The 115,343-nt window shown below is 40.3% G+C and carries 82 protein-coding genes and 1 tRNA gene (1 of these 83 running past the window's edge); 35 read left to right on the top strand and 48 right to left on the bottom strand.

The annotated features are described in order from the left end of the window. The 4 genes in view from trxA to SLH46_RS10510 are tightly spaced (at most 31 nt apart) and all read right to left on the bottom strand, a layout consistent with a single transcriptional unit that may run on beyond the window. On the bottom strand, positions 1–12 hold the 5' portion of the coding sequence (trxA, locus tag SLH46_RS10525) for a thioredoxin (RefSeq protein WP_320281145.1). 411 nt of this gene lie to the left of the window's left edge; only the first 12 of its 423 coding nucleotides appear in the window; it begins with the start codon at positions 10–12; its stop codon lies beyond the left edge, outside the window. 4 nt (positions 13–16) lie between these two features. Next, positions 17–436, bottom strand: coding sequence for an OsmC family protein (locus SLH46_RS10520; RefSeq protein ID WP_320281144.1), 420 nt, complete (start codon positions 434–436; stop codon positions 17–19). Between the two features lie 31 nt (positions 437–467). Continuing rightward, on the bottom strand, positions 468–818 hold the full coding sequence (locus tag SLH46_RS10515; RefSeq protein ID WP_320281143.1) for a thioredoxin family protein: 351 nt from the start codon (positions 816–818) through the stop codon (positions 468–470). Positions 819–830: 12 nt separating this feature from the next. After that, complete coding sequence (locus SLH46_RS10510; protein ID WP_320281142.1) at positions 831–1,175, bottom strand: hypothetical protein; 345 nt, start codon at positions 1,173–1,175, stop codon at positions 831–833. A gap of 275 nt (positions 1,176–1,450) precedes the next feature. On the opposite strand from SLH46_RS10510, the gene SLH46_RS10505 reads away from it, so the two are divergent. Together SLH46_RS10505 and arfB are read left to right on the top strand one after the other, a co-directional pair. After that, positions 1,451–2,092: a Crp/Fnr family transcriptional regulator gene (locus tag SLH46_RS10505; RefSeq protein WP_320281141.1), complete on the top strand. Its 642-nt coding sequence runs from the start codon at positions 1,451–1,453 to the stop codon at positions 2,090–2,092. Between the two features lie 2 nt (positions 2,093–2,094). Continuing rightward, positions 2,095–2,514, top strand: a complete 420-nt coding sequence (gene arfB, locus SLH46_RS10500) for an alternative ribosome rescue aminoacyl-tRNA hydrolase ArfB (RefSeq protein ID WP_320281140.1) — start codon at positions 2,095–2,097, stop codon at positions 2,512–2,514. 183 nt (positions 2,515–2,697) lie between these two features. Here the strand turns inward: arfB and SLH46_RS10495 are convergent, their stop codons facing one another. Beyond that, positions 2,698–3,954 carry a T9SS type A sorting domain-containing protein gene (locus tag SLH46_RS10495; RefSeq protein WP_320281139.1) on the bottom strand — a complete coding sequence of 419 codons (1,257 nt, stop codon included), beginning with the start codon at positions 3,952–3,954 and terminating at the stop codon, positions 2,698–2,700. 192 nt (positions 3,955–4,146) lie between these two features. Here SLH46_RS10495 and SLH46_RS10490 point away from each other — a divergent pair, with 192 nt between their 5' ends. The 4 genes from SLH46_RS10490 to SLH46_RS10475 all read left to right on the top strand — a co-directional run bounded on the left by SLH46_RS10490 (position 4,147) and on the right by SLH46_RS10475 (position 8,571). Then, positions 4,147–4,668, top strand: a complete 522-nt coding sequence (locus SLH46_RS10490) for a GtrA family protein (protein WP_320281138.1) — start codon at positions 4,147–4,149, stop codon at positions 4,666–4,668. 54 nt (positions 4,669–4,722) lie between these two features. Beyond that, positions 4,723–5,538, top strand: coding sequence for a CPBP family intramembrane glutamic endopeptidase (locus SLH46_RS10485; RefSeq protein WP_320281137.1), 816 nt, complete (start codon positions 4,723–4,725; stop codon positions 5,536–5,538). Between the two features lie 80 nt (positions 5,539–5,618). Next, on the top strand, positions 5,619–6,098 hold the full coding sequence (locus SLH46_RS10480) for a DUF456 domain-containing protein (RefSeq protein WP_320281136.1): 480 nt from the start codon (positions 5,619–5,621) through the stop codon (positions 6,096–6,098). Positions 6,099–6,237: 139 nt separating this feature from the next. Next, positions 6,238–8,571: a penicillin-binding protein 1A gene (locus SLH46_RS10475; protein ID WP_320281135.1), complete on the top strand. Its 2,334-nt coding sequence runs from the start codon at positions 6,238–6,240 to the stop codon at positions 8,569–8,571. 5 nt (positions 8,572–8,576) lie between these two features. Here SLH46_RS10475 and tsaA read toward each other — a convergent pair whose 3' ends face one another. Beyond that, positions 8,577–9,071 carry a tRNA (N6-threonylcarbamoyladenosine(37)-N6)-methyltransferase TrmO gene (gene tsaA / locus SLH46_RS10470; RefSeq protein WP_320281134.1) on the bottom strand — a complete coding sequence of 165 codons (495 nt, stop codon included), beginning with the start codon at positions 9,069–9,071 and terminating at the stop codon, positions 8,577–8,579. Positions 9,072–9,190: 119 nt separating this feature from the next. Between tsaA and SLH46_RS10465 the strand changes: the two genes are divergently transcribed. After that, positions 9,191–9,264: transfer RNA gene (locus tag SLH46_RS10465), tRNA-Pro, on the top strand. Between the two features lie 61 nt (positions 9,265–9,325). Here SLH46_RS10465 and uxuA read toward each other — a convergent pair. From uxuA to SLH46_RS10405, 12 genes are all read right to left on the bottom strand, one after another. Beyond that, on the bottom strand, positions 9,326–10,534 hold the full coding sequence (gene uxuA, locus SLH46_RS10460) for a mannonate dehydratase (protein WP_320281133.1): 1,209 nt from the start codon (positions 10,532–10,534) through the stop codon (positions 9,326–9,328). A 108-nt stretch (positions 10,535–10,642) separates the two neighbouring features. Next, positions 10,643–11,449, bottom strand: coding sequence for an SDR family oxidoreductase (locus SLH46_RS10455; protein ID WP_320281132.1), 807 nt, complete (start codon positions 11,447–11,449; stop codon positions 10,643–10,645). A gap of 17 nt (positions 11,450–11,466) precedes the next feature. Continuing rightward, positions 11,467–12,438, bottom strand: a complete 972-nt coding sequence (locus tag SLH46_RS10450; RefSeq protein WP_320281131.1) for a glycoside hydrolase family 43 protein — start codon at positions 12,436–12,438, stop codon at positions 11,467–11,469. An 88-nt stretch (positions 12,439–12,526) separates the two neighbouring features. After that, positions 12,527–13,678, bottom strand: coding sequence for an endo-1,4-beta-xylanase (locus SLH46_RS10445; protein ID WP_320281130.1), 1,152 nt, complete (start codon positions 13,676–13,678; stop codon positions 12,527–12,529). Positions 13,679–13,730: 52 nt separating this feature from the next. Further along, entirely contained in the window at positions 13,731–15,179 is a 1,449-nt protein-coding gene (locus tag SLH46_RS10440; RefSeq protein ID WP_320281129.1) for an MFS transporter, read from the bottom strand. 28 nt (positions 15,180–15,207) lie between these two features. Then, a complete protein-coding gene (locus SLH46_RS10435; protein ID WP_320281128.1) occupies positions 15,208–17,133 on the bottom strand; it encodes a sialate O-acetylesterase in 1,926 nt (641 codons plus the stop codon). Next, positions 17,130–19,682, bottom strand: a complete 2,553-nt coding sequence (locus SLH46_RS10430; protein WP_320281127.1) for a glycosyl hydrolase 115 family protein — start codon at positions 19,680–19,682, stop codon at positions 17,130–17,132. Before SLH46_RS10430 ends, SLH46_RS10435 begins: the two co-directional genes overlap by 4 nt. Before the next feature lie 9 nt (positions 19,683–19,691). Next, positions 19,692–20,822, bottom strand: a complete 1,131-nt coding sequence (locus SLH46_RS10425; protein ID WP_320281126.1) for an endo-1,4-beta-xylanase — start codon at positions 20,820–20,822, stop codon at positions 19,692–19,694. A 129-nt stretch (positions 20,823–20,951) separates the two neighbouring features. Beyond that, positions 20,952–22,904, bottom strand: a complete 1,953-nt coding sequence (locus SLH46_RS10420; protein WP_320281125.1) for a carbohydrate binding domain-containing protein — start codon at positions 22,902–22,904, stop codon at positions 20,952–20,954. 18 nt (positions 22,905–22,922) lie between these two features. Beyond that, positions 22,923–24,518 (bottom strand): RagB/SusD family nutrient uptake outer membrane protein, encoded by a 1,596-nt coding sequence (locus SLH46_RS10415; protein ID WP_320281124.1) that lies wholly within the window; start codon positions 24,516–24,518, stop codon positions 22,923–22,925. Between the two features lie 17 nt (positions 24,519–24,535). Next, positions 24,536–27,589, bottom strand: a complete 3,054-nt coding sequence (locus SLH46_RS10410) for a SusC/RagA family TonB-linked outer membrane protein (RefSeq protein WP_320281123.1) — start codon at positions 27,587–27,589, stop codon at positions 24,536–24,538. A gap of 290 nt (positions 27,590–27,879) precedes the next feature. Further along, positions 27,880–30,027: an alpha-glucuronidase family glycosyl hydrolase gene (locus tag SLH46_RS10405; protein WP_320281122.1), complete on the bottom strand. Its 2,148-nt coding sequence runs from the start codon at positions 30,025–30,027 to the stop codon at positions 27,880–27,882. 225 nt (positions 30,028–30,252) lie between these two features. Between SLH46_RS10405 and SLH46_RS10400 the strand changes: the two genes are divergently transcribed. Then, on the top strand, positions 30,253–34,341 hold the full coding sequence (locus tag SLH46_RS10400) for a hybrid sensor histidine kinase/response regulator transcription factor (RefSeq protein WP_320281121.1): 4,089 nt from the start codon (positions 30,253–30,255) through the stop codon (positions 34,339–34,341). Here SLH46_RS10400 and galB read toward each other — a convergent pair. Together galB and SLH46_RS10390 are read right to left on the bottom strand one after the other, a co-directional pair. Further along, positions 34,334–37,093, bottom strand: coding sequence for a beta-galactosidase GalB (galB, locus tag SLH46_RS10395; RefSeq protein WP_320281120.1), 2,760 nt, complete (start codon positions 37,091–37,093; stop codon positions 34,334–34,336). The two genes, SLH46_RS10400 and galB, sit on opposite strands and share 8 nt — an antisense overlap. A 9-nt stretch (positions 37,094–37,102) precedes the next feature. Next, a complete protein-coding gene (locus SLH46_RS10390) occupies positions 37,103–38,719 on the bottom strand; it encodes a glycoside hydrolase (protein WP_320281119.1) in 1,617 nt (538 codons plus the stop codon). Positions 38,720–38,974: 255 nt separating this feature from the next. Between SLH46_RS10390 and SLH46_RS10385 the strand changes: the two genes are divergently transcribed. The 11 genes from SLH46_RS10385 to SLH46_RS10335 all read left to right on the top strand — a co-directional run bounded on the left by SLH46_RS10385 (position 38,975) and on the right by SLH46_RS10335 (position 50,072). Beyond that, positions 38,975–39,724 carry a hypothetical protein gene (locus SLH46_RS10385; RefSeq protein WP_320281118.1) on the top strand — a complete coding sequence of 250 codons (750 nt, stop codon included), beginning with the start codon at positions 38,975–38,977 and terminating at the stop codon, positions 39,722–39,724. Between the two features lie 30 nt (positions 39,725–39,754). Continuing rightward, on the top strand, positions 39,755–40,624 hold the full coding sequence (locus tag SLH46_RS10380) for a universal stress protein (RefSeq protein ID WP_320281117.1): 870 nt from the start codon (positions 39,755–39,757) through the stop codon (positions 40,622–40,624). 303 nt (positions 40,625–40,927) lie between these two features. Continuing rightward, positions 40,928–42,700 (top strand): V-type ATP synthase subunit A, encoded by a 1,773-nt coding sequence (locus SLH46_RS10375; RefSeq protein ID WP_320281116.1) that lies wholly within the window; start codon positions 40,928–40,930, stop codon positions 42,698–42,700. After that, positions 42,697–44,001 carry a V-type ATP synthase subunit B gene (locus tag SLH46_RS10370; protein WP_320281115.1) on the top strand — a complete coding sequence of 435 codons (1,305 nt, stop codon included), beginning with the start codon at positions 42,697–42,699 and terminating at the stop codon, positions 43,999–44,001. Before SLH46_RS10375 ends, SLH46_RS10370 begins: the two co-directional genes overlap by 4 nt. An 18-nt stretch (positions 44,002–44,019) precedes the next feature. After that, positions 44,020–44,625: a hypothetical protein gene (locus SLH46_RS10365; protein ID WP_320281114.1), complete on the top strand. Its 606-nt coding sequence runs from the start codon at positions 44,020–44,022 to the stop codon at positions 44,623–44,625. An 11-nt stretch (positions 44,626–44,636) separates the two neighbouring features. Further along, positions 44,637–45,125, top strand: coding sequence for a DUF2764 family protein (locus tag SLH46_RS10360; RefSeq protein WP_320281113.1), 489 nt, complete (start codon positions 44,637–44,639; stop codon positions 45,123–45,125). After that, positions 45,125–45,733 (top strand): V-type ATP synthase subunit D, encoded by a 609-nt coding sequence (locus SLH46_RS10355; RefSeq protein WP_320281112.1) that lies wholly within the window; start codon positions 45,125–45,127, stop codon positions 45,731–45,733. Before SLH46_RS10360 ends, SLH46_RS10355 begins: the two co-directional genes overlap by 1 nt. Before the next feature lie 8 nt (positions 45,734–45,741). After that, complete coding sequence (locus SLH46_RS10350) at positions 45,742–47,565, top strand: V-type ATP synthase subunit I (protein ID WP_320281111.1); 1,824 nt, start codon at positions 45,742–45,744, stop codon at positions 47,563–47,565. A gap of 22 nt (positions 47,566–47,587) precedes the next feature. Then, positions 47,588–48,058: a hypothetical protein gene (locus SLH46_RS10345; protein ID WP_320281110.1), complete on the top strand. Its 471-nt coding sequence runs from the start codon at positions 47,588–47,590 to the stop codon at positions 48,056–48,058. 113 nt (positions 48,059–48,171) lie between these two features. Continuing rightward, entirely contained in the window at positions 48,172–49,410 is a 1,239-nt protein-coding gene (locus SLH46_RS10340) for a sensor histidine kinase (RefSeq protein WP_320281109.1), read from the top strand. Positions 49,411–49,415: 5 nt separating this feature from the next. Then, positions 49,416–50,072, top strand: coding sequence for a response regulator transcription factor (locus SLH46_RS10335; protein WP_320281108.1), 657 nt, complete (start codon positions 49,416–49,418; stop codon positions 50,070–50,072). A 19-nt stretch (positions 50,073–50,091) separates the two neighbouring features. Here SLH46_RS10335 and SLH46_RS10330 read toward each other — a convergent pair whose 3' ends face one another. Both SLH46_RS10330 and SLH46_RS10325 read right to left on the bottom strand, forming a co-directional pair. Then, positions 50,092–50,481, bottom strand: a complete 390-nt coding sequence (locus SLH46_RS10330) for a hypothetical protein (protein WP_320281107.1) — start codon at positions 50,479–50,481, stop codon at positions 50,092–50,094. 75 nt (positions 50,482–50,556) lie between these two features. Then, the gene (locus SLH46_RS10325; protein ID WP_320281106.1) at positions 50,557–51,198 is read right to left on the bottom strand and encodes a DUF2490 domain-containing protein; all 642 of its coding nucleotides are present in this window, start codon (positions 51,196–51,198) and stop codon (positions 50,557–50,559) included. A 185-nt stretch (positions 51,199–51,383) separates the two neighbouring features. On the opposite strand from SLH46_RS10325, the gene SLH46_RS10320 reads away from it, so the two are divergent. Then, complete coding sequence (locus tag SLH46_RS10320; protein ID WP_320281105.1) at positions 51,384–51,959, top strand: TetR/AcrR family transcriptional regulator; 576 nt, start codon at positions 51,384–51,386, stop codon at positions 51,957–51,959. 82 nt (positions 51,960–52,041) lie between these two features. After that, a complete protein-coding gene (locus SLH46_RS10315; RefSeq protein WP_320281104.1) occupies positions 52,042–52,680 on the top strand; it encodes a porin family protein in 639 nt (212 codons plus the stop codon). Between the two features lie 93 nt (positions 52,681–52,773). Here the strand turns inward: SLH46_RS10315 and yidC are convergent, their stop codons facing one another. From yidC to SLH46_RS10265, 10 genes are all read right to left on the bottom strand, one after another. After that, positions 52,774–54,723 carry a membrane protein insertase YidC gene (gene yidC, locus SLH46_RS10310; protein ID WP_320281103.1) on the bottom strand — a complete coding sequence of 650 codons (1,950 nt, stop codon included), beginning with the start codon at positions 54,721–54,723 and terminating at the stop codon, positions 52,774–52,776. 3 nt (positions 54,724–54,726) lie between these two features. After that, complete coding sequence (locus SLH46_RS10305) at positions 54,727–56,334, bottom strand: CTP synthase (RefSeq protein ID WP_320281102.1); 1,608 nt, start codon at positions 56,332–56,334, stop codon at positions 54,727–54,729. Between the two features lie 444 nt (positions 56,335–56,778). After that, on the bottom strand, positions 56,779–57,285 hold the full coding sequence (locus SLH46_RS10300; RefSeq protein ID WP_320281101.1) for a flavodoxin: 507 nt from the start codon (positions 57,283–57,285) through the stop codon (positions 56,779–56,781). Between the two features lie 11 nt (positions 57,286–57,296). Next, positions 57,297–59,348, bottom strand: coding sequence for an alpha-ketoacid dehydrogenase subunit alpha/beta (locus SLH46_RS10295; protein ID WP_320281100.1), 2,052 nt, complete (start codon positions 59,346–59,348; stop codon positions 57,297–57,299). Positions 59,349–59,354: 6 nt separating this feature from the next. Next, a complete protein-coding gene (locus SLH46_RS10290; RefSeq protein WP_320281099.1) occupies positions 59,355–60,668 on the bottom strand; it encodes a dihydrolipoamide acetyltransferase family protein in 1,314 nt (437 codons plus the stop codon). A gap of 216 nt (positions 60,669–60,884) precedes the next feature. After that, positions 60,885–61,796 carry a dihydroorotate dehydrogenase gene (locus SLH46_RS10285; RefSeq protein ID WP_320281098.1) on the bottom strand — a complete coding sequence of 304 codons (912 nt, stop codon included), beginning with the start codon at positions 61,794–61,796 and terminating at the stop codon, positions 60,885–60,887. Beyond that, positions 61,790–62,566, bottom strand: a complete 777-nt coding sequence (locus tag SLH46_RS10280) for a dihydroorotate dehydrogenase electron transfer subunit (protein WP_320281097.1) — start codon at positions 62,564–62,566, stop codon at positions 61,790–61,792. Before SLH46_RS10280 ends, SLH46_RS10285 begins: the two co-directional genes overlap by 7 nt. Before the next feature lie 747 nt (positions 62,567–63,313). Beyond that, positions 63,314–63,730: a helix-turn-helix domain-containing protein gene (locus SLH46_RS10275; protein ID WP_320281096.1), complete on the bottom strand. Its 417-nt coding sequence runs from the start codon at positions 63,728–63,730 to the stop codon at positions 63,314–63,316. A gap of 982 nt (positions 63,731–64,712) precedes the next feature. After that, positions 64,713–67,595, bottom strand: coding sequence for a hypothetical protein (locus SLH46_RS10270; RefSeq protein ID WP_320281095.1), 2,883 nt, complete (start codon positions 67,593–67,595; stop codon positions 64,713–64,715). A 101-nt stretch (positions 67,596–67,696) separates the two neighbouring features. Further along, positions 67,697–68,410 carry a hypothetical protein gene (locus SLH46_RS10265; protein WP_320281094.1) on the bottom strand — a complete coding sequence of 238 codons (714 nt, stop codon included), beginning with the start codon at positions 68,408–68,410 and terminating at the stop codon, positions 67,697–67,699. Positions 68,411–68,620: 210 nt separating this feature from the next. Here SLH46_RS10265 and SLH46_RS10260 point away from each other — a divergent pair, with 210 nt between their 5' ends. Further along, positions 68,621–69,568: a helix-turn-helix transcriptional regulator gene (locus SLH46_RS10260; protein WP_320281093.1), complete on the top strand. Its 948-nt coding sequence runs from the start codon at positions 68,621–68,623 to the stop codon at positions 69,566–69,568. 5 nt (positions 69,569–69,573) lie between these two features. Here the strand turns inward: SLH46_RS10260 and SLH46_RS10255 are convergent, their stop codons facing one another. The 9 genes from SLH46_RS10255 to dinB all read right to left on the bottom strand — a co-directional run bounded on the left by SLH46_RS10255 (position 69,574) and on the right by dinB (position 80,924). Beyond that, positions 69,574–70,824, bottom strand: coding sequence for a tetratricopeptide repeat protein (locus SLH46_RS10255; RefSeq protein WP_320281092.1), 1,251 nt, complete (start codon positions 70,822–70,824; stop codon positions 69,574–69,576). Positions 70,825–70,833: 9 nt separating this feature from the next. Further along, on the bottom strand, positions 70,834–72,252 hold the full coding sequence (locus tag SLH46_RS10250; protein WP_320281091.1) for a M56 family metallopeptidase: 1,419 nt from the start codon (positions 72,250–72,252) through the stop codon (positions 70,834–70,836). After that, a complete protein-coding gene (locus SLH46_RS10245; RefSeq protein WP_320281090.1) occupies positions 72,245–72,631 on the bottom strand; it encodes a BlaI/MecI/CopY family transcriptional regulator in 387 nt (128 codons plus the stop codon). Before SLH46_RS10245 ends, SLH46_RS10250 begins: the two co-directional genes overlap by 8 nt. 99 nt (positions 72,632–72,730) lie before the next feature. Further along, positions 72,731–73,480, bottom strand: coding sequence for an energy transducer TonB (locus SLH46_RS10240; protein WP_320281089.1), 750 nt, complete (start codon positions 73,478–73,480; stop codon positions 72,731–72,733). Positions 73,481–73,512: 32 nt separating this feature from the next. Beyond that, entirely contained in the window at positions 73,513–74,199 is a 687-nt protein-coding gene (locus SLH46_RS10235; RefSeq protein ID WP_320281088.1) for an energy transducer TonB, read from the bottom strand. A gap of 240 nt (positions 74,200–74,439) precedes the next feature. After that, the gene (locus SLH46_RS10230) at positions 74,440–75,207 is read right to left on the bottom strand and encodes an amidohydrolase (protein WP_320281087.1); all 768 of its coding nucleotides are present in this window, start codon (positions 75,205–75,207) and stop codon (positions 74,440–74,442) included. A gap of 34 nt (positions 75,208–75,241) precedes the next feature. Next, the gene (locus SLH46_RS10225; RefSeq protein WP_320281086.1) at positions 75,242–76,282 is read right to left on the bottom strand and encodes a zinc-dependent alcohol dehydrogenase family protein; all 1,041 of its coding nucleotides are present in this window, start codon (positions 76,280–76,282) and stop codon (positions 75,242–75,244) included. Positions 76,283–76,573: 291 nt separating this feature from the next. Then, entirely contained in the window at positions 76,574–79,606 is a 3,033-nt protein-coding gene (locus SLH46_RS10220; protein WP_320281085.1) for a DNA polymerase III subunit alpha, read from the bottom strand. Between the two features lie 103 nt (positions 79,607–79,709). Next, complete coding sequence (gene dinB, locus SLH46_RS10215; RefSeq protein WP_320281084.1) at positions 79,710–80,924, bottom strand: DNA polymerase IV; 1,215 nt, start codon at positions 80,922–80,924, stop codon at positions 79,710–79,712. A gap of 202 nt (positions 80,925–81,126) precedes the next feature. On the opposite strand from dinB, the gene SLH46_RS10210 reads away from it, so the two are divergent. Beyond that, positions 81,127–81,840: an XRE family transcriptional regulator gene (locus SLH46_RS10210; RefSeq protein ID WP_320281083.1), complete on the top strand. Its 714-nt coding sequence runs from the start codon at positions 81,127–81,129 to the stop codon at positions 81,838–81,840. 59 nt (positions 81,841–81,899) lie between these two features. Then, on the top strand, positions 81,900–83,183 hold the full coding sequence (locus SLH46_RS10205) for a PQQ-binding-like beta-propeller repeat protein (protein WP_320281082.1): 1,284 nt from the start codon (positions 81,900–81,902) through the stop codon (positions 83,181–83,183). Between the two features lie 76 nt (positions 83,184–83,259). On the opposite strand, the gene SLH46_RS10200 is transcribed toward SLH46_RS10205, so the two are convergent. After that, the gene (locus tag SLH46_RS10200; protein ID WP_320281081.1) at positions 83,260–85,200 is read right to left on the bottom strand and encodes a glycoside hydrolase family 97 protein; all 1,941 of its coding nucleotides are present in this window, start codon (positions 85,198–85,200) and stop codon (positions 83,260–83,262) included. 163 nt (positions 85,201–85,363) lie between these two features. Beyond that, a complete protein-coding gene (locus tag SLH46_RS10195) occupies positions 85,364–85,810 on the bottom strand; it encodes an Hsp20/alpha crystallin family protein (RefSeq protein WP_320281080.1) in 447 nt (148 codons plus the stop codon). Positions 85,811–86,063: 253 nt separating this feature from the next. Between SLH46_RS10195 and trmD the strand changes: the two genes are divergently transcribed. Beyond that, entirely contained in the window at positions 86,064–86,756 is a 693-nt protein-coding gene (gene trmD, locus SLH46_RS10190) for a tRNA (guanosine(37)-N1)-methyltransferase TrmD (RefSeq protein ID WP_320281079.1), read from the top strand. 3 nt (positions 86,757–86,759) lie between these two features. After that, positions 86,760–87,389, top strand: coding sequence for a DUF2817 domain-containing protein (locus SLH46_RS10185; RefSeq protein ID WP_320281078.1), 630 nt, complete (start codon positions 86,760–86,762; stop codon positions 87,387–87,389). A gap of 49 nt (positions 87,390–87,438) precedes the next feature. On the opposite strand, the gene SLH46_RS10180 is transcribed toward SLH46_RS10185, so the two are convergent. Then, positions 87,439–90,288, bottom strand: coding sequence for a PD-(D/E)XK nuclease family protein (locus tag SLH46_RS10180; RefSeq protein WP_320281077.1), 2,850 nt, complete (start codon positions 90,286–90,288; stop codon positions 87,439–87,441). Between the two features lie 130 nt (positions 90,289–90,418). On the opposite strand from SLH46_RS10180, the gene ggt reads away from it, so the two are divergent. From ggt to SLH46_RS10165, 3 genes are all read left to right on the top strand, one after another. Continuing rightward, positions 90,419–92,107, top strand: a complete 1,689-nt coding sequence (gene ggt, locus SLH46_RS10175; RefSeq protein ID WP_320281076.1) for a gamma-glutamyltransferase — start codon at positions 90,419–90,421, stop codon at positions 92,105–92,107. A 606-nt stretch (positions 92,108–92,713) separates the two neighbouring features. Further along, the gene (locus tag SLH46_RS10170; RefSeq protein ID WP_320281075.1) at positions 92,714–95,776 is read left to right on the top strand and encodes a SusC/RagA family TonB-linked outer membrane protein; all 3,063 of its coding nucleotides are present in this window, start codon (positions 92,714–92,716) and stop codon (positions 95,774–95,776) included. Positions 95,777–95,788: 12 nt separating this feature from the next. Further along, positions 95,789–97,369, top strand: coding sequence for a SusD/RagB family nutrient-binding outer membrane lipoprotein (locus SLH46_RS10165; RefSeq protein WP_320281074.1), 1,581 nt, complete (start codon positions 95,789–95,791; stop codon positions 97,367–97,369). Positions 97,370–97,478: 109 nt separating this feature from the next. Here the strand turns inward: SLH46_RS10165 and SLH46_RS10160 are convergent, their stop codons facing one another. Together SLH46_RS10160 and SLH46_RS10155 are read right to left on the bottom strand one after the other, a co-directional pair. Further along, the gene (locus tag SLH46_RS10160) at positions 97,479–98,096 is read right to left on the bottom strand and encodes a DUF4386 domain-containing protein (protein WP_320281073.1); all 618 of its coding nucleotides are present in this window, start codon (positions 98,094–98,096) and stop codon (positions 97,479–97,481) included. Between the two features lie 134 nt (positions 98,097–98,230). After that, positions 98,231–101,656, bottom strand: coding sequence for a hypothetical protein (locus tag SLH46_RS10155; RefSeq protein ID WP_320281072.1), 3,426 nt, complete (start codon positions 101,654–101,656; stop codon positions 98,231–98,233). 426 nt (positions 101,657–102,082) lie between these two features. Here SLH46_RS10155 and SLH46_RS10150 point away from each other — a divergent pair, with 426 nt between their 5' ends. The 3 genes from SLH46_RS10150 to hrpB all read left to right on the top strand — a co-directional run bounded on the left by SLH46_RS10150 (position 102,083) and on the right by hrpB (position 106,849). Continuing rightward, positions 102,083–103,348 (top strand): OmpP1/FadL family transporter, encoded by a 1,266-nt coding sequence (locus SLH46_RS10150; RefSeq protein ID WP_320281071.1) that lies wholly within the window; start codon positions 102,083–102,085, stop codon positions 103,346–103,348. Between the two features lie 143 nt (positions 103,349–103,491). Further along, entirely contained in the window at positions 103,492–104,259 is a 768-nt protein-coding gene (locus tag SLH46_RS10145) for an exodeoxyribonuclease III (RefSeq protein WP_320281070.1), read from the top strand. Positions 104,260–104,362: 103 nt separating this feature from the next. Beyond that, positions 104,363–106,849 carry an ATP-dependent helicase HrpB gene (gene hrpB, locus SLH46_RS10140; protein ID WP_320281069.1) on the top strand — a complete coding sequence of 829 codons (2,487 nt, stop codon included), beginning with the start codon at positions 104,363–104,365 and terminating at the stop codon, positions 106,847–106,849. 16 nt (positions 106,850–106,865) lie between these two features. Here the strand turns inward: hrpB and SLH46_RS10135 are convergent, their stop codons facing one another. Further along, entirely contained in the window at positions 106,866–107,405 is a 540-nt protein-coding gene (locus SLH46_RS10135; protein ID WP_320281068.1) for a dihydrofolate reductase family protein, read from the bottom strand. 308 nt (positions 107,406–107,713) lie between these two features. On the opposite strand from SLH46_RS10135, the gene SLH46_RS10130 reads away from it, so the two are divergent. From SLH46_RS10130 to SLH46_RS10120, 3 genes are all read left to right on the top strand, one after another. After that, a complete protein-coding gene (locus SLH46_RS10130; protein ID WP_320281067.1) occupies positions 107,714–110,128 on the top strand; it encodes a T9SS type A sorting domain-containing protein in 2,415 nt (804 codons plus the stop codon). Positions 110,129–110,185: 57 nt separating this feature from the next. Further along, complete coding sequence (locus tag SLH46_RS10125) at positions 110,186–111,958, top strand: PKD domain-containing protein (RefSeq protein WP_320281066.1); 1,773 nt, start codon at positions 110,186–110,188, stop codon at positions 111,956–111,958. A gap of 235 nt (positions 111,959–112,193) precedes the next feature. Continuing rightward, positions 112,194–113,705: a T9SS type A sorting domain-containing protein gene (locus SLH46_RS10120; RefSeq protein ID WP_320281065.1), complete on the top strand. Its 1,512-nt coding sequence runs from the start codon at positions 112,194–112,196 to the stop codon at positions 113,703–113,705. A gap of 483 nt (positions 113,706–114,188) precedes the next feature. Here the strand turns inward: SLH46_RS10120 and SLH46_RS10115 are convergent. Further along, the coding region (locus tag SLH46_RS10115; RefSeq protein WP_320281064.1) for a T9SS type A sorting domain-containing protein at positions 114,189–115,343 on the bottom strand (1,155 nt) is incomplete at its 5' end.

The following is a 115,343-nucleotide window of genomic DNA, read 5'->3' as shown; positions in this document are numbered from 1 at the left end:
TGTAGTAGACATAGTTTTAATCTAAGATTTTAATTTCAGAAGTAAGTTCAATGGCTTTTTTATACAATGCACTTACTCCACAATACCTTTCTTCCGACAAACTAACTGCTTTTTTTAGTTTCTCCAAAGGAAGATCTTTACCTTTGAACTCATAGATAACATTCATTTTATAATACTGCTTTGGGTGCTCGTCGGTTAAATCTCCTTCAACAACCACGTTAAAATCTTCCACTTCAACGCGCATTTTTTTCAGAATAGAAATTACATCCATTCCGGTGCATCCGGCCAGCGCAGTAAGCATGAGAGGTTTCGGACGTGGTCCCTGATCTTCACCGCCAACAGCTTCAGCCGCATCAAGCATAATTTTGTGCCCGTTTACTTCGGCTTCAAAAGCCATTTTTTCTTTCCAGCTAACTTTAACTTCTTGTTTTGCCATAACTACAATAAATCTGTCTGTTTATTATCTGTTAGTTTCCGAACTGCTCATCCAGAATATCAGTAACCTGTTCCATGGTTTGAACACTGGTTGTGGCTTTTGCCACTTTGCCGTTCTTGTAATACATGGTAAAAGGCAATCCCATAAATGAACGACACTCAGGTGCATTACGAATTGGAGCAGCTTCAGGGTTATCAAACGCCATAACCATAAATTTTACGTTACTGCGTTCTTTTTCCAGGCGTTCCATAACATTGTACACCGGAAAACACATTGGCCCCATTCGTCCACAACAAACCATTACGTTCTCGTTTTCTGCCAATACTTTTTCTAATTCTGCTGCCGATTCAATTTCGGGTAATCCTGTTCTTAAAAGTTTCATTGTATTAAAATTTTAATTTGTTATTTCTGTTATGATATTTTTATCCGATTCCAGTTTACCACATTGGTAAGCTTCAATAATTTGTTTGCCACTTGCCAGGGGCACACCAACAAAAAGGTTGATTTTCGATGAAGCTAACATGGCCAACAATTCCTTTTTTGCACGATGTAAAATTACATCCGAAATTTCATTCTTTTCGAGCCATAAACGAACATCTTCGGCGTTTTCAAATACAGGTGCGTTACTTTTTGTCGCCCTGATATCTTTGGCTTCCAAATCATACAATTCAAAATACGAACACTCATTCATGTATTCGCTAATTTTTTCGTTCGCTATCGGTATGGCTGCTTTTTTCATTTTTTTGTTTTGGAAAAACAGAGTAGCAGTTTATTCTCGTGCTACTCTGTTTTATCTTCCTTCTAAACCAATTAAATCAACTCAAATCATTATGAAAAATCTCTGATACAAATTTAACTCAATACCAAATGTCAGACGAAAAATGTGCGCTGAAGTGTAACAACTACAAAAATGAACTTTAACAGTTTTTTTTCTGTCGTATGACAGTTTGCCCCGATTGAAAATTGAATAATTCTTTTTCTTATGTAAATTTGAACAACTAATATTCGATTGATTTGGATTTAAAAGACAATATAGAACTCTTTAGCAGCCTGAATGCCTACAAAACCCGGGTGGAGTATTTAAAAGGCGAAACCATTTTTAAACAGGGAGCTTTTGCGCCTTACGTAATGTATGTTGTTGAGGGACTGGTAAAAGTTTACCTGCAAACCGGGGTGGATAAAAATATAAGTTTAAGCGTTGTTTCCGACGGCGATTTCCTTGCCTTTTCGTCGGTATTTGGCGAGCCGGTGCACACGTATTCGGCACAGGCCATTACTTCTACGCAAATATGTATGATCGAAAAAGAGAGCCTGAAAAAGATATTGTTGGACAACCCGGAGTTTGCCTTAAAAATTACATCGCAGAATTACCGGAACGAGCGTCATTTATTTGAATTGATAAAAAACCTGTCGTACAAACAAATGCGCGGAAAACTGGCTTCTGCCCTGCTTTATCTGAGCCAGGACGATTTTATCGGCAAAAACATATTCGAAAACTTATCGCGTCAGGACATTGCCGATTTTGCTTCCATTTCTGCCGAAAGTGCCATTAAGTTTTTAAAAGAATTTGAAAAGGAAGGGATTATAGAACTTGTTGGCAAAAACATTGAAATCACTAATCTTTCGATGCTGAAAGATCTGAGCAAGAACGGGTAATAATGAAGCTCTCAGACGAACGAAAAAAACAAATTGAAAGCGATTTTAAGTTTTCGGCCACAAGAAGCAGCGGTCCCGGTGGTCAGAATGTAAACAAGGTAAACACACAGGTTGAGCTTCGGTTTTCACTTGATGATTCCACACATTTTACTGAAAAGCAAAAAGAAGTTCTACTGCTCAAATTAAAAAACCGGATCAATTCGGAGAATGAACTTGTTGTTGTTTCGAGCAGCGAACGAACTCAGCTAAAGAATAAACAAAAGGTTGTTGAGCGGTTTTTTGATTTGGTTGAGAAAGCTTTAACTCCGCAGAAAAGGCGGATTAAAACCAAACCCACAGCGGCATCGCGGGTTAAAAGGCTTGAAGCCAAAAAGCAACAATCGGAGAAAAAGCAGCAGCGAAAAAAAGGCCCTGAATTTTAAAATTTTGTCATTTCATCCACGACAATCAAAAAAAGAAGCTATCCCAAAAGTTTCGGTCCGTCATCCTGAACTTGTTTCAGGATCTTTGAATGACATCCTTTCTGACTTTTGAGACAACCTCTTTTTACCCACTCATGAAACAACTAAAATTAAACAGCCCGCTGCTGTTTCCCCACTGAACTACTACTGTATAATAACCTTACTTGTGTTTCTGCTTACTCCATTATCCACGATAAAGAAATATGCTCCGGGTTTAAACTCATTTAGCTGAATTACTGTTCTGTTCGACTGAATTGAGTACTGTTTGAGTATTCTTCCGGTTATGTCAATTATTTGTAAGCGGCAATTTTCAAAAGCTCCCAACTCAAACGTTAATTGTTCCTGTGCCGGATTGGGATAAATGCGGAGGTCCTGGAACACCAGATTATCCTGAGCAGTAATTCCCATTACAGTATTGGCATAATAATAAAAGTCTTTGGAGTCGAGAATCCAGTCAGAAGCGGTACTTTTTAAACTTGAATGCTGATAACGGTGCAACTGTTTAATTTGGCCGTTTTCGTTGTAAAAATACTCATGTTTCCATTCGTAATCCCAATCATTGTTAACACTGTCGAATGTGCAATATTCGTGCTTATATAAATGCTCATTGTCGTACTCATAAAGATTGCAAACACACGAATCCCACTGGCATTTTACACTGTCGTAACAAAACTGGTACTGTTTTTCAAGTTGATTGCCGGTATTGTACCGATACTCATATTTGTATTGCCGCGCCCACTGATTGGCGACACTGTCCCATTGGTACTGGCAGCTTGAATCCTGGCAATTCAAATTGTTGTAGAAATACTCGTGCTTGTAATCGTATTCCCATTCGTTGGCTTCCTCATTCCAGCAATAAAGAACCTGCTGGGTTAAAGAGTCACTGTTGTTATACGAATATTCATACTTGTAAGCATTTTTCCATGAATGTGAAATAGAATCCCTTTTCTGCACCACATTGTTGTCCTTTTTCCCATTCTTAAAAGCATAAGCATTTTTAACGGTTTGCTGCCACTGATTGGTAACAGTGTCCATTTCGTATGCAGCACTTTTCATAAGTTCACCTTCCGAATTGTAGGTGTACTCATTTTTCACGCGCTCCTGCCAGCCGTTTTGCCACTGATACTGAATTTCTTCTTTAACAGTCTGCCCACCATTTGTGCTGTTTTTGTACTGAAATTTGTACTGATAAGCTGAGTCGTTCCCATAATACCTGAACTGAACCATCGAATCAAGTTGATTCTGGCTTTCAAGAACGAAGTAATTAGGATAGTAGCTTGCCTCATAAGCATTTCTGCTCTGAGTTTTCAGGTTTTGTCCATATCCTTCAATTGCTAATGAAGGGAGAAAAAACCAAACGATTAATCCCAAAAACAGGATTCGGAGTAAAAGTTTTTTCATGGTTGATTTTTTATTGTTACTATATTTTCTATCCGAACAAAAAGCAATCTACCCTACCGGATTTTTTAAATTTTTCAGCGAAAACATTTCCAATTCAATGATTTATATGCCAACTGTTCAACTCTATCTATAGGATTAGCCAGTATTCAAGTATTTTTGTTTCTTTGCATCTCAATTCTGAATAATTTAAGCATGCGGAATATTTTTGAAAAAATTGGCGAAATGATCATCAACATTGTTGACTGGTTCTATTTTCCATTTTTGCATTTTCTTCCACGCGAGATTTTTCGGTATGCAGCTACCGGCGGTGCAAATACGCTGCTCGATATTAGTTTGTATTTTATTTTCTATCGTTATGTAATTAAAATGCAAATTGTCGATCTTGGCTTTGTTGCTATCAGTCCGCACATTGCTGCTTTTCTTTTGGTTTTCCCGATAACTTTTACAACAGGTTTCTTTCTGGCGAAATACGTAACCTTTACTTCTTCCGAACTAAAAGGACGCATTCAGTTGTTCCGTTACCTGTTAACAGTTGGTGGTTCTATTGTTCTTAATTATGTTTTTCTCAAACTATTTGTTGAGTATTTTGGAATGTACGCTACCATGGCAAAAATCATAACTACCCTATTGGTAATTATTTACAGTTATATGGCGCAGCGTTATTTTACATTTAAAACCGGTAAGAAACTGGTTGCTGCACGAAACCGCTCATAATTTTTTCATCAGGTTGTCATAAGTTTTTCGGATTGTACTATATTTAGTAGCTGTATGGAAGAGTACCGCATTAAATATTACCCCACTATTTTACAGGGAATACATCTGGTTATCCTGTATATTTTTATTCAAACAGTTGTTGATTTTCCACTGGCTTTAATCGATTATTACAAAGGCACCGAATATTTGTATAATCCGATAAAGAAAATTGCGTTGGGCGTTGGGTCCGTCGTTTTTATATTGCTTTACGGGATTAGAAAAGCCAAAGCTCCTGTACTCGAAATATTTCCCGTAAAATTATTTAACCCACTGATATTTATTCCGGTTGTAACCTTTCTGTGGGGAGCGCATAATGTTCTTGAAGATGTTAATATTTGGGTAGAAAAAATGTTGCCTGCCCCACCCTGGTTTTGGGAACTTTTCGACCGAATTTTTGAGGGCGATTACGGTTTTATGGGAGCTTTCCTGAAAGTGGCAGTTGTGGCACCGGTTATTGAAGAACTGATCTTCAGAGGCTTGCTGTTAAACGGATTCAGAAAGAATTACAACGGATTTGTTGCCGTGTTTATGTCGGCACTTTTATTCTCGTTGTTTCATTTAAATCCGTGGCAAATGCCGGCAACGTTTGTATTGGGACTACTGCTTGGCTGGCTGATGTTGCGCACCAATAACATTTTTGTGGCTATTATTGGCCATTCTATAAATAACACACTTGTATTGCTGTCGGTTACTTACTGGGAACAAATTCGCGAATATTCCATCTACCTTTTAGAGCGCAACAATCTTTTAATGCTAAGTGGATTTGTTATGGCTTTATCGGTGGTGCTAATCTATTTTACAAGTATCCCGTGGTTTGGCAAACGCCGATGATATCCGGCACTTCACCGAAAATATTCAAATTCAATGGTGGTAAATACTACTTTTATTTCCTTTAATTAATCAGAAACAGCATGGATATATTGTTAATAATTCTTGGATCAATTTTTATAATCAGTGGAATTTTAGGATGTGTTTTACCCATTATTCCCGGTCCGCCGTTGAGTTACATCGGTTTGTTAATCCTTCATTTTACCGAGCGTTATCAGTTCTCATCAAAGTTTTTAATTCTTTGGGCAATAATAACGGTAGTGGTTTATGCACTTGATTACCTGATACCGGCCTGGGGCACCAAAAAATTTGGTGGCAGTAAACGTGGCGTTTGGGGCAGTATAATCGGATTGGTAATCGGGATGTTTTTCTTTCCTCCGTTCGGAATTATTATTGGGCCATTCGTGGGTGCCGTTGTTGGAGAACTCACCGCAGGAAAAGAATCAAAAGCCGCTTTAAAATCAGGATTCGGATCGTTTATAGGTTTTCTGGCCGGAACACTTTTAAAACTAATTACTTCGGGAATGATGACCTGGTATTTTGTGAAAGAGTTGATCATTTAGCAAACACAAAATAAACAGTCGGTCGTTTATAATATTTCGCTTTCATTTTAGTTTAATTTACCATAGAAGTGGTTTAAAATAATACTTTTGTCAGGTGGCAAAAAAGAATACAAATACAACTTCCCGGACCAAAAAACCGGTGAGCCGAAAAAAAGGCAATTCAAAAAAATCGAAGAAAAAATATCCCATTCTGAGCTTTATTTTTAAAGCCGGAATAGTCGTCTTTTTACTGGGCTGTCTTTTCTTTGTTCTGGTATTTCTGGGCGTTTTAGGTCCTGTTCCTTCAAAATCGCAATTACATCAGATCAATAATCCGCTGGCTTCGGAAGTTTACTCCATCGACGGGAAAATACTCGGGCGCTATTACGTTGAGAACCGGAGTTATGCAACTTTTGATGAGATATCGCCAAACGTAATTAACGCATTGATTGCAACTGAAGATTCGCGGTTTTACGAACACCGTGGAATTGACGAAATTGCTCTTGCCAGGGTGCTGGTAAAGTCTATTTTAATGCGTAACGATGCAGCGGGTGGCGGAAGTACAATTAGTCAGCAAATTGCTAAGAACCTGTTTCCGCGTGTTGATTACGGCCCTTTATCGATGCCGGTAAATAAACTTCGTGAAGCAATAATTGCTTATCGTTTAGAGCGTATTTACAGCAAACAGGAGATTTTGGCTTTGTACCTGAATACCGTTCCTTTTGCCGAAAATGTATACGGAATTGAAGTTGCTGCTGAGCGTTTCTTTTCCAAATCGCCTAAAAGTCTGGATGTGCACGAAGCTGCAGTGTTGGTTGGAATGCTAAAAGCCAACAATTATTACAACCCGCGAACCCACCCGGATCGTGCAACCGGCAGACGGAATGTGGTGATCGACCTCATGGTGAAAAATGACTACCTGAATGCCGCAGATGCCGAAAAATACAAGGAGAAACCATTGGGTATACATTACCGTTTGATATCGTACAACCAGGGACCTGCTCCGTATTTTCTTGAAAAATTAAGACCGGAATTATTGGAATGGTGCGAAGATAATACGAATGAAAACGGAGAGCCCTACAACCTGTACACCGACGGTTTAAAGATTACTACCACAATCGATTATAACCTTCAACGTTATGCGCAACAATCGGTAAAGGAGTACATGAAAAATCTCCAGCAGGTTTTTGACAACCACTGGAAATCGAGAGATATTTTCAAAGAAAATCCGGAGATTCTGAGAAGTGCCATTCAAAACCAAAACACCAGTGGTGCTTCGTATTCTGAAGAGTTGAAAAAATATTCGGAAAAAACACATGCCACGCTGTTTTCGTGGGATGGTGTTGAAAGTATGGAAGTTTCGCGTCTGGATTCGTTAAAACATTATTTAAAGCTATTGAACGCCGGTTTTATTGCAATTGATCCACACAGCGCGCAGTTAAAAGCCTGGGTGGGCGGAATCGATTACCGCTTCTTTCAATACGACCACGTAACCGCACCACGACAAACCGGTTCTACCTTTAAACCATTTGTATACCTGACAGCTCTTGAAGAAGATATTCCGGCCGATGCTTACTTTGTAAATCAACACAAAGTTTACACCGAATATAACGACTGGGCTCCGCGAAATTCGCACGATGACTACGGTGGATTTTACAGTATGAAAGGTGCTCTGGCAAAGTCGCTGAACACGGTGTCGGTAGAAGTCTTGCTGGAAGCCGGTATCGACGAAACCATTGAGATTGCAGAAAAGCTGGGTATTTCGGCCGAGTTGCCGGATTATCCCTCACTGGCACTTGGAGTGGCCTCTGTTTCGTTAAAAGAGATGGTTGAAGCCTTTGCCGGAATTGTAAACGATGGCCGACCTGTAAAATCGAATTACCTGTTACAAATAGCCGATAAAAACGGTAAAATACTGGAAACGTTTAATTACGAACTTTCTGACGATCCGGTGGTATCGCCTGAAAATTGCAGGGCGGTAATTAATATGATGGAAGCCGTTGTTGATGAAGGTACCGGAAGGGGAATTCGTACGGTTTATAAAATTCCAGGAGAGTTTGCAGGTAAAACCGGAACCACACAGAATAATTCGGATGGATGGTTTATCGGCCTCACACCTGAATTGGTGACAGGATGTTGGGTTGGAGCTGATGATCCCCGCGTTCATTTCAGAACAACAACCTACGGACAGGGTGCTTATATGGCCATGCCAATCGTTGGGAAGTTTTTTTACAAAACATATCGCGACAAAAAGTTTGAGCATTTAAAATACAGTACTTTTCGTGATCCGGAGCCTGAATTGCTGGCCATGTTAAATGAGCCGTCGTTTAAAGAAATGCTGGAAATTGATAAGCATGAATTTAATTTTGCCAGCATTTTCGGAAAGAAAAAATCTGAAGATTTAAAAAATCGCCCCAATGCCAAACCGGCTGACGACGATAAAGGTCAGATTTGGAAAAAGATCAAAGGTATTTTTAAGAAAAAGGACAAGTAAAAGAATTAAACAAACCGATCGTCCGAACGGTGTTTTGTTGGCAGGTCATCGTCTTTTGCATCCAGCCAGCCGCTAACTGCATTGGGCCTATTATCTACCTGCCGAAAAAAGGGTTTGATATCGATCAACGGAGTTCCGTCCAACATATCAGCACCTTTAAACCAGATTTTGTTTCCCTCAATTTTTAGCAACTCCACGGTTGACATTCCAATGGGCGACGGACGTTTTGGCGAGCGTGTGGCAAACAATCCGTGTTCTTTATCATCCATAAATGGTGTTACCCTGGTTTTATACCCTTTTGATAAGTGCAAATGATACAACAATATCAAATTTGAAAAGCCTTCCAACCCATCCAACGCATCGGTTAAATGCGGCTCAAGTTCTATTATTCCAATAAACTCTTCTGCCCCAACCGACTGAATTGGAATATTAGAAAGTGTTTTATGTGGTGTAGAAATTGTGCCGATCACACTCATTTCTACTTTTTTAAAATCTGTCATACTAAAGTTGTTGAACTCATGCTCAAAATACGAATTGTAATTCAGAATAATTGCGAACATTTTTTCTTTTCCAACGCAAGACAATTATTTTAATTTTTACTTAAATTAGCAACCTTATTCGGGATGTAGCGCAGTCCGGTAGCGTACGTCGTTCGGGACGACGGGGTCGCAGGTTCAAATCCTGTCATCCCGACAGAGACAAAGCTTGATAATCAGTAGATTATTGAGCTTTTGTATTTTAATAGTAGTGAGAATTATTCCGCCAACATAAACTCAATTCCGTGCATGAGTCCGTCCAATTCGGCAAGACCTTTTAAACGGCCAATAAGCGGATATCCGGGATTGTAATCGTGTTTGTAGTCATCCATAATTCGAATACCGTGATCGGGGCGTACTGGCATTTTAACATCGCTTCTGCCTGCTTTTATTCTACGTTTCTGCTCTTTAATCAGGGCGTACATTATTTTCATCATATTCTGAGATCCGCTTAAATGCCCCGATTCGTAAAAACTTCCATCTTCAAGTAACAAAGTATTTCGCAAATGCACAAAATGAATTCGGTCGCAGGTTTTTTCAATAATTTCCTGCAAATCATTTTCCTTTCTTGCCGATAACGATCCGGCACAGAATGTTACACCATTGTTTGGCGAAGTATTAGCGTTAAAAAGCCATTCGTAATCATTCAACTGACCAATAATCCGTGGTATTCCCAGTACCGGAAACGGCGGATCGTCAGGATGAATTGCAAGTTTTACACCAGCTTCTTCGGCAACATGAATTATATCGTTTAGAAAGGCTTTTAAGTTGTTCCGCAACTGTTCCTTCCCAATGCTTTTGTAACGATCGATAAACTCCAGAAAAAGGGCTTTAGGATCGGCAACTGAACCATCAACCACTCCGTCGATAAAACCCTGAGTGACAACAATGATGTTGTAGGCCAGTTCTTCTGCTTCCTGTTCCGTCATCTCCTCAAAAACCGTTTTGGCTTTTTCAACGATATCCGCTGGATAATCGTCTGCTGCACCCGGTCGTTTTAGAATAAAAACATCAAAAGCCACAAATGTCGGGAAATCGAAATACATCGATTCTCCCCCATTTTTAAGTTTAAAATGCAGGTCGGTGCGGGCCCAGTCCAGAACCGGCATAAAATTGTAGCAAATGGTATCAATACCGCATTCGCCAAGGTTACGAACGGATTGTTGGTAATTGGCAATTAAACGTTCGCGGTCGCTTGAGCAGATTTTTATTCCCTCAGAAACAGGAAGACTCTCTACTACACTCCAACGCATTCCCCGCTTTTCGATAGCCGACTTTACTTTCAGAATTTCTTCAACCGGCCAAACCTCACCATTGGGAATATGATGCAGAGCAGTAACAACTCCTTCCACTCCCATTTGTTGCAAATCATCAAGCGTTACAAGATCTTTCTCCCCAAACCAACGCCACGTTTTCTCTAAAGCCATTTATGTATCTATTATAAGGTCGTTCAAAAACTAAAGTGGTTATGCCAAAGGAGGCACACCACTTTTTATTCTATCTCTAAAACAAGTAAGTAAACTGTCAGGTTCAATTTAAACTCCGCTAAACGAGCTAAAACCTCCATCAACAGGAAGAATTACTCCGGTTATAAATGATGCGGCTTCGGAGCATAAAAACTGTACGGCACCGTTTAACTCTTTGATGTCGCCAAAACGTCCCATCGGTGTGCGGGCCAGCACTTTTTTGCTGCGCTCGGTATACGACCCGTCGGGATTGATCAACACATTTCGGTTTTGGTCGCCAATAAAAAAGCCCGGAGCAATCGCATTTACCCGTATTCTTTCGCTGAATTTGGTGGCCATTTCCATCGCCATCCACTGGGTGAAAATATTAATGGCCGTTTTGGCTGTAGAATAACCCAACACCCTTGTAATTGCTGAGTAAGTTGCCATCGACGAAATGGTGATAATACTTCCCTCTCCTCGTTTTGCCATAGCTTCTCCAAATACCAGACTTGGATAAACCGTTCCGTTCATATTTAAATCATTAACGCGTTCGAAGTCCTCGATTTTCATGTCAAAAACAGTTTGCTCCTCGGTTAATGTAGCACCAGGAAGATTTCCTCCGGCAGCGTTTATCAGAATATCAATCTGTCCCCATTTTTCCAGTATCGTTTCGCGAGTTTGTTTTAACTCACTCATGTTCAAAACACTTGAAACAATACCTAGCGCTTCACCTCCAATTTGTTTTAGTTCTTCAACCCGGTTATTTACATTTTCCTCGCGAATATCGAGAATAGCAACTTTTACGCCTGCCTCGATTAAACTGCGGGCGATACTTCCACCCAAAACTCCACCTCCGCCGGTTACTATAGCAACCTTATCTTTTAAACTAAACATTTCTTTTCTGATTATTTTTATTCCGCTGTTCCTTCAATAGTAATAATTTTCCCGTCGGCATCGTACTCCAGCTCCACAACCTTCATACTTCGCAACCAGGTTTTGCCATTTGAAGGTACACAATCGTGATGGAACAGGTACCATTTTCCTTTAAATTCAATAATGGAGTGATGTGTTGTCCAACCCACAACCGGCGTTAAAATTACACCCTGGTAAGTAAACGGACCATAAGGATTATCGCCAATGGCGTAGCACAATTTGTGCGTGTTGCCGGTGGAATACGAGAAATAGTATTTACCCTTGTATTTGTGCATCCACGAGGCTTCGAAGAAACGTCGGTCGTGATCGCCGGCTTTTATCGGCTCGCCATTTTCATCCAGAATAACCAGCGCTTTTGGTTCTTCGCCGAATTCCAGCATATCGTCGCTTAATTTGGCAATACGTGCAGGTAATGCCTGCTCATCGTCGGCAGGTTCTTGGCCACATTCAATGGCTTTATTATCGCGGTAACGCTGCAACTGGCCGCCCCATAAACCACCAAAATACATATAAAAACTGCCATCTTCGTCCTCAAAAACACACGGGTCGATGGAGTAACTACCTTTCATTGGCGCTTCCTGTGGTACAAACGGTCCTTCAGGTTTGTCGCTGATCGCCACACCAATCCGGAAAATGTCTGTTTGATCTTTTAGCGGAAAATAGAGGTAATATTTTCCGTTTTTAAAGGCACAGTCGCTGTCCCACAGCTGGCGCCCCGACCAAGGAATGTCTTTTACATCTAAAACCACGCCATGATCAGTAGCTTCTCCGTCGATATCATCCATAGAATAAACATGGTAATCGCGCATATCAAAATGGTCGCCCAAATCGTTTTCGGGAATACCCGATTCAACATCGTGCGAAGGGTAAATGTAAATTTTCCCGTTAAAAACATGAACTGCCGGATCGGCAGTATATAGGTCGTTTACAAGGTATCTCGCTTTCTTCATTTTCTAAAATCTTTTAAATAAAATAAAAAAATCCCGGGAGTTACTCTACTCTGCAACCCCCGGAATACTAACTAACTATCTAAACTAACTAATCAATATGTTCTGTTTTTGCAGCTTCTCCGATTATTTTTGGAACTATACTTTTTGGTTGATAATTACGATCGAACAAGAGCGGATAATCGGTACGTCCCGGTACCGGGAAACCGTTTTTCCATGATGTTGCGTCGGATACTCCCCAAAGTGTAACACGTGAAATTACATCGGAGTGTTTCAGAAACAATCGAAAGAAATCGAGCATGCGCATATCCCACACTTCCATTTCGTTATGCGGAAGACCCGCCGTGTAGGGATTTAGCTGCTGCTGGTATTCAAAACTGGTTGAAATATCGGCACCAACATCGTGTCGCGGTTGTGGTAAAATGGACATATCAAGCTCGGTAATCATCACTTTCATCCCTTCGGCGGCATAAGCGTTAATAGCTTCTTCGTACTCGTCAATCGAAGGACCGTCCATTCCAATATGTCCCTGCATTCCAATACCATCAATGCGAATTCCTTCGGCCTTAAAATCGCGCACCATTTGAACCACAGCGTCGCGTCGTCCCGGATACCACTCATTATAATCGTTATAATACAATTCGGCATCCGGATCGGCTTCATTTGCAAACTGAAAGGCCAGCTTTATAAAGTCTTCTCCAACTATCTGGTAGAATTTACTGGTACGCCAGCTACCGTCTTCCAGGAAAGCTTCATTCACCACATCCCAGCCTTTTATGCGGCCTTTATAACGGCCAACCACGGTATAAATGTGATTTTTCATTCGTTCGACCATCACCTCGCGCGAAACATCTTCACCATTTTCATCGCTGAAAAACCAACTTGGTGCCTGCGAGTGCCAGATCAGACAGTGGCCGGTAATAAACTTATCGTTTTGTTCGCCAAAATCGACAAACTGATCCGCAAGCGAAAAATCAAACTCTCCTTCAATAGGCTGAATCTCTTCACTTTTCATACAGTTTTCAGCAACAATCGCATTAAACTGCTCTTTAATTACTTTAACTCCTGCTGTATCTTTTCCGGTAATTTGCCATTCGTTTAAAGCGGTGCCAATATAAAAGTTGCCGGCTAGAGCTTCTTTTAAAGTTGCCGGTTTTTCCGATTGCGTTTGTGTTCTATTGCTACACGACGCAATAAATCCGGCTAAAAGCATAATTATGGCGATTTGATTTATCTTTTTCATAATAAAGGTTTTTGGTTTTATTTTTTCTTCACAACAGATATCGATATTTTATTTATTGTCTTCTGGTTTCCAGTTCTTTCTGAATCTGTAGTTCTTTCTTTTTGTTTATTTCGTAAAAGAAAAGCAAGGCGACACCAATAAGAAAAGGGATTGCAGGATAAACACTAACGAGCATTTTTGCACCCTGTGCCACTGTCTCTGGCTGAATAACTTCCTGACCTGCCGCTGCTGCATCCTTCGAAATGTAACCGTATAATCCAAGTATTCCGGTAACAATTGCACCACCAATTGCGAGTCCGGCTTTAAGACCAACCATCATTGCCGAAAAAATTATGGCAGTTGCTCTGCGGTTGTTTTTCCACTCCGAATAATCGGCAACATCGGCAATCATCGCCCAAAGAATTGGAGTTGTTACTCCGTAGAAAAACATGTGCAGTGCCTGTGTAATAAACATCAAACGCACATCTTTTGGGTTGTATAAAATGAAGGACGCGATAAACAAGGTGGCGATAAACAAAGTTGTTCCGAACACGTCGCGTTTACCAAACTGATCCGCCAGTTTTCTGGATACGGCAATACCGATCATAGAGAAAACAATTCCTCCCGCATTGAATAATCCAAAACCTGCCGATGCAACATCCGATTCAAAAAAGTTCAATCCAATTGCTGAAAGAAAATCCAGAATCGGCTGAATAAATTGTTGAAGTGCCACTTCGTCAACATAGTTATTGAAATAATATACGTACGATCCGCCTTTCATGGCCAGCGTTATAAAAATCAGCACAGTCAGCGTTAGCATTATGATCCAGGGTTTATTTTTAAATAAATCGCCCAGATCTTCTTTTAATGTTGATTTTTGTTCAGGACTTGGAACAATACGTTCTTTTGTTGTCAAAAAGGTAATCAGTAAAAGAACAGTACCGATTGCGGCCATCCATGTCATTACCGATTCAATTCCTGCTGCTTTGTCGCCCTTGCCCACATACAAGATAATTGGGAGCATAAATACCTGCACAAAAAACTGGGCAAACATAACTGCTCCAAACCTGTATGACGACAAACTGTTTCGTTCCGACATATCGCCGGTTATTACTCCGCTAAGCGCCGAATACGGTAGGTTACTTGCCGCATACGCAAGCAACAGTAAGGTATAAGTTCCGGCCGCATAAATCAGTTTTCCTTTGTATGAAAAATCGGGGGTTGTAAAAGCCAGCAAAGCGACTACTCCCAAGGGTATGGCTGTAAATAAAATCCACGGACGAAATTTACCCCATCTCGAATGCGTCCGGTCTGCCAAAGCGCCAATGATTGGGTTAAAAGCAAAAGCTGCAACCAATCCCACTACCAGCATTATGACCGAGGCATGCTCATTCTGCAGTCCATAAATGTCAGTATAGAAAAAAGCGAGAAACGTTACCAAAGTCTGAAATACAAGGTTAGCGGCGAGGTCGCCAAAACTGTATCCGATTTTTTCAAGTACTGAAATTTTCTGTGTATTCATTTTCATATTATTGGTTTTATTTTTTTTATTAATCTTCGGTTGTAAACGGTGAGGCGGGCAAACCTTCTATGTTTTTAAGGTTCGATCCCGCAGGATTGCCATCCCATGCATAACGCACGGCCACCGGTTTTTTGATATCCGGACTCCATACCTTAACCGTGTTTTTATTCATCACCACGGCTTTTGCCCAAACAAATTTGCCGTCGTCGCCAGCAATTTGAAATCCTTCGAGTAAACTGTTGGCATACATTCCTGAACCAACAGATGAAAATGTAAGCAGAATACTTCCGCCATCGATTTTCATTGACTGGTACAACGGACCGGCACTCACAATATCTTTGTTTCCATAGGCCACTCTTTCGGCTTCTAAATACAAGCGGCGTGCTACTTCTTTTTTATTTAAAGGATGAATATCGTTCCATTCGCCAATGTCGAAAGCGACGGCCATTCCTGTGTTGGGCAATTCAAGTGCCTGTCGCTGGGCGTCACGTGTTTCGGCCCAACCATTTTCAACAGGCTGTTTGTTCGGAAGACCCAGATTTGCCAGCTGAACAAAAAGGAAAGGCATTTCAGCGTTATCTAGCTCATCTCTCCAATCTACGATAAGGTCTTTAAACAACTGTCGGTATTCAAATCCACGTCCGGCATTTGTTTCTCCCTGGTACCAAATCACACCTTTTACCGTATAATTTTTCATCGGATTTATGAGCGAATTGTACAAACCTCCTGGACGAAATCCAGGATAATTAAAATTTGTTTTTGGAGGATTTAACTCAGCTCCAATATGGTATTGCCAATCGCCTGTCATGTCAATCACTTCGTTTCCAACACGCACTTCGTATGGTTTTTCTTCCACAAAACCTCCCCGTCCGCCCGGATTAAATACGCGTACCATAACTTTATTGGTTCCGGCTTTTAAAAGGCCTTCGGGAATGGTGTAAATGCGCGGTGGATATTGATAAGTAATGTTGCCCACAAACGTGCCGTTTACAAAAGCTGAATCGCTGTCGATTATACGTCCCAAACGTAAAATAGCTTCTGCTCCGGCCAACGATTCATCCAATTCAAATTCTTTGTAAAACCAAATCGAGCCGTTCCAAAAATCAACGCCTTTATCGGTCCAGTATCCAGGCAGAGAAATCTGTGGCCAACCGGAAACATCAACATCGTTTTTCGACCATTTCCCTGTGCCCGGATCGTTTTTATTCACTTCTGCATACCAGTTGTATGGTTCTATTTCGCCATTCTTTTCGATGTCGGCATCACGCATCGAATCAACTTGTGCACACTCTTCAATCCATTTGTTTAGGAAAGGAGTTACCGTGTTTTTGCTCAACCAGGCTTCGGCCGGTGAACCGCCAATTGCCGTGCTGATTATACCAACCGGAACATTGTGGCTTTGACGAATTTTGTCCGCAAAAAACCAGGCAACAGCCGAAAATTCCATAATATTTTCAGGTGTTGACGACAGCCATTTGCCATCCGGATAATCGCCTTTTTCATTCTCCGCGTTTTCGCGTGTTGATGATCGGAAAAGACGAATCTGATCGGTATTAATTTTCAGAATCTCGTCGGCATATAAATCCATCACACGGCGGAGTTGCAACTCCATGTTCGACTGACCGGAAGCCAGCCACACATCGCCAACCAGAATGTCAGTCAACTCAATGTCGTTTATCGTTATGGAATACGGACCACCTGCATCCATTGCTGCCAGTTCAAGTTGCCAGTTTCCATTATTGTCGGCTGTTGTTTTATATGCTGTACCTAAAAAATCAACTTGTACTTTTTCTCCTGCATCGGCCCACCCCCAAATACGCACCGGTTCATTGCGCTGAAGCACCATTCCGTTGCTCACGAGTTGCGGCAATTTTATGGCGGCATTTACTTCTCTGCATAACGCAAAAATCAGTACTAAACTTAATAGGCAATATTGTATTCGAATTATTCTCATTCCTCAATTTTAACTTGCTTACTTTCAGGTGCGCCCAGATAGCTCGGTTTTAAACCTCCGGTATCAATCAGGATTTTTTGCAGAACAATTCCCGGCTCCAATACACGAATTCGCAAACGGTGCAAACCTGCATTTTCTATTTTGTGTTTTGTTGTTGTTTCAATAATTCTATTGGCTTGCCATGGTCCCAATTCCCCACGGTATGCTTCATTGATATTTACCACCTGCTCCGGACCTCCATCAAAAGAAATTGCATAACGTAATCCTTTATTGGCATTAAAATTCAACGTTGGCGAAACCAACACACTTACATCACAATCTCCTGTTGAAGAAAATTTAACAGCATATTCTAGGTAAATTTCATCGCCTTCTGCCGGGTAAACATTTTGTGGTAATGTTGTAATCGCAGATCCTGTTTTTCCCAGGTCAGGTATCACCTTCCAGTTGATTTTATCATTACTTATTGCCAATTGATAATTCTCGGCCTGGATTGATACAAAACCGTCAGCCTCTGCAAAAGCCAGTTTTTCACGCGGAATTTCTTTCACCTCTACACGCTGTACCTCGGGGCACTTAGAAAAATCAGGCTGCTGCCAGTAGGTGTACCCAATTCGAACCTGGTCCATCATGTGGTTCCATTTTCCATCGGCAATTTGTTGGTTGTAGTGGATTGTGAGTATCGAATCGCGCTGATAACACTTAATCACTTCGTCGGCCCAATCGTTTGCTGCTGGATTGTTTTGAGCGGCCAACTTTTTATTCATGGCCTGTGCGTAATACATTTCATACAGGTTCGATGTAGCATTTGTAGGATAAAGCACCAACTGATCGAATGCGTCTTTTGTATCATTCGGAATCAGGTTGTACAAACGTAAAGCGTCCAAAGCCAGATCGCGATAATTGTTTCGCTCCCGCTCGAATTCATTATAATTTTCCAGACTGTAAGTGTCGGCGTTCAGCAATTCTGGTGTTACCCGGTGGTTGTATTTTGTGTATTGATTGATTATTCTTGCTGCTTCAGCGGCATATGGTTCTCCAAACTGATCGGCACACCAATTTTTGGTGTATTCCAGCAAATTATCCGGATTAAATTGTTCAGGTTCCCACGCCATATCAAGGAAGAAACTGATCGGGAATTCCATAGGTTTGAGATCCCCCACGTTTACCACCCAAATTTTATCTACACCATGGCTGTAAGTCAAATTCATCTGTTCCCAAACACGCTGAATTTGAGTTACATTTATCCACTTGTAGTTTCGCGGGGCACCAACATAATCGAAATGATAGTACATCCCGTAGCCGCCTTTGTGTTTAGGTGCATCAATCGCAGGGAGTTTGCGCACATCGCCCCAGTTATCGTCGCACAATAGCAGCGTAACATCATCAGGAACGCGCATTCCTTTATCGTAATAATCCTGCACCTCTTTATACAGCGCCCAAACCTGGGGCGTTTCTTCCGGTTTTTTACCCGTTACATCACTTATTATTTCTCGCTGATCCTTTACAACTTGTTCGAGCAACGCAATGTTTGTATCTTCAGTCATTGCTTCGTCGCCGTCGCCACGCATACCAACAGTTATAAATTTTTCATAGGGATTGCAGCGCTCCATTCCTTCGCGCCAAAATGCTTTTAGCACCTTCTCATTTTTTGAATAATCCCACGGGCCGGTGCCATATCTCTCCCACTCTACATGCGCTCTTCCCAGCGGTTCGTGGTGGGTTGTGTTTATCACAATGCCCAATTTATCGGCCAAAACGGCATTTTGCGGATCGTCGTCGTAAAACGCTTTTCCCCACATGGCAGGCCAAAGAAAGTTGCCGCGCAATCGCAAAATCAACTCAAAAACTTTTTCGTAAAACTGCTGGTTGAAATCGCCAAAGTTCTCTCTGGTCCAGTTTCCCAAAGCAGGTTCTTCGTCGTTTAAGAAAATACCGCGGTATTTTACTTTTGGTTCGCTAATAATGTAGCGTCCACTTTTAACAAATATATTTTCTTGTTTTTTCACCGGAACATCGGCCCACCAGTACCACGGCGAAACACCGATTTGCTGCGACAATTCGAGCATCCCGAATATGGTTCCCCTCTTGTCGCTTCCGGCAATTACCAGTGCTTTATCTACGTTTGGAAACGGATTTTCAACCACTTGTGTAAGCGACGATTCCCAATTCCCTTTTATATCGTCAATGTCTATTTTATTTTTTGCAACCAGTTCATCGATCAGCTTGCTCTGTCCAAGCGTACCAATAATTACCAAATTTTTACCAGCCGGGAGTTCATCCTGCAGTAGTTCCGGTTTTGTTCCCGTAACTTTCCGAATGTCTTCCTGAAGGTATTCGGCGACCATTTTTACCCCTTCAAAATCATTGGCACTAATAATCACCGGAACAACTCCCGTGTTCTTTTCGGACAATGAAAAAGTATTGGCCTCCTTTACATAACTCACATACTTCGTGGTTTTTGAACCCGGTGCAACAGTACTTCCAAAAACTGTTGTTGGGAAAAACAGGCCAAAGGCAATGACAATTAATAGCAGGTTTTTTGGTCGCATATAATGTTTTTAAAAATCGATCACCGAAAAATACGCCGGTTTAGGATCGTAGTTGATATCGAACAAAAATGGATAATTTTTTCGGTTGTTTACCGGGAAATTATCGAGCCAGGTGTGGTTGTCGCAAACTCCCCAAAAGGTTATACTTGTAATATTATCTTTATAATCTCTGAACAAGCTAAAATACCTGTTGTACGCACTTTTTTGCTGAGAAGCAATATCCGAAGTGTACTCACTTTCGGCATTGGCATCGCTGGTGTAAACCGAAACATCCAATTCTGTAATTTGGATTTCCAGATCCAGGTAAGCGTACTTGTCGAAAGCTGAAGTAATATTGTTACTCGATGGTGCATCAATATTCCAGTGCCCCTGCATCCCGATTCCATCAACCAGGTTTTGGGTGTGTAGCTTACTGAGTAGCGTGTAGATTTTATCGCGTTTATTTGGACTTGTAGCTGAATAATCGTTGTAAAATAATTTAGCATCGGGATCGGCCTGACGAGCCGCTTTAAAAGCTTCGAAAATATAATCTTCGCCGCAAATGCGATACCAATCGGTATTTTTATACTGGCTTCCACCATCGTCTATGGCTTCGTTCACCACATCCCACACATATACTTTTCCCTTAAAATGTGTAACCACATTTGTAATATGAGTGCGAAGTCGCTCTAAAACCAGTTCTTTCGATGCTTCCTGGCTTCCATCGCGAAAAACCCAGGATGGAACCTGGTTGTGCCAACACAAAGTATGCCCACGAACTTTCATTCCGTTAGCTTGTGCAAAAGCAACTATTTTGTCGGCTTGGGTGTAGTTGAAATTACCTTCGGTAGCCTGCAATGTCGACCACTTCATTACATTTTCAGCGGTTAAACTGTTAATGTGGCGTTTCAATAGTTTAACATCGTAGCTATTTGTAATTGCCGACGGCTCGATGGCAGCACCAATCTGAAAATATTCTTCAGGAAGGTAATAATCCTTTAGTCCCTCGTCGCTGGCATTGTATTCAGCAATATTTGTTGGTCGTGTCTCCTCTTCCTCTTCTTCCTCTTCGGGAATGAACTCATCACTACTCTCGCCACACGCAACAAAAAGCAAAAGCGAGAAAATAAACAAGATATTTTTATAAGATATTGTCATCATATCGGCAATATAAACTAGCGTAAATTTTGTATTTGTCTTTTGTTTTCTCTAAACAAGTCGATTGTTTTTTATTGAGATAAAAGGGAAGCCGCCATTTTAACGGCTCCCCTTTTTTACTCATCTATTAAGCTATTCACACGGACTCTCGTATTCCGTAACAACTACATCATCGATAAAAAATGTTTGTGTTGATGCGCCCATATCCAGCAGAATATGGTGATCACCTGTTGAGGTAGCCCCTGCAGTAAACACAAAACTGTAATATGTCCAGTCGGTGGCAATTGTAATATCAGGCGAGTAAAAGAAGTCATCTGCCTGACCGCTTGCCCAGCGCGAAGCTGATAAACGCATTACTCCATCAGGACCGGCTGCTTTACCCCAGAAACTAACTTTGTATTTCTGATCAACAGTCAGCGCAACTGCATTGGCCGCGATCTGAACATCCCAAGGATTTCCACCTGTACCTGTAACAGTAAGAGATTTAGATCCGCTGTGTGCATCGTCGGTGGTTGCAGTGGCTGCACCATTCAACACTTCCCAGCCAGTTAAATCTTCTTCAAAACCTCCGTTGGCGTATAAACTGGTTTGCTCTTCGTATTCTTTCAAACTCACTGCATCGATATAGAATGTTTGAGTTGTTTTACCGAAGTCCATTACAATCTGGTGATTTCCGGTTGAAGTTGTCTGGGCAGTAAATACAAAGCTGTAATACGTCCAGTCGGTTGCAACGGTAACATCAGGCGAGTAGAAGAAGTCGTCTGCCTGACCGCTTGCCCAACGTGAACAAGAAACTCTCATAATTCCATCGGCTCCGGCAGCTTTCGCCCAGAAACCCAGTTCATATTGTGTTCCGGCTTCAAGCTCGATTGCACTTGAGGCAATTTGTACATCCCAGTAGTTTCCTCCAGATCCGATTGCTTCCAGTGATTTACTTCCGCAATAAGCTTCAGCTGTTGAAATATTAAATGTTCCATTTAATGTTTCCCATCCTGTAAGGTCGTCTTCAAAACTTGCATTGGTCAACAATTCAGGAGCTCCTAAAGAACCACCTGCACCGGCAATTAAGGTAACATTGTCGATAGCAAACGGAACATTTGTTGTTCCCATATCCAATACAATTTTACTTCCGTTAGGCAGCTCCTGACCGGTAAATGTCCAGGTGTATTGCGCCCATTCTGTTGTGATACTTACATCGCCGCCATAGAAATAATCTTCAGGCCATTGCGAAACAGAAACACGCATTACCGCGCCATCAGCTTCACCTTTTGCCCAAAGTACTACGGTATATTCAGTTCCGGCCACTACATCAATCGGATCGGTAGCGAACTGTGTATTCCAAGGATTACTTGCTGCACCAACCACTCTCACTGATCTGCCATAATATGCATCATCGCCACTAATTGCAGTCATTCCGTCGCCACCGTTTAGTTTCGACCAGTTAGTAAATTCGTCGCCTTCACCAGCTTCGAAGTTGCCGTTAGTGATCAGGTTTTCGCCTGCGTAGAACATAAAATTAGATTTAGTAGAACCGTGGATTGTTGTAATCTCAATTTCGGCCAGTTCATTTGCCGGCAAACCTGCAGGAACTACTACTGTAAGTGAAGTTGGTGTTGCTGAATTAATTGTTGCAACTACATCGCCAATCATTACTTCCGGACTGTATTCGCTGTTCAAACTCAGACCTTGAATTACTAATTCTTCACCTGAAGCAACCGCATTTGAACTTAGCGACTGAATTACAGGAACAGGGCGTAACAATACTTCAAAATCAATAGTTTCGCGGTAATTATCGTTCATTACCAGTGTAATTACTGACTGACCAACTTTAGCCCCTTCAGGCACATTAAAGGTTACGGTATTTCCATCGAGCGTAAACTCGGCCTGTCGTTCGCCAACAAACACAAAGTTTATCAGGTTAAAGTTTGTTCCGTCAATTGAGACCGGATCGTTAATAAACGCCGATTCAACACTGATACCGGTTATAGTAACACTTCCGAAGATATCATCTTCGTCCTGGCAGCCTGTTGTTAAAACAGCCACTGCCATGATGCTTATTATTAAATACTTAAAATATTCTTTCATGATAGATTGTTTTAACTGTTAATAACCAGGGTTTTGCTGAACACCAGTTAAATCGATAAAAGCCTGTGGAATAGGCCATCTTAAATGGTAATCTTTCATATAAATCGGATTGCTGTCGGCATCTTTGGCATACATATTTGCACGCTCAACCAATAATCCCTGACGTTTCATAAAAGCCCAACGCAAACCTTCGTGTCCCAGTTCGCGAGCATGTTCGTCGATAATCTTATCCATGTCGATACTGGTGAAATTGTGGTCTGAGTTTCCGTAAGCTCTTTCTCTAACGGTATTAATCAATTCAAGTGCACGTGCATCGTTTCCGTTTCTTAAATGCGCTTCGGCAGCAATAATGTAGGCTTCCGATAAACGATAAACGATAATGTTTCTGAAACCTTCAGCGTCATTCACTTCACGGTTGTACGTGCCATCTTCGAACAATTTATTGATCGTTGGATCGAGGTAACGCAACGGACGTCCGGCATCGGCTCCAAACTGAGCTACCAGGTCTTCGTATGTTGCAGGATCGCCAAGACTTTTTCCTGCAGGCAGGTTGTCTTCGTCGTTGTAATACCACACACGTTTGTGCCATGCATCCAAACGGCCATCTTCTTCTTCAAACAACGTCCAGTAGTATTCTGATGGAGAAAGTCGTGACCATGGGCGACCACCCTGATCGAGTGCAGTTGTAAGTCCGTCAACCAAACGGTAAAGCGGCACATATTGCTGCATTGTACGCTGTGGACGGTTTGAAATTGCCGGGTTGAAAACCCACGAAAGAATAATCTCTTCGTTGCTTTCTTCCCCCTGTTTTCCTCCATCGAGGCCAAAGATATAATCAAGTGGCTGAAGTGTGTACGATCCATCAGCAATTACCGATTCTGCAGCTGAAGCAGCAGCACCGTAATCGCCCATTAACATGTAGGCTTTCGATAATAAGTGATAAGCCAGTCCTTGCGACGCATCGCCAACACCTAAACCGGTTGAACGTTTTGGCAACAAGGCTATTGCATTTTCACAGTCTTCAACAATCAATGGTAGAACTTCCTCCGAAGTACTTAATTCAACATCGTAACGAATTTCTTCGCCCGGCTCCAGACGGTTGGGAATAATTACAACATTTTCCCAACGTACAACCATTTCCATATAAACATAGGCGCGTAAAGCGTACGCCTGACCAATGATAAAATCCACTTCTTCGGCCTGTGTATCGGTTGACGGTACAAAATTACCACCGTATTGAATAACCGTATTACAAGCAGTGATCGACTCGATCAAACCATTAAAAATATCCTCGATCTGAGGGCTTAAAGGCGAAAGGTTTGATGTGTACAACATCATGGCTTCCATACCTCCGTCGGCCACGTCGAGCAGGTGGGTTCCTGCTGTTACAATATCAGTTCCGCATTGCTTATACAAGCAAATCTCGTTGTTCTCGTGGATGGAACGTGCACGCTCATATACCTGCAACATTAAAGAGTTCAATCCATCGATACTTGCCACTGCCTGCGAGGCAGGTAATCTATCTCTTTCGTCCAGATCAATAATTGCATCGTCGCAATTCGAGAAAATGATCAGGAAGCTAAAGAGCCATATTATATTTGTAATCTTTTTCATTATTCAGGTTTTAATGGTTAAAACGAAATTTTGGTTCCAAAGATCCATGTTCTGGTTATTGGATAAGCTCCTCTACCAGCTTCAGGAGAATATGCATCGGTATAGTCGGTCCAGTATTTCAGGTTGTTTCCACGAATTGAGAATGAAACAGCAGAAAATGGAGTTCTTGCCAAAATACTGCTTGGCAGTTGGTAACTTAACGATACGTTACGCAGTGCTACGAATGAAGCATCCTGTATTTTTACAGCAGTGGCATAGTCGCCGGTAAATTTACCTGCTGCAGGAAACTCGTTCGAAGGATTCTCAGGAGTCCAGTAGTTAATGTAAAGTTCGTTTTCACGACCTGTGTACGATCCATAGAAATTATTTATTCGTTGAATTCCCTGAACGGTTTCGAACAACACATCCAATTCAAATCCTTTAAAAGAGAAAGTGTTTCTGATACCACCGTACCAATCAGGAGTAACATCGCTACCCAAAATCGAACGGTCGTTCTGGTCTATCACTCCGTTGTCATCAATGTCGCGGATTTTAATATCGCCAGGTTCAGCACCATAAACAGCGGCTTCGGCTTCTTCGCCAAGCTGCCAGATTCCAATAGCATCGTAGTTGTAGATTACGCTAAGGTTTTCGCCAATAAACCATTCGTTGGCCACGTTATCGATCGGATTACCGTCGGCATCCACATCGCCACGCGTCAGGCTAATAATTTTATCGTTGTTTTTCGACCAGTTAACTGAAGCTGTCCAGGTAAATCCGTTATAATCAACGATGTCACCGTTAAGACTTATTTCCAAACCGGTATTTTGGGTTTCACCAACGTTACTTAAAATCACGTCGTCGCCGTTAATAATCGGAATTTTTTCACTCAGTAACAGGTCTTTTGTTGTTGTTTTGAAATAATCAACCGATCCGTTTAAACGACTGTCAAAAAGGCCAAAATCAACACCAATATTTATCTGCTGACTTTCCTCCCATTTCAAATCAGGATTTGGAAGCGATCCGAAACCGTAACCAACAACTTCCTGCTCTTCGCCGCTGTCGTTAACAACAATTCCGCGTGTAACGCTTGCGCCATCGAGGTAAGCAAAAGTTCTGATCCTGTCGTTACCCATGGTTCCGTAGCTTAAACGCATTTTCAGGAAGTCGATCGTTTTATTGCTTTCCAGGAAACTTTCGTTATGCATATTCCATGCAACCGAAGCTGATGGGAATACCCCGTATTTGTTGTTTCCTCCGAACTTGGAAGAACCATCGCGACGCACTGTAACCGTTGCATTGTAACGCTCGTCGTAGCTGTAACCAATACGTCCTACCAGGTAAACCTGTCCCCAGTCGTCGGTATCCCAGCTAAATGTCTGACGATCGGTTGGCGAGTCGTCGATGGCGTGGTAACTTAACAAGTCAGTTGCCATTCTGTCGGCTTGTTTATTAAACTGCTCCCATTTGTAGCGCTGAAAACCATAAACGGCAGTTGCATCGAAACTATGTTTTCCAAATGTGTTTTTATAGCTAAGAATATTATCGAGCAGATAGGTTTCGGCGTGCTGGTTTTGAATTTGCGCTTCGTTGTTTCCTCCCGGAATCTGATAGTCGCTTGAGTAGAAACGTCCGTAGAATTCCTGACGGTCTTCAGCAAAAGTATTCAAGCGGTAAGTCAGTCCCTGGTACAATTTAATCTCAACATAAGGATTGATGTACGAGCGGGTAATTTTTCGGTCGATTTCCGATTCGCGGTAACGGTACAACGGGTTAATCTGGAATTGCTGACCATCAACAATTACATAGGTCAGATCACCGTTTTCATCGTACATGTCGCCAAGTGGAGTGTTAATCAAAATAGGAAGGATCGGTGCAAAACCGCCGTTAATATTAAACTCTGAAATTGCGTTGGCAGTTTCGTCGGCAAAACTTTTAGTCATTTGCACATTGGCACCAACTTTCAACCAGGTTGTTGGTGTAAAATCGCCGTTAAAACGAATCGAAAAACGGTTGTAATCCGAACTCTGTACAATACCTTCTTCGGTAAACATATCGGCACTCAGGTAATACGTTCCTTTGTCGCTACCACCCGAAGCAGCAACACTTACATTGCTCTGTAATCCGGTTCTTAGCAACTCGTCCTGCCAGTCGACAGATTTACCTGCGATGTAATTACGAAGCTCGTTTCCATCGAGGATATTGTTTACTGTAGCTCCGGTATTTCCTGCAGTAACCTGCGCATCAAGTCGGTACTGAATATACTGATCAACATCCATAACATCCAGTTTATGGCTAAGGTCAACCATCCCGATGTTGGCGTTTACAGTAACAACTCCGGCACCAGCCTTACCTTTTTTGGTGGTAATTAAAATTACACCGTTTGCACCGCTGGCTCCGTAAATTGAGGCAGCTCCGGCATCTTTTAAAATGTTGATACTTGCAATGTCGTCGGGATTTAATTCCGATAAGTTTCCACCTATCATTGGAACTCCGTCGATAACAATGATTGGCTGGTTGGCCGAACCTACTGATTCAGAACCACCACCCAAAGAGTTTAAACCACGAATACGGAAATTAACTCCCGATCCCGGCTGGCCCGAACCTCTTGTTACCTGAAGTCCTGCTACCTGACCACGCAGTGCTTCCACAACGTTTGGCACAGGTGTTTTAACTACGTCGGCCACATTAACAGTGGCAATTGCTCCGGTTACGTTCGATTTTTCCATAGATCCGTATCCAACAACAATTACTTCGTCTAATGCAGTAGTTGTTTCTTCCAGAATAATGTCAATGGTACTTCGGCCGTCAACAGCAACTTCCTGCTGTGTATAACCGATAAAACTAACTACAAGAATGCCGTCGGCAGGTACATCACCAATGGTAAACTGTCCGTTTACATCGGTAGAAACACCGTTTGTAGTACCTTTTACAACTACGTTGGCTCCCGGTATGGGGCCAGATTCATCTTTAACAGTTCCTGATACAACGGTTTGTGCATAAAGCACAGTTGTACTCAGAAAGAAGAACATCAGTAATCCAAGAGCTCTCAGAAAATGACGTTTGCTTACTTTGTTCAGTTTTTTATTCATAATAGATTGATTTAGTGCTAAATAATGCCTTTTAAATCGTTAAGTTTTAATATGATTGATAATACTAAGTTTCAATTTTTAGTGTCGTTTAATTATACAATCTGAAGTAGTGTTACTCGTTCAAATTGCAAATTGGATCGTTGCGTTAGTTTCTGTTTTAACAGTTCTTGTGATACTTGCCGTATCGTCTCGTGCCGCAGGTGCGGTAATTACTTTTTTGGAAAGGAAACAGGTCGTTTTCATAGATCATTTTATTGGTTATTAATTTGAAATATTATTGTCCAGCTTAATTAATTGTGGTGTTTCAAGTCGAATTTTAGTTTTTTAAGTTCGTCCAGCTGATGCACCGGTTCATCCAGTTCAGCGGGTATTTCGCGTTTCGAAAAGGTTTGGAAGTAGAGTAAACAGGCATCGCGCCACCAAATGGCTTCTTTCACCTGAGTATCCAGTTTGTCGCTTGTCTCTTTAAACTGTCGTTCGTCAACAAATTTTTCCATGCTGTTCCAGGTTTCCCTGAAACGTTTTGCCTGTGTAACGCCTTCGCTGTATTTGTAGCACAACTCGTCCCACAGCTCGCGGCCGTTACTCATGGTATAATCCCATGGCAGATGATGAAACCACAACAGAAATTTCTCGGGGCATAGTTGCGGATCGTCGAACATAGTTTTTAATGGCTCTGCGTACTGTTCAACGGCATTACTTCCTGTTGACGATCGATTGAAACCAATTCCGTAAGAATCGGCTTTGTGGTAATAAGTAGGCAGCCAATCAGGGCGGGCACCCGGAATTTCGCACCAGGGTTCAGGACCATAGTGGTGGCTCCACCCCATCAGGTGATGCAAACCAAGCGGTGTCATATAATTTACTACCGCTTCGCGCGATTCCATCATCACACGGCCCATTTCTTTAATAAATGTTGTATTGTGTGAAAAAGTCTGTTCCAGCCACTCTTCGGCAATCGTTTTTGCGGGTAGGTCAGGATTCCATGCCAGTCGACCAAAAACGTACCAGTTAGCCTGTGCCGAATGACTTCCGCACCAGTTAATATCCTGTCCGATGTTGGACACGCCTGCAATACCGGTTATCGAGTCGTTAAACACATCTCCGTTGGTAACACGTGAAACAGTTGTGTTTCTGCCTTTTTGGTAGGTATCCGTTTGCAGGAATTCCTGAAATAAAGTGCCGAGATAAGCCCAATGATCTGAAAATCCCAAATATTCTTTCGTTATCTGAAGTTCTGGAATTAAAGTAGTGTGTTCCATCGCTCCAAATAACGGGCTAATAGGTTCGCGTGGCTGGAAATCAACCGGGCCATTTTTAACCTGTATCATTACATTGTTGCGAAATTTACCATCGAGCGGCTTAAACTCGTTGTAAGCTTGTTTGGCACGGTCGTCGCCCGAAGGATTGTAAACAAAAGCGCGCCACATTACTATTCCCTTATAAGGATTGAGCGCATCGGCAAGCATATTTGCACCGTCGGCATGTGTTCTGCCATAATCCTGCGGACCGGGCTGGCCTTCAGAATTTGCTTTTACCACAAAACCGCCAAAGTCTGGAATTAGCTGATAAATCTCTGCTACTTTGTTATTCCACCAGTCTTTCACTTCCGGTTTTAAGGGATCAGAATCAGGCAATCCGCCCAGTATTTTTGGCGACGAAAAATTCACCGATAAATACACCTGAATCCCATAAGGCCTCAAAACATCAGCAACGACCTTTACTTTTTGCAGGTATTCTTCTTTTAATATAGCAGGACTTGCATTTACATTATTTAATACCGTTCCGTTTATTCCGATCGATGCATTGGCTCGTGCATAATCAATAATTCGCGGATTAAGTTTTTCGGGCAGGTCGTCCCAAAGCCAAATAGAACGTCCTGCGTAACCTCTTTCAACCGTTCCGTCAAGATTATCCCAATGATTTAATATTCTTCGTTTATAAGCAGGATTTTCAACAATTAGGTCGTTTAATGCTTGAGGATTGGTGCACAAGAGGCGCAGAAAATGATAAGTTCCGTATAAACATCCGTTATCTGTATTGGCTGCAATTATTGTAATATCGTCGTCAGCCAGATACTTGATAATAAAACCATCGCTCCCGGCATTTTTTAGAATTTCGGGCTGAATAGAATTGGCAATAAAATCGTTTTGTAAGGTACCAATACAAATACTTCCGGCAGATGTTTTCGAGTTGCTTTTAGTGTTTTGGGTGAACAATTGGTTCAGGCTACTAATAAATTCGTTTTGGATGATTTCGAATGTTGGAGAGTATTCTGAAATTACTACCGATGAAAATTCATGTCCGTTATAATCAGCAGGCAAAGAAAAATTGGTAAACCAGAGTTTTGAACCGTCGTTTGTGCCGGAAGCTAACATAACATTAGCCGCTGCAAAAAACAGCACAATACACACAACTCTTTTTAGGATCAGTTTCATCGGATAAGTCTTCTTCAGTTTGGTTTATAAAATTTCGAAAACTGTCTCGAAATCTTAAACACAAATTTACAACCGAAGCTTCCTTAAGAACTTGACCGCCTGTAACGGGCATTTTAACTCGTGTTACATGGCTTTTCTGTTGGTTACATATTGTTATACATTGGTTACATGCTCATAATTTTGAAACTATTTTGCTACCTTAGCGACTCTTCCTAAGTGGTACTTATGAAAATCAGAACTAACGTCTTCTTACTGGTTTGTTTAATACTTTTGTCTGGTCTGACAAATGCTCAAAGCAACAATTTTTTCGATTATAAAGAAGGTTTATCCAATAGCTTAATAAATGCCATGCACCAGGATAAAAAAGGTTTTATCTGGGTAGCAACCGAAGATGGTTTAAACCGTTTTGATGGCATTCATTTTAAAACGTTTTTTGCAACTCCAAACGACGATAATTCGCTGAAAAACAATTTTGTAACCGCACTTGGCGAAGACAATAACGGGAACTTACTAGTTGGTCAAATTAACGGACTTCAGATCTATCATCCTGAAAGCGAGTCGTTTACTGAAATTCCTCTGTATATATCCGACGAACGAATTCATCTTTATATAAGCTCCATTATTATGGTTGCCAATAACGATATCTGGATGACTACTTCAGGTTACGGGATAATTCGTATCGATCATAAAACCGGAGCGGTAGATTACAACGAAACATTAAACAAACAACTTTGCAGTCAAAATTTACGCGTTATTTTTGAAGATTCGAATGGTGTTTTGTGGATTGGCTCCGAGAATGACGGACTAAACACTTACGATCCGATAAGTGGCGAAGTTAAACTCTTTACCGAATCGTCGGATAACGGAAATGTTTTACCAAGCAACAATATTTCATCGATTTGCGAAGATGACCTGGGAAATATTTATGTAGGCAGTTTGAAAGGCGGTTTAATTCAGATTCCGAAATTTAACGAACAAGTTGTTGAAATTCATTCCGAAAAGAAAGATGAAACCATATTGCCGGTAAAAAGCCTGCTGTTCGACTCGAAAAAACGTTTGTGGGTTGGAACTGATGGTTTTGGATTGAAACGTTTTAATCCGGAGAACCAACTCTTAAGCAGTTTTTCGCCGAACACCTCTCCTTTCGATTTTGCAAAAAGTAAAATTCATTGCCTAATTGAAGATAATGGTGGTAATATTTGGGCCAGTATTTTCCAAAAAGGATTATTTCTTTTCCCTGAATCACCTGAGATTTTTCAGCACTATGGTTACCATGCTTTTGGCGAAAACAGTATTGGATCAAGTTGTGTAACTTCAATTGCAGGTATAGACGATAAACTTTGGGTGGGTACCGATGGCGATGGTTTGTTCCAGATTAATCGCCAGAATAACAGCATTAAACACGTACTTCTAACGGGTGAAAACCAGGAAAATGATGCCAATAATATTCTTACCATTCACAACGGAAAAGATGAATACGCGTGGCTGGGAACCTACTTTAACGGGTTAATTCGTTACAACAAACGAACCGGCGAAATAAAAAACTATAAACACGATCCGGAAAACCCAAATAGTATAAGTAACGACAATATTACCTGTATTGCAGAAGACCGCTCGGGTTTACTTTGGCTCGGAACGTTGGGTGGTGGTATTTGTCGTTTCGATCCCAAAAGCGAAACCTTCCGGCAGGGCCTAACCGGCGACGATGAACTGAACAGCAAGTTGCCGATGTGGGTAAATACCATTTTTATCGATCGAAAACAAAATTTCTGGCTTGGCACCTATGTCGGTCTGCTTTATTACGATGTTCAGAACGATAAGCTTAAACTTTTTAATACCGCCAACGGAAATATAAATAACAACACGGTAAGCGCTATTCAGGCCGATCGAAGTGGAAATATTTGGGCAGGCACCTACAGCGGGCTGGTTCGGATTGACGTAAATACCTTTGATACCCGATATTACAATACCGAAGACGGTTTGTGTAACAACGTGGTTAGCGCAATTAATGAAGATGAGTTTGGAAAAATCTGGATAAGCACACACGACGGGCTTTCGCGTTTTGATCCTGAAAATAATACGTTTACTAATTACTACGCATACGACGGTATTCAGGCGAATGAGTTCTACAAAAACTCCACATTCCGAAGCAATAAAAATGAGTTGTTTTTTGGTGGGATCAACGGAATGACAGAGATTAAACGTAACTACCTTGATTACACAAGAAGAATTCGCGATGTATTGTTAACCGAGTTTAACCGGTTTAATAAACCTGTTGAAATTGGCGATAAATCGGGAAAACACGTCATTCTGAAAAAGTCGATTGTTTTGGCCGACACCATTCGTTTGCATGAAAAGGACAATGTTTTTTCCATTGGTTTTACATCGGGAGAATTGGCCAGCCAGTCGCGAATAAGTTACGAATACATGATGGAAGGTTTCGATGAAAACTGGATTGGTACAAATGCCCAAAACAGGCGTGCCACCTATACCAACCTGCATTATGGAACGTATACATTTAAAGTGCGCGGTGTGGATAAAGGCCTCTACTCTACCCCTCGAAAACTTACAATAATAATTTATCCATTGTGGTATAAAACCACCTGGGCCAAAATATTGTGGACTTTACTTTTAGGCACCTTGTTTTTCGGAATTGTGATGTTTTATAAAGAAATGATCCAGCGTCGTCATTTGGAGAAAATGAACGAAATGAAGATGCAGTTTTTTATCAATATCTCGCACGAAATTAAAACACCACTCACCCTTATAATTGATCCAATAGAAAAACTGATGCTACAAAAAACGGATCCAAAAACGTCGCGTTTGTACAACCTTATCGACCAGAATGCCCACCGTATATCGCGTTTGGTCAATCAATTAATGGATGTTCGGCGTATTGACAAGGGCGTTATTTTAGTTAAGTTTCAAAAAACCAATCTGTACAATTTTATTCGCGAGATTGCACAATCGTACGAGATTCTATCGGCCGAAAAGAACATTCAATTTAATATCTACGCGCCGGATGAAAATATTGAAGTTTGGATTGATCCCCTGAATTTTGAAAAGGTTATTCTCAATCTTTTGTCGAACGCATTTAAATTTACTCCTCCCGAAGGAAGTATTGAATTGAAAATTACACACACGGTAATGCAAACCGAAGATAACAAAGCTGTTGACGCGGTTAAAATTGCGGTAAGCGACACCGGTGTCGGTATTAAAGAAACTGAGATTGAACGTATTTTTAACCGTTTTTACCAGGTCGAATCGAAAGATCCGTCGCATCGCGGAGGAACCGGTGTCGGGTTGCATTTGTCGCGGGCTTTGGTAAATCTGCATAAAGGAGTTTTGAAAGCCGAAAATAAAGCTGACGGACCCGGTTCCAGGTTTATTATCGAGTTGCCATTGGGTAACGAACATTTGCCTGCCGAAGACATCGTAACTAATGAAAATACCCTGCCTGCGCCGATACACCGCATTCACCGTCAGTTCTTCCCGGGCATCTCAAAAACAGAAGCGAAAGCTGAAAAAGGCGGTAAAAGAGCGCACAAAATACTTGTTGTTGATGATGAACAGGAAATCAGGGATTATCTTACCAGCGAACTCTCGGAAAAATACACGGTAATCAGTGCTGCCGATGGGAAACACGCTTTTGAGCTGTTGATGGAAGAAAAACCAAGCCTGGTGATCAGCGACATTATGATGCCGGAAATGGACGGGATAACGCTCTGTAAAAAGATAAAAGGCAACATGCAAACCGGACATATTCCTGTGGTTTTGTTAACCGCACTTTCGAAAGACGAAAACCGTGCTGAAGGTATTGAGACCGGCGCCGACATGTACATAGTTAAACCGTTTAGCAGCGAATTCATCAAAAAGATAATTGCCAATCTTCTGGAAAACCGTAAGAAAGTTTTTGAGCAGCTAAAAGCTGAAAACGGTCAGTTCGACGTCGATCAGATTGAGTTAAAATCGCACGACGAGATTTTGATGGAGAAAGTAATGAATATCATTAAAGACAATATTTCGAACGAAAAACTAAACGTGGAAATGTTGGCAGAAGGTGTTGGTATCAGCCGTGTACACATGCACAGAAAACTGAAAGAACTTACCAACCAGTCGGCACGCGACTTTATCCGCAACATTCGCATGAAACAAGCGACCTACCTTCTTACCAATAAAAAGTTAACGGTTAGCGAAGTGGCTTATTCGCTGGGATATTCCAACCTGTCGCACTTTAGCAATTCGTTTAAAAGTCATTACGGAATGTCGCCTACCGAGTTTGCCAGTAAACAACAAACCGACCAAACTATTTAATACTTTCAATCTGAATTTCGGCAGGTTTTAAACCATCGGCCTTTGCAGTAACTGTAATTGTTCCGGCTTCGTCGGTTGTTTGAACAATGGCCACAACAACTCCGCTAAAAGCATTTCGTTTTAAAGAGGTAAAAGAAGTCATATCAGTTGCATCGCCGTTATCGCTTGCGATGATATTTCCTGGTCCCTCGATTGAAAATTCAACCTGATTATTGGCCTTAGGAACAAAATTCTGATTCTCATCAACCATGCGAACAGTAATATACGACAAATCATTTCCATCCGCATTTATTACTTTCCGGTCGGCAACAGCTTGCAGCGAATTGGCTTTTCCACTTGTGGTTATAATTTGTTCAGCCCACTTCTCTCCTTTTTTCCATGCAACTGCTTTTAATTCTCCGGGTTCGTAAACCACGTCATCCCAACGCAAACGATACGTTAATTCGCCCTTTTTCTTTTTGCCCAATGATTTGCCATTCAGAAACAGTTCCACTTCATCTCCCGAAGTAAAAATATGAACTGGTGTAGTTTTACCAACTCTTTCAGGCCAGTTCCAATGCGGCAAAATATGCACCATCGGTAACTCCGGGCGCCATTTTGATTGATACAAATAGTAACGGTCTTTTGGGATACCGGCCAGGTCAATTATTCCGGAATATGAACTTCGTGCCCCATAATAAGGAGTTGGTTCGCCAATGTAATCAAAGCCATTCCAGACAAACTCGCCGGCTACAAAAGGATGACTGTCAACGGCAGCAAAAACTTTGTCGACGCTCGATCCAAAATCAACCGCATAAAGTTCATACGAACTGACCTGCATTTGCTCTGAATCTCCTCCCATTCCATCACGAACCGGCGAACTCAACTTATCAGTCACCGGGAAGAAATAAATTCCCCTGCTGCTAAATGCCGAGGCAGTTTCGGTACTAATGATTACTTTTTCAGGATATTTTTCATGGAAAGCATCATACATCGGCACGGTCTGAATCCGCTCTGTACCTTCAAACATCGGATCTTGCCTTATTCCCTCTCCCTGGTAATTCAAACCGATAAAATCGGCAACTTCAGGCATTTTCATTAACGGCTTGGCAAAGTTCATCGCTGTTATAGTTGGTCGGATTCTGTCTTCTTCCTTTACAAAATCATAGAGTCTGCGGGCAACAGCAGCACCATCGGCTTCCGTATATTGTTCGCCAACTTCGTTTCCAAAACTCCAGATAATTACTGACGGACAGTTTCTGTCGCGGCGAATAAAAGCTCTTGTATCCGGTTCAGACCATTCTTCGAAAATAAGGTGAAAATCGTGATCAGTTTTTTTGCGCTCCCACGAATCAAATATCTCATCCAATACCAGAAACCCCATTTTATCGGTCAGTTCTAGCAACTCCGGTGCCGGTGGATTGTGCGCTGTTCGAATGGCATTACAACCCATTTTACGTAAAATCTCCAGCTGTCGTTCGGCTGCTCTTTTGTTGAACGCCGCACCTAAGGCTCCCAGGTCGTGATGATTGTTTACACCTTGCAGTTTGATCAGTTCTCCGTTTACCAACACTCCTTTTTCAGGATCAAACTCTAACGATCGAATTCCAAAACGTGTTTCGTACGAATCGATTGGTTTGCCATCCTGAAAAACAGTGGTAACAGCCACATACAAATTGGGCTGCTGCGTAGGTGGTGGTCCCCAAAGCTTTGGATTTTCAACAACAATCGAACTTTTAAATTCAGAACTTTTCCCTGATTTTACTTCCGAAATTTGGCTTTCAAAAACTGCTGTTGCTTCTTCTGCCCGCTTTCCAGCCTCCTTTAATTCAAACAGTTCTGTAAGCACTTCAACATTGGCATCCGATTCAGAGTCATTGTCAATTGTCACTTCTAGGTTGATGGTTGCCGACTTTTCGGAAACATTTTCACATGTTATGTAAGTTCCGTATTGTGCCACATGAACCGGATTGGTTTTTACCAGCCAGACATTGCGGTAAAGACCGGCTCCCGGATACCAACGGGCAGAATAATTGGGATTATCCAAACGGATGGCCAACTGATTTTCTGCACAGGGAACAATATAAGGAGTGAGATCGAGGCGGAAAGAAGCATAACCATATGGCCAGCCGCCCACCAAATTTCCATTTAACCAAACCATAGCGTACGACATGGCTCCGTCGATATCAAGAAAAATACGTTTGTCTTTATCCGTTTCCGGAATGTCCAACTTTTTGCGATACCAGGCTACTCCGTTCACCGGCAAACGCCCCATTCCTCCGCCAACTTCCGAATTCCATCCGGTTTGGAAAGGACCTTTTATTGCCCAATCATGAGGCAGATTTACTGTTTCCCAACTAGCATCATCAAAACCGGCTTTTACAAAAGGGAAATCACTTCCCGGATTTCCATCCGGCCGTTGATGTTTATTATTCGAATCATTGATAAAATCATTTGCTGTAGGTAAAATCCAATCTTTCAGTACCTTTTGTGTACTTTCAACTTCAACAGCTTCGGTAGGTTTCGAGTCGGCATCCTTCACCAGGTTTCCTTCATTTATTGCCGGACGAACATCATAAATTAGCTGATCAGCCAACGAATCGGATGTATATTTGAAGAACTGCCAATCCCGGTTGAGACTTATTCGTTCACGTGTTTCGGTTTGCTGTGGATTACAGGCAGTCAATAAAAACAACAACCCAAAAATGAAGTTTTGAATTCTAAAATTTTGCTGAATTTCCAGGGATTTAATAAAGCTAAGTTTCCTGTTCATAGCTGTGGTTTAATTATTGATAACCAATGTTTTTACACTTCCCGGTTCCAAGGTAAAATTCACTTCTGAATTACTAAGCGACAATTCTTCTTTTTCGCTGTTTTGCGACAGTGATGTTGTATATGCAGTTGCTTTTGAATACGCTCCAGGCAAGGTGAAACTCATTTCGGAAGGTTCAGAATCGGAAGGATTTACAAGAACGATTACAATATCGTTTTCGCTTTTAAATGCAGTAACTGTTGCTTTTGTTGAAGCATTTTCAAGCTGTGCATCAATTCGTTGGTAGCCTGGTCGGATAAATTTTGAGAACTGCGAAAAAGCATGCCCGCGTTTTAAGATCTCGCCTCGGGTGTTTCCTTTTTCGCCATCGCCTAAAAACGAGTAATAACGGCGAATGTACCACCAAATGTAGGCGTTCCAGTTGTACGTCATCGCTGTTTGAACTTCGGTTACCATTTCCATGGTTTCCTCCCAAATTACAGTTGGATCGGAACTTGCCGTCCAGTTATCAGGATTATTTCCGCTGTCGAGGTTCAAAAGGTGCTCTGTCATCCAGAGTTCCTTCCCTTTCTCGTGAACCAAAGCGTACGGTGCCAGTCCCGATCCGTACAAGTGACCACCAACAATATCGAGATTCTCTGCTGCAACCGGATCATTCAGAATGTCATCGGTATAAGCGTGGTTGGTGTTTAACGACTCGGCAGCCATAACTTTTGCTCCTTGAATCGTATCAGCATAGTTTTTTACGAAATCGAGCAATTCCTCGGCCGTATATTCACATCCCTCGTAGGATGCCTGCCAGTCCGGCTCATTCTGAATAGATACCACGTCAATTTTTGCTCCGTTATCAGCCATAAACTGGATAAATTCGTTGATATAAGCTGCAAAATCGGCGTAATGTTCTTTTAGCAGGTACCCGCCTCCGTTAACACTGTTATTACTTTTCCAAATTGCGGGTGGCGACCATGGCGAAGCAAGCACAGAAACTCCTTTATCATTGGCGCCTTTAACCGAATTAACCAATCCTGCCCACTCGCTTTTACTGGATGAAAGACGGACGCGAAATATGGAAAGTCCGAGTTGACCTTCGCCTGTACCAAAAGCCTTATCCATTTCTGATGAAGTAAGATAATCGCTTCCCCAAATCATATTTGCACCGCCAAAACCAGAAATTACCTGGTAAGTTAGTTCCGGATCGATTTCAATAGAAAGTTTTGGAGCCGGCTTGGCTTCCTGTGCAAGAATTATTGTATCGCTCAAATTGTCGGTAGTAGAGTACAAAATCAATTCCTGACGATTAGCCGTTAGATTAGAATTTGAAATATAGGTAACCGTAACAGTTGTAACGGTACTTTCGCTATCAACCGATCCGAAACTTTTAGGACTGATTCCGGAAATAATTCCGTTACCTTCGATGGTACTGCCGCTTTTGATTTTCCACTCTGTGTGTTCCCATTCCACGTCAATATCAACTGTACCGCCTTCGTATGAAAGGCTTTCGGATGAAAGCGATGATGTAACAAATGATAATGCAGCCATTGTCAGGTCCGGATCTTTGCTGCAGGAAATTAAAAATAAAAGGAGTACACCATATGTTTTTGCAAACAGTTTGATTCGTTTAGTCATTGTTGTAAGATTTTATCGTTAAAAATAATTATTTAAAAATCATATCCTCGGGATGCCGGCTCTTAAGGGAGAATTGTTCAAATTATTTCATATTGTAAAATAGAATTGCGGCATTTCATACAATCACACACATAAACTACAGGTAGGGGTTTCCCTACCTTTTCTTAGATGTTCTCCCTATATCAAGTAGGTTTTCGCCTGTAGGAACTCTTGCCATCTGCCCGTAATTTTGTTCAAAACAAAATAATTGTGAAAATGAGTGTGAGATTGCGACATAATCAACCTTCGATAATGATACTGGCAGATTTTTCGGATGGTAGCTGGCATGCTACATCTTTTGCCATGAGATTTCTTTATACTGAAAAATCACCTGTGACGCTTTTACAAACCTATCAAAATCCGGGTTGGGGGCACTTAATGGTGCGAAAACTTAGTCTTCACTTAAAAAGAATCACAAAGAATGAATTAAGCGCCTTAAAGAACAGGATATTAAAGCATTTCACTATTGAAAAGCAAAAGATAAATACCCTCTCTATTGAAGGCGAATTGAATTCGGTTTTGAGTTACAAACCGATAATTAAAGGCCGGCACAACCTGGTTTTATCCACCTATAATTCTTTTGAGGATTCGTGTAAACGTCAGAACGGATGTTTGGAAAAAATTATCGATACGGCAAAACATCCCCTGTTTATTTTGCCCGAAACATTCGAAGGCGAAACTTCGAAAAAGATCCTGTTTGTTGGTAATCCCGACAAAAATCCGTCGGAAGATCTCTGCAAACAGGTACTCGAAATATGTAAAAAAACACAATCAAACCTCGAAGTGCTTTTTGTATTAGAATCACAAAACCACAAAGTTTCGGATAAGGTACAAACGTGTTTTCACGACTTCTGTAACGGCACTGATATTACATTTAGTACGATACAGGCGAAAACAAAATGTAAAGGGATTAACAATTACCTCGACAACACCAACAGGGATTTAATTGTGGTTGAAAACGAATAGTCGGGTCGGTATCAGAATAAAACAACAGCTATGAAACAGAAAGAATACAGCATTTTGGCACTTATTTCGCCAAATAAAGAAGGAGAAACAGTTTTAAAAGAGGCGCTTTATCTGCAAAGCACCTTGCAGGTAAAACTTGTAATACTTAATGTTATAAAAGAACCGGGCTTTTTTGAACGCAATTTTCAGACTGAAGAGTCGGAAGCTGCAATTAACGATGCCAAAACAGAGTTAACGAACTTTGTAAAAAAAGTAGTTGGGAAAAAAATTCCTAAGGACATCGTTCTTTCGGTGCGCGCCGGAAATCCGGTGAATGTTCTGCTTGAAAAATCAAAAGCAGATCGTTTGGAATTTATTTTGGTTGATAAAAGCAGTAATACTTACCCGGGCGCTTTAAGTAAAGACGAAATAAATGAACTGGTAAGTTTGTCGAGATGTCCGGTATTAACGGTGGACAAAGACTTTGGCGTTCCTGAAATTAAAAATATTGCCATCCCGATTGATATCGCACAATCGACTAAAAAGAGGCTTTTATGGGCTAAGTTTCTGGCAAAAAAACACCAGGCAAAAATTACGATTTTATCGACACTTAAAGCCGATATCGATGTAAACAAGAGCCTTGCATTAAAAAATGCGCGTAAAATTCAACAATCACTTTGGGAGCATGATTTGGAGTGTGATATTAAAATTCTAAAGGTTTACAACCAGGAATCGCATCAGGTTATTCTCGATTATATGAAAGAAGAAAAACCTGAACTGCTAATTATACGTACACATCAGGAGTCAATTTTCTCAAATACCAATATTGGGAAATTTGCCGCAGAAATTGTACACGGAAGTAAGTTGCCTGTGTTTGCTGTAAACTATACACCAAATCCTGTCGATTCACTTTTTCTTTAATATTTGAATAAATTATTGATCAATTCGCGAATATATCATGCCTGCTAAATTTAAAATCATATAGGTTTAACGCGAAGCAACTTTATAACACAATTAGTAACAGTGAGATGAGTATTTGCGGCAGCTATTTTAAACGTTATTTTCGGTATAGTTATGCTATTTTCAATATCAAAGTGTCGAAGTGACAATAACTAGTTATACGTTAAGATTTATTAAAATATTGCTCAAAAAAATAGTAAAGGTTACGCCATATTTAGGAAACAATATATTTTAAGAGTTTTTAGACATTCTATATAAAAGAACATGAATAAAAATACAACAAGAACAGGTCAACTCATATCCATTCAGGATTCGCTGGTAAAAGCACGATTTTACGGAAATGTGATAATGGGTGAAACTGCCAATGTTATAGTAGATGGTAAGTCGTTGCAAGCCGAAGTTTTACAAATTAATCCGGATCCGAAAAATGCGGACGCCGGTATTGTAGAAATGCAGGTTTTTGAAGATTTAACCGGTGCTCAGATTGGCGATCAGGTGGAATTTACAGGAAAATCTTTATCCGTACTTCTTGGTCCCGGACTTTTAACCAGTATTTGGGACGGACTTCAAAATCCTTTGTACAAACTGGGTGAGCAAGATCCGTATTTGGTGCCCGGCATGAAAGCTCCGGCGCTTGATGAAGAAAAGTTATGGGAGTTTACCCCATCGGTTGCCATTGGAGACAAGGTTAAAGGTGGCGATTCCATTGGTACAGTTCCAGAAGGGCGATTGACACAGAGTATCCTGGTTCCTTTCAATTTCGGCAAATGTACTGTTGAAAGCATTATAGAGAAAAGCGAAGTAAATATTACGGAAACAGTTGCTGTTATTATTGACAGTCATGAAGTAAAACATGAGTTAAAACTGGCATTCCGTTGGGCGGTAAAATCACCAATTCCGTTTAAAGAGCGCGCAATTCCAAGTAAAACAATCTCAACCGGAGTACGTGTTATCGATTTACTGGCACCGGTTAGTTATGGTGGTACTGTTGGAAATCCGGGCCCATTTGGTGCAGGAAAAACCGTATTACAACATGCCTTGTGTAAATATGCACTTGCCGATATCATAATTATGGCAGCTTGTGGCGAACGTGCCGGTGAGGCTGTTGAGGTGTTTAAAGATTTTGCTGAATTGGAAGATCCGTCAACCGGCGACTCGCTGATGAACAGGATGTGTATTTTTGGTAATACCAGTTCGATGCCTGTTGCGGCGCGTGAGGCCAGTGTATTTATCGCATTAACTGTTGGTGAATATTATCGCTACCAGGGTTACAATGTGGTGCTTTTGGCCGATTCTACTTCACGTTGGGCGCAAGCACTTCGCGAACGAAGTGGACGCCAGGGAGACATTCCCGGACCGGAGGCCTTCCCTATGGATATTCCGGATCAGATTAAAGGGATGTATCAGCGTGCCGGTGCCGATCAGGGAACAGGAGGTTCGCTAACTTTTATCGGAACAGTATCGCCTGCTGGTGGTAACTTCCAGGAGCCGGTAACTCAAGCAACAATGGATGCAACCGGCGGTTTCTGGGGATTATCGCAAGACCGTGCCGATGCAAAAAAATATCCGGCAATCGATCCGCTGGCTTACACATCTTCGGTATACGACAGTTTTATTTCGTGGAACGACCGCAATAAAATGTTGCAAACGCTTTACGAAGCAAATGGTATCGATCAAACTATCAGTACTATCGGTTTGAAAAAAGTTCCGGTAGAAAAATATGTGCTTTTTCAAAAAGGACTTACTATCGATTTCTGTGTATTGCAACAAAACGCATTTCACAAAGTTGATGCATGTACACGTCCTGAACGCCTTATCGTAATTAACGAGGCCGTTCAAAAGCTTATCGATAGCACCATCAATTTTGTGCAGGATGATAAAGAGGATGAAGAAGTAAAAGAGATGGTAAAAGCAAAATTTGATGAATTGCGCCAGTGGTGGAAAGACTGGAATGCCACAGCTGAAAGCATCGATGAAATGGCCGTTCTTCCACAGAAAATCGAACAATTTATTTTACAAGAAGAGTACACACTATGATACGAAAAGAAATAAATAGAATAAGCGAAGTTGGTAAAGCGCTGATTTCGGTTGAAGGAAATCCGGGAGTGGCACTCAACCACGTGGTTGAACTGCTGGAAGCCAAAACCAACCAAAGTCTGTCGTTTGCCAAAGCGATTAATATTACCGAAGACTCAACGCGTTTCCAGGTGTTCAACGGAACACAGGGATTGAGCACTCAAACCAAAATACGCATGCACGAGGTTCCGCTAACTGCTGGTTTCTCGTACAATATGCTTGGTCGTAGTTTCGATGGTATTGGCGATGTTGCCGACGGTGGTCCTGAAATTATTTTCGACAAACATGTTTCAACACGATTAGATACCTTAAATCCAACGGTTCGTTTGGTTCCCAAGCAACCGCTATGGACTGGTATCCCGATGATCGATGTGTTTAACACGCTTGTAAAATCGCAAAAGATTCCAATTTTCGCCGGTCCTACCGAACCATACAACCGTTTGCTTTCGCAGATTGCACAGGGAGCACAGGCCGATGTAATTATTTTTGCCGGTATCGGTTTGAAATTCGATGAGTACCACTATTTCAAAGAGCAGTTGTCGCAATCGGGAAATATCGATAAAACGATCATGTTCACTCACCTTGCAGGTGACTCGCAGATTAAAGGCCTAATGTTACCCGATGTGGCATTAAGTGTTTCTCGCGAATTTGCCGATCAGGGAAAAGATGTTTTGGTGCTGCTTACCGACATGACCAACTGGTCGAATATTTTGCGTAACGTGGCTAACTACCAGGATCAGATTCCTTCGTTACAGGGATATCCCGGTTCGTTGTACTCTGAGCTGGCAAAACGTTACGAAGTTGCTGCCGACATTGAAGGCGCAGGATCGATCACCATTATCGGTGCAACAACGCTTGAATCGCTTGAAGATCCGGTTCCTGATAATACAGGATACATTACAGAGGGACAGTTCTTCCTTGACAATGGCAAGCTGAAACTGGCGCGTTCGCTGTCGCGTTTAAAGCAGCAGGTGAACGACACTACCCGAAACGACCACCGCCCTATTATGACCGTTATGGCATCCTTGCTTGCCGACGCTGAGAAAGCATACGAAGCTGCTGAAGTTGGTGCCGCAAACGATACATTCTCGCAAAAATTACTGCGTTACCGCGAAGATTTTATTGCAAATATGGAAGAGCCATTTGGCGAACCAATTGAGCTGGAAGCCGCATTAGACAAATGCTGGGATATTTTGAAACGACATTTTGAACCAACCGAAACCGGGTTGAGTAAAAAATTGATCGAGCAATATTGGAATTAACCACTAATCAGAAAAGAAATGACAAAAAATAAAGAAAACCTGGAAGGAATTGTTTCCAAACTTAAGGAGCAGGGAATAAATGCCGGCGAAGCGGAAAAGCAACGTATAATTGAAAACGCAAAACAGGAGGCTGACAAACTGATTGCCGAAGCAAAAGCTACCAGCAAAAAGATTGTTGAAGAAGCAGAAACTAAAGCTTCTCAAACCGAAAAAAATGCGGAAAAAGCAATTGCACAGGCTTCGCGCGATATGGTTGAAGCCACAAAAATTGCGCTGCTAAATCACATGAAACAGGTATTTGGCAAAGAGTGTAAAACTTTATTCCGCCAGGAAGAATACCTGAAAGAACTGCTTAAAGTGGTTATCGATTCTATTTCAGGGAAAAAATCTATTAAAGTACCGCCGGAGTTACATCAGGAAATGGAAGCCTTTTTGTTAAAAGAAGCGCTCCAGGAAGAGGTAACTTTACAACCACTTTCGGCAAGTAAGGCCAAAATAAAAGTAAAATCAACCGACAAAGACGGAATCAGTTTCGTGGTAAGCTCAAAAGAAATTGAGAGTGGCCTGTTTTCGTTATTGAACAAGGATTTGGTTGATCGAATCACTAAAACTCAGGAGGATTAAATATGTCAAACATGGTTTATCTTATGACCAGTTTGCCATCGTTGTCCTTTGATCAGGCACCACCGATTTCAATTAATGAATTTAACGATGAAGCAAAAAAACAGTTGTCTTCCCGACACTTCAAACTGCTGCAATCGACTGATATTCAAAAGTTGGAAACCAATGTTGGTGTAAAAAGTATTTCCTCGTTATTAAAAGATATTAAAGAAGATCTTTCAGAAGTTCGAAAAGCCAAAGTACAAAACCGTCAGGCAAAAACTGAACGGTTACCAAACGCTGCTCTTCGCGGAAATCCCTTGGAGCGTGAATTAAATATTATGCGTTGGCAGTGGCAGGAACTACAAGATATTGAGGCCGGTAAAACATTTTCATTAACCGAAGTTTTGGTGTATAAACTGAAACTGCAGCTGGTAACCCGGGCCTTTTCGTTCGACGAAAAGCAAGGTGCTAAAGTGCTGGCATCGGTTGTAAATCCCGGTAAAAACAAGGAGGACAAATAATGGCAGGTATAAAAATAAAATATACAAAAACCGAACGGGCCCGTCAGAAGAAAATTCTGAAGGTTTCGGAAAGGATGCTGCCGTTGTTTGAAGCGATGGAAAAATCGTTGATGGCAACCATTAATACCATCGCTGAACGGATTGAGCAAATTCGCGAAGAAATTGAAAAGAACCGCATAGCTGCAGAGCCTTGGACAGCCGTAATGAGCGATTCGTTGGTAAACATCGATGAATTTATCTCGGTGAATAAAATCATTACCAAAACCATTGATGTGGCCGGTGTTCGTGTTCAGCAATACGTAAAAGTTGATTTTAACGTTATGCCGATTAACGAAGACACGCCCTTGTGGGTGGACGACGCAATCGAGCTGATGCAGGAACAACTGCAATTGCTGGCCGAAATCGAATGTCTGAAAGAGCAAATCGAACTTTTAGAGGAAGAATTGCTGGATGTGCGTGCACGGGTAAAACTGTTTGAAAATCGCCGTATTCCGAATGCAAAACTGGCCATTCGTAAGATTGGGCAAAAGTTGCAGGACGACGAACGATTGACAATTGCAACGGCAAAAGTGGTAAAAACAAGCAAACTATTGGAGGGCAAACTATGATAGCAGAAATGAAAAAATTAATGCTGTTTATGCCCGACTCTGCTGTTGATATCGATGCGGAGCTTACCGCGCTTGGACAACTTGGAGTATTACACATTGCTCCCTTACAGGCGGCTAAACACGAATCGATTGAACGGGTTGATGCACGTATAAAACAGCTTCAACAGGCTATTTCAGTTCTTAATCGTTACGATGACGAGCAACTGTCTGATACCGGGAATGAAGAAATTACCGATTATTCGCAACTGGAAAGAGGCGCGGTTTTCCTCATGGAAACAGTATTGGATGCTGAACACCATCGTCAGGAACTGGAAAATATTAAGCTCAATTTAGCCGGCGAAATTGCCTGGTTTGAGAATTGGGGAAATATTACGCTAAAAGATATAAAAGACCTTAACAACAAGGGAATATGGATAAAACCATACCTGCTTGATGAAAGGGAATTTAAGAAAGTATCCGATCGTGAAGACATTAAGGTTGTTGGCAAATTAAACGATCTAACTCAGGTTATTTTGCTCGCCAAAGATGCTGACGAAGAACTTCCGGGTATGGAGGAAACGCCTTTTCCTCAGAATGAGTTGGAGAACGCAAGTGAGCTATTAAACGCCACCAACAACGATCTGGAAACTAATCGGAAGTTTTTACTTCAGTTACACGCACAGAAAGCCGTGTTGGAAGACGGATTAAAAGAACGCCTGCGTCGTTACGATGTACGGAATGTACAATTTGGTGGTTTGGCAGTGGATAAACATGTTCGTTTTTGGAAAGGTTTTATTCCATTGGAACACGTTGATGAATTTATTGAAACCGCCGAAGAACGCCACTGGGGCTACATAATTGAAGATCCTCTGCCCGAAGAAATGGAAGAGGTCCCTACCCTTGTAAAAACGCCAAAATGGGCACAACGAATCCAACCGGTAATGGATTTTATGGGTCTGGTTCCGGGTTACAAGGAAATGGATGTTTCTCGGGTATTTATGGTATTCTTTACCTTTTTTACCGGAATTCTTGTGGGCGATGCCGGCTACGGACTGGTGTTCTTACTGATTACCTTTTTGGTTCACCGGAAGAAAAAGTTTGCCAGACAAATTGAGTTTGGTTTGATATATACACTTTCGGTGTCGATTATGTTTTGGGGTGTGCTAACAGGAACCTATTTTGGATCGGAAGCAATTGCAGAACTACCGGTACTACGCAGCTTAAAAATTGAAGCACTGGCCAGTTTTGGTGGCGACAGTCTGATTATTCAAAAACTCATGTTTTTGATTGGAGCAGTTCACCTCACCGTTGGGCATTTACAAGTGGCGTGGAAATTTAACAACAGTGTTAGAGCCATTGCGCAATTTGGCTGGATAGCAATAATTTGGGGCTTATTCCTGATTGTAAACCAAATGGTTTTAGGAATTGAAGCACCGGCGTTTATGGTTTGGTTATTTGTTGGAGGAGCACTGCTGGTGGCCTTGTTCTCGAAACCGGGTCCGAACTTGTTTAAAGGAATGATTTCTTCCATTGGTAATTTGCCGCTAAGTATAATAAACGGTTTTTCCGACATTATTTCGTATATCCGGCTTTATGCGGTTGGTTTGTCAACTGTATTAATGGCCGCAAGTTTTAACCAAATGGCGATTGGAGACGGTATTACCACAGTGTTTTCCGGAATCGGTGCTGTGCTAGTTTTAATACTCGGACACGGATTAAATATGATTCTGGCAGCTATGGCAGTACTGGTTCACGGAGTACGATTAAACATGCTGGAATACGCCGGTCATGCAGAAGTTGAATTTTCTGGAAATGAATATAAACCCTTCAATTTGAAGGACAACAAACAATAAAAATTTTTAAAATAGTATAACAATGACTTTAACAACAATTTTAGCAACAACAGTTACAGGCTTTGGCGGTCACGCCATTGCACTGGGAATAGCAGGTGTAGGTTCGGCAATCGGAACCGGTATTGCAGGAATGGGAGCTTTAGGACTTTGGAAACAATCAATCAGAGACAAGAAAAAACTTCCTTCGCTGGCGTTGGCAATGGTAGGTATGCCATTGAGCCAGGTAATTTATGGTATGATCTTTATGAATTCGATGATTGGCGCTAATCTTAGTCCCGACAGTTATACCAACCAGATGATCTGGGCATTTTTTGTAGGTATCGCCATTGCAGCCTCGGCAATTATGCAGGGTAAAGTTGGTGCCGCTGCTTGTGCTAACCTCGCTGTTGATGATAAACAAGGGGCTGGTATGTACATCGGTGCGATGGGTATTATCGAAACGGTTGCACTTCTTGCCATGGTATTTGGTATGGGAGGAATTCCGGGCGCTTAATACGCAAAAATTGAATAGAAAAATATTGCCCTCGCTGATTTCAGCGGGGGTTTTTTATTTAATATGTAAATCGATTTGAATATCTTTATCTAAGAAATTACTGAATTTTCCAGATGAGTTTAAAGATATTATTTCGCGGTAGAGTTTTATTAGCAATCATTATTTTCACTACAATTACCTGTACAGGAATTATTTACACCTCCATAAAAAGTTTACGGCTCGATCGCGAACACCTTTCACTACTCGAACTCTCGAAAAACATTGACCTCGAAATCTCCCACAGCCGGATATTTCTGGATGATTACTTTTTGTTAAACGAATCGCCTAAAAAAGCAGCTGTTTTAAGTTGCTTTTCAAACGCCGGCAAATACACGACTTCGCTTAACTCCCTTATTGCCGAAAAATATAAAGGAAACAACGAGACTGATCTTCAATCTTCACTTGAAGCAGTTATTGCAACTGTTGAACAGTTACAGAATAGAGTATCAACTTTCCTTGTAAACAACCCGGAAAGTTTTGACACGGCAGTTTTAACCGATTATCGTAATTTTCAGCTTGCTTATCAGGAGTTGGACAATAAACTTGAACAGTATATTCAAGACGAAAATAGCCAATTCAAACAAAGCGTGTTTACGCTCGTTCTGCTCACCTTTTTTCTGCTTCTTTTATGTATATTTTTAATTCAGCGGATCATCAATTCGTACAATACAATCGAGAAACAGCAGGCGCTTAGAGCACTTGAAGTTGAATTTAAAGAACGTAAAAGAATTGCGGCCGATCTGCACGATGGCCTGGGATCAATTCTCTCGAGTATTGCTCTTTTTATAAAATTAATAGAGAAAGACTGCTCGAACAATGCTGAAAATAAAAGTTTGATTCAGGTTAAAGAGCTCTCGGGAATCGCATTAGAAAACCTCGAGGCTACCATAAATAACCTCAATCCATCAATCCTGAATAAGTACGGGCTAATAAAGTCGTTAGAGATATTATGCGATAAAATAAACGATATTGGGGAAGTTACCTGCTCCGTTAACTCTGCGGATTCAGAAATAAAGTTAGACCCGAATATGGAGTTGAACATGTACCGCATTTGTAACGAGCTAATAAATAACACGCTTAAACACGCCGGGGCATCGATATTATCCATCGACATACAACAAATTAAAAAGACAGTGGTTATCTTGTATCGCGACAACGGAAAAGGATTTAATCCGGATCTCATTCCAACTTTTGATGAAGAAAAAATGGGATTACGAAATATTATCAAGCGAATTGAATCGTTCGGGGGTAAATACGCGATTAACAGCGGCGAAGGAAAAGGAGTGGAAATAATGCTAAGTATCAATTTATAACGTACATGGAAAAAACATCGATTATAATAGTTGACGACCACAAAATTTTCAGAGATGGTTTGATTTTGTTACTAAGCAATTTCGATTTTGTATCGGTTATCGGACAGGCAGCAAATGGCGAAGAGTTTCTGGAACTTATCGAGAATGTGCAACCGGATATCGTTCTGATGGACATTAATATGCCCAAAATGAACGGCATTGAAGCCACCAAACAGGCACTAAAAAAATATCCCGATTTAAAAGTTATTGCCCTAACCTCATTTGCCGACGATGAATACATAGAGCAAATGATATCCTCCGGAGTAGAAGGCTATATGCTTAAACGTTCTGATATTGAGGATTTTGAAACGGCAATAAAAAAAGTGGCCGAAGGTGGTAGTTACTTTTCTTCGGAAATAATAAAAGTTATTTCACGCAATTTGTATAAAGACAAAGAGCGCAAATCGGGCGAGCAAATACTTGCAAATTTCACTACACGCGAAAAAGAAATTTTAAACCTTATTTGTGAAGGATTAAATAACGAGCAAATTGCCGAATTAATTCATTTGAGCCCAAAAACAGTGGAGAAACATAAAAGTAATCTCTTCCAGAAAACAGAGACTTTTAACACTGTTAACCTGGTTATTTATGCGTTCAAAAATCAATTAACCCGATTTAATTAACCGGCTAAAACAATACAGTTTATTGTCTGGCACCGGGACCTCCGCCTCTTCTGGAGCGTCTTTCTTCCATTATTTTTTGGTACTTCTCAAACTGTTCATCGGTCAGGATCTTTTTGATCTCCTTCTCCTGATCTGCACGCATTGCCGTCATCTTTTCCCGCATTTTACTACGGTCTTCTTCCCCACTCATTTCCTGGCGTGCAGCACCCATTTCTTTGTAAGAAGCAAGCAGAACCTTTTCCATTTTTTCAGCCTGAGTGTCGTTGAGTTTCAGGTCGGTTTTAAATTGTTCTGTTTGTCTTTTTGCCATGGTTTCAGGGTCAAACTGGCGTTGTCCTCCCCTGTTCTGTGCCATCGTCATTGTTGTTCCAAGCAGAACAACTACGAATAAAAATACTAGTCTTTTCATGCTATCTGTTTTAATTGTGAAATCAGCAGATTAGACTGCATGTCAGACGATTAGTTTAATTCGCAGAGTTGTTGTTTAGATTTCAAAAGTTAGGTTCAGTCCTAAAATATCCGAGGTAAGCCAATGGCTTAGAATCTCTTGTTTTTGAAGTGCGTAGTAAATTTTTATTTCCACATGCTCTTTTTCAAATGCAGTAAGTCCCGAATATAAACGCGCCAGGTGTGTTCCTGCACCATTTAGTTTTAAAAACGATTCTTCCTGAAGATAAAACTGCATTCCCCAGTCGGTAATTGCAGGAAACTTCATACGTAACGATTGCCTGTATCTGAAATAGTTTTTAAGTGTTTTATAAGTACGGTATTCAAAGCGGTTATAAAAATCAAATTCAATTTTACCGACATCCTTTCCGAAGTTTACAAAAGCCATAGGTCTGTTTTCCTGCAGCCATTCGCCAATCTGCAGATTGGTGCTGCTGACGCGAAAACCGGCTCCATATTCCAACCAGTTTAAAACCTGATGGCCAATATAAATCTCGCCATATTTTAAATCGAGAATTGAACGTTTTGGTGAGTAGTGCATTTTTTCTGCAACATCTATACTTATATTCTTCCAGGGAGTAGCTGAAAGCTGATTTTTATTCCAGAGTTCAAACTGGCGCTCCTGTGCAAAACTATTGAGGCTTAAAAGGATAAATAATAGTACGTATAATTTTTGCATGGCTGCAAAAATAGAAAAACAAAATATTATGCTTTATTAAATACTCATTAAAATATCAACCTTCAGTTCATTACTCAAAAATATCAATTCACGATTTAGATTTCTCATCTCAGTTAATCCGTTCAAAAAGAATAATAAAGAACTTTGTACATTTGGAACAAAATCGTCGAATAAAACATAGTGTGATGAGCGGAAATTCGAAACAACAAATAATAGTGGCAGCTGGAATAACTTTTGAACGTTATGGATTTAAAAAAACAACCATGGACGATATTGCATACGCTGCCGGAAAAGGTAAAAGCTCGCTCTATTACTACTTTAAAAATAAAGAAGAAGTATTTGAGGCTGTTGTTGCTTACGAAGCTGAAAACCTTGTTAACGAAATAAATACGGCTATTTCCGGCTCATCATCAGCGGTTGAGAAGCTAAAAAGCTACATGAGTGTGCGGATGAAACGTTTTGTAAAACGTGGTAACCTGGCCACCGCGTTAAACGACAATTTTTTAGCGACTTTCTCTTTTATCGAGAAGATCAGAGATAATTACCGCGGTTTTGAAATTGAACTGATTGCAGGAATTATTAATGAAGGAATTGAGAAAAAGGAATTTAAAGCTGTTAATGCTGCTTTTACTGCAGAACTTATTCTCACGGGAATGATTGGATTTGAAGTTCCATTATTAACGAAATCGACCACGTTTGAAGAATCAGTTGCTAAAATCAACAGCGGAATAGAAATGTTCTTTTACGGTATTTGTACCTAAATTTTTTTTGCTCTCTTTTTCGAATATTTTAGAATATAGTTCAAATAATACAAAGTTGTAAAACATAGAAAACAGAATTAAAATGAATCAGAAAACAATTTTTTCAGGAAAAAGACTCTACGCAATATTGCTTGCAGGAGTGTTAACAATGGGCCTGTCTTTAGCTTCAGAAGCCCAAGTTAGTTATGGTTTTAAATTGGGTGCAGGCGCTGCTTGCCAATCCGATCTACTTCAAATTGCCAACAATTGCGATGTGCGTTTTAGCCCGTCCGTAGGTTTTATTACAAAGTATCAGCTTACTGAAGGTTTTGCGCTAAAAAGTGGCCTGGAGTACCAGCAAAAAGGACGAAGTTTTACGGAAAACAATGTAGATGTTACGAATAAACTTCAGTATTTGACACTGCCCGTAAAAGCTGAATTTTCGGCAGGAGAAAAGGCCGGGTTTAAAAAGGGACAACGATTATACTTTGCTGCCGGCCCGTATTTGAGTTACATGCTCGATGCTGAAGGAAAACTTGATGGGGTTGCATTTAATCTGAACAGCGACACCAAAGATTTTGATGCAGGTATCGGGCTGGAATTGGGAATGGAGTTCCCGGTATTTAACCAAAAAGCCTTACAAGTTGGTTTAAACTACGATATGGGATTGGTTGAAGTTTACAAGACGGAAGCCGACCTGCACAACAAAATGGCCTCAATAAGCCTCGGATTGCTGTTTTAAAAGGTTATAACAGAAAACAATTACACAACATCAGCGCACAAAAAAGCCGGTTAAGAAATTTCTTAACCGGCTTTGCTTTATACGAATCGTATATTATTTTCTTTTTGGAGTTTGAACTCCGCGTTGTTTCGCCATTTCTTCCAAACGTTTCTGGAAATTCGACTGCTTTTTAGCCGGTTTCTTTTTGTTGGCTTGCAGTTGTGCCCTGATTTTCTCATCATCAACAAACGAGCGGATCAGGTAAGTCTGACCAATTGTAATAAGGTTGGCAAGGAAATAGTAATAACTTAATCCTGAAGGATAACTGTTTAACAGGAAGAAGAACATTACCGGCATCATGTACATCATCGTTTTCATTCCCGGCATTCCCTGGCTTGAAGTAGCCGATTGGCTTAGCTTTGTAGAAATGATTGTCGTGATGGTCATTAAAATGGTAAATAAACTCAGGTGATTACCCATAAAGTTTCCAATAATTGGAATCGTGAAATCCCAACTAAGAATCGAATCATAGGTCGATAAGTCATTTGCCCACAAGAAACTTTCACCCCTTAACTCAATTGAGGTTGGGAAGAAAAAGAACATTGCAAACAAAATCGGCATCTGTAATACCATTGGCAAACAACCTCCCATCGGATTAACACCCGCTTTTCGGTACAAGGCCATTGTTGCCTGTTGTTTTTCCATGGCTTTTTCCTGCCCCGGAAACTTCGCATTAATTTCATCAACTTCAGGCTTTAATGCACGCATTTTTGCCTGCGACATGTATGATTTGTAGGTAAACGGGAACAGTACCACTTTAATCATCACTGTAAGCAACAGGATGATGATTCCAAAGTTGTCGATTGAGCGGCGTAACCAGTTAAATACCGGAATAATTACGTAACGGTTAACCGGACGCACGATGGCATAACCCAGGTCGATTTGGCGCTCCATATCAAGCCCGTATTGTTTTAGGGTTTGATAGTGGTTAGGACCAAAATAGAACTGCATGCCAATATTTTCGTTTTGAGTTCCGTTAAAAGGAACTGCAATATCAGCTCTGAAATTCCCTAAATAATTTTGATTGTCTTCATAATCGTATTTCTCCTGACGCACCTGCGCATTTGGAAAAGCTTCGTCGCTGATTATTGTCGAGTTAAAGAATAACTGCTTAAAACCGATCCATTTAATACTGGTTGGCAGGTTTTCCTCGTCCGATTTGTTTTTATCCAGGTTATCAACTTCGTCCTCATTAAACTTATAGGTCATATAAGTGTAGCGGTCTTCACCAAAACGCGAATAGTGCTCCTGACGCGGAACATCGAATGCCCAGCTAAAGTTCAGGTACGATTGATTTCGTGAAATGTAGCTATCCATTCCCTGCATATTCACATCAAAATCAACCATAAACGAGTTGTAGCTCAGCGTATAAACGTATTCAATAAAATTACCCGGTGCTACTTCTAAACGAAACGAAACTGTTTCTTTTCCACCTGGGTTTTGCTTATTAAATTTAATTTTTCCTTCGTCGCCTTTCTCAACTTCCGGACCGTTAACAACAACATTTTTGGCACCACCAACCTGCTCAAAATACAGATTATCAGTAGTAATGCTTCTGTTTTGGGCAAAGAAATTCAGACCAAACATCGTTTCCTGTCCATCAAAAAGAATTAACGGGCGCTCGTCGTATGTTTTATAATCTTTCAACTCAACCGAGTAAATACGTCCCCCCTTGTTCGAGAAAGTAATTTTCACCTGGTTGTTTTCGAGGGTGGTAAACTCTTCGGTACCAACAGAGGCAGTACCAAAAGCTCCCAGTTCCTCAACTTTTTGTTGCATTATTTGGTTTTGAACTGCAGTGTCGGCTTCCATTGCCGCATTTTGCAATTCTTGCTGTTCCTGCATTTTCTGCAGCTCCAGCGCTTGTTGTGCTTCTACTTGTGCTATGGAATCGCGTCGTTGCCTTGCAGCTTCAACTTCTTCTTTCGATGGCTGGTTGATTAATGAAAATACAACCAGAATCACAAAGATTAAAACGATTCCAATAATCGACTTTTTATCCATTTTTTATTTTTCAGGTAATGAGTTCTTAATAAAATCAATAAACAACGGATGGGGATTTAATACCGTACTTCTGTATTCCGGGTGGAATTGAACACCCACAAACCACTTGTGTTCAGGTATTTCAACAATTTCAACCAGGTCGGTATCAGGATTTATACCTGTTGGTACCATTCCGGCGTCGATATACTGCTGACGGTATGTTTCGTTAAATTCGTAACGATGACGGTGTCTTTCGTGAACCGTTAATTTATTGTATGCTTTGCTTACGTTTGAATTCTCATCGATAATACGACATTCGTAAGCTCCTAAACGCATTGTTCCACCGTAATTAGTAATGCCTTTTTGTTGTTCCATAAGGTCGATTACCGGATGTGGAGTTTTTGGATTCATTTCTGATGAGTCTGCATTTTCCAGATTAATTACATTTCGCGCAAACTCAATAACAGCAACCTGCATTCCCAAACAAATACCGAGGAAAGTAATGTTGTTTTCGCGGGCATATTGTGCTGCCAGAATTTTTCCTTTCATACCACGATGACCAAATCCCGGAGCAACGATAATACCGTTCATGTCTTTCAACTGTTCGTCAATATTCTCAGCATTCAACTCTTCAGAGTGAATCCAGTTAATATTTACCTTACAACGGTTTTCAGCTCCGGCGTGTACCAAAGCTTCAGCAATCGATTTATAAGCGTCGTGTAGTTCTACGTATTTACCAACCAAACCAATTTCAACGGTTTGTGTTGGGTTTTTATGACGTGCAAGGAAATCATTCCAGGCCGAAAGATCAATTTCTTCGTTAATGGTTAAACCAAGCTTTTTCAATACCGTGATATCAAGCTTTTCTTCCAACATCTTTAACGGAACATCGTAAATTGTTGGCACATTAACCGACTGAATTACAGATTCTAATCCAACATTACAGAACAGCGCAACTTTTTGGCGAACAGATAATTCAATATCATGTTCGGTGCGAAGTACCAGAATATCAGGCTGAACTCCGGTTTCCAATAACATTTTAACCGAGTGCTGTGTTGGCTTTGTTTTTAATTCGCCTGTTGCCGACAGGTAAGGAACCAGCGTTAAGTGAATAACCATAGCGCGGCTTCCCAATTCCCATTTTAACTGACGAACTGCTTCAATATAAGGTAACGATTCAATGTCGCCTACCGTACCGCCAATCTCGGTGATCACGATATCGTATTTACCTTTTGAACCAAGAATTTTAATTCTTCGTTTTATTTCGTCGGTAATGTGTGGAATAATCTGAACGGTCTTTCCAAGGTAGTCACCCCGGCGTTCTTTATCGATAACCGATTGGTAAATTCTTCCGGTTGTTACGTTGTTAGCCTGCGAAGTTGCAGTATTTAAGAAACGCTCGTAATGTCCCAGATCGAGGTCGGTTTCGGCTCCGTCTTCGGTAACAAAACACTCTCCGTGTTCATACGGATTTAGCGTTCCCGGATCAACGTTAATATACGGATCCAACTTTTGTATGGTAACATTGTAACCACGAGATTGTAGCAACTTGGCTAGCGACGAGGCTAAAATACCTTTTCCCAACGACGAAGTAACTCCACCGGTAACAAATATGTATCTAGTTTCAGGCACGGTAAATTTATTTATAATTCGAAGCCACAAAATTAATCAATTAATACGAACCGTAAACTAATGAACCGGCAATTTAACCGATATAGCAAATAGTTAATAACAATGAGCTATTAAAAACTGCCTTCTGTTTAACAATAATTAAATCGTTTTCCTGAGCTTATTTCAATCTTCCTGATCAGTTAATCGAAATATCAAAAAATATCAGGAGTATAAAAACTTAAACTTTTCGTTTACAAAAATGAATACATTTGTAAAATCCACATATTCACATTTGTATTGCGCGATAATATTTAGACTTGTCTATCACAGCGGAAAGCCAGTAATACAGGAGTATCGACCGATATACATTTGTATACAATACGCAAAAAGGCCATTGGTCAACACCAACGGCCTTATGCAAATAGAAAAACCTTATAGCAAGAGTTTTTCTCTAAACGTTAATTTCTATTTAAACTCTTTTTTGAGTTGTTCTACCCAGTCTTCTACCCGTTGTTTGGTTTTACGGGCCTGGTTTTCCTGATCAATCGGCAATCCTATAAATTTATCACCTCGTTGTGCGCGCGATGCTTCAAAAGTATAGCCCTCAACCGAGGTTTCTCCAACTATGGTTGCTCCACACTCTTCAAGTATTTCTGCCAATAAACCTATGGCATCGCAAAAATTCTCGGTATATCCTTTCTGGTCGCCTAATCCGAAAATGGCAAACTTCTTCTTTTTAAGATCCATTTCTTCCAGGTCAGGAACAAATTCATCCCAATAGTTAGGTAATTCGCCGTCGAACCAGGTCGGTGCGCTAAGAATAAAATTGTCATATTTCGTCAACACATCTTTGCTTAGCTCTTCTGCATTAACTGCTTCAATCTCTTTCTCGCCAAATGCAGCAGTTACTTTTTCTGCTACCTTTTTCGATTTTTGAGTATTGTAACTGTATATAATTGCGGTTTTACTCATTTTTCCGATTTTTAGTATTCAATTAATTCTTTTGCTGCTGTGTAAATACGCTCTGTATTTGGTAAGATCGCTTTCTCCAAAATACGGTTAAAACCAACCGGAGTAAACGGCGAACCTACACGTTTGATAGGTGCATCAAGGTATTCAAAACCTTTTTCGTTGATGAGCGCACTTAACTCGCCACCAAAACCACCAAACACTTTGTCTTCGTGAACAACCAATACTTTGTTGGTTTTCTTGATCGAGTTCAAAATGGTTTCTTCATCAAGTGGAACCAATGAACGCAAATCGATAACTTCAACATTAGCCACACCTTCTTCTGCCAGTTTATTAGCAGCGTCGAGACTTAAGTGAGTAGTGTTTCCATAAGTAAGAATGGTTAGGTCGCTACCTTCTCTGCGAACTCTTGCTTTTCCAAACGGAACTTCAAAGTCGTCAGGAACAACAGTTGCAGCTTTTGGATCCTGGTAAAGTGCCTTTGGTTCCATAAACATGGTTAAACCTTCTGATCGCATCGATGTACGCAATAAACCTGCAGCATCATCAGCAAAAGACGGATAAACAATACGCACTCCCGGAATCGCAGCAAGCGAACCTTCAATATTTTGCGAATGGTACATTCCACCACCGATATACCCACCTGACGCAAGGCGAATGGTGATATTCGGAGAGAATTTACCGTTCGATCGCCACAGGTCGTGACTGGTATCAACATACTGTTCCATTGCCGGCCAGAAATAGTCGGCAAACTCAGCACCTTCAACTACCACACGAATTTTTTTATCGTAGCGCGACATACCGTTGGCTGTTCCAAGAATAAAATCTTCAGCAATCGGGCCGTTAAATACGCGCTTATCGCCGAACTCAGCCTGCATACCTTTCGATACGTTGAAAATACCGCCTTTATCTTTGTTGGCCATATCCTGTCCCCAGATAAAAGTATCCGGATTCTCACGGAATTCAGCCTTTAAAGTCTCGTTAAGAGCTGTAATAAATTTCGTCTTCTCTCCTTCTTCGTTATGCAAACCCTCAGGATATTTTACAGAAACCATTGGCTCCGAAAATACGTGGTCGTAAATCGATGCAGGATCAGGATCCGGCGCAGCCATCGCCGCTTTGTGTGCTGCTTTAATCTCAGCTTTTACTTCAGCATCAATCTTTTCCAGCTCTTCTTCAGTGAAACGTTCGTAACGAAGCAACAATCTTCTGTATTTTGCCAGCGGATCGTATTCCACTACATAGTTTCTTTCCGCATCTGAACGATAAAGTAAATGATCATCAGAGTTTGAATGCGATCCCATACGCACACAGTTGGCCTGCAGCAGTACCGGTTTGCTTTCTTCGATAGCGTAACGTTTGGCTTCTGCCATTGCGTTCATCGAATCGAAAACATCTTTACCGTTACAGTGAATAATGCGCAGGTTTTTAAAACCTGTAAAGTTATTGGCCACTTTTCGTTGTGCAGTCTGGTCTTTTTTAGGTACCGAAATACCATAACCGTTATCCTGAACCACAAAAATTACAGGCAATTCTTCTTTATCAGCACCGGTAATCGCTTCGTAAACGTAACCTTCACTTACCGAAGATTCTCCCTGGCTACTGATTGAAACCGCTTTCTCGCCATAATATTTAATAGCGCGTCCGGTTCCAACAGCGTGCAAAGTATGGTTTCCTGTTGCCGACGAAACACTGTGCATGTTCCACTCAGGTTTTGCCAGGTGGTTCGACATGTGACGTCCTGCACTCGATGGGTCAGTTGCTTTCGAAATACCATTTAATATGATCTCTTCCGATGTCATTCCGCCCGCAAGAGCAGTCAACATATCGCGGTAGTACATATATAAATGGTCTTTGTTTTTTTCAAAATTTTGTCCTACAGCCAGCTGAATTCCATCATGACCGGCATAAGGAGCATGGTACGACCAACCAATGGCCTGTTTCAGGTAATTGGGTGCTTTTTCATCAATAGCACGGCCAACTTTCATTAACCGGTACCAATTCTCCAATGTCTCCTTCGGAGTGGTTTTAATTGTATATTGCTTTGGTACTTTTAAATCCTTCATAGTAAATTATATTGCGCGGTTTATATCAAATTGTTCCAGGTGATCAGCAATGCGACGCAGGAAAGCTCCTCCCAGTGCACCATCGATAATACGGTGATCGTACGATAACGACAGGTACATTTTGTGGCGGATTGCAATTACATCGCCGCTTGGTGTCTCTAAAACAGCTGGTTTCTTTTCAATAATTCCGGTTGCCAGAATAGCAACTTGCGGTTGGTTAATAATTGGTGTTCCGATAATATTTCCAAACGATCCGAAATTGGTTACAGTGAATGTTCCCCCCTGAATATCTGATGGATCAAGTTTATTGTTACGTGCTGCATCCGCCAGTCGGTTCAATTCTTTTGTAATACCAACCAGGTTACGCTGCTCTGCATTTTTAATTACAGGAACAATAAGGTTTCCATCGGGTTTGGCAACTGCAATTCCAACGTTTATATCTTTCTTCATGATGATTTTATCACCGTTAACTGAAGAGTTTACCATTGGAAATTCAGCCAATGCAGCGGCAACTGCCTCTGTAAATATTGGCATAAATGTTATTTTGTCGCCATATTTTTTCTGGAAAGCGTCTTTGTTTTTGTTTCTCCAAATTACCAGTTCGGTAACATCGGCTTCAACAACTGAAGTTACGTGTGGAGATACTTGTTTAGACATTACCATGTGATCAGCGATCAACTTTCTGATGCGATCCATTTCAACAACAGTGTCGCCTGCTCCCACTGAAACCGGAGGTGCAGCTTTTTTCTCAACAACCGGTGCTGCAGGTGCAGCTGGTGCACTTACCACTTGTTTTTGTTCCGGCTGAGCAGAAGAACCGCCTCTGTTATCCAAATAAGCCATTATGTCTTTCTTCTGAACACGGCCACCTACTCCTGAGCCTTCAATGCTTTCCAGCTCATTGAGTGAAACGTTCTCTTCTTTAGCAATGGTTTTTACCAAAGGAGAATAGAAACGGTTTGAAAGTTTTCTACTGTCATCAACCGAAGAATCGGCTGTTTCGGCCTTTACAGGTGTATCATCTGTTTTGGCAGCTTCGTCTTTGCTTGCTGTATCCGCTACAGGAGCTTCAACTTCACCATCAAGACTTACTACCGCCAGAACTTCTCCAACAGCAACAAGGCTGTCTTCCGGATAATTAATTTTTGTGATTACGCCATCTACAGGCGACGGGATCTCTGAATCTACCTTGTCGGTAGCAACTTCGAAGAGCATATCATCCTCTTCAATAGTGTCTCCCTCTTTTACGAACCATTTAGTAATGGTGCCTTCCTGGATACTTTCGCCCAGTTTAGGCATAACGATATTAAAACTTGCCATAATAAATACTTTAAATCTATGTTTTGCTATTTGCACTTATAACAACAGAACTAAAATTGAAATGTTCAGATTGCAATTTTAATTTTGTGCAAAAATAGAGTTAAAAGTATTTTAACTGCGAAAATCGGGGAAAATCGTACTAAATAGTATTTATCTCAGATAGATTTTATCGAATGACAAAAGTATTATACAGAAGTGTACTAAAACAAATGTATATTACACTTGTAAACCTCCAATTAATTCATTAACCGAATGCATGTTCTGGCGTTTTAAATAATCTTCGATGCCTTCTACAATCTTCACCGGAATCATCGGATCTTTAAATATTGCTGTGCCAACCTGCACTACTGAAGCGCCAGCCAGCATAAATTCGATGGCGTCGGCAGCATTCATTATGCCTCCAATTCCAACAACAGGAATTTTAACTGCGTTGGCAACCTGCCAAACCATACGCAAAGCAATCGGTTTAATTGCCGGTCCGGATAATCCGCCGGTTATAGTAGATAAAAGTGGTTTTCTGCTTTCTGCGTCTATCGCCATTCCCAGGAAAGTGTTTACTAACGACACTGCATCAGCGCCCTGTCCTTCCACCGCCTTAGCAATTTCAGTAATATCGGTAACATTTGGCGACAATTTCACGATCATTGTTTTATCGTAAACTTTACGCACTTCGCGAGTTACCATTTCTGCTCCAGGGCAGCTTACACCAAAGGCCATACCGCCTTCTTTAACGTTAGGACAAGAAATATTGAGCTCAATCGCATTTATTTTGTCCAGCTCATTAACTTTTTCGGTTAATGCGATGTAATCTTCAACAGTCGATCCGTTTACATTTATAATCAATTGTGTATCGTAGTCAACAATTTCAGGATAAATGTTTTCAATAAAGTAATCGATGCCTTTATTTTGTAAACCAACCGCATTTAGCATACCCGACGGCGTTTCCGCCATTCGTGGGTAGTTATTACCATCACGGTTTTTAAGTGTTGTACCTTTAAGGAAATAACCTCCAAGTAGTCCCGGTTCAAAGAATTCAGCTGTTTCGCGCGCAAATCCGCAGGTTCCCGATGCCAGTGTTACCGGATTTTTAAATTCTATATCGTGTAATTTTACTTTTAAATCTACCATTTCAAATCATTAATGTTAAACACCGGACCATCAGTACACACACATTGGTTTCCTTTGTTTGTAGGCTCAATACAACACAAACAAACACCAAATCCGCAAGCCATAAGGTTTTCGAGCGATACTTCGCAAAATACGTTGGCAGCTTTTGCCTCTTTTGCAATGGCTCGCATCATACCATCCGGACCGCAGGCGTATATTTTTGTATATCTGTTCAGATTATTAGTGAATACCGAATGTTGTGTAACAAAACCTTTATCACCAAGCGAGCCGTCTTCTGATGCATAATGTAAATTCGCATATTCTTTATAGTCATCTACATTAATGTGATCTTCTTTTGATCTCGCTCCAAGTAAAATGTCAACATTCTCTACCGGTAAACCCGATTCTTTCGCTAAGAAAAGCATTGGCGCAACCCCACTACCACCACCAATCAGTAAGATTTTATCGTTTTCCGACGGATAGGTAAAGGTTTTTCCCAATGGATACACTATACTGAGCTTACTTCCTACTTTTATCTCAGTTAACTTGCGAGATCCCCGTCCGAGTATTTTTACGATCATTGAGATTACATTCTGCTCGTAATCCACTTCAAATATCGAAAAGGGCCTACGTAGAAAAATTTCTTCCGCCTCCTTAATTTCGACATTTACAAATTGACCTGGTTTTATCTCCGGAAGTTGGGTATCCGACTGAACTTTGATAAGAAAGTTTGTAGCGTTTAGTGCACTATTTTCAATTACGTTGAATTCTTTAACAAACTTTTTTGGCATGTATTCTGATTTTGCCGCAAAGATAATAGAATAATTATTGAATTAAGCGATCTGAATTTGTACTAAAAGAAAAGACCGCTGAAAAACGGCCTTCTTATGTAATATTTAAATTAGGTAAAAAATAAGGGTCTTTATTTATATGTGTACAAATGTAACGAACTATTCTTTATTTACAAATGGAAATCGAACTTTTTTAACATTATTTCTGTTTCTTATCACTTCCCCTATAAACCAGAAAAGGCCACTATTACTAGTGGCCAAGCGACTTCTGGATTTATCAACTAAAATTGGGTTTGTAAATTTAATCTATATTGTATTAATCATCCTGTCGTATTGTTGTTTACTTTTGTTGATACAAATATGGAGACAAAAATTTACATATGCAAACTTTCAGGTGATATTTTTGTAAACTTTTTTGTATTTATTTGTATCTACTTAGAAATGTGCTGATTATATTTGTTTTATTTTGTGATATTTTTGTAAACACTACTTCGTAGTCCCTAAAAACAAAAGAGGCCTGTAAAAATACAGCCCTCTTTGTTACTCTGGTTTAACCACCGCTTGGAAGTCAAATACCTTTTTTAAAACGATTACAATTCTCTACAACATATATATACAAATGTTTTTGTTCTGTGTCATTAACGATTTTATTCTATCTGTTACTTATCAACCTTATTAGAAAAGTATTTAATAATTGATTACTTCGACCACTGTTGACGATGTATATTAATTATTAATACCGTTCAGTTAACGTTGTTTATATATGTCAAACGTACCGTCCCGGTATATAATAATCATTTTATCAACTTCTGTACTTAACACCTCTGTTGAACTTTTAATAGGATCATTAACAACATCCTTCTCCTTAGTTGTATTTTCAATTACCGGATGTTTACTAACCGCCTCCTCTACAATAGGTAGCTTTTGTTGTGGGCTGATAGTTACAGGTGCTTCACCATTAAACATATCACCCTGCCCGGTAAGTAGCCATCGGGCGTTTAAATCAGGAAACTCTACCAGCAATCTCTCGATAAAGGAAGCACCTGGTTTGTTCCTACCGTTAAGAATATGTGAGATATTAGATCGTTGCACATCAAGAACTGCAGCCAATTCACCAGCTGAGATTCCTTTTGCTTCGATAAAATTTTTAATTCGATCTTTCATTTTACAAGGTTTGTAGCAACGATACATTTGTCATGCGTCCAACAGACTTTATGTATGCTTAAGAAACAAATGTAAATATTCTTTTCGAAAATAACAACTCCTTTTTATTAATTGTAAAATCACATTTACTTGCAAACATCTCAATACGTGCCATTAATAAACTTTATATATGTATATTAAACCACTGATTAACAGTGTATATTGATATTGAGATGTGTGGTTTTACATGAATTTATCATTTTTACGATACAGCACCATTATTAAACTTCAATAGAGTTTCTTAAACAGCTAAAATATAGACAAATAAGCAAATATAACATGATTGTATATTTATACATTTGCTATTTGGCAATAAAATATTAGAATAGTAGCACTCAAAATTATTTATTTAAACAACCTCTCCTATTCGGGTTACATTTATGAAAATTCCTATCCCTCACTTTTCAATTGAGAATATAAATGTTAAAAATCGATTCACCGAATCAGGATACAATTGTAACATTGATTCAATAGAATAATGTAAATTGTAGTTATGCTCCAAAAACAACAGCTGTTACAATTGTATAGGTACAACTGTTACTAGGTCTGTATTTACAAAAGTGCATTCGGGTAATGGAATGTAAAGGTGAATATGTAGAGAAAGAAACTCCAATGCGCATTTTGTACTACAACCACTAAACGCGATTTTGAAGTTTTATAATATTATTCAGAAATCTCCCACTTTCTGTCCCATTTTCGTGTTATTGCTAAAAATGCAGAAAATATTTATGTGTAATTCCTCAGAAAAATGAAAGTAGTCGATTCTCAGAGACTTAAAACCTGACTAAAATATCTGAAAAGCGCACGTATACAAGCATTTAAAACAAAATTGCAATGATTGGATGTTCACACCAAATAGAAAAAAATTACTTAAATATTGATTTTTGAACCTTTTGACCAAAGAACTTATATTTTTTCCATTGCGGTTCTGATCAAACGTTGCCTACAATGAATTAAAATCAACGGACAGTAAAAAATCAAAACTTATATCTTCCAGTTCTTTGAGGTACGAGGTTCGCACTCCTATTTTTACCGGAGCATAGAAACGGAAGAAATTAACATCGCCTAACAACTCTACACCATACGACGATATATTCGTATTAAATTTGGCGAGCACATCTCCGCCATGATAATTTCCTTTCAAATTTGCGTAATCGGCATAAAGAGTTGCGCTGATTCTACGAATGTAAGTTATGCCTGCAATACTCAAGTCGGGATTAATAAGTGGCAATGCATAATTTAGCGACAAGCTACTCATTTCTTCCGTATCAATTTTTGTCCATCCTCGTGGAAATCGTACGGCATCTGAAAATCCAAAAAGTTTTCCTGAAGTTCTTTCCTGTATACCGCCATATAAACGTACACCGTGGTTTTTCAAAAATCCGGGAAGATAAACATTTGTTGCTGCCGCATATAAATTACCCATTTCATCAGGCTGCCAGGGCGAATGACGGATATTCCCTTCGACAACAAATCCAAAATTTGGATATATATCCTGGTGACTTTTTCGTAGCAGTTGGTAGTAGTATAATCGGTATGACAACGAATGATAGTTTCCCTCATTAAACTCATCGGGTGTGGATTTTTCCTTGCCGTAATGTGCCATTTGATAATCAACTTCGGGTTGCAAAAACCGCAAATATGCTCCGTGCGACAAATTAAACGGGAGACGCACATTCGCATTTAAACTTGTTTCATTCCATTTATAATTCTCAAGTGTGGTGTCTCTGCGAACAACCTGATCACCCTGATCACGGTATTCTTTAATCAACCAATATTGCGAAGCGCGCTTTCCGCCACTAACTTCAAAATCGAAAACCGGGAACCAACCTTTGTATGAATATTTTCCGTAAAAATGACCGGTTTTCTGGCTGGTATCCCATTTATAGCCCAAAGTGGTGAGTGCTGTACCTAATTTATTTTGCGACATCAAACTTACGCCGGGCAAAAATTCGTAAGTATCAGGATCCACAAAAACGGGGGCCCAACTGTGAAAATTGAACAAATGCCGGGGTTTGCTATACGACTGTGAAGAAAATTGTTTTGTTGTATCAACACTTGTAAAATCAACAATACCGGGCTCTTGCTGCTGCATGGAGTTTGCCAGGGGCCAGCTTGCAGGTGTAACATTGTTTATCGGGATTGTATTTTCAGGTTGGAATTCTATAATACGAAAACCATCTCCTGTGTAATCGCTAAGTGCAATTAAACCTGATTCTTGAATGGCCGGATAAGCAGCATCAAAACGAGGTTCGTAAATCTGTTTAATTTCTGAGCTGGTTAAGTCGTAAACGTAAAGTGAATTTTTACCTGAATAGCTACTGATGAAATACAACTGATCATCAAAAATCTTTAACTGTTTTATCTCACCCAATTCGGTTCCCGGAAGAATAGTCTGCTCGTTCGTTTGCAAATCAACTTTTGCAATTCGTTTTCCATTTTCGTCTAAAAACGCAAAAATTATTTCGTGGTTGTTAAGCCAAACCGGCGAGAATAAATAGTTGTTTTCCTCGGTTTGGTAGCGGTATTTCATTTTTCCGCTGGTAATATCATAAACCGTTAAATAGTTGGCATTGGTAAAATTGGTTTCAACAACTGCAACTTCTTTTAAATTAGGCGATAACACCGGGGCAAAAGCTTTAAATTCAGGAGCAACGGTGTACATTTTTTTAGTGTTCGCATTAAAGATTCTTATTCGAGAAATCCCACTGTGCGTCCAGCGAACATCCGGAACTTTCTCTGCCCAAACAATCCATTCTCCACTGAAATTTATTGATTCCTCAAATACAGATCCCGGCGTTATCAATTTCGTCTCGTCACCGGTTTGCTTGTTCATTTTCACAAAAGCAGGAACCACATCCAAACCGGTTTTGTATACAACCAGTTCATTGTCGTTAAGCCAGTTTTTGTACAAATAATTGGTGTACGTTTTATTGTCTTTCGAAAGTTGTGTTAACGGAATTTCTTCAAATTGTTTATCAGCCTTTTTCCATTCGATTGCCAGGCTGTCAAAAATCGATTCGTAAAGTTGCACTTTCCCAAAACCTGTTTCCAACTTTACAGCTTTATTAAACGGAGTAATCGAAAACGGCTTTGTCCCAACTCTTTCTAAGGCTTTTTCCCAAATATCAGTTCCGTATCGTTCTCTCGAATTTGCTACCAGATAATAGCCAAGTTGATAGTGATTGGGAACGTAATCTTTAAAAGAACCGAGGTAAGCTTTGTCGTACGAAAATATTTTATTGTCAACCAACTGCGCACGATGTTCTACCAAAAATGAAGGAAATCGTCCACGTCCAAATTTACCTAATGCCGTTTCTGTAACAACTGCATCGCCTTCAATAAACCACCACGGGAGGTAAGCTCCGAATAATAATGCGGTTCCCTGTTCGCCCAACAAAATTTTAATCAGGTCAGGAAGGTCTGCATTCAACTTATCAATTTGTACCACATGTCGAAACTCGTGCAAAGCCAGTTGCTCCAGCCAATCCTGAGGATAAATTCCCTGGTGTGGCGTAGTATAAAATTCCGATCGTTTTGGAGCATAGGCCACCAGACCGTTTGAATGAACTGTTTGCGTATGCAGAATAACCGAAATTTTCTTTGGCTTATGATTTAAAGTATAACTTCCAAAATCGTAAACCAACTCCAATTTTTGGGCTAAAACCTGCGCCTGATCTTCGTAATAATCAGGGTAAATCAGTTGGAAATTTGTAGTATTTATCTGTCTCCATTTCAGAGAAGCCGGATCCTGACCGGTTTCGAAATACTGAGCGCGAACAACAATTGTTGCCAATAGAAGGAGCAATAGAAATATATTCTTCATTTTAAGCTAAAAAAATGAATTGCCAAAATACACAAACGAAATTATATAAAAACAAAAAGCCCGGAAAAATCCGGGCCTTATGTTTGAACATGTTTTGTTTTTTATTCTTCTACTTCGTTAACTCCTAAAATTGGTATCGGATTTTCGTCTTCTACTTCACCGGCAACCGATGCATAAAGTGTTGCAAATGCTGCATGAATCCACATTATTGAAAAAATAATGCCTACAAAGAATACAATCAATCCGGCAATAGCGATAAAGAAGGATAAAATCGCCATTCCGAAAATTGTCCAACCATGACCACGTGTCATTTGCCAGCTTTTTTCAATAGCCTTCATCGCATCCAATTCTTTATCCATAACCAGGTAAGGCACAAATGCCAAGCGGCATGCCACAATTATACCGGGAATTATCAGCATAAAAAAGCCAATCATTGTTAGCGCGATAACAATTAGGTTTGCTAAAACAATATTTAAATATTGCTTTTTAAATCCTTCGAACATTACTTTAAGATCTGCTTCTTCATCTCTCATAGCATTTAAGAACAACTTTTTTTCTCCGTACTTAATTATGGGCATAAATAATACACCATAAGCTAAGCCAAATAAAGCAAGCGGCAGAAGAAATAATGCAGGACCGATAAAATCATCGCTATGCCAATCTCCTTTAAAACCAGCTGCCGGCCCGCTTAAAAGTCCCACAAGAATAACTGCTACCAAAAGTGGTAAAAATGATTTCTCAAACATTTTTCTCCAACCGTAACTAAAACTTCCACCTGCCGATGGTCTCAATTCAAAATACTTTAAGCTTTCCATTGTTTTTGTTTTTAATGTTTTTGTTTTCTGTTTTCCAAGTAGCACCTTTCGGCGCTTGAACATTGTTTTTTGTAATTGTTATCCAAATCTACTGCAAAGCTCAAAAAAATCCTTCCTACTAAAGTTGGATTTAGTAATTTCACTACTTTCGTAGTTAGCGCCACATGGGCAAAGTGCGTAAAATTGCAGAGCACTACTTAAGTAGTTTTTATGGGAATTGAAATTTTAGCATATTCAGTAACATTTATTATTTCGGCCGGCATTTCGGCTTTGGGAATAATGCTTGCGTATCAGATTTACCAGCAGAATAAAAAGCCTGTATTTACGACTTTGCTCTACCAGCAAATATTTCTGTTCTCATTTTTGTTTTATGGTGTTTGGGGAAATATTAGCCTGCGACTGGTAGTTGCCGATTTAAATATTAGTGATGCGCTAAGTTCAAAATTAGCTGTATTTATACCAATTATTGGAATCCCGTTTATGATTGTAAGTTGGTTTATGCTTTTAAAATTTGCCAATAACGTTAACGGGCGCCGGTTTACAAAAACATTCATTTTTACCTTCTTTCCAACTTTTGTAGTGATGGCATTTGCCCTTGTTTTCCTTATTCATAAAGGAATAATTACAATTTCGGGCGACGCTGACCTTTTTGTTGTTCGTATATTAATCATTCTAAACTTACTGGTTCACCTGTTTGTTTTGCTGCCTTTTTTCAGAAAAACAAAGGATGTTGGTTTATTAAAAGAAACCGGACTGGATAAAAAACTCGTGCTATTAATTTTTGCAGGCACACTGCTCTATTCAGGAGTAATGTTCTTTTTTAATGTGTTCGGATATATCTCGACCTGTATAAGTTTGATCATTCTTTTTGCCTGTAATTTGATGCTACCTGCCATTATTCGGTTTACAAACCGGATGACCGAGGCAGATAAAAACATGGATTTCCAGGCATTTTGTGCGTTTTTTGAAATCTCAAAACGTGAAGCAGAAATTATCGAGGAAATTTGCAGTGGAAAATCAAATAAGGCAATTGCCGATAAACTGTTTATCACCTTACAAACTGTTAAGGATCACAACCACCGGATATTTACAAAAACAGGTGTAAAAAGCCGTGTTCAGCTGGCAAACCTTGTTCGCGAAAAAACAGGATCTAATTAGTTCTCCTATTCATCAAAGAACATATCTTCTTTCAAACGTTCAATCCGCTCCAAAGCATAAATTGCATTTTTTGCACTTTCTCCGGCCTCGGTTAAATAAATACGGTAATAATTTAATGCCAGTGTTTTATTCGAGTTATACTCTTCGTATGTTGTCGCAATTTCAAAGAGTAATTCTGTTTTTCCCGGATTTAACTCGTATGCTTTATTCAGCGCCTCAATCGACTCTTTAAACATACGTTGCTGACCATACATTTGTCCCAAATGATGATACATTTCCGACACGTAATCAGGAACGGTTGCTTCAATTGCAAAAGTCATCAGTTCAATTGCATCATCAAAGTTTTTCAATTTTCGGTTACACAAACTCTGGTAGTACATCACCAACGGATCGTTTGGACTCAAAAGTTTTAAATCGCCAAAAATATCCATGGCTTTCTCTTCCTGTCCGGCAAAATAGGTGCTAATTCCGTAATTCATAAGCGTTTCGAAAGCAGGCTGTTTTTCTGTTTCGAGGTATTTCTCAAACTGTAACATGGCCAATTCATAACGTTTTGCCCGATAATAAAACATAGCCTTCTCAAATATCAATTCCTTATCTGCCGGAAACTGAACAAGACCGGAATCGATAGTAGCCATTATCGCATCGCCTTCCTTTTTCCAGTTGTAACAATGAATCAGGTTGATATAAGTTCCATGATCGCGAGGATTGGCAGCAAGCACTTTTTCATACAGATCGCGTGCTTTTTCGCGTTGAAAAACTCGATAGGAACAATAGGCCAACTGTTTGTTCCAATACACATTGCTTGAGTCTTTTTCATAAATTCCGGAAAACACGTTGAAAGCTGTTTTATAGTCATCCATGTTAATATGAACACGCCCAAGCTTACCGGCCAATGCCAGGTTATTCGGATCAACCTGCAACGCTTTCTCGTAAAAGGCAACCGCATCACGGTTGTTGCCCAAAATCGAAAAACATTCTGCCGTTTCTTCCAACATTATAATATTATTCGGATCAGTTTGAAGCCCGTTAAGAAATGCCCGCAATGCATTTTGGTAATCCTGCATGTTTTCATACACAATTCCTTGTTTCAGATACAATGCAGCATCTGGCGACTTTGCTATCTCTTTATCAAGTTCGGCCAGCGCTTGATCGTAATTTTTGTTAAGTATAAGTACATCAATATTATTCTGGGCCTGAGTATAAATCGGGATAAAAAACAGAATGATGGCAAAAAGGGAAACATTGTATTTCATGTCTTTTATTTATTGAAGAACAAAGTTTATTGGCACCGTGTAACTTACGTTAACAGGCACTCCACGCTGATAACCGGGTTTCCATTTTGGTAACGAATTAACAACGCGCAACGCTTCTCTGTCGATCGAAGGATCAACTCCTCGTGCAATTTTGGCGTTTGCGATTGCGCCTTCGGTTGTGACCACAAAACTTACGTATACTTTTCCTTGTATTCCGTTTTGAATGGCAAGATCCGGATATTTGATAGAGGCAGCGATGTATTTTCGCAACGCGATATCGCCTCCCGGAAATTCCGGCATTTCCTCAACAATAAAAAATACCTGGTCTTCTTCGTCTAACTGGCGCGGCTCTTCCACCTTACTTTTAACCAGAAACATTGTTCCTGTGCTATCGGTATCAAATTCGTACTTATTTTTTTCATTTACCAAACTGTACAAAACTTCCAGATCTTCCTGCTCTCCATCTACTTTTAGCCGATCGTCGAGCAAGGAAATGGTAATTTTACGTTCGTTACTGTCGCCAACCTTTGTAATTTGTGCCGTTTTCTTTTGTTCGCATGCAAAGATTATTACCAAAGCAAGAAGCGATAAGAAACCTAAAATATATTTGAGGTTAGCAAATTTTGAAGATCGAATTTTCGAGATCATCTGAATCCGCTTTTTTATCAGCGACGAATTAAAGTTATTGGCAATATCCAACTGGAAACCAACCGCCTGACTTAAAAGCAATTGTTTATATTGACTTGTGCTGATGCCGGAATTGAGAACCGCGCTGTCGGCCAGGTATTCGTGATTTTCGCGAATGGCACGTTTTAACAGCCACATAAACGGATTAAACCACTGAAAAACAGTTAAAGTTTCCAGAATCAATACATCAAAAGAATGGCCTTGTTTTATGTGCTCCATTTCATGTGTCACCATTCTTTCGTAACCGGGTTTGCTTTTCAGGTTCGGATTAATAAAAATATAGCCCAAAAAAGAAAACGGACTAAAATCTTTATCAACCATCACAAAACGATAATTATCAATGTATTGAACCTCATTTTTCACAATGATCAACATAACCTGAATGATCCTGAAAATCATTCGCCCAAGGAAAAACGTTAATCCCAATAAATAAATTGAAATAATGATTTTACTTGAACTGATCGATTTTACCATTGCTCCCGAAAGATCCTGACCGTAAATTGTAACTGCTTCCAGTAGATTCCGATACGGAGTTACGGTAACTTCTGCCAGCATGTTCGACTGGGGTGCGTAAACCCTAAAATGCAGAAATGGAAGAATTACTGAAAACAGAATGGAAAAAAGCAGGAACAGACGATTTAGCCGGAAGAATGTTTCTTTTCGGAGAAACAGCACGTAAATAAGCGCCAGCAACGACAGACTTACTCCTGACTCGATGATAAAATTTACCAGATTATTCATCTATTTCCCGGTTTTCGTTTTCAATATCGCGTTTCACATCCTCCATTAATTCATCCAGTTCCGACAAACTCATGTTGTCTTCTTTGGCAAAAAACGAAACCATTTCCTGGAACGATCCACTAAAATAGTTTCGCATAAAATTCTTCATAAACGAACGCGTGTATTCTTTGCGCGAAATCAAAGGATAATATTCGTGTGTTTTGCCATAGGCGTTGTGCCCCACAAAACCTTTCTTTTCTAAAATTCGGATAATGGTAGAAACCGTGTTATAAGCAGGTTTTGGAATTGGCATTTGTTCAATGATATCTTTAACAAATGCTTTTTCGAGTTGCCAGAGCAATTGCATCACCTGTTCTTCGGCTTTGGTAAGTTCCTTCATTTTGTTCGTTTATTTCTAATTTCTGCTAAACTACAAAAACTATACCTAAAATTTTAGTTATTCAACTATTCAATTAGGTACAGTTTTAAAATTGAACGATTAGTTTAATGCAAAATTTATTGGTACCGTGTATTTTACACGAACAGCTTTGCCTCGCTGTTTACCGGGTTTCCATTGCGGAAGTGCTTTTACCACGCGAAGTGCTTCTTTGTCCAATGAAGGATCGACACCTCGTTCTATTTTTGCCTCACCAACAGAACCATCTTTTTCTACCACAAACGAAACATACACTTTGCCCTGGATTCCATTTTTATGGGCATCTTCAGGATAAGAAAGAGAATTGGCAATGTACTTTTTCAGTGCATCATCGCCTCCCGGAAATTCAGGCATATCCTCTACAATAAAAAATATTTGATCAGTATCAGTTCCGTTTGATGTTTTCTGTTCTTCCGACGAATCTCCTTTCAATGCAAATTTTATCGGTACGGTGTATTCAACACGAACAGCTTCACCTCGTTGTTTACCCGGTTTCCATTTCGGCAATGCGTTAATTACACGAAGGGCTTCTTTATCGAGCGACGGATCAACGCCACGTGCAATTTTGGCATCATCAACAGAACCATCTTTATCTACTACAAATTTTACGTATACTTTACCCTGGATTCCATTTTTATGCGCATCTTCAGGATATTTTACCGTATTAGCGATAAAAGTGCGTAAGCCTTCGTCGCCACCTGGAAACTCGGGCATTTCTTCCACGATAATGAAAACTTCATCATGACCTTTCTCTTGTGCAAATACGCTTATTGTCAGCAGTAAACTCAAAACAATTAAAACAAATTTTCTCATAATTCTATTTTATAATGGTTAAATCAAAAATGTTATTGCAGCTTAAATGTAATTTGCGCGTTGTAATATACTTTTACCGGCTTTCCGCGTTGTTTACCGGGTTTAAAACGTGGCAGGCTGTTAATTACCCGCAGTGCTTCTTTATCCAGCGACGTTTCTACAGGGCGTAACACTTCGGCATCGGCCACATTTCCGCTTTCGTCAACCACGAATTTTATATAAACCTTTCCCTGAATGCCGTTTTCCTGCGCAATTACCGGATACCGAACATGCGAATTAATGTACTGATACAGCGCTCTAGTTCCACCCGGAAATTCAGGTGCCTCTTCCACAATCACAAAAATTTCGTCAACTTCCTCTTCTTCCTCCGTACTCTCAATTATAGGCTGTACATCAATCACTGTTTCATCATCAGCCTCGGAGTCTTCAATCATCAGTTCATCTTCTATTTCAATATCATCATCAACGATATTTAGTACCTCAACAACTTGTGGAGGTGGCGGTGGTGGCGGTGGTTTTACTTCTGCTTCCCGCGTAATCGGAATAATTTCTTCCTCCACCTCAAGCGATTGAATTACTCCTAGTGAGTCGGCCTTTGCCGGTGCTGTTGTCCATTCAAAGGCTACCAGCGTTGTTCCGAGGGCAATCACCAAACCAATTAAAAAGAAGGTGTTTCGTTTGCCTTCCAGATCTGCGTTTTGTACTTTTTTTACTTCCATAATCGTCAAAATTTTGTTGTTACTTTAAAATTTACCGTTCATTTTTAGTAAAAACAATATGCTTTTCTGACTATTCTTCAGTTTTCCTTTTATGCAAACAAACATATAACTAATAAATTAGTTTTCAAACTAAATATTTAGTTATTTAATTTTCATATTTTTAATTGGCTGTATTTCTACTTGTTATACAACTAACATTTTAGTTACATAATTACCCAGAAGTTTTAAATAAAAGGGTTTTTAGAGGATCTTAAAGTTATCCCGATCAGATAGTAATGGAAATTTTTGTCTAAAATCGTGTAATTCGGTGTAAGAAATTTCAAATGTTTTAATCGTTTCGTTCTCACCCATAAATTCGGCAAATCCTTTTGGTGAGATGCACGATGAATCACCCAAATATTTTAATCCGGTTCCATCGGTTCCAACACGATTGATACCAAAAGAATAAGCCTGATTTTCAATAGCTCGTGAAATAAGCAGGTTTTTCCAAACATGGTGACGCGGAGATGGCCAGTTGGCCATGTAAAAAATAACATCGTAATCTTCCAAATTTCGGGCAAACACAGGAAAACGGAGGTCGTAACAGATTTGCGGACAGAATTTCCAGCCTTTGTAATCCACAATCAACTTGTCTTTGCCGGGGTCGTAATGAAGATGCTCCTGCCCCATGCTGTACAAATGGTGTTTATCATACGTTTCCATTTTACCGTCGGGAAATACCCAAAGCGCACGGTTATAAACCATTCCATCAACTTCAATGATCAAGCTTCCAACCACTGCCGCATTTTTATCACCAGCTACTTGCTGCATCCATTTTACTGACGGACCATTCATTGGCTCTTTTAACTTCTCAGGATGCATTGAAAAGCCGGTCGTAAACATTTCCGGAAGTATAATCACATTTGTTTCGTCACTATTTTCCAGCCATTTAGAATACTTTTCCAGGTTTGCCTGTGGATTCTCCCAAATGATATCGGGTTGTATGATGGTTATTTTTAGGTTTTTCATTTTGTTTCTCGCAGAATACGCAGATAAACGCAGATTAAAAATTATTGATAACAGTAACTCCCAGGTTCTCAAATTCATTCATACTGACAAGTGCCTCAGGTGCTTCTTTTAGTGAGATGGTTTTGCCCAGCATCAACTCCGGATGTACTTTCCCTTTTTTTATCATTTCGAAAACGGCATTGTAACGAAAGGCTTGCATTCCATGGCTGCCAAGAATTTCAATCTCGTGAGCCACCACTTTATCCATTGGAACTTTCGGGTGTTTATGGTCGGCAGTTGTTAAACCAACCTGCACATGTTTTCCCCGTTTTCTCAAACAGGAAATAGAATTAAAACAGGTTTCCTGGCTGCCCAACGCATCGATCGATAGATGTGCTCCGCGACCGGTAACTTTTACAATTTCAGCAGGAACGTCGTTTATTTCTTTGGCATTGATGAGAACGTTTGCGCCTAACTTTTTAGCCAACTGCAATTTTTCATCATCAATATCAACCGCAATTACATTCGCACCAGCACCCGAAGCAATATTTATGGCCGACAAACCAACTCCACCACAACCATGCACGGCCACCCATTGTCCGGCAGTAACTTTTCCCTGGTCGATAACCGCCCGAAAAGAGGTAATAAACCGGCATCCCAGGCTGGCAGCTGTCACAAAATCTATTTCATCGGGCAAAAGTACCAGGTTGATATCGGCATATTTTATTTCTACCAGCTCGGCAAACGATCCCCAGGCGGTGAATCCGGGTTGAAACTGATTATCGCATACCTGCTGATTGCCTGTCTGGCATTCGGGACAGCAGCCGCAACCACTTACAAACGGAACTGTAACACGGTCGCCGACCTTAAAGTTTTTGATTTCCGATCCAACTTCAGCGATTGTTCCGGCCAGCTCGTGACCGGGAACATGTGGTAAAATAATATCCGGATCGTGTCCCATCCAGCCATGCCAATCGCTGCGACACAGTCCGGTGGCTTCAACTTTTACAATCACACTATCGGGCGAAACCGCTGGATTGGGTACTTCCCTTACATCAACTTTTCCCTGAAATTCTTCGTAGTAAACAGCCTTCATTGAGCATACTTTTGTTAATCTCAAATGTAGTTAGAAGTAATTTGAAAAGGAAAGGATATTTTAAAAGACTTTGTGCTCTTCGTGTCTAGTGGTTCGTTTTTACCACAAAGACACGAAGACTAAAAGGAATCATTATGTTTTTGCACCGTACTTTAGTGCGGTGATTTGTAGTAGCAATAAAAATGGCTTTAGCCTTTAAAATGAGATTAAAGGCTAAAGCCACCCAAGTTGTTACTTTCTGAATCGCCAAGCTAAAGCATGGCGCAAAACTTTAGCAATCAATACAATTTTTCAGTTTTTCAATTTAACAATTTTGCAGTTCCCTTCTTCCACATAATTCGTTCCCAACAACCGACTTTTATCCGGCGCCTTCAACCGTGTTGACGGTTCTTCCATATTCTCATTGGGCAGCCGGTAGATTTCGGCCACTTCAATACTTAGGAAGCCAAATTCTTCTACCACTTTTCCTTTTATCAGGTAGCAGCCGCCGCCCGAAAAGGGGTAACGCACGGCAATCTCCGGAAACTGCACCGTGTCGATCCAGTACCCTTTAAAATCAATAAATACGCCAAAACTCATGCTTTTTCCATCGTTGGTGCGGGTGCGTTTTACATGCACCAAACTTCCTACAATGGCCACGTTCTGGTTAATCAGAAAAGGCAGATCGCCGGCAGTGGTTGGCGGCAACTGCATAGCTTCCAGCAAATGAAAAGGCGAACAGGTAACCGGAAATCCCAGCAACTCAATTTCGTCGTAAGCATTTTCCAGCGGATGATAATACAACTCCGGAATTTTAAACTCCTTCACTTCCTGCTTGAACAAAGTGCGCTCGGGTGCCGTTTTTTTCGATTTCGACAGGATAAAATGTGCATTCCACAGCAGTTCCTTTTTCGATTTGCGCGTAAAATTAAAAGCGCCAATCCGGATTAAAATACTCAGCTGCTCCAGCGAAATGGGCACACGCGCAAGAAAATCCTGCAGACTCTGGTAATAACCGCTCCTGTAACGCTCTTTTAAAACAGCATTTATGGTATTCGTTTCCAGGCTTTTTAAAAATCCCAGACCGAGATGAATGACTTTTCCGTTGATCACGGTCTGTTTTTCGCTGCGGTTTACACAGGGCGGAAAAATCGTTGCCCCGTGCATTCGCGCCTCGTGCACATACAGTTCGGTGCGGTAAAAACCACCGCCGTTGTTGATGGTTGCCACAATATATTCCAGCGGGTAATACGCCTTTATAAACAGCGCCTGGAAACTCTCCACCGCATACGATGCCGAGTGCCCCTTGGCAAACGCGTAATTGGCAAAACTTTCGATCTGCTCCCATATCCGTTTGATCAGGTCGGGGGCATAACCTTTTTCAGTACAATTCGAAAAAAATTTGTCTTTGATCTTTCCAAACTCGTTGCGCTGCTTAAATTTCCACGACATACCACGCCGCAAAATATCCGCCTCGGCCAGTGTGAGTCCGGCAAAAAGGTGTGCCACTTTTATCACATCTTCCTGGTATACCATCACGCCATAGGTTTCTTGCAGCAGGTTGTAAAGTGCCGGTGCTTCGTCTTTGGCTACTACACAACGACTACGATCGCGGTAACGCAAAATATACTCGCGCATCATTCCGCTTTGCGCCACGCCCGGGCGAATAATAGAGCTGGCCGCCACCAAACGCAGGTAATCGTCGGCCTCCAGCTTGGTGAGCAGCATACGCATTGCCGGCGATTCCACATAAAAACAACCGATGGTATTTCCACGTTTCAGCAACTCTTTTATTTGCGGATCTTCCTTAAAAGTTTTCAGGTCGTGAATATCGATTTCGGCACCGGCATTTTCGTGTACCAGCTGAATGGCATCCTGAATTTTACTCAAGCCACGCTGCCCCAGAATATCGAACTTGGCAAAACCAATGTCTTCAGCTTCGAGCATGCTAAAGTGAACGGTTGGAAAACCTTTTGGCGGCATAATAGTTGCTGAATATGAGCTGATGGGCTCTTCGGAAATAAGAATCCCGCTGGAGTGCACACTTAAATGGCTCGGGAAACCGTGAATCAGTTTACTGTACTGCAACACCAGCCGGCTGATCTCATCAAGACTACCAAAATCTTTCACCTTTTGCAATTTTTCAATCTCGTGCGTAGGCAAACCAAACACCTTTCCCAGCTCGCGAACCACTGATTTGTATTGAAATGTTATGTAGGTTCCCACCAGTGCTGTATGACCCCATCCGTGCCGGTCGAAAATGTAGCGGGTAATATGATCGCGGTCACGCGAAGCAAAATCAATGTCAAAATCAGGCGGACTTTGCCGCGAAGGATTGATAAAACGCTCGAAATACAGGTCCAATTCAATCGGATCTACATCGGTAATACGAAGCAGGTAGGCCACCATACTGTTGGCGCCACTTCCCCGCCCCACATAGTAACAACCTTCTCGGCGGGCGTACTCCACCAGGTCCCAATTGATGAGAAAATACGAGGCAAAATCCATCTGCCGGATTACCGCCAGCTCTTTATTCATTCGCGCAACGACGGCCTCCGAAGGATTGCTAAAACGATATTTTAATCCTTCGTTCGCCAGCTTTGTCAGTAATTCAAAATCCTCTTCGGGCGAGTTGGTAAAACACTTTTTGTTCTTGGCTTTTTTGAACGTAAAATGAATGGAACAATTGTTAATCAGGCGCTGCGTATTCTCAATAATATCCGAAAAATCGCGAAATACTTCCCTAATCTTTTCCTGCGGAAACATAATCTCATCCGGACAGGCTTCTTCGCTTTTGGGCAGGCGGCTCAACAGTGTATTGTTGTCCATCGTACGCAAAAGCCGGTGGATATTAAAATCGCGTTTATTCCGAAAAGTGACTGGCTGCAACACAAGCAGTTTTTCCCGGTGGTTGCGCAGATCGCCAAAAATCTTGCTGATCTGCGTTGGCTTTACTCCGATAAATTCATTCTCGCGTAACAGTTTGGGATGTATTTTTCCAACCGGATAAATAAAATACACGTCCCCCATTTCAGGTGCTCGTTCTCCAAAATCAGCTTCTCCGTGCAAATGCATCGTCAGGTGTTCGGTCAATTGCTGAAAACCACTGTTATTTCGTGCAATGCCAATATATTGTTGCTGTGCGCCATTTCTGAAATCGATGCCAACAACCGGACGCAAGTCTTTTCCCTCGCAGCGGCGTATAAAATCAATGGTAGCCGAAGTATTATTGATATCGGTCAATACCAGCGAATTGTAACCTTTTCCGGTCGCTTCATCAATCAACTCGTCGATGGAAAGCGTGCCGAATTTGTAGCTGTAATAGGTATGGCAATTTAGTAGCATTTTTAGTTACGAGTTACGAGATTCTAGTTGCGAGTTGGAATTTGCATACTGTCCCTCTTTCAATCCCCTCAATCTCATTCAATCTTTATCAATCTTTTTTCTTTCACATCCTCCTGTGTGCCGGAATTACCGGTGGCTGGCCGTTAAACGGATTTGTCATTTGTCCGATGCCACGGGTTCCCATGGTTGAGGCGCGCTGCACGGCATTCTGTCCAAAGCGGTTGCGGATCTTATCCATGCGTTGGTACAGGTTTATCAGTTTGGTATCGTCTTCAAACAGTTTCATCTGATAACTTCCACCCACCAAATGACTAAAACGTACGCCCACCAGCCGTACCAAAACCCGGCGCGTGTACAGCTGATCGAAAAGCTCCATCGTTGTTTGAATAAGCGTATGATCGAGCGAGGTGTACGGAATACGCTTTTGGCGGGTGCGGGTATCAAAATCAGAATAACGCACGGTTACCGTAACACACGACGTTAGTTTGTTTCCGTTGCGCAGGTAAAAAGCCAGTTTTTCGGCCATGGCCAGTAACAGGTTTTTCAACGCCTGCACATCAATGGTATCTTTCTCGAAAGTCAGCGACGATGAAACAGATTTCCGCTCGTGATAAGGTTCTACCAACGAATTATCAATTCCCTGTGCCTTTTTCCACAAAACAATCCCATTCTTTCCCATCACTTTGTCCATCAGCTCGATAGGCATTTCCTGGATGGTTTTCACATAACGGATTCCCATGCTCAGTAGCATTTTATAAGTCTGATCGCCCACCATCGGAATTTTTTTCACCGGCAGCGGTGCCAGAAACTCTTTTTCATGCCCGTATTCAATCTGCTGAAATCCATTGGGTTTTATTTCTCCAGTAGCCACTTTCGACACCGTTTTATTGGTCGATAGTCCGAAAGAAATAGGCAAATGCGTTTGATCGATAATTCGTTCGCGCAATTCCTGCGCCCATTTGTAGCAGCCGTAAAATTTATCCATTCCACTCACATCGATGTAAAACTCGTCAATGGATGATTTTTCATAAAGCGGTGCTTGTTCTTTAATAATATCGGTAATCTCATCGGAGAATTTGCTGTAAATGGAACTGTTTCCTTTTACCACAATGGCCTCGGGACAAAGCCGGCGGGCCATTTGCATGGGCATGGCCGAATGTATGCCATATTGCCGCGCTTCGTAACTGCAGGCCGCCACCACTCCCCGTCCACTGGTACCTCCAACCAACACCGGTTTGCCGATCAACTCACGGTTCATCAGCCTTTCACACGACACAAAAAAGGTGTCCAGATCAATATGTACAATATTTCGATTCAAAATGTCGATATTTTCGTCAATTTTCAGACTATAATTTAGTCATTTTTTGTTATATTTGTATTTGCAGATGATGAGATTTTTGAGATTTGACAAATAAATAATTGTCATTTCAAAGGAGGCACGACTGAGAAATCTCTAACTTAAATGAACAGATTTCTCCTCCTTCGTCGTCGAAATGACAGAATAATCAAGAGTACTGCTTATGCATTTCGCAAACAACCTAAAATTCCTAAGAAAACGCCGCAACAGATCGCAGATGGATCTGGCAACAGAGCTGGGACTAACGCGCACTACCCTTTCCGGATACGAGAAAAATGTGCAGCCACCTTTTCCGGTGCTGATAAAAATGTCGGAGTATTTTAATGTGTCGCTCGACGCACTGATAAAATACCGGCTGGAAGTTTTATCAGAACAGCAGCTTTCGCAAATCGAAAAAGGATTTGATGTGGATGTTACCGGCCGAAAGCTACGGCTACTGACAATCTCTGTGGACAAAGAGGGAAAAGAAAATATCGAAATGGTTCCGGTAAAAGCACAGGCAGGATATACCAACAGCTTCGGTGACTTGGATTTTATTGCGTCGCTACCAAAATTTAAACTTCCATTCCTGCCGGAAGACAAAACATACCGCACTTTCCAGATCCAGGGCGATTCGATGCTCCCTATAAAAGAAGGCTCATGGGTAACCTGTTCGTTTGTTGAAGACTGGACCAACATAAAAGATGGCAAAGCCTGCATTGTTGTAACAAAAGACGAAGGCATAGTTTTTAAGCTGGTTTACAAACGTCTAGAAGACAAAAACTTCTTGCTGGTTTCGTTAAACAGAAATTATTCGCCTTACGAAATTCCGGTTTCGCAGGTGGTAGAAATATGGCAATTTGAAACCGTAAACAGTTTTGAAGTAGAAAGCGATTAGGACTTTAAACTAAAAAGCGTATTTTCAGTCAGAATCAAAATAAACCAAAAAAATTTACCATGAAATCTCAACTCATTCTATTATCTCTTCTTTTTCTTTTTGCTGTTTCAACGAGCAAAGCGCAACCCAATGCCAACGACAACTGGATGCAATGGCGCGGTCCACTGAATAACGGCGTGGCTTTGAAAGCTAATCCCCCGGTTGAATTCAGCGAAACCAAAAACCTGAAATGGAAAATCGCAATACCGGGCAGAGGAAACGCCACCCCAATAGTTTACGGAGACAAGATTGTAGTATTAACTGCTGTTCCAACTGATCCATCCGCCGATCCTCAGGTTTCGCCTAGTGTGGAACACAACTTTAACGTAGTTCTGGTGAACAGAAACGATGGTAGTATTATCTGGGAAAAAACTGTTGCCACTGAGATTCCGGAAGGAAAAATACACGATTTAAGCAGCTGGGCTTCGAATTCTCCCTGCACCGACGGCGAATTTATTTATGCTTATTTTGGCTCTCGAGGACTATATTGCCTCGATTTTGACGGAAATATTATCTGGAAACGCGATTTTGGCACCATGGAAAAACGCATGAATTTTGGTGATGGTGCGTCGCCATACCTATACAAAGACCGACTTTTTATTCAATGGGATCACGAAGGCGATTCGCACTTTTATGCAGTGGATAAAAAGACCGGAGAAGATGTGTGGACACTGGAAAGAGACGAACCAACATCATGGTCGACACCTTTTGTGGTGGAAGCCAACGGAAAAACTCAGGTAATTACGAGCGGAACAAACCAAATGATTAGTTACGATTTCGAAACCGGCGAAACAATATGGTCAGGGAAAGGATTAACAGCGAATGTAATTCCTGTTCCTGTATATGAAAATGGTATTGTTTACCTAATGAGCGGATTCAGAGGAACCTTATTAAAAGCGATCGATCTCTCGAAAGCCAGTGGCGACATTACAGATTCTGATGCCATTATCTGGAGCTACGACCAGGATACTCCATACACACCAACCCCTCTTTTAATGGATGGTAAACTTTATTTCTTACGTGCAAATAACGGAGTTCTGACATGTCTCAACGCTAAAGACGGAAGTGTAAATTACTCTAAAGAAAGACTGGAAGGTATAAGCACTATTTTCTCATCACCTTCAGGAGCTGACGGCAAAATATACATTGCTGCAACAGGAATTTGTTTGGTTGTAAAAGCCGGTGAAGATTTTGAAATTCTGGCCTCAAACGTTCTAGATGATACTTTTCATGCGTCGCCAATATTTGTTGGCAACCAGCTTATTTTAAGAGGATTTGAGAACTTGTATTGTTTTGAAGAATAATAGACAAACTCTAATAAAAAATGGCGGGAACTTTTCAATTAAAGTTCCCGCCATTTTTGTTTGAATATCATATATGTTATTGAACCGGCTCCAAAACGGCAGCATAACCACCACCGGCAACCATTTCAATTTCAATTACATCTCCTTTTTTTACAATAATTTCCGATTTACTTACAGCTTCTCCTTTATTTGGTGTTTCATCTGTATCAGAATAAATTGTCATTTTATATTTTCCTTCCGATAGAAAAGCCAGCGTAACTTCCAGTTTGCGGTCTTCACTATTTGTCATTGCTCCAATAAACCAGTTGCTTTCGCTACGGCGCGCCATGGTAATATATTCGCCAACCTTTCCATTTAAAACATGCGTATCGCCCCAAACTGTTTTTACTTTCTTCAGAAATTCGACACCGGTTTGTCCTCTGTAATTATCAGGATGATCGCAGGCCACCTGGTAGGGACTATCATAAATAACAAACTGAGCCAAGGTGTTAGCGCGGCTTCCCAAAACATTTGCGGGCGTTCCATTTCTGAATTGATCGGGCATACGGTTTAAAAATCCTCCCGGAGTGTAGTCCATAGGGCCGGCCAGCATTCGGGTAAATGGCAAAGTACAAAGATGTTCGGGCGTCATACACAACGACCATTTGTTGTACTCATTTCCCATCACTCCTTCGCGTGTCATTAAGTTCGGATAAGTCCGGCGCCAACCAGTTGGTTTATAAGCCCCATGAAAATCAACCATCAGCTGGTGTTTTGCTGCCGTGGTAACAATCCTGTGGTACCAGTTTACCATTTCCTGGTCGCTGCGATCCATAAAATCGATTTTAATCCCGGCAGCTCCCCATTCGTGATACAAAGCGCAGGCCGCATCAAAATCCGAGCGATCAACGTCTGTCCAGTACATCCACAACCAGCATCTTACATTTTTGCTTTTTGCGTACTCAAAAATGGCCGGCATATCCAGTTGTTCAGCCGGAGTTGTAATATCTGCTTCGGGTTGGTTGTACATTCCGTACCACTGCCAATCAATCAGCATATAATCCCAGCCCATTTCCGAGGCCAGATCAATGTATTGCAAAATCACATCCTGCTCCATTTTTACTTCGCCGCTCCACCAATGATCCCAGGCACTAATTCCGGGTTTTATCCATGAAGGATCTTCAATTTCACAAGGATCATTCAGGTTCTGGACGATCTCCGATTCCACCAAATCGCCAGGAGTTTCGCCAAGCATGAGCACACGCCATGGTGTATAATGGGGAAATTTAAATACCACTTTGTTTCCATTTTCGGGCTGTTCGGGCAGCGGAGCCAGATCAGAACGTAAAGCAAATTTTCCAGCCTTTGGATAAGGTTTTATAAACATTCCGGAATAATCTATCAAATCAGCCTCTGTAAGTGCAGCATAACAATTATCAGCCACTTCAATGGTTATCGGCAACCCGGTTACCATTTTATCAGTGATATCCGAGATGTTCTTTTTCCAGAATTCTGTCTCCTGTGAACTTTTGTAGTTTTTGTAATCCGCCGACCAGCAGGTAAAATCATCGGCAAAATTAAATACCGAAAATTCATCGGTCATTGTATTCTCGCGATTTGCAAACTGTTCCGGAAACTCAACACGGTATGCAACACCGTCGTTGTATGCGCGAAATTCAACATTCACCAAGCGTTTCGGGAAACGGCTTTCCTGCGTAAACAAAATCAGACTGTTATAATTATTTTGAATTTCGTCGTACCGCTTTAAAACCGGTTTCCAGGTTTCATTAACTGTTGTTTGTTTTGAATCGAGCACTGCAAATTCTTTCCCAATCGGTGCAGCTTCAACAAACTCGAAAGCGATCGTAGAAAAGTCCAGCACTTTATTGCTGTTATAATTAACTGTGTATCCCATTTGTTCACCAACTGAGACAGCCACAACGACTTTCCCGTCAGGGGATTTTAATTCAAATTCTTTTGCAGAAAGATTGAACACGAAAATGTTCAGTAACATTGTACAGAAAAAGGCTCGAAACATGCTTTATTGATTTAGTTATTGTAATATTCACAAATATAATATTTCAAACCTTAAAAGTCACAATTTGCAAAATGTAGTTTCGGCAATCAAAAGGATAAAAAAAGCCTGCTTTCGTATTTCTACTAGAACAGGCTTGCGTTATTAACTTTCCTCTAAAAACCAATTATGACACTTTAATTTCAAGCGGCTCTTTTTCAAGCGCTTCTTCTTTTTTCGGAAGTTCAATGTTCAGAATTCCATTTTCGAATTTTGCGCTAATCTTTTCAGCATCAACCGATTTTGGCAAGCGATATTTCTTTTCGAAATTCTTAGCACCAAATTCACGGTGTGCATATTTATAGACCTCGTTGTTTTCTTTTTCTTCTTTTTCAACCTTAACAGTCAATACATTTTTGTGAACATTCAACTGAAGATCTTCTTTTACAAAACCGGGCAACAATACTTCAATTTTGAATTCTTTTTCTGTTTCAAAAACGTTGGTTGCCGGCGATACACCACTATTATTCACATAGTTTTCGTGGTAGTCACTTTTAAGGAAATTGTTGAATAATTCATCAACTAAAGTTCTGTTTACGTTGTAACGTGGATTTTCAAATCTTACTAAATTCATGACTTTTCCTCCTAATATTTTAAATTGTTTTGTTAAAAATTTTGTTTTCAAATAACTGTTTGCCATAAATCAATTCCTGTTCCAACAAACTTTTCCTACCGTTCTTGTCATTTTTGCCGACCAAAACAATGCCACATTGACTGCTTTTATGTTTCCAGCCTGCTGTTTTGACATATTATCTAATTTTGTGGATGTTTAATCAACAGCAATCAAAGCTGAAAATATTGTTACCTTTGGGCAAAATTTTCCAGGAATGAGGATCGATATCATAACAGTTTTGCCGGAAATTATTGAAAGTCCGTTTCAACACTCAATCATTAAACGGGCACAGGATAAAGGGCTGGCAGAAATCCATATTCATAATTTACGCGATTTTTCGGAAGACAAACACCGACGCGTTGATGACTATTCGTTTGGCAAGGGTGCAGGTATGGTAATGGCCATCCAACCTATTGAAAAAGCAATCGAAACATTAAAAGCCGAACGCGATTATGATGAGATAATTTTCACGACTCCTGACGGAGGAGTTTTTGATCAGCAGGAAGCAAATAAACTCTCGTTAAGGAAAAATTTGATCATTCTTTGCGGACATTATAAAGGTATCGATCAGCGAATTCGGGACACCTACATCACCAAAGAAATATCGGTTGGTGATTTTGTGCTAACAGGAGGCGAATTAGCTGCAGCAATAATTACCGATGCAGTCGTTCGCCTTTTGCCGGGAGTACTTTCCGATGAAACTTCCGCTCTTACCGATTCATTCCAGGATCACCTTTTAAGTCCACCTGTCTATACTCGTCCCGCTGAATATAAAGGCATGAAAGTGCCTGAAATTTTACTTAGTGGAAACGACAAATTGGTGGAAGACTGGAAACACGACCAGGCCATTGAAAGAACAAAAACACTACGCCCTGATTTGTATAAAAAATATCTTGGAGAAGAATAATCTATGGAAAACATAACGACAACCAGCACAATTGAATTGATAAAGAAATCTTCGATTAACCTCAACGCAAAAACGATACTGATTATAGGTGTTTTTCATGGCGAAGAACCACAAGGTGAATACGTGATCAACAAGTATCTTGAGGAGAGTGATTTCACAAGTCTGAATAATCATTTAAACTTTATTCCCTGCTTAAACCCCTGGGGAAAGGATCGTAGTGTTCGGGGAAACCATAATGGTGTAGATTTAAACCGCAACTACCCAACAAAAAACTGGATAGAAACCGAAAAAGACGAATATTACTCAGGAACACATGCGGCTTCGGAGATTACGACTCGTCAAATGATTGATCTCTTAGAAGATGTAAAACCCGATATCATTCTGACCTTGCACGCCCCTTTAAAATGTGTAAACTATGATGGCCCGGCCAAAGAACTGGCAGAGAAAATCTCTGAATTTTGCGATTACCCTGTTATTGCAGATTTGGGTTACCCTACTCCCGGATCGTTTGGAACATACTGCGGTGTGGAACGTAACATTCCAACCATAACGCTGGAGTACGACGACGAAGAAGCTTACGAAAGTATTTATACTAAAACCGAAAAGATCTTTGATTGGCTGGCAGCTTATTAGTTTTCAGTTGCAGTGAACAGTTTTCAGAACATCCTTCACTTCAAGCTTTTCAAAATCTTCTGCAGATTCCTCGATAGGCGCAGTATTCACACTTTTTATCGTGCTCGGTTTGTGTATACTCATTAGCTTCTGAGAAGATTTCGGAAACTAAACCCGTCAATTCTGCTTCAAACTCCTCCGCAACTTCCGAAAAGAAAAACTCCTTGTAATTCATTTTCACTTGTGCGCTAAAACTATCAGAGAACAAACTGCGCAAAGGATAAATGGCCGCCTGAATAGTATCTGCATTTCCATCGGTTGCCAATCCCCATGAATAGATCAAAGCCTGCAGAATCTCCTTTTTGGGCTCTTTTGCATCTCTTTCAAACAACTCGTCGACAACTTTAAAGCCAACAGCCTTAACATTCCCGGTTTTGTAGTCCAACACACGGGTTACGCCTTCTTTTCTGTCAACTCTGTCGATCATTCCTCCCACACAAATAGCCTTCTCGCCGGTTTTTATCCAACGCTTGTATTTTTGCTCCAAACTAACTACCGTAAAAGGGGCCAAATCTTTATCAATTTTTAAAAGCTGTCGCAAATAGGTTATGGCATTCTCAAAAATCAGCAGAGTTTTGCCTTCCAGCTTTATTTCGCCTTTTAACGGAAGTTTCTTTTTTAAGTAATGTATGGCAATCTGCTTGGTCACCTCGTTTTCCAACCAAACACGATCTTTCTGTATCTTTTCGATATGATCTTTCTCTACAACACGACCAACAAAAGGTTTATACAATTCTTCCAGGGTATCGTGAAAAATATTACCAAACACCACCCCGTCAATCTCTTCTTTCACCTCCTCCGGTTCCGGCAGATCAACGATATATTTAAAGTAAAATTTTAGTTTACAATTCAGATAAGTATTGATGGCGCTGGGTGAAAGCGGATGATCCTCTGAGTTTCGTGCCGATAATTTTGCGACAATCTCTTTCGAACTTTTTATGCGAATTTCCTCAACCGGATCGTTTGAAAATGAAAAATCGAGGTTTAACATCGAAGGTTTATGCACCGAATCGTACTGCAACTGATAACCATAGCGACTTAATTCGCCCGTTCCAATGCCCTCTTTTACCACGCTATAAGTAGTTGTAACATTTTTTGCACGCTGAATAAGTCGATAGAAATAATACGCATACATCGCGTCCTGCTCGTCGATGCCGGGCAAACCAAATCCCAGACGAATATTAAACGGGATAAATGACGGCGCTGTAAATTTACGCGGCCATTTATTTTCATTCAATCCTAAAATGATCAGATTTTCAAAATCAAGACAACGGGTTTCAAGAATTCCCATCACCTGCATTCCACTTAAAGGTTCACCTTCAAACGACACCGAAACCTGTCCCAAATACTGCGAAAACAACCTGAAATAAACCGCCTCGCTAATTTCACGTTTTTCCTCAAGCAACACTTCATCAACCACTGTTTTTAGTTTTTCTATGGCCTGATAAATGGTATAGATCAATTCAAGCAACATCGTATTTTCAGCTTCACTTTCTTTGAGCTGAGTATAAAACATGGCCAACACCTGCAAAAAATACCGACTATAATCAGCAGTTTGCCCAGGTAGTGTAAATAGTTGTTTATGTATTGGAGAAAAATCAATTTCAGAAAGGTTAACAGCAACCTTATTGTTTTTCTTTAGTTGATCTATGTATGCCTTACACTCTTCTGTGGCGGTATCACCCAACAACTGATGGTTCAAAACATCGGTTACATACCGATGATAGGCCACAAATTCTTCGCCATCTTTCCTTTTGTTTTTCAGCAGAGTAACCAGCAAATTCAAAAATCCATAAACAACGGAATTGCGCACCGAATAGCCCATTGTAACATTTACTTTATCAATGTTCGCGGGCACCGTGCCGAGCGCAGAGAACAACAAACTCTCATCTGCCAGAACCACGGCCGAATTGTCAAACTCTTTCTTAAAAGACAGTTTGGTATCGTTCAAAAAAATAGGAATTTGCTGCGACTGACCATAAACAGAAGAGACAGCAACCATTTTAATGTCTTTAGGGCGACTAAAACTGGTGGTATCAAAAATAAAATCTTCGGGCGGCGGAAACTCTTTAAGATTGGAACGCATAAAATAACCGGCCTCATTTTGTTCATCATTGAGATAGGCTTCGTCGTAATCCCACAAAAATTCTGCCTTCCCCAAACGCTGCAAGTGATTAAAAAATTGCTTTTCACAGGTATTTAACGCATTCAGGCCAATGATGTAATATTTTGTAAAACCAAAATCCTTCCCTTCATTTTTCAGGCTCTCAACCACTTCGCGATCCTGCATTCCCGAATATGCCAATTGACGTTCAGTCAGAAGCTTCTTAAAATCAGCGCAAACAGGATACAACTTATCCCAAATAGTAATATATTTTTCTTTAAAGCCTTTTTTGTCAACAACGGCCATACTTCCCCAAAACTGCTCCAGCGCCTTTTTCTGATCATCTGTGAGGTAGTCAAAAACCGATTCAATTTCTTTCAGATCAGAAACATTTGTAAAAAGGTCCTTTGCATTTACCAAATAGCGATCGATATCGTTAAAATCGGCCAAAAGAATTTCACCCCAAAAGTAAAATTCATCAAAGGTTTCGGTGGTCTTAGTATGCTTACAAAAAACATCGTATAGCAGCGAAATCAACTGCAACTTCTCTCCTTTTTGCATGGAAGAATACGAGGCCATTAACTCACTCACGGTTGTTGTTTTCGGCCCGATTACGGGAACTTGTACCGTCTCTTGCAAATACTGCGTAAAGAATACACCGGCCCTTCGGTTCGGAAATACCAAACAGAGGTCTTTTAATTCATGTTGGTGTTTATGATAAATATATTTAGCGCATTGCGAGAGAAATCGTTCCATAATTCAGTTCAACGTTCAAGGGTTTAAAGTTCATAGTTTAGCCTGAATAAACAAGAAATTGATGCAAGAAAATTTTCTTATTTTAGAGCTTTCGTTATTTCCTAATTGTATAATTCATTTACAAATCAATATGAAAAAACTTGCACTGTCTGTCTTATCCCTCATTTTCACTTTTCAACTAGTTGCACAAGACCGTATTACCGGCCTTAACTTTGCCACCCGCAGCGAGGTTATCGCACAAAACGGAATGGCGTGTACAAGTCAGCCACTGGCGACACAAGCTGCACTCGACATTCTAAAAGCCGGCGGAAATGCTATTGACGCCGCCATTGCTGCCAATGCTGTTTTGGGCCTGGTAGAACCTACAGGAAATGGTATGGGTGGCGATCTTTTTGCCATTGTTTGGGATGCCGAAACAAAAAAACTGTATGGCTTAAATGCCAGCGGCAGATCGCCTTATGATTTAACACTCGATTATTTTAAAGAAAACGGCTACGAAAAAATACCATCCTACGGCCCGCTACCGGTTTCGGTGCCAGGTTGTGTTGACGGGTGGTTTGAACTACATAATAAATTTGGAAAGCTCCCAATGACCGATGTCTTGAATCCAGCTATTTCGTATGCGGAAAACGGATTCCCTTTAACTGAACTCATTGCCTATTACTGGGGACGCAGCGCCAATTTCTTAAGTCGCTATCCCGGTTTCGAGGAAATTTATATGCCCAATGGCAAAGCACCTAAAAAAGGTGAAGTTTTTAAAAATCCATACCTCGCAAGCACGCTTCGTCTGGTAGCAGAACAGGGCCGCGATGTTTTTTACAAAGGTGAAATTGCCGAGAAAATTGTAAAATATGTTCGCGAACAAGGAGGTTTTTTAAGTATGAAAGATTTTGAAGATCACCATTCAGAATGGGTTGAACCAATTTCTACCAATTACCGTGGTTACGATGTTTGGGAACTTCCTCCCAACGGCCAGGGAACTGCAGTATTACAAATGCTAAACATTCTTGAAAACTACGATATCGCCAGCATGGGATTTGGTTCTCCGGAATATATGCACCTGTTTATTGAGGCGAAAAAACTGGCTTATGAAGATCGCGCAAAATACTATTCAGATATGGATTTTAACGATCTGCCAATCGAAGGATTGATCTCAAAAGAATACGGAAAAGAAAGGGCAGCGTTGATAAACGAAAACCGCGCAGCACGCTCCTATCCAGCCGGCGAACTGGAGCAGGGAAATACCATTTACCTGACAACTGCCGACAAAGACGGCAATATGGTTTCGCTTATTCAAAGTAACTACCGTGGAATGGGATCCGGAATGACTCCCGGAAAGCTTGGATTTATCCTTCAAGACCGTGGAGAATTGTTTGCTCTGGAGGAAGGACACATGAACGTTTACGAACCACACAAACGTCCTTTCCACACTATCATTCCGGCATTTATTACCAAAGATGGCGAGCCATACATTAGCTTTGGTTTGATGGGTGGAGCCATGCAACCACAGGGACACGTACAGATTGTTTGCAACCTGATCGACTTTGGAATGAACCTGCAGGAAGCCGGTGATGCGCCACGGATAAGCCACGATGGCTCGAGCCAGCCAACCGGTGAAAAAATGAATGATGGCGGACGAGTATCTTTGGAAAGTGGCTTTGAATACCAAACCATTCGCGAATTAATGAGCAAAGGACACCGTATTGGTTATGCACTTGGTCCATACGGAGGCTACCAGGCTATTCTTTGGGATAAGGAAAATAAAGTATTCTATGGTGCCTCTGAATCGAGAAAAGATGGTCAGGCAGCCGGATACTAGAATACGACTCAGCTAACCAAAGGTTCGTCAAAAAAAATACACCTTTAACAAGCAATTCAGAAAGCTAATTATAACTTTATAATTAGCTTTTTTATGTCATTATGAAAATATGTAATACAAATTTAACATCAATAATAACTTACAAATAGAATTATTATTGATCACCCATTATTCCCATAACTTTTAATTGGCTTTGTAAGGATACATCAAATGTAAATATATAAATATTTCACAATATTCTCTATGTCATGCTTTTACAAAGTTAACATTTCGCACATTCAAAATTTATTCAAAATTCCACCCAACATAAAGCAATTAATTTCCAGCATTTCCATACCTTTAAAATTGGTATTTATATTAATAGTTATAATATATATTACAATATGATGTCATTTCTCAATATTATTTACAATATTGCATGAGATTGTAAAAATTACAATACTAAAGTTGTAATATTTATAACAATCAATACCAAAAGCTATAATATCTACAGAACAACAAACAATTAGCCAGAAAGTAACTAACTAAAAAATTCTTCGAAACAACTAGAAATACAGTAAACTCTACAAATAATCAATTTACTTTTTATAACACAAATAATTCTCTATGAAAAGATTCTTATTTACAATCTTGTTGATGAGCGCGGTTACATTATTTGCAACGGCGCAGAAACGCACCATAAATGGTGTCGTACGAGAACAATCTACCAATGATTTACTCCCCGGAGTAACAGTACTGGAAAAAGGGACTTCGAATGGAACGGTGACAAATGTCGACGGTGAATTTTCCCTTTCTGTAGAACAGGGAGCAACACTTGTTGTTTCATACATCGGACTCGAATCGAAAGAGGTCGTTGTGGGTTCTTCTTCTACCATTGAAGTAATGCTTGTACCATCCTCGGAACAGGTGGATGAAGTTGTTGTAACTGCAATGGGTATTCGTAAAGAAACCAAAGCACTTGGCTATGCGGTGCAGGCTATTGAAGGCACCGAAATTGTAAAGGTTAAAGAGCCCAACCTGGTAAACTCTTTAAATGGTAAAATTGCCGGGGTAAATGTTACCAACTCAGGTGGTGGTGCAGGTACTTCATCGCAGATTATTATTCGTGGTAGTACTTCGTTAACCGGAGACAACCAGCCACTGTTTATTGTTGATGGAATTCCGATCGACAACAGCACTGTAGGTGCCGATTACGGTGCAGGGTTAAGTGCAACTTCTACCTACAGTGGTAACCGTGGTATGGATATCAACTCTGATGACATCGAGTCGATATCGGTACTTAAAGGACCTGCTGCAGCGGCATTATATGGTTTGAAAGCAGCTGCCGGAGCTATTGTTATTACCACTAAAAAAGGTGAAAGTGGTGCAACTAAAGTTAATGTAAGTTCAAAATTCAAAGTTGACGTTGCCAACAAATTACCTGAAAATCAGGAACTGTACGGTCAGGGTAGCGACGGTGCTTTCGACGATGGAACTGCATTCTCATGGGGAGCTCCAATTGGCAACGCTACTACCTACGACAACATGGGCGAATTTTTAGAGCCTGCATTTTCTTACGACGTAACCGGTAGTGTATCGGGAGGTAACGACAATGGTAATTACTTTATTTCTGTTCACCGTTTGGATCAAAACGGAATTGTTCCAACTACCGAATATGCAACCAATTCATTCCGTATTAACGGAGAACAACGAAAAGGCTGGTTTACTTTCGGAATGAATTCAAACTACATTTATTCGCAAACAACCAAAACACTTACCGGTTCGGGCTTGTACGGTTCAAGCGGTAGCGGTGCGATGTTAGGATTGTTAAGATGGCCTATTACAAACGATATGAGCAACTGGATTGAAGCCGGACAAAGAGTTCCGCTTTTGCCTGATGTTGATCCGGCAGATGACGTTGATAATCCATATTGGACAGTATACAAAAATCCTGTTACCGATGATCTTCACCGTTTTATCGGATCGGGCTATGTTACCATGCAACCAACCGAATGGTTAACTGCGACATACAGAGCCGGTATCGACCATTATAATACATTCTCTCGCAACTTAGTATTTCCGGGTTCTGCGGTAACTGAATCATACCTTGATGGAGCAGTAACAGAATCTCAGCGCGAAAACAACATCTTAACATCGAACCTTACTGTTTCTGCCAATAAAGAAGTGGATGATTTTAATCTGGGCCTGATGTTGGGACACAACTACGAACAAAGTACATATTTCAGCCAAAGGCAGCGAGCCATTGGCTTGCTTACTGAGTTTATCAGTGTGAACAATGCAGACAGAGACAGTAAATCGTTCTCGAATTACCAATCGAAAAAGAGATTATACAGTGCTTTTGGTGAATTTACAGCCAGCTACAAGAATATCGCGTTCTTAAGTGTAACAGGCCGTAACGACTGGTCTTCTACCCTTTCGGAAGAAAACCGTTCGTTCTTCTACCCATCAGTAAGCGGTAGTTTTGTATTCTCTGAATTATTTGGCGAAGACTTAAAAGAAACCTTCTCATTTGGTAAGTTACGTGCATCGTGGTCGCAGGTGGGTAAAGACGCTCCTGTTTATCAAACTGCAACATACCTTGAAACCGTAAGTGTAATCGGTGGAGGTTATAAAAATGCATACACCGGTGGTAATCCATACCTGAAACCGGAAACTACCGAATCAACAGAACTTGGTTTAGATGTTCGTTTCTTCAACGGAAAACTGGGTGCTGATTTCACTTATTATGACACACGAAGTAAAGACCAGATTATCTCGCCAAGGGTTAGTATGGCGACCGGATATATCTTCCAGTATGTAAACTTCGGAACAGTAATCAATAAAGGTTTCGAATTGACTTTAACTGGAAAACCAATTCAAACAAGAGACTGGAAATGGAATACCACGTTAAACATCTCTCACAACGACGGTACTGTTACCGATCTTCCTGAAGGTGTTGAGTTACTTTATGTAACTGATGTACAGATCGGACCTGCTAAATCAGCTTCTGTAGGCGAAGGAATTTTCCTTGGATTAACAGGTCAGTTGTGGGAAAGAACTGAGGATGGCGACATTATTTTAGATTCAGACACAGGACGTCCGATTACCTCAACCGATGCAACCAACGTAGTTGGTAACCGCGAGCCGGATATGCTTTTGGGTTGGAATAACAGCATTACACATAAAAACTGGAACCTTTCATTCTTGATTGATGTACGGGTTGGCGGAGATGTTTATAATGCTACCGAATATTCAATGACCTACGCAGGTATGAGTAAGGTAACTGAAAACCGTGGAAATACACAAACCATTGAAGGTGTAATGATGAACTCTGAAACCGGCGAATACGAACCGGCAACCAGCACCATTACACTTGATCAGGATTACTATCAGAACATTTACACAGCTGAAGCCACTCCATTTATCACAAGCGTGAATTGGTTCCGCTTACGTTCTGCTTCTTTAAGCTATTCAGTGCCTGCTACACTTTGTAACCGAATTGGTTTTGTAAAAGGAATCGACCTTTCATTGTCGGGAACTAATTTATTGTTGTTCACCAACTATAAAGGCATGGACCCTGAAGTGAGTGCGGGTGGTTCTGGTATTTTAGGAGCCGGATCTTCTGGTATTGATTACTGTGGAGTTCCAGCAACAACGAGTGTTTCATTCGGTTTAAATGTTCAGTTTTAAAAAGGATTAGATATGAAAAAGATAACGATAATATTTATGTTTTTGATTGGGGTATTTTTCACCTCTTGTGATTACGACCTTGATATCAACAACTCTCCGAATGCCACGCAGGAAGCGGGCCCGGATCAGCGCTTGCCATATATTTTGGCCGAAACGACTGATTTTTATGGTAGCCACGGAACTAGAACTGCACACCTCACCCAACAATTGGGTTATGCATACCGTCCGGGCTATCGCTATTATATGTTTCAGAACTGGCAGTTTGCCAACAACGCCGACGCATGGGTATGGCAGTGTTGGTACGGTTATGCCTGGGTAAACATCGAAGAAATGATGAAAGACGCTAAAGACATTGGTGCCTGGCACTATGTAGGTGTTGGTAAAATTCTGAAAGCATTTGGTAACGGCGAGTTGGTAGATGCCTACGGATATATGGCTTACCAGGATGGTATTGCCGGAAATATTCAGCCTGATTACGACGATGCAGAATACGTTTACAGCCAAATTCTTCCATTAATCGACGAAGGTATCGAGGATCTTCAGAAAAGCCAGGACGCAGATGCCCCTGCCCTTTCAGTTGGAGATGTTATGTACAACGGAGATATCGATAAATGGTTAAAATTTGCATACGGAGTTAAAGCCCGTTTCATGAGCCACCTTACAAAGAAAGCTGAAGGAACTGACTTGCTTTCTTACAATCCTAGTGCTATTCTTGCTAACATCTCGAAATCATTCGATTCGAATGCCGACGATGCCGCAATTCCTACTGAAGATGGAGATATTTCTGCAAGATGGTGTATTCAGCGTCAAAACATTAGTTCGTCGAATAAACCGGGTAAACTTTGGAAAGATTATCTCATGAACACTGTTGATACAATTAACGGTGCCGGAGAAAGCTGGAACAGTGGCGTGGTTGACCCGCGTGCTGAAGTTTTACTGCCAAAAATTGTTTCTGGCGAAAATGCCGGACAGTATTCTTATGCGGTTGACTTGGCTTATACAAATGCATCGCCAACCACTAGTGATGAAAATTATGTGGGTATGCGTGCAAGCGAAGACAATCCATTATTTTATACGGATAAAGCATCACCGTATTTCCTTATAACCTATTCTGAATTGAAATTTATTGAGGCAGAAACTTATTTCCGCCAGGGAAATACAGGAAGTGCCTTAACTTCTTACAAGGAAGCAATTCAGGCAAATATGGATGTATTGGGAATTCCTGCTGATCAGAGTGCTGAATTTTTGGCAAGTGCAGCCGTTGCTCAAACTGCGAGCGAGTTAACATTGAGCCACATTATGATCCAAAAATATATCACACTTACCTACAGTCCTGAAGCATGGACAGATATGAGACGTTGTGATTACTGTATTGGGGCAGATGGAACATACGATTACGATGCAGGTGTTTACAAAGGATTTAAACGTCCGACCTATGTTTACGAAACTGCATTCCCACAAGACGACGATTACATTCGTCGTTACCAAATGGCTTATTACGAGCGTTATTACAATGCATCGAAAGTTGAAGCACTTGGTGTATTTGAAAATGAATATATGACCACTCCTGTTTGGTGGGATATAGAAGAATAGTAATTTTAAGTTATAGTTAAGCTGTTACGGTTTGCCTGATTTTATCGGGCAGACCGTTTTTTTTATTCTGAAAGTCCGAAAAGTAGAAAACCTGAATATTCAGAAATCATCATTTGCTTTCTTTCCCTCCTTTAACCAGCAGCCAAACTGTAAACGCCATTTCACCCAAAATACTAGGCACTGCAACTAAAGCAAGAAATACATCTGCAAAATCACTGTAATTAGGCAACAGAAAGTGAGCTGCAGTATCAATCATATACATTATTCCTGCAATTAAAAGAAAAACTGTTATCCACTTAGGCCGTTGAATTATTGAGGACAAGAGTATAAGATGGGCTCCAAAAAAGAACAAGCCGATTAGCCAGATTATTTCAAAAACATTTACATGGTGCAAAATATCCATAGCTGAATCAGAATTAAGCGTTAAAACCAACGCAAAAACAGCAACTCCCATTATTGCTGCATGCATTATTCTGAAATAAGTACTTAGTCGGGTATAAATGTGCTTGCGGTATAATTCAAAAAGTCCCCAGGCTACGACAACATCAAACAATACCGTGATTAAGAAGGCTAAAATACCAAACCGCACAGCCATATGATTAAGCCTGATCGTTTCAAGCGGATCTTGTTTAAGGGATTCTAACATAACAAAATTGGCAAAAATGGCGGCAAAAAAGATGATCAGATAACTTGTGCCGGTGATGATCGAGAGTTTCCTTGTATTCATATCCTAAATATATTCTGTTAACAAAAGGTAATTTTCTGAATAATAACCAAATCTCTCGTCCTTTTGTTTACAGCAAAAAAAAGGTTCCGTTCGTAAACACAAACGGAACCTTACAATATAAATCGTGAAATCTTCTACTTCTTAAACAACGGATCAACACCAATGGTGCCAACCAGCTCTTTTAAATATTGCTTCGATTCAACATTTTTCAGACGCTCTTTTGCCAAGGCCAAACGGCCATCAATATCCATTTCGGCAACCAGAGCCGCATTATTGGCATTTGCTTTAAAGTCTTCCAAGTAACCAACCTGTTCAACCATCAACGCAATATCCTTTTCTTGTTTTAATTTCAGACGGGCTTTGTACCAGTCGCTTTTTAGTACCTCTTCCCTGTCGAAAAGTTTACGCAATTCCGGATCGCTGATATCTTTTCCTTCGTAATTACCATAAGCCATTATGTGTAACAATACTTTCAACGGAGGAATCGCACCTTCAACACTTCCGTCTTCGAAGAAAGGCTGAGCTGCACGTTGCATCGCTTCTGTTATATTATTAATACCGTCAACATAATCTTCCATATTTTGTACCTCAGGCTTCAGCATTCGTTCGTTAAATACAGCCAGCGGCTCATCAAACAATCTGTTCATACAACGGAAAGCAAATTTTTCTGTAATTCTATATCCTAAGCGGCTAGCCAATACTTTTTGTCCATTGTATTCAAAATCTTCCAGTTTTTCCAAACAACCATTTTCAATCAGTTTTTTCGGATCGCGGTCTTCAGGAACCAAACGAGCCCAGATTTCAGGAATCAAAATACTGATATCATGATCGAAACGATTTTCAGAACCAATGTAACCGGCTGCCGAACTAAATCCCTGGTATTCGGTAAGAATGTACGATAACAGTGCATTGTTCAAATCGGTAGTTGGAACCAACATATTAAATGGCCCTTTTGTAAGTGCTCCTTCCAGTCCGGCACCTGTTGTCGATGGCGATTTTCCGGTAATACTTGCAACAAAATCCATAAACAACTCAGGCAACTCCTGGTAATGTATCGGATTGTATACTGCCAGCGGGCGAATACCTGCTTCTTTGTCGGCAGGATTATTTCTTCGTCCCGGTAATACAGCGTTAACCGGCCAAACAACCGGGTCTTTATCTTTTATCTTCCGATGAAGTCGTACACCAATCTCGCCGAGGTAGGAATCCTGCGTTTCGTTCTTGAAAATATTTCGTTGCAGATAGCGCGGATTTTTAGTCGGTTCACCGTCTACAATTCGTGGATGCGATGGTGTAACAAAATAATTATCACCATCAGTAGAAGCCACTTCAGTAATAAAGTGTTTTACCGGATCGGTATATTTCTCAAAACTTATGGCGTTATCCAACAAGTCCTGTGCATCTTCGCGTGTTAGTGGCTCGTAGTTCGTCAGGAAAGTGTTGTTATCCACAATTTCCTGTTCTGCTTCTTTATCGTAACCTCTGATAACTGCCTCGTCGGGACGCTGGAATAAGTAACTCTCGCAGTTGGTAACCAGCTTCACACTTGGGTTGGAGTATTCCTTATTCAAGTTCTTCAACTGGTTCGACGGAACAGTTATAGTAGCCGAAATATCATCTTCTGTCTGAATTTTCATCGACGGAACAAAGTCGGAACGCAACTTGTGCAAATACCAGCGACCTTCTTCGTTAAAACCAATTCGCACATAACTGGCAGTAATTGGATTGTGTTTGTAACGCAACACATTACCCGGACGGCCATTAACGATTTCAACATTAAACAACTCGCGCCATTTTAATCCACGCTCCTCGTTTCCACGGTAGTGACGTTTTACAAAAAAGGCCAAAGTGCGCACATTATTTGGCAGGTCTTTCAGGTATTTATTGTATTCATCGCTATACTGATCGGAAGGAGTTAAAAGCTTAACTGCCGAACCGAGAGTACGTTCTTTACTAAGGAACGAACGCGAAGGATCTGCATCGGGGCGAACATTCTTCCATCGGTCTGAATAGTCTTTATTGATGATCTCATCCACCATGTTTTCAACCAGTTCCAGGTCTTCAATGTAAAACGATCCAAATTTAATGGCGTTTTGCATCGATTTAGAAATCTCTGATTTTCCACCACCGGAAACGGTACTTGGTTTATGACAGAACATTCCTTCAGGTGCGGTGTCAATTATTCGCCACATTGATTGTGTTGGATGTTTTACCAGCTGAAATTTGTGCCCGGTTGGGTGCACATAAACCTTTTGCGGCGAAAGTTTAAGGCTGTAATCTTTACCTTTATAAGTCCAGCTAACAGCACTGGTTTCAATGTCGATATCAGCATTTTCAGGAATGTAAACCACATCCGGATATCTATTATCCACTGCATAGTTTCCTTCCTGCAGTTCAATTCGGTTTCCCAATAGTTTTTTAACCTCTTCGAACGAATACGGCTGATCAAACTTTTTGGTAAAATTATTTCCAAACACACTGTCGCTCATATTTCCACGCGGAAAAGCAATGGCTCCACCGGCATGTTCTTCTTCAACCAACCCAAACAGGTTGGCCGAGTAGCTGATTTGTGTTTTTATTTCTTTTTTGGAATATCCGTAGTAGTTATCGGCAATAATGGTAACCACTACCCCACGTTCATCACGACAGGTAAGTTTAAAGGCCGATCCATCGTTATACAGTTCGTTTTCATCTTTCCAGCACATGCCATCGCGTTTTTGGCGCTCCGAAGCATCGTCGTAGTGTGGCAGGCCAACATCTTTCTTTTTAAGTTGAGTTAAATGTGGTGCCAGAATTATACAACCTGTGTGACCGGTCCAGTGCTCAATATCAAGCGCAGCATCGTTAACGGCAAGGTTTGGATCGCCGGCGTTACCAAAAATTGTTTCAACAAAATCGAGGTTACTCACCAAACTTCCCGGAGCAAAGAAACGCACTTCCATGCTCTTTTCACTTATAATACCGGGCACTTCTGGACAAACAACCGGACGTAACAGTAACGACACGATAACTTTTGCTTTTTCTTCCTGCGCCGATGTAAAAGGCAATAACTTTAATTCTTCAGTAGGATTAAGCGCCGTATGTAAAAGATGTGCAAAAGTGATTTTTGGCACCTCTTTTTTATCAGCCGGTACCGGAAGCCCACCTCGAACAATATGGAAAGTTCCTTTGGTAGTACGTTTATCTTTGGCAGGGTTATTTAAAATTCCCTGTTTTAAACGATAAGAACTTAATAAATCGCTTTTGAACTCTTTACCATTAGGTGGTAAACTTAACTCGCGGGCCATATTTTTTTGGTTCAACACCAAAGTATTATTGGGCAAACGGTAAGCTTTTTCAAACTCAAGTTCCTTAAGGTAGTCGTCTATAAAATTTTGAATACGTGCATCAACCGGCGACATGTGTTCGCTCAGTAAACGCGATTTTTCCTGAAAACTTCTTACCAAACCTTCGGTTAAGGTTTGGAATTTTGCATTGGCATATTTAATGCCGGAATCAGATTCATCAATAAACGATGGTTGACCTAATGAAGCCAACTGAAGATTTATATACTGAATCATATCCCGACGGTCTCTTTTCCTTTGTTTGGAAGGCGCAGAACTTTTACTCATAATAATTGTATTTCTAATCCATTAACAAAAATACGGAATTGAAGTTTGTTCAATCCTCTAAATTTTCTTTATTAACGATAAAACAGTAATTCGTTAGTGTTTTGTTAACCCTGAGATCCAACATTCAATAAAATGTATGTGTCTTGGTTTTTTGAACGGATATACGAGTATTTCTAACTTATGTTACTGTTATGATATGTATCATAAACCCTTTTTAATCCCATTTTATTTTCAAAAATACCTTTGTAAAATCTAACAATAAAATTATTGGGCAGAGTGACTTTAGCATAAGGATTTGGGTTTATGTTTTTAGACTAATTCAGTAGTTTGTGCAAATGCCAAAGACTGCCATATAACCTTAAAATTATTAATTAAATGAAACACTTAAATTATTTAAAAGGTCTTGTTCTATTTATTGCAGGTCTTTTTATTACTTCTCAGGTAGCCGCCACCGATGGCTATTTCAGCGTTGGATACGGAACCATAAATAAAGGTTTAGCCGGTGCGGGAATCGCATTTTACCAGGGATCATTGATTAACGGAAACCCTGCAGGAAATGTATTTTTAGGAACTAAATACCAGGTAGGAGTAAACTTTTTTAATCCAAACCGGAAGTACACAGTTGCAGGTAATCCATCAGGAATGGAAGGTACATTTGGTTTAATGCCGGGAACAATTGAAAGCGACAGTAAATTATTCCTTATGCCTTCAGCAGGTGCCAACTGGATGGTTAGCGATAACTCGAGTATTTCTGCAGCCTTATTCGGAAACGGTGGAATGAACACTGATTATCCGACTGCTACTTTCTACGATCCAACATCAGAAACTACCGGTGTTAACCTGGCTCAGATGTATGGAAACATTACTTACTCGCAGAAACTGGGCGAAAAACACAGTATTGGTGTAACCGGTGTTTTGGCCTACCAATATTTCGAGGCAAAAGGACTGATGTCATTTGGCGCTTTTTCTTCAGATGCTACAGCTTTATCTGGAAACGGTACTGACAGTGGTTTTGGATATGGTTTTAAAATCGGTTACCTCGGACAACTAACTGATAACTTCTCAGTTGGTGTTACCTACCAATCGAAAGTTTGGATGAGTGAATTCGATGAATATGCTGGTCTTTTTGCAGAACAGGGAGATTTTGATATTCCATCGAGCTGGACAGCAGGTATTGCTTGGGAAGTAGTTGAAGATTTTACTGTTATGGCCGATGTAAAACAAATTATGTTTGGCGATGTAAAATCAATCGGGAACCCAATGCTTCCAAACCTGATGACTTCTCCTCTTGGTTCTGATGAAGGCGCAGGTTTTGGATGGGACAACATTATGGTTTACAAACTTGGATTTAACTATGCTGGAGTTGATACTTGGGAATTCCGTGCCGGACTTTCAATTGGCGACAATCCAATTCAGTCTTCAGAAGTAATGTTTAATATTTTAGCACCAGGTGTAATTGAAAATCAAATTGCATTAGGACTTTCTAAAGAAGTTGGAAAATCAGGAAACCAGTTCCATTTGGCATTTAATTATGCGATGAACACTAGCGTTGAAGGTGCAAATCCAATGGATCCTCCATCAGGACAAACCATTGAAATTGAAATGAATCAGTTTGAACTGGAACTTGGATTCTCGTTCTAAACCGATTATTTGAGTTTGATACTCCAAAAATTACAAAACAATATATTTTGGGCCCGGGCTTTTGTCCGGGCTTTTTATTTTTGCGGTGAACACTTCTGCTATTAAACTGTAATTATTATTTTAACCGGAAATAATTATTAAAAATGAAACTCATATCGTGGAATGTAAACGGAATACGTGCCGTTGCCAAAAAGAATTTTTTTGAAGATTTTAAACAAATGGATGCCGACATACTTTGTCTGCAGGAAACCAAAGCACAGGATGATCAGGTTGCCGAAACACTGGAGTCAATAAACGGATATCATATTTATTCCAATTCGGCCGAAAAGAAAGGTTACTCGGGAACGGCCATCCTTTCAAAAACAGAACCGGTAAGCGTTTCGCGCGATATGGGAATTGATGTCCATGATACTGAAGGCCGTGTGTTACGCCTTGAATATGAGAAGTTCTATTTGGTAAATGTTTATGTGCCCAACTCGGGCAGCGAATTAAAACGCCTCGATTACCGCCAGGAATGGGATCTCGCATTTTTTAATTACCTGAAAGAACTGGAAAAAACAAAACCGGTTTTGGTGTGTGGCGATTTTAATGTGGCCCACCGCCCTATCGATTTGGCACGACCAAAACCTAACTACAATAAATCGGCCGGTTTTATGCAAGAGGAAATTGATGGAATGGATCGTTTTACGCAAGGCGGACTGGTTGATTCGTTCCGCCATTTTTACCCCGATGCTACTGATAAATACTCGTGGTGGAGTTACCGGGCCGGAGCACGCGGCAAGAACATCGGCTGGAGAATCGACTATTTCCTCGTTTCCGAAAGTTTTATTCCGCAATTACAAAAAGCATATATTTTAAACGAAGTTATGGGTTCCGACCACTGTCCGGTTGGAATTGAAATAGCCGGTTAATCGGCAAAACATAAAATACTTTTCAGCGGGTGAGTTTTAATTCATCCGCTGTTGTTTTATAAAAACACCCTACTTTTGCACTTTATAGTTTAAATCTGAGAAATTGAATTTCGATCCACATACTACCAATTTACCCATCGTTGATGTTATTGACGAAGTAAAACAACATTTACAACGAGAAAATACCTTAATTGTACATGCGCCTCCGGGAGCCGGAAAAAGTACGGTAATTCCACTTGTTTTGCTGGAAGAAAGCTGGCTAAAAGGGCAAAAGATCATCATGCTTGAACCGCGCCGTCTGGCAGCCAAAAGTATTGCCACCCGTCTTGCAGAACTTTTAGGTGAAAAGGTTGGTAAACGTGTTGGATATCGCATTCGTTTTGACAACTGTGTAAGTGAAGCCACACAGTTAGAAGTGGTTACTGAAGGAATACTAACGCGCATGTTGCAAAGCGACAATGCTTTGGAAGGCATCGGAATGGTAATTTTCGATGAGTTTCACGAACGAAGTCTTTTTGCTGATGTGGCTTTGGCTCTATCGCGTGAGGCTCAGCAGATTTTGCGTCCTGATTTGCGAATCATGATAATGTCGGCCACCTTGAATATGCCTCAACTCACGCAGCTACTTAAAGCACCGTCGGTAGTTAGCGAAGGACGCCAGTATCCCGTTGAAATTCATTACGAAGGCGACAACGACCTCAAACTTCTTCCTGAATTGACAAACCGTGTAATTACAAAAGCCGTAGAAAAACACGATGGTGACATTTTGGTATTCTTGCCCGGCGAAGGAGAAATTAAAAATACAGAAGCTATTTTACGACACAAGCACAAAGGGATTGCCATTCATCCGCTTTACGGACAATTGTCGCCGCAAAAGCAGTTTGCAGCAATAATGCCCAGCCGCGAAGGACGGCGTAAAATCATTCTTGCCACATCCATCGCCGAAACCAGTTTAACGATTGAAGGTGTAAAAGTTGTTATCGACTGCGGTTTTAGTCGAACCCTAAAATTTAATCCAAACACAGGTTTATCGCGTCTTGAAACCGTTGAAATAACTTTAGATTCAGCCGACCAAAGAGCCGGACGTGCAGGCCGACTTGGCCCCGGTATTTGTTATCGTATGTGGACAAAAGCCACGCATCATCGGTTAAACAAACACCGTACTCCTGAAATTGAAGAAGCAGACCTAGCCTCGCTGGCACTTGAAATGGCCAAATGGGGCGTCGATGATATTAACAAATTGACATGGCTAACTCCCCCACCCAAAGGTCATGTTTCTCAAGCCAATGAATTGTTGGAACAACTGAATGCCACTGATGATGGAACAATTACAGAACATGGAAAAGCGATTCATCGTCTGCCTTGTCATCCTCGATTGGCACACATGTTACTGTTGGCACAAAACGATGATCTCACAGCTCTTGCGTGCGACATTGCTGCCATTCTGGAAGAACGCGATCCGTTAAACCGCGATGCCGGAATAGACATAAATTTACGTATTGAAGCTTTGCGCCGTTACCGTACAGGAACTTTAAAAAACAAGCGTTTGAAGCATATTGCAAAGGTTTCGGCACAATACCAGAAAATGCTCAATATTGAGGAAGACAACTCTGCTATTGATCCATTTGAAACCGGATTATTACTCGCCTATGCTTACCCTGAACGCATTGCTCACGCCACTCCCGGTAACAATGCCCAATTTAAACTGGCAAACGGAAATATCGCAGCAGCCGGGCACGAAGACGATCTGGCACATGAAGATTGGCTGTCGATCGCAAGCGTAAATGCGCGCGATGGAGTTGGCCGCATATTTTTAGCATCGCCACTAAACCCTCGAGATCTGGCGCCAATGGTCAAAACTGTGGAATCCGTCTCCTGGGACACTAAAAGAGGTGGATTTTCTGCATTTTCAGAATTGAGAATTGGCAGCATTATTCTTCAACAAAAACCCTTACAGGAATATAATATAGACATGAAAATAAAGGCCATTTCAGATGCCATAAAAAAAGAAGGTGCCTGGCTGCTTGATTTTAATCCTGATGTGGAACAATGGCAAAACCGAATAAATAGTCTGAAGCTTTGGGATGCTACTAATGATTGGCCTGATGTAAGTACAAACCATTTGCTTGCTACCAATTCCGAATGGCTTTCACCATATCTTACTGATGTGAAAAAGCCGGAAGACCTTAAGAAAATTAAACTAAAAGAAGTACTTCAACACCATTTGAGTTTCGACTTACAACAGTTGTTGGATAAGCTTGCGCCGGAACGAATAGCAGTTCCTAGCGGATCGAACATTAAACTAAAATATGGATCAAACGGCGAAGCACCGATTTTGGCCGTACGTTTGCAGGAAGTATTTGGTTTGCTTGATACACCGACCGTTAACAATGGAAGTGTAAAAGTTTTACTGCATTTATTATCGCCCGGATTCAAACCGGTTCAGGTAACCGATGATTTAAACAGCTTTTGGAACAATGCCTATTTCGAAGTTAAAAAGGAATTGAAAGCACGTTATCCGAAACATCACTGGCCTGATAATCCTCTTAATGCTGAACCATTGAAAGGTGTTAAGCGGAAAAAGAATTAGCGGAGACGAATATTGTTTATCGTTTGCGTCTGTATTTAACCTGTGTAATGGCATTTAGAAATATTTCTGAAGAAATCCATTCAAATTCGAGTAGATCTGTTAATTCTCCAAACAAAGAAGTACCTCCACCTAATATAACCGGAATGGTTGAAATTATCATTTCATCAATTATATCTTCCTGTAAATATCGTTGAATTGTTATCCCACCATCGATATAAATATTCGTGAATCCCCGCTCGGTCATCATTTGAGTAATCTCAGTTGGACTTCCGTTTACGATCTCCACTTTTCTTGCTAAATCATCGGAAACATCCTGTATTCGTGAACTAACAACAAATACCGGTATCTGATAGGGCCAAGAAATGCCGAACTCCAATACGGTTTCGAAAGTACCGCGCCCCATTACTATTGCATCCATCTTTTTAATGAAAGCATTGTATCCAAAATCTAAATTTTCCGGATTAGGAATAGTTTGCAGAAATTCGATGCTTCCATTTTTATCGGCAATATAACCATCTATACTTGTGGCTATAAATACATGGTTTTTTGTTTCCATAAGTTTAGTACTCTTAAGTGTTGACCTATAACAATTATAGATTTACATTCTCATGAATGAGGAATTATATCCATAATTGAAAGATACAAAAGAATGAGCTGGGATACTGAACAAAAAATCATAAAGGTATTTTATTCTCATCGCCAAACTTCTACATCGCTAAAAATCAAGACATTATTTTTTGGCAAAATCGTTTATAATCCTTAAATTATAACAAGTAAAAACAAAAGTTAGAATCGCATAAGTACATAGAATCTAAGTGGATTCGAGATACTTTGAAATTCAAAACCCATACAAAAGCTTTTTATATGGAAACTCACGTTAAGATTCTCCCAAACCGGATTTCTCGTATTCATTATCTCCTATTCCTAACAGTATTTACCCTTTTGTCATATATTTCACACGCTCAACCTCTGTATACATTTTCTTATAGTACAGGAAGCACATACAATGCGCTAACTACATCTTATGTTGATTTATTCGTAGATGATCTTGATTATAACACATGGGATGACGGACTTTCTGATGCAATTCCAATTGGTTTTACCTTCGTTTATAACTTTAAGCCTTATACTGAATTTAAAGTTAATGCTAATGGCTTTATGACATTAGATAATAGTTTTGTATGGAAAGATTCGCTATATGATAATTATTTGTCCAGTATTCAAAGACACCTTTTTCTGGCCCCCTTATGGGATGATCTGGTTATTAATACCGGAGGTGGCATCCGATACGAATTAACAGGTCTTGAAGGAGAAAGAATATTAAAAATTGAATTTAATAATCTAGCGTTCTGGACAGGAGCTTCGGACCAAACAAGCGGCAACATACATTTAAAATACCAGGTTTGGTTGTACGAAGGAACTAACATAATTGAATTCAGGTATGGCGATGATAGTTCAACCTACAGTTGGTTTAGTTGGTCCGACGGAGGGATAAGCATTGGGATCAACGATGATAGAAACAACAGTTTTATGAGAATTATACCTGGAACAGAGCCTTCATACACATTTTCTGATGATGAAGAAACGTTGTTTTATGGTATGGAGAATTACGTTAATGATGGATTATCGTATAGGTTCACTCCGACCACTCGTTGGTTGGGAACTACGAATAACGACTGGCTAACAAAAACCAATTGGGAATTAGATACAATTCCAACAGTTTATGATAATGCTCTAATACCGGATTCTACTAATATTCCTATTATTAATGCAAGTGGAGCTGTTTGTAACAATCTAACTATTGAATCGGATGGAGAATTAACCATTACCGGCGGCGGAGAACTAACAGTAAGTGGTGATTTAAACAATGCAGGAACAGTTACGATTACCGCTACTAACGAAACCAGTAACGGATCATTAATAGTAGAAGGTAGTTCTGATGCATCGATAAACTTTGAACGTTATCTGTCAGGAGGAGTCAACTGGCACTTGATAAGTTCTCCAGTATCAGGTCAAAATTTATGGACATGGACGACCGCTGCAGGCAATGACATAGCAATTAATGCCTCAAAATATGCAATCGCTGATTATGTTGAAGAAAATGACGACTGGAGTAATTATCCTACAAGCGATCCCGGCACTAATTTTATGCTTGGTACTGGTTATTCAACTCTCCGCGAATCTGCCGGGACTGTTACTTTTACAGGACAAATAAATATAGATGACGTTAACAATATTCCAATTTCGTATTTAAATCAGGGATGGAATTTACTAGGAAATCCCTTTACTTCATCAATTGGAGCAACCAATGCTGCTTCAAGTATCGATCATCTCTTATCCGCATCAAATGTCGATAATCTGGATCCAAGCTATGCAGGACTCTACTTATGGGATCCATCTTCCGGATATTCAGGGGAATATGTAATCATAAATAATTCAGGAGGCAGCCTTGCAGGAACGCTGAATCAGGATTATATTCAAGCTGGACAGGGCTTTTTTGTACGTGCAAAAGACAACAGTTCCCGCACTTTTGATATTACAACCGCAATGCAGGCGCATCAGCCGGGAGTTCCATTAAAATCAGGGAATACAGAATGGCCTGCAATACAGCTAACTGCAACCATTACGAACATTAGCACTAGTACTTTGATAAAGTTTAATTCATCGATGACAACTGGTTTGGATATAACTTATGATGCCGGTGTGTTTAACGCAAATCCGGAACTTTCATTGTATTCAAGACTCGTTGATGATAATGGAGTTGATTTTGCGATTCAGTGTCTTCCACCAGATTATAATAATTTAGTGATTCCATTTGGACTCGACGCCCAACCTGGAAATGAAGTCATTTTTTCTTCTGCTTTATTCAATCTCCCCGATGAATGTGAGATTATACTGGAAGATAAAGTAACAGGTATATTTACATCGTTAAAAGCCGGAAATCTATATTCAATAACTTACTCCGAAAAATATAAAAACTCCGGTTCACTTTATTTACACACCAGTAACAATTTTGTCACTCATAATACGCTTGTGGAAATTCCCAATCCATTTGAAATTAGAACGAATAGAGAGAATGGTTATATACAATTGATTTCTACTTATGAAAAACCTGCACAGGTAAGTGTATTTGACATCGCTGGCCGTAAACTTGTATCGCAAGAAGTATATAAAGGGAATAAGAATTTAATTTATTTTTCTGCCAAACCAGGAGTTTATGTGGTACATATTGAAAATGCAACTTACAATTATAGTCAAAAGATTATCTGGACCTATTAACTTTTGAGTACACCCATTATATCTTTCTATTATTCAAGTTACTATAATCAATCGATAATGAAACACTCGCACATATATCTGATCTTTTTCACTCTTTGTATTATTAATAGCTATGGTCAAACCAGAACATTTGACTTTTTGGGTGAAAATGGCTTTAATCAAGAGCCAATGCTTGTTGATAGTGTTCATATAATAAACAACTCTAATAGCACTGACACGTTGGTTACTGGCAATTTTTTTTCGATTCTAATTACAGCAATCGATGAATTGGAACAAAATCAGAACCAGAAAATTACTGCCTTCCCCAATCCATTTGATAACACGGTTCATATTATTTTTCATTCTGAGTTATATGAACGAGCTCTGATCAAAGTTTTTTCAGTGGATGGAAGAAAAATTATTGAGAGGACTAATTTTATAAGGCCTGGTGATAATAAACTTCTTTTGAAATCAAATGTAAAGGGGGTACTTTTTCTAACGATCACTTCACCAAACCTGCATTTGTTTTCCAAGATTATTTGCAACAATACCAGCGAGTTCCCAGAATTGAAATTATTCGGCAACTCTGATACGCAATTCCTTAATAGAGAACTCAAATCCGCGAAAAATAGTTATAACACATTTGAATATAGTCTTGGTGACAGTCTAACATATACGGGTTATGCCAAAGAAATAGTATCGGATGCTATCCATGACAAACCAAACGGCGACAAAACTTATACTTTTATATTTGATGTAACAGATTCTCTTCCACATGCAAATTTTGAGGTGTCAGCGCAAAATGTAAATCAAGGAAGTAGTATCGATTTTTTCGATTTATCGACTAATAATCCTACAGATTGGACATGGGATTTTGGCGATGGAGAAAGCAGTACTATTCAAAATCCATCTCATACCTATTTAACACCGGGAACATATACAGTTACATTAATTGCCGAAAATATTTATGGCACCGACACCATCGTAAAACAAGATCTCATCATTATTAATACCTTAAATCCGGTTGCAGCTTTTACGGCAAACACTACTACAATTAATCAAGGAGATGAGGTATACTTTTCTGATCAATCCGGAAATTCCCCAACGTCCTGGAAATGGGAATTTGGAGATGGAGAGACCAGTACCATTCAAAATCCATCTCATACATACATAACAACCGGAATATATACGGTTAAGCTAGTTGTCTCCAACGGTTTTGGAATCGACTCACTTATGAAACAAAATTACATTACGGTTAATTCGTTTCTTCCAATTGCTGATTTTACAGTAAATAAAACGGTGATTGATGAGGGCGAAGAAGTTGTTTTTTCCGATCTATCAACAAATTCTCCGTTATCATGGAAATGGGAATTTGGAGATGGAGAAACCAGTACCATTCAAAATCCATCTCATATTTATTCTACGGCAGGAATATATTCAGTCAAATTAACAGCCACCAATAATTTTGGTTCCGATTCAAATGTAAAGTATGATTTTATTGAAGTTTTATCGAATACAACTCCAATACTTTCCGTCTCTCCTACTTCGCTTGATTTTGATACGGTCTCCACTCAAAAATACATAAGCATAAATAATATTGGCGGAGGGATACTATCGTGGTCATGCTCCGAAGAGATTAGTTGGCTAACAATTAGTACCCCAAACGGAGAAACAACTTCTGAATCAGATCAGGTTGCCATTACCGTAAACAGAACCGATTTATCCACCGGTAACTATTCAGGATCAATCACGGTAACAAGTAATGGTGGTAATGTTGAAATTGGTATCAGCATGGAAGTAAATAGTACTCAACAAGTAGATGAACCAAAACCACCGGGTTGGACAAATTGATACCCCGCAGTTTAGGCTATTAAATTTATAATATTACCTCTCATTCTTGAATTATCTGTTTTTCCCTCCGATTAAATCATACAATAGAGTTATGATCATTAGTTTACAATTTTCACTCACTAATTATAGAATTCGCTTATTCTACTGATAAACAGCTTATTTAGAAAAGAATCTGTTCTGAATCTGAATTCAATTTTGTATATTGTATGTACGGAAACTGTTCAATTCAAATCAAATGATGACGAAAAAACAACTAATTAATCAATTAAGAATTATAGTCACTTTTTTTGTTATTTTCTTTGCTTCGAATGCAGCTTTATCAAAAAACTTTTTTACTTCACGCAACGATTCAAACACCAATTTAAAAAATCAAATAATCACTAATAATAAAGAGGTTACGGCTAAACTTTCTGCTACAAAGCAATCAACAGAACAATGTTATACCGTTCATTTAGAAATTGGTTGGAATATTCTCTCATCACCCGTTTTATTGGATACTGCAAATATCAAAACTAATTTTCAGGAACTAATAGATAATGGTTCATTGGTCAAAATACAAGATGAAACTGGATGGTCGCTGGAAAATATGGGAATATTTGGAGGATGGACAAACCACATTGGCGATATTCTGCCAACAGAAGGATACAAAATTAAAATGACAAATGCCGATAGTATTAATTTTTGTGGTTCTGAAGTCAATTATCCATACCCAATACCCTTAACTACAGGCTGGAATCTGATGGGGTTTCCATTATTAGACACGATTGACGCAATGGCGGTTGTTAGCCAGTTAATTGCAGGCGAATCCCTTATAAAAGTTCAGGATGAGAGTGGACAATCAATTGAAGACCTTGGTGTATACGGTGGCTGGCAAAATTTCATTGGGAATATGATTCCTGGCGAAGGATACAAAATAAAAGTAAATGCTGATGATACATTATGGATCTACCAGGTTAACACTGACACAATCTCGGAAACACCTAAAAATCCAGGAAACGGTTTCTTTATTACAACAGAGCACACCAATTTAAAATCATCAAAATTGTCTTGGAAATTAAAAAATTCCTACCCGCAAACGGAAACAAAATATTTCGAAACTGCATTTAAGGGTAATGGGGTTGACCATATGAATTTTTACCTTGTAGATTTTCAAGATGATATTTTTGAAGAAGGCGATGAAATAGCACTATTTGACGGCCCAACTTGTGTTGGTACCAAAATCGTAAAAAAAGAAAACATCGTCGATAAACTTATAAATATTTCTGCATCATCGGATGATAACCTTGGGATGCCTGGCTTTAGCGAGGGTAATAATTATAGTATTCGCGTTTGGAAACAAAAATTGGATAAAGAGTTTGAACCCGATTTCAACTACATTTCAGGTGAGCAAACATTTACAAAACAAGCGTCTGCTATTTTGAGCTTATCTCCCAATCAATTTGTCGACATAGAAAATCCGGCAAGGAATGAGCATTTTAATGCAATATGCTACCCTAATCCATTTACAAATAGCGTTACAATAGAACTGGAATTAGCCAAAGAATCAGTTGTTGATGCTAAACTATACAATCAATTCGGGCAATTTATTTGCTCTCTTGTTAGCGCTCAGTCTTTTCCCTTAGGAATTCACCAACTTGTTTGGGATCGCAGAGCATCCAACCATCTGGATATTACTTCAGGAATATACATCCTACAGATAAGAGTAAATGAAAATTATTTCCACAAAAAACTAATCATTAAGAATTAGTGCTTGATTAAATCTTTGTAGGAAAAGGGATACAACAACGTTAAGAAAAAATTGAAATATCCTGCATCTTCTTCACATTTATACTTATATAAATTCTATCTGAACATTTCTCTTTCAAGCATATTCAACATTAAAACATGCCTGGTATATTCACGAAACTTTCCATAAACCTCATTTTGACTAACACTTCTAACCAAATACAATTCGCCGATAACTAAATTGATTCTATAAACATTTATATTCCAACCCCCTGATAAGTCAATCGGTAGATTAATCAATTATTCTTTTCGTAACTGAGTTATCTTATAGTCGGATAGTTTTCTAAAAAGCTAATGAAATACAAAAAACAATCTAAGATTTCAAATGATATAAAAAGAAAAGAGGCTGCTCCTCTGAGCTAGCCTCTCATCTTACTTTTAGTAGAACCTCCCGAAATCAATTACTGTTTTCAGTAAGTTGTAATTATTGATTCTGAAAAAGTATTTATCTGTTTCGGTAAATAAGTTTTCCAATCCGAACATCGCCATCGATATCCAGTCTGTAAAGATAGACACCTGAAATTTCGGAATCAGGTCTGAACTCTACGCGCTGCAATTCACCAGCTTCAACAGGTTGATCGAGTAATCTAACAACTCGTTGTCCAAGCATATTGTGAATTTCAAGTACGGCATGACCACTAACTGCAGGAACAAATTCAAAGTTAACCACTTCATCAAATGGATTCGGGAATACTTTGAGTTCACTATCCTGAAGAACCGGATCAACTCCTAAGAGTATATCCACAGATTTTTTCACACTTGCAGGCTTAGCATAAGCAGTCTGAATCTCAGGTCCTCCAAATTCAGGATAAGGAGCACTACAATTACAAGTCAATTCGCAAACTACACCATGAGCTATTATCCAGAAGAAATCTTCATAATTAACATCATGAATCCAGAAATCGGCTCCATTGTTAACAATCAAATCTTCGTCTTTTATGGTATACTGACCAGGAGCAACAGTTCTCTTTGGTTTTTTGCCTTTATTCAAGGTTGGGAACTGATCTTCTCCTACGTATACATGAATTTCATCCAGATACTGTCCTGGGTTCATTTCGTATACAACGTGAACACTATCACCTTGCCAGGTAACTTGGACAGTTCCAACAGGCTCTCTGTTTGTAATGTCACAGTGCGCTGCTCCGGCATACATGTTCATTGTATAGGTAACACCTCTTTCAGTAATCTGATTGGTCCATCCCCATCTGTTAAACATGTCATCATCCAGGAAGCAAATTGCCTTAGTGTCATCGTCCAAACGACCAAACATTGTTTCACAACCACCAACCTGGTCATAATACCTGGTTACGTAAATTGTTGTGTCGGAACTATTTTCACAATTGTCTTCCGCATAGAAAGTATAAGCATATACATCCTCACAATCAGGAGCAGAAGATAAGACAGGAAGAGCAAACAATTCTCCACTATCACCACATTCGTCAGTCCATGAAGCCCACAATGTATCCGGTGGATTTCCATTACAAACTGAGTCAATGAAGGCATCAACGGTGATTATTGGTGCTACTGTGTCAGGAACTACAGTAAAGGTGGCCCGAGCTGTATCGGTTGAACAACTGTCGGTAACAGCAAATACAATACT

The sequence above is a fragment of the Draconibacterium sp. IB214405 genome (genome assembly GCF_033963885.1).
GTDB lineage: Bacteria > Bacteroidota > Bacteroidia > Bacteroidales > Prolixibacteraceae > Draconibacterium.
The sequence above is the reverse complement of the archived record's forward strand: the minus strand, read 5'-3'. Positions and strand labels throughout refer to the sequence as shown.

Excerpts from the sequence above, each read along its gene's own strand:
- SLH46_RS10515 (WP_320281143.1), bottom strand. The coding sequence starts at position 818 with ATGAAACTTTTAAGAACAGGATTACCCGAAATTGAATCGGCAGCAGAA.
- SLH46_RS10225 (WP_320281086.1), bottom strand. The coding sequence starts at position 76,282 with ATGAAGGCTGTTTACTACGAAGAATTTCAGGGAAAAGTTGATGTAAGG.
- SLH46_RS10455 (WP_320281132.1), bottom strand. The coding sequence starts at position 11,449 with ATGTTTAGTTTAAAAGATAAGGTTGCTATAGTAACCGGCGGAGGTGGA.
- SLH46_RS10300 (WP_320281101.1), bottom strand. The coding sequence starts at position 57,285 with ATGAGTAAAACCGCAATTATATACAGTTACAATACTCAAAAATCGAAA.
- SLH46_RS10405 (WP_320281122.1), bottom strand. The coding sequence starts at position 30,027 with ATGAAACTGATCCTAAAAAGAGTTGTGTGTATTGTGCTGTTTTTTGCA.
- SLH46_RS10180 (WP_320281077.1), bottom strand. The coding sequence starts at position 90,288 with ATGGAACGATTTCTCTCGCAATGCGCTAAATATATTTATCATAAACAC.
- SLH46_RS10160 (WP_320281073.1), bottom strand. The coding sequence starts at position 98,096 with ATGAATACAAGGAAACTCTCGATCATCACCGGCACAAGTTATCTGATC.
- SLH46_RS10355 (WP_320281112.1), top strand. The coding sequence starts at position 45,125 with ATGGCAGGTATAAAAATAAAATATACAAAAACCGAACGGGCCCGTCAG.
- SLH46_RS10320 (WP_320281105.1), top strand. The coding sequence starts at position 51,384 with ATGAGCGGAAATTCGAAACAACAAATAATAGTGGCAGCTGGAATAACT.
- SLH46_RS10270 (WP_320281095.1), bottom strand. The coding sequence starts at position 67,595 with ATGAAGAATATATTTCTATTGCTCCTTCTATTGGCAACAATTGTTGTT.
- tsaA (WP_320281134.1), bottom strand. The coding sequence starts at position 9,071 with ATGACAGATTTTAAAAAAGTAGAAATGAGTGTGATCGGCACAATTTCT.
- SLH46_RS10235 (WP_320281088.1), bottom strand. The coding sequence starts at position 74,199 with ATGGAAGTAAAAAAAGTACAAAACGCAGATCTGGAAGGCAAACGAAAC.
- uxuA (WP_320281133.1), bottom strand. The coding sequence starts at position 10,534 with ATGGCTTTAGAGAAAACGTGGCGTTGGTTTGGGGAGAAAGATCTTGTA.
- SLH46_RS10145 (WP_320281070.1), top strand. The coding sequence starts at position 103,492 with ATGAAACTCATATCGTGGAATGTAAACGGAATACGTGCCGTTGCCAAA.
- SLH46_RS10210 (WP_320281083.1), top strand. The coding sequence starts at position 81,127 with ATGCATTTCGCAAACAACCTAAAATTCCTAAGAAAACGCCGCAACAGA.
- SLH46_RS10185 (WP_320281078.1), top strand. The coding sequence starts at position 86,760 with ATGGAAAACATAACGACAACCAGCACAATTGAATTGATAAAGAAATCT.
- SLH46_RS10370 (WP_320281115.1), top strand. The coding sequence starts at position 42,697 with ATGATACGAAAAGAAATAAATAGAATAAGCGAAGTTGGTAAAGCGCTG.
- SLH46_RS10205 (WP_320281082.1), top strand. The coding sequence starts at position 81,900 with ATGAAATCTCAACTCATTCTATTATCTCTTCTTTTTCTTTTTGCTGTT.
- SLH46_RS10120 (WP_320281065.1), top strand. The coding sequence starts at position 112,194 with ATGATGACGAAAAAACAACTAATTAATCAATTAAGAATTATAGTCACT.
- SLH46_RS10420 (WP_320281125.1), bottom strand. The coding sequence starts at position 22,904 with ATGAAAGAATATTTTAAGTATTTAATAATAAGCATCATGGCAGTGGCT.
- galB (WP_320281120.1), bottom strand. The coding sequence starts at position 37,093 with ATGAACAGGAAACTTAGCTTTATTAAATCCCTGGAAATTCAGCAAAAT.
- SLH46_RS10495 (WP_320281139.1), bottom strand. The coding sequence starts at position 3,954 with ATGAAAAAACTTTTACTCCGAATCCTGTTTTTGGGATTAATCGTTTGG.
- SLH46_RS10375 (WP_320281116.1), top strand. The coding sequence starts at position 40,928 with ATGAATAAAAATACAACAAGAACAGGTCAACTCATATCCATTCAGGAT.
- SLH46_RS10435 (WP_320281128.1), bottom strand. The coding sequence starts at position 17,133 with ATGAGAATAATTCGAATACAATATTGCCTATTAAGTTTAGTACTGATT.
- SLH46_RS10330 (WP_320281107.1), bottom strand. The coding sequence starts at position 50,481 with ATGAAAAGACTAGTATTTTTATTCGTAGTTGTTCTGCTTGGAACAACA.
- SLH46_RS10440 (WP_320281129.1), bottom strand. The coding sequence starts at position 15,179 with ATGAATACACAGAAAATTTCAGTACTTGAAAAAATCGGATACAGTTTT.
- SLH46_RS10150 (WP_320281071.1), top strand. The coding sequence starts at position 102,083 with ATGAAACACTTAAATTATTTAAAAGGTCTTGTTCTATTTATTGCAGGT.
- SLH46_RS10125 (WP_320281066.1), top strand. The coding sequence starts at position 110,186 with ATGAAACACTCGCACATATATCTGATCTTTTTCACTCTTTGTATTATT.
- SLH46_RS10335 (WP_320281108.1), top strand. The coding sequence starts at position 49,416 with ATGGAAAAAACATCGATTATAATAGTTGACGACCACAAAATTTTCAGA.
- SLH46_RS10250 (WP_320281091.1), bottom strand. The coding sequence starts at position 72,252 with ATGAATAATCTGGTAAATTTTATCATCGAGTCAGGAGTAAGTCTGTCG.
- SLH46_RS10325 (WP_320281106.1), bottom strand. The coding sequence starts at position 51,198 with ATGCAAAAATTATACGTACTATTATTTATCCTTTTAAGCCTCAATAGT.
- SLH46_RS10490 (WP_320281138.1), top strand. The coding sequence starts at position 4,147 with ATGCGGAATATTTTTGAAAAAATTGGCGAAATGATCATCAACATTGTT.
- SLH46_RS10415 (WP_320281124.1), bottom strand. The coding sequence starts at position 24,518 with ATGAAAAAGATTACAAATATAATATGGCTCTTTAGCTTCCTGATCATT.
- SLH46_RS10155 (WP_320281072.1), bottom strand. The coding sequence starts at position 101,656 with ATGATTCAGTATATAAATCTTCAGTTGGCTTCATTAGGTCAACCATCG.
- SLH46_RS10200 (WP_320281081.1), bottom strand. The coding sequence starts at position 85,200 with ATGTTTCGAGCCTTTTTCTGTACAATGTTACTGAACATTTTCGTGTTC.
- SLH46_RS10480 (WP_320281136.1), top strand. The coding sequence starts at position 5,619 with ATGGATATATTGTTAATAATTCTTGGATCAATTTTTATAATCAGTGGA.
- SLH46_RS10230 (WP_320281087.1), bottom strand. The coding sequence starts at position 75,207 with ATGAAAAACCTAAAAATAACCATCATACAACCCGATATCATTTGGGAG.
- SLH46_RS10380 (WP_320281117.1), top strand. The coding sequence starts at position 39,755 with ATGAAACAGAAAGAATACAGCATTTTGGCACTTATTTCGCCAAATAAA.
- SLH46_RS10340 (WP_320281109.1), top strand. The coding sequence starts at position 48,172 with ATGAGTTTAAAGATATTATTTCGCGGTAGAGTTTTATTAGCAATCATT.
- SLH46_RS10445 (WP_320281130.1), bottom strand. The coding sequence starts at position 13,678 with ATGAAAAAGATAAATCAAATCGCCATAATTATGCTTTTAGCCGGATTT.
- SLH46_RS10510 (WP_320281142.1), bottom strand. The coding sequence starts at position 1,175 with ATGAAAAAAGCAGCCATACCGATAGCGAACGAAAAAATTAGCGAATAC.
- SLH46_RS10260 (WP_320281093.1), top strand. The coding sequence starts at position 68,621 with ATGGGAATTGAAATTTTAGCATATTCAGTAACATTTATTATTTCGGCC.
- yidC (WP_320281103.1), bottom strand. The coding sequence starts at position 54,723 with ATGGATAAAAAGTCGATTATTGGAATCGTTTTAATCTTTGTGATTCTG.
- SLH46_RS10195 (WP_320281080.1), bottom strand. The coding sequence starts at position 85,810 with ATGAATTTAGTAAGATTTGAAAATCCACGTTACAACGTAAACAGAACT.
- SLH46_RS10410 (WP_320281123.1), bottom strand. The coding sequence starts at position 27,589 with ATGAATAAAAAACTGAACAAAGTAAGCAAACGTCATTTTCTGAGAGCT.
- SLH46_RS10165 (WP_320281074.1), top strand. The coding sequence starts at position 95,789 with ATGAAAAAGATAACGATAATATTTATGTTTTTGATTGGGGTATTTTTC.
- SLH46_RS10135 (WP_320281068.1), bottom strand. The coding sequence starts at position 107,405 with ATGGAAACAAAAAACCATGTATTTATAGCCACAAGTATAGATGGTTAT.
- SLH46_RS10390 (WP_320281119.1), bottom strand. The coding sequence starts at position 38,719 with ATGACTAAACGAATCAAACTGTTTGCAAAAACATATGGTGTACTCCTT.
- trmD (WP_320281079.1), top strand. The coding sequence starts at position 86,064 with ATGAGGATCGATATCATAACAGTTTTGCCGGAAATTATTGAAAGTCCG.
- SLH46_RS10170 (WP_320281075.1), top strand. The coding sequence starts at position 92,714 with ATGAAAAGATTCTTATTTACAATCTTGTTGATGAGCGCGGTTACATTA.
- SLH46_RS10290 (WP_320281099.1), bottom strand. The coding sequence starts at position 60,668 with ATGGCAAGTTTTAATATCGTTATGCCTAAACTGGGCGAAAGTATCCAG.
- SLH46_RS10485 (WP_320281137.1), top strand. The coding sequence starts at position 4,723 with ATGGAAGAGTACCGCATTAAATATTACCCCACTATTTTACAGGGAATA.
- SLH46_RS10280 (WP_320281097.1), bottom strand. The coding sequence starts at position 62,566 with ATGCCAAAAAAGTTTGTTAAAGAATTCAACGTAATTGAAAATAGTGCA.
- SLH46_RS10245 (WP_320281090.1), bottom strand. The coding sequence starts at position 72,631 with ATGAAGGAACTTACCAAAGCCGAAGAACAGGTGATGCAATTGCTCTGG.
- SLH46_RS10360 (WP_320281113.1), top strand. The coding sequence starts at position 44,637 with ATGGTTTATCTTATGACCAGTTTGCCATCGTTGTCCTTTGATCAGGCA.
- SLH46_RS10295 (WP_320281100.1), bottom strand. The coding sequence starts at position 59,348 with ATGAAGGATTTAAAAGTACCAAAGCAATATACAATTAAAACCACTCCG.
- SLH46_RS10285 (WP_320281098.1), bottom strand. The coding sequence starts at position 61,796 with ATGGTAGATTTAAAAGTAAAATTACACGATATAGAATTTAAAAATCCG.
- SLH46_RS10400 (WP_320281121.1), top strand. The coding sequence starts at position 30,253 with ATGAAAATCAGAACTAACGTCTTCTTACTGGTTTGTTTAATACTTTTG.
- SLH46_RS10265 (WP_320281094.1), bottom strand. The coding sequence starts at position 68,410 with ATGGAAAGCTTAAAGTATTTTGAATTGAGACCATCGGCAGGTGGAAGT.
- SLH46_RS10520 (WP_320281144.1), bottom strand. The coding sequence starts at position 436 with ATGGCAAAACAAGAAGTTAAAGTTAGCTGGAAAGAAAAAATGGCTTTT.
- SLH46_RS10345 (WP_320281110.1), top strand. The coding sequence starts at position 47,588 with ATGACTTTAACAACAATTTTAGCAACAACAGTTACAGGCTTTGGCGGT.
- SLH46_RS10315 (WP_320281104.1), top strand. The coding sequence starts at position 52,042 with ATGAATCAGAAAACAATTTTTTCAGGAAAAAGACTCTACGCAATATTG.
- SLH46_RS10350 (WP_320281111.1), top strand. The coding sequence starts at position 45,742 with ATGAAAAAATTAATGCTGTTTATGCCCGACTCTGCTGTTGATATCGAT.
- SLH46_RS10255 (WP_320281092.1), bottom strand. The coding sequence starts at position 70,824 with ATGAAATACAATGTTTCCCTTTTTGCCATCATTCTGTTTTTTATCCCG.
- SLH46_RS10130 (WP_320281067.1), top strand. The coding sequence starts at position 107,714 with ATGGAAACTCACGTTAAGATTCTCCCAAACCGGATTTCTCGTATTCAT.
- SLH46_RS10240 (WP_320281089.1), bottom strand. The coding sequence starts at position 73,480 with ATGAGAAAATTTGTTTTAATTGTTTTGAGTTTACTGCTGACAATAAGC.
- SLH46_RS10450 (WP_320281131.1), bottom strand. The coding sequence starts at position 12,438 with ATGAAGAAAGCGAGATACCTTGTAAACGACCTATATACTGCCGATCCG.
- SLH46_RS10430 (WP_320281127.1), bottom strand. The coding sequence starts at position 19,682 with ATGCGACCAAAAAACCTGCTATTAATTGTCATTGCCTTTGGCCTGTTT.
- arfB (WP_320281140.1), top strand. The coding sequence starts at position 2,095 with ATGAAGCTCTCAGACGAACGAAAAAAACAAATTGAAAGCGATTTTAAG.
- SLH46_RS10425 (WP_320281126.1), bottom strand. The coding sequence starts at position 20,822 with ATGATGACAATATCTTATAAAAATATCTTGTTTATTTTCTCGCTTTTG.
- ggt (WP_320281076.1), top strand. The coding sequence starts at position 90,419 with ATGAAAAAACTTGCACTGTCTGTCTTATCCCTCATTTTCACTTTTCAA.
- SLH46_RS10365 (WP_320281114.1), top strand. The coding sequence starts at position 44,020 with ATGACAAAAAATAAAGAAAACCTGGAAGGAATTGTTTCCAAACTTAAG.
- SLH46_RS10385 (WP_320281118.1), top strand. The coding sequence starts at position 38,975 with ATGAGTGTGAGATTGCGACATAATCAACCTTCGATAATGATACTGGCA.
- SLH46_RS10220 (WP_320281085.1), bottom strand. The coding sequence starts at position 79,606 with ATGCTACTAAATTGCCATACCTATTACAGCTACAAATTCGGCACGCTT.
- SLH46_RS10275 (WP_320281096.1), bottom strand. The coding sequence starts at position 63,730 with ATGAAAGATCGAATTAAAAATTTTATCGAAGCAAAAGGAATCTCAGCT.